The 99,149-nt window shown below is 42.5% G+C and carries 87 protein-coding genes, 5 pseudogenes, 1 CRISPR repeat array and 1 riboswitch; of the genes and pseudogenes, 48 read left to right on the top strand and 44 right to left on the bottom strand.

Annotated elements, in window-relative coordinates:
* Positions 1–37 precede the first annotated feature (37 nt).
* Entirely contained in the window at positions 38–250 is a 213-nt protein-coding gene (locus V7K32_RS16190) for a hypothetical protein (RefSeq protein WP_442938753.1), read from the top strand.
* Positions 251–518: 268 nt separating this feature from the next.
* A CRISPR array of direct repeats spans positions 519–1,054; the repeat unit is 36 nt; unit sequence TTGCAATTCATCAAAATCCCTATTAGGGATTGAAAC.
* A gap of 67 nt (positions 1,055–1,121) precedes the next feature.
* On the opposite strand, the gene xth is transcribed toward V7K32_RS16190, so the two are convergent.
* The gene (gene xth / locus V7K32_RS16185; RefSeq protein WP_334994848.1) at positions 1,122–1,904 is read right to left on the bottom strand and encodes an exodeoxyribonuclease III; all 783 of its coding nucleotides are present in this window, start codon (positions 1,902–1,904) and stop codon (positions 1,122–1,124) included.
* A gap of 455 nt (positions 1,905–2,359) precedes the next feature.
* Between xth and V7K32_RS16180 the strand changes: the two genes are divergently transcribed.
* Together V7K32_RS16180 and V7K32_RS16175 are read left to right on the top strand one after the other, a co-directional pair.
* Entirely contained in the window at positions 2,360–3,430 is a 1,071-nt protein-coding gene (locus V7K32_RS16180; RefSeq protein ID WP_334994847.1) for a glycosyltransferase family 4 protein, read from the top strand.
* A gap of 54 nt (positions 3,431–3,484) precedes the next feature.
* The gene (locus tag V7K32_RS16175) at positions 3,485–3,670 is read left to right on the top strand and encodes a hypothetical protein (protein WP_334994846.1); all 186 of its coding nucleotides are present in this window, start codon (positions 3,485–3,487) and stop codon (positions 3,668–3,670) included.
* A gap of 55 nt (positions 3,671–3,725) precedes the next feature.
* Here the strand turns inward: V7K32_RS16175 and V7K32_RS16170 are convergent.
* A pseudogene (locus tag V7K32_RS16170) lies at positions 3,726–4,229 on the bottom strand (IS200/IS605 family accessory protein TnpB-related protein); the annotation flags it as partial.
* A gap of 2 nt (positions 4,230–4,231) precedes the next feature.
* Here V7K32_RS16170 and V7K32_RS16165 point away from each other — a divergent pair.
* Positions 4,232–4,372: pseudogene (locus V7K32_RS16165) on the top strand (transposase); the annotation flags it as partial.
* Positions 4,373–4,706: 334 nt separating this feature from the next.
* A complete protein-coding gene (locus V7K32_RS16160; RefSeq protein ID WP_334994854.1) occupies positions 4,707–5,729 on the top strand; it encodes a zinc-dependent alcohol dehydrogenase in 1,023 nt (340 codons plus the stop codon).
* Between the two features lie 69 nt (positions 5,730–5,798).
* Here V7K32_RS16160 and V7K32_RS16155 read toward each other — a convergent pair whose 3' ends face one another.
* Positions 5,799–6,803: a hypothetical protein gene (locus V7K32_RS16155; protein WP_334994845.1), complete on the bottom strand. Its 1,005-nt coding sequence runs from the start codon at positions 6,801–6,803 to the stop codon at positions 5,799–5,801.
* 384 nt (positions 6,804–7,187) lie between these two features.
* Complete coding sequence (locus V7K32_RS16150) at positions 7,188–8,807, bottom strand: ArnT family glycosyltransferase (protein ID WP_334994844.1); 1,620 nt, start codon at positions 8,805–8,807, stop codon at positions 7,188–7,190.
* 825 nt (positions 8,808–9,632) lie between these two features.
* Here V7K32_RS16150 and V7K32_RS16145 point away from each other — a divergent pair.
* Complete coding sequence (locus V7K32_RS16145; RefSeq protein WP_334994843.1) at positions 9,633–10,814, top strand: hypothetical protein; 1,182 nt, start codon at positions 9,633–9,635, stop codon at positions 10,812–10,814.
* 8 nt (positions 10,815–10,822) lie between these two features.
* Here the strand turns inward: V7K32_RS16145 and V7K32_RS16140 are convergent, their stop codons facing one another.
* Positions 10,823–12,163 (bottom strand): recombinase family protein, encoded by a 1,341-nt coding sequence (locus V7K32_RS16140; RefSeq protein ID WP_334994842.1) that lies wholly within the window; start codon positions 12,161–12,163, stop codon positions 10,823–10,825.
* A 373-nt stretch (positions 12,164–12,536) separates the two neighbouring features.
* Positions 12,537–12,896 (bottom strand): VOC family protein, encoded by a 360-nt coding sequence (locus tag V7K32_RS16135; protein WP_334994841.1) that lies wholly within the window; start codon positions 12,894–12,896, stop codon positions 12,537–12,539.
* 638 nt (positions 12,897–13,534) lie between these two features.
* On the opposite strand from V7K32_RS16135, the gene V7K32_RS16130 reads away from it, so the two are divergent.
* Entirely contained in the window at positions 13,535–15,436 is a 1,902-nt protein-coding gene (locus V7K32_RS16130) for an adenylate/guanylate cyclase domain-containing protein (RefSeq protein WP_334994840.1), read from the top strand.
* A gap of 88 nt (positions 15,437–15,524) precedes the next feature.
* On the opposite strand, the gene V7K32_RS16125 is transcribed toward V7K32_RS16130, so the two are convergent.
* A complete protein-coding gene (locus tag V7K32_RS16125; RefSeq protein ID WP_334994839.1) occupies positions 15,525–16,700 on the bottom strand; it encodes a homospermidine biosynthesis protein in 1,176 nt (391 codons plus the stop codon).
* 261 nt (positions 16,701–16,961) lie between these two features.
* On the opposite strand from V7K32_RS16125, the gene V7K32_RS16120 reads away from it, so the two are divergent.
* Positions 16,962–17,846, top strand: a complete 885-nt coding sequence (locus V7K32_RS16120) for a ParA family protein (RefSeq protein ID WP_334994853.1) — start codon at positions 16,962–16,964, stop codon at positions 17,844–17,846.
* Positions 17,847–18,013: 167 nt separating this feature from the next.
* Here the strand turns inward: V7K32_RS16120 and V7K32_RS16115 are convergent, their stop codons facing one another.
* A complete protein-coding gene (locus tag V7K32_RS16115) occupies positions 18,014–18,178 on the bottom strand; it encodes a hypothetical protein (RefSeq protein ID WP_334994838.1) in 165 nt (54 codons plus the stop codon).
* Positions 18,179–18,329: 151 nt separating this feature from the next.
* Here V7K32_RS16115 and V7K32_RS16110 point away from each other — a divergent pair, with 151 nt between their 5' ends.
* Positions 18,330–18,725 carry a hypothetical protein gene (locus V7K32_RS16110; RefSeq protein WP_334994837.1) on the top strand — a complete coding sequence of 132 codons (396 nt, stop codon included), beginning with the start codon at positions 18,330–18,332 and terminating at the stop codon, positions 18,723–18,725.
* Positions 18,726–18,893: 168 nt separating this feature from the next.
* Here V7K32_RS16110 and ileS read toward each other — a convergent pair whose 3' ends face one another.
* A complete protein-coding gene (gene ileS, locus V7K32_RS16105; RefSeq protein WP_334994836.1) occupies positions 18,894–21,869 on the bottom strand; it encodes an isoleucine--tRNA ligase in 2,976 nt (991 codons plus the stop codon).
* 359 nt (positions 21,870–22,228) lie between these two features.
* Here ileS and V7K32_RS16100 point away from each other — a divergent pair, with 359 nt between their 5' ends.
* The 7 genes from V7K32_RS16100 (at position 22,229) to V7K32_RS16070 (ending at position 28,273) form a co-directional block, all read left to right on the top strand.
* Positions 22,229–22,597, top strand: a complete 369-nt coding sequence (locus V7K32_RS16100) for a Crp/Fnr family transcriptional regulator (protein ID WP_334994835.1) — start codon at positions 22,229–22,231, stop codon at positions 22,595–22,597.
* Positions 22,598–22,713: 116 nt separating this feature from the next.
* Positions 22,714–23,079: a Lin0512 family protein gene (locus tag V7K32_RS16095; protein WP_334994852.1), complete on the top strand. Its 366-nt coding sequence runs from the start codon at positions 22,714–22,716 to the stop codon at positions 23,077–23,079.
* A 428-nt stretch (positions 23,080–23,507) separates the two neighbouring features.
* The gene (locus tag V7K32_RS16090; protein ID WP_334994834.1) at positions 23,508–24,866 is read left to right on the top strand and encodes an aromatic ring-hydroxylating dioxygenase subunit alpha; all 1,359 of its coding nucleotides are present in this window, start codon (positions 23,508–23,510) and stop codon (positions 24,864–24,866) included.
* A gap of 346 nt (positions 24,867–25,212) precedes the next feature.
* The gene (locus tag V7K32_RS16085; RefSeq protein ID WP_334994833.1) at positions 25,213–25,551 is read left to right on the top strand and encodes a hypothetical protein; all 339 of its coding nucleotides are present in this window, start codon (positions 25,213–25,215) and stop codon (positions 25,549–25,551) included.
* Positions 25,552–26,238: 687 nt separating this feature from the next.
* Complete coding sequence (locus tag V7K32_RS16080; RefSeq protein WP_334994832.1) at positions 26,239–27,423, top strand: AbrB family transcriptional regulator; 1,185 nt, start codon at positions 26,239–26,241, stop codon at positions 27,421–27,423.
* A gap of 143 nt (positions 27,424–27,566) precedes the next feature.
* Positions 27,567–27,884: a hypothetical protein gene (locus tag V7K32_RS16075; protein WP_334994831.1), complete on the top strand. Its 318-nt coding sequence runs from the start codon at positions 27,567–27,569 to the stop codon at positions 27,882–27,884.
* Positions 27,881–28,273 (top strand): AAA domain-containing protein, encoded by a 393-nt coding sequence (locus tag V7K32_RS16070; RefSeq protein WP_334994830.1) that lies wholly within the window; start codon positions 27,881–27,883, stop codon positions 28,271–28,273. Before V7K32_RS16075 ends, V7K32_RS16070 begins: the two co-directional genes overlap by 4 nt.
* Here the strand turns inward: V7K32_RS16070 and V7K32_RS16065 are convergent.
* A complete protein-coding gene (locus V7K32_RS16065; RefSeq protein ID WP_334994829.1) occupies positions 28,231–28,605 on the bottom strand; it encodes a thiol-disulfide oxidoreductase DCC family protein in 375 nt (124 codons plus the stop codon). The genes V7K32_RS16070 and V7K32_RS16065 overlap by 43 nt on opposite strands.
* A gap of 364 nt (positions 28,606–28,969) precedes the next feature.
* Positions 28,970–29,575 carry a Uma2 family endonuclease gene (locus tag V7K32_RS16060; protein ID WP_334994828.1) on the bottom strand — a complete coding sequence of 202 codons (606 nt, stop codon included), beginning with the start codon at positions 29,573–29,575 and terminating at the stop codon, positions 28,970–28,972.
* A 136-nt stretch (positions 29,576–29,711) separates the two neighbouring features.
* On the opposite strand from V7K32_RS16060, the gene V7K32_RS16055 reads away from it, so the two are divergent.
* The 4 genes from V7K32_RS16055 (at position 29,712) to V7K32_RS16040 (ending at position 33,026) form a co-directional block, all read left to right on the top strand.
* Complete coding sequence (locus V7K32_RS16055; RefSeq protein ID WP_334994827.1) at positions 29,712–29,855, top strand: hypothetical protein; 144 nt, start codon at positions 29,712–29,714, stop codon at positions 29,853–29,855.
* A 116-nt stretch (positions 29,856–29,971) separates the two neighbouring features.
* Positions 29,972–31,027 (top strand): aldo/keto reductase, encoded by a 1,056-nt coding sequence (locus V7K32_RS16050; protein WP_334994826.1) that lies wholly within the window; start codon positions 29,972–29,974, stop codon positions 31,025–31,027.
* A 112-nt stretch (positions 31,028–31,139) separates the two neighbouring features.
* Complete coding sequence (gene dps, locus V7K32_RS16045; protein ID WP_334994825.1) at positions 31,140–31,721, top strand: DNA starvation/stationary phase protection protein Dps; 582 nt, start codon at positions 31,140–31,142, stop codon at positions 31,719–31,721.
* A 588-nt stretch (positions 31,722–32,309) separates the two neighbouring features.
* Positions 32,310–33,026, top strand: coding sequence for a pirin family protein (locus V7K32_RS16040; RefSeq protein WP_334994824.1), 717 nt, complete (start codon positions 32,310–32,312; stop codon positions 33,024–33,026).
* 132 nt (positions 33,027–33,158) lie between these two features.
* Here V7K32_RS16040 and V7K32_RS16035 read toward each other — a convergent pair whose 3' ends face one another.
* Both V7K32_RS16035 and V7K32_RS16030 read right to left on the bottom strand, forming a co-directional pair.
* Positions 33,159–34,175, bottom strand: a complete 1,017-nt coding sequence (locus tag V7K32_RS16035) for a FecCD family ABC transporter permease (RefSeq protein ID WP_334994823.1) — start codon at positions 34,173–34,175, stop codon at positions 33,159–33,161.
* 460 nt (positions 34,176–34,635) lie between these two features.
* Entirely contained in the window at positions 34,636–35,259 is a 624-nt protein-coding gene (locus V7K32_RS16030; RefSeq protein WP_334994822.1) for a 4Fe-4S single cluster domain-containing protein, read from the bottom strand.
* 182 nt (positions 35,260–35,441) lie between these two features.
* Here V7K32_RS16030 and V7K32_RS16025 point away from each other — a divergent pair, with 182 nt between their 5' ends.
* Positions 35,442–36,635 (top strand): NAD(P)/FAD-dependent oxidoreductase, encoded by a 1,194-nt coding sequence (locus tag V7K32_RS16025; protein ID WP_334994821.1) that lies wholly within the window; start codon positions 35,442–35,444, stop codon positions 36,633–36,635.
* Positions 36,636–36,758: 123 nt separating this feature from the next.
* The gene (locus V7K32_RS16020; RefSeq protein ID WP_334994820.1) at positions 36,759–37,406 is read left to right on the top strand and encodes an HAD-IA family hydrolase; all 648 of its coding nucleotides are present in this window, start codon (positions 36,759–36,761) and stop codon (positions 37,404–37,406) included.
* A 140-nt stretch (positions 37,407–37,546) separates the two neighbouring features.
* Here the strand turns inward: V7K32_RS16020 and V7K32_RS16015 are convergent, their stop codons facing one another.
* Both V7K32_RS16015 and V7K32_RS16010 read right to left on the bottom strand, forming a co-directional pair.
* Entirely contained in the window at positions 37,547–37,906 is a 360-nt protein-coding gene (locus tag V7K32_RS16015; RefSeq protein ID WP_334994851.1) for a DUF5615 family PIN-like protein, read from the bottom strand.
* Complete coding sequence (locus tag V7K32_RS16010) at positions 37,903–38,235, bottom strand: DUF433 domain-containing protein (RefSeq protein ID WP_334994819.1); 333 nt, start codon at positions 38,233–38,235, stop codon at positions 37,903–37,905. Before V7K32_RS16010 ends, V7K32_RS16015 begins: the two co-directional genes overlap by 4 nt.
* Positions 38,236–38,662: 427 nt before the next feature.
* Here V7K32_RS16010 and V7K32_RS16005 point away from each other — a divergent pair, with 427 nt between their 5' ends.
* Positions 38,663–39,523 (top strand): Tab2/Atab2 family RNA-binding protein, encoded by an 861-nt coding sequence (locus V7K32_RS16005; RefSeq protein ID WP_334994818.1) that lies wholly within the window; start codon positions 38,663–38,665, stop codon positions 39,521–39,523.
* A 2-nt stretch (positions 39,524–39,525) separates the two neighbouring features.
* Positions 39,526–39,786, top strand: coding sequence for a hypothetical protein (locus V7K32_RS16000; protein ID WP_334994817.1), 261 nt, complete (start codon positions 39,526–39,528; stop codon positions 39,784–39,786).
* Positions 39,787–39,946: 160 nt separating this feature from the next.
* Here V7K32_RS16000 and V7K32_RS15995 read toward each other — a convergent pair whose 3' ends face one another.
* Complete coding sequence (locus tag V7K32_RS15995) at positions 39,947–40,117, bottom strand: hypothetical protein (RefSeq protein WP_334994816.1); 171 nt, start codon at positions 40,115–40,117, stop codon at positions 39,947–39,949.
* Here V7K32_RS15995 and V7K32_RS15990 point away from each other — a divergent pair.
* Positions 40,116–41,429, top strand: coding sequence for a TldD/PmbA family protein (locus V7K32_RS15990; RefSeq protein WP_334994815.1), 1,314 nt, complete (start codon positions 40,116–40,118; stop codon positions 41,427–41,429). The two genes, V7K32_RS15995 and V7K32_RS15990, sit on opposite strands and share 2 nt — an antisense overlap.
* Positions 41,430–41,654: 225 nt before the next feature.
* Entirely contained in the window at positions 41,655–44,240 is a 2,586-nt protein-coding gene (locus V7K32_RS15985; protein ID WP_334994814.1) for a chloride channel protein, read from the top strand.
* A gap of 160 nt (positions 44,241–44,400) precedes the next feature.
* Here V7K32_RS15985 and V7K32_RS15980 read toward each other — a convergent pair whose 3' ends face one another.
* Both V7K32_RS15980 and V7K32_RS15975 read right to left on the bottom strand, forming a co-directional pair.
* The gene (locus V7K32_RS15980) at positions 44,401–44,589 is read right to left on the bottom strand and encodes a hypothetical protein (protein WP_334994813.1); all 189 of its coding nucleotides are present in this window, start codon (positions 44,587–44,589) and stop codon (positions 44,401–44,403) included.
* A gap of 590 nt (positions 44,590–45,179) precedes the next feature.
* Positions 45,180–45,479 (bottom strand): WGxxGxxG family protein, encoded by a 300-nt coding sequence (locus V7K32_RS15975; protein ID WP_334994812.1) that lies wholly within the window; start codon positions 45,477–45,479, stop codon positions 45,180–45,182.
* A 161-nt stretch (positions 45,480–45,640) separates the two neighbouring features.
* Here V7K32_RS15975 and V7K32_RS15970 point away from each other — a divergent pair, with 161 nt between their 5' ends.
* Entirely contained in the window at positions 45,641–45,763 is a 123-nt protein-coding gene (locus V7K32_RS15970; protein ID WP_334994811.1) for a hypothetical protein, read from the top strand.
* A gap of 154 nt (positions 45,764–45,917) precedes the next feature.
* Here V7K32_RS15970 and V7K32_RS15965 read toward each other — a convergent pair whose 3' ends face one another.
* From V7K32_RS15965 to V7K32_RS15950, 4 genes are all read right to left on the bottom strand, one after another.
* On the bottom strand, positions 45,918–47,972 hold the full coding sequence (locus V7K32_RS15965) for a serine/threonine-protein kinase (protein WP_334994810.1): 2,055 nt from the start codon (positions 47,970–47,972) through the stop codon (positions 45,918–45,920).
* A gap of 425 nt (positions 47,973–48,397) precedes the next feature.
* On the bottom strand, positions 48,398–49,450 hold the full coding sequence (locus V7K32_RS15960; protein WP_334994850.1) for a serine/threonine-protein kinase: 1,053 nt from the start codon (positions 49,448–49,450) through the stop codon (positions 48,398–48,400).
* Between the two features lie 442 nt (positions 49,451–49,892).
* Positions 49,893–52,127: a glycoside hydrolase gene (locus V7K32_RS15955; RefSeq protein WP_334994809.1), complete on the bottom strand. Its 2,235-nt coding sequence runs from the start codon at positions 52,125–52,127 to the stop codon at positions 49,893–49,895.
* Positions 52,128–52,205: 78 nt separating this feature from the next.
* Positions 52,206–52,436 (bottom strand): NifU family protein, encoded by a 231-nt coding sequence (locus tag V7K32_RS15950; protein ID WP_012408256.1) that lies wholly within the window; start codon positions 52,434–52,436, stop codon positions 52,206–52,208.
* A gap of 515 nt (positions 52,437–52,951) precedes the next feature.
* Here V7K32_RS15950 and V7K32_RS15945 point away from each other — a divergent pair.
* Positions 52,952–53,089 (top strand): annotated as a pseudogene (locus tag V7K32_RS15945) (DUF2887 domain-containing protein); the annotation flags it as partial.
* Positions 53,090–53,225: 136 nt separating this feature from the next.
* Here the strand turns inward: V7K32_RS15945 and V7K32_RS15940 are convergent.
* Positions 53,226–54,983: a sensor histidine kinase gene (locus tag V7K32_RS15940; RefSeq protein ID WP_334994808.1), complete on the bottom strand. Its 1,758-nt coding sequence runs from the start codon at positions 54,981–54,983 to the stop codon at positions 53,226–53,228.
* A gap of 171 nt (positions 54,984–55,154) precedes the next feature.
* Positions 55,155–55,391, bottom strand: a complete 237-nt coding sequence (locus V7K32_RS15935) for a hypothetical protein (RefSeq protein WP_334994807.1) — start codon at positions 55,389–55,391, stop codon at positions 55,155–55,157.
* A 565-nt stretch (positions 55,392–55,956) separates the two neighbouring features.
* Here V7K32_RS15935 and lepA point away from each other — a divergent pair.
* From lepA to V7K32_RS15920, 4 genes and pseudogenes are all read left to right on the top strand, one after another.
* The gene (gene lepA / locus V7K32_RS15930; RefSeq protein ID WP_334994806.1) at positions 55,957–57,768 is read left to right on the top strand and encodes a translation elongation factor 4; all 1,812 of its coding nucleotides are present in this window, start codon (positions 55,957–55,959) and stop codon (positions 57,766–57,768) included.
* A gap of 861 nt (positions 57,769–58,629) precedes the next feature.
* Positions 58,630–59,817, top strand: a complete 1,188-nt coding sequence (locus V7K32_RS15925; protein ID WP_334994805.1) for a glycosyltransferase family 4 protein — start codon at positions 58,630–58,632, stop codon at positions 59,815–59,817.
* Positions 59,818–60,283: 466 nt separating this feature from the next.
* A pseudogene (locus tag V7K32_RS28800) lies at positions 60,284–60,661 on the top strand (ISH3 family transposase); the annotation flags it as partial.
* A 343-nt stretch (positions 60,662–61,004) separates the two neighbouring features.
* Entirely contained in the window at positions 61,005–63,518 is a 2,514-nt protein-coding gene (locus V7K32_RS15920; RefSeq protein WP_334994804.1) for a hypothetical protein, read from the top strand.
* Between the two features lie 152 nt (positions 63,519–63,670).
* Here the strand turns inward: V7K32_RS15920 and V7K32_RS15915 are convergent, their stop codons facing one another.
* Positions 63,671–63,895: a hypothetical protein gene (locus V7K32_RS15915; protein WP_334994803.1), complete on the bottom strand. Its 225-nt coding sequence runs from the start codon at positions 63,893–63,895 to the stop codon at positions 63,671–63,673.
* Positions 63,896–64,202: 307 nt separating this feature from the next.
* Here V7K32_RS15915 and V7K32_RS15910 point away from each other — a divergent pair, with 307 nt between their 5' ends.
* The 3 genes from V7K32_RS15910 to V7K32_RS15900 all read left to right on the top strand — a co-directional run bounded on the left by V7K32_RS15910 (position 64,203) and on the right by V7K32_RS15900 (position 68,271).
* Positions 64,203–65,255, top strand: coding sequence for a cyanophycinase (locus V7K32_RS15910; RefSeq protein WP_334994802.1), 1,053 nt, complete (start codon positions 64,203–64,205; stop codon positions 65,253–65,255).
* Positions 65,256–66,607: 1,352 nt separating this feature from the next.
* A complete protein-coding gene (locus tag V7K32_RS15905; RefSeq protein ID WP_334994801.1) occupies positions 66,608–67,144 on the top strand; it encodes a hypothetical protein in 537 nt (178 codons plus the stop codon).
* A gap of 170 nt (positions 67,145–67,314) precedes the next feature.
* The gene (locus V7K32_RS15900) at positions 67,315–68,271 is read left to right on the top strand and encodes an aldo/keto reductase (protein WP_334994800.1); all 957 of its coding nucleotides are present in this window, start codon (positions 67,315–67,317) and stop codon (positions 68,269–68,271) included.
* Here the strand turns inward: V7K32_RS15900 and V7K32_RS15895 are convergent.
* The 6 genes from V7K32_RS15895 to bcp form a co-directional block, all read right to left on the bottom strand.
* A complete protein-coding gene (locus V7K32_RS15895) occupies positions 68,195–69,427 on the bottom strand; it encodes a cysteine desulfurase family protein (protein ID WP_334994799.1) in 1,233 nt (410 codons plus the stop codon). The two genes, V7K32_RS15900 and V7K32_RS15895, sit on opposite strands and share 77 nt — an antisense overlap.
* Before the next feature lie 5 nt (positions 69,428–69,432).
* Complete coding sequence (locus tag V7K32_RS15890; RefSeq protein ID WP_334994798.1) at positions 69,433–70,059, bottom strand: restriction endonuclease subunit R; 627 nt, start codon at positions 70,057–70,059, stop codon at positions 69,433–69,435.
* A 75-nt stretch (positions 70,060–70,134) separates the two neighbouring features.
* Positions 70,135–70,791, bottom strand: coding sequence for a type I restriction endonuclease (locus V7K32_RS15885; protein WP_334994797.1), 657 nt, complete (start codon positions 70,789–70,791; stop codon positions 70,135–70,137).
* A gap of 225 nt (positions 70,792–71,016) precedes the next feature.
* Positions 71,017–71,442 (bottom strand): hypothetical protein, encoded by a 426-nt coding sequence (locus V7K32_RS15880; protein ID WP_334994795.1) that lies wholly within the window; start codon positions 71,440–71,442, stop codon positions 71,017–71,019.
* Positions 71,443–71,478: 36 nt separating this feature from the next.
* The gene (locus tag V7K32_RS15875) at positions 71,479–71,862 is read right to left on the bottom strand and encodes a hypothetical protein (RefSeq protein WP_334994793.1); all 384 of its coding nucleotides are present in this window, start codon (positions 71,860–71,862) and stop codon (positions 71,479–71,481) included.
* 36 nt (positions 71,863–71,898) lie between these two features.
* Entirely contained in the window at positions 71,899–72,378 is a 480-nt protein-coding gene (gene bcp / locus V7K32_RS15870) for a thioredoxin-dependent thiol peroxidase (protein WP_334994849.1), read from the bottom strand.
* A gap of 100 nt (positions 72,379–72,478) precedes the next feature.
* Here bcp and V7K32_RS15865 point away from each other — a divergent pair, with 100 nt between their 5' ends.
* From V7K32_RS15865 to V7K32_RS15835, 7 genes are all read left to right on the top strand, one after another.
* Positions 72,479–73,333 carry an FAD-binding domain-containing protein gene (locus V7K32_RS15865; RefSeq protein WP_334994791.1) on the top strand — a complete coding sequence of 285 codons (855 nt, stop codon included), beginning with the start codon at positions 72,479–72,481 and terminating at the stop codon, positions 73,331–73,333.
* Positions 73,330–73,746, top strand: coding sequence for a hypothetical protein (locus V7K32_RS15860; protein ID WP_334994789.1), 417 nt, complete (start codon positions 73,330–73,332; stop codon positions 73,744–73,746). Before V7K32_RS15865 ends, V7K32_RS15860 begins: the two co-directional genes overlap by 4 nt.
* A gap of 134 nt (positions 73,747–73,880) precedes the next feature.
* Positions 73,881–74,153: a CopG family ribbon-helix-helix protein gene (locus V7K32_RS15855; protein WP_334994787.1), complete on the top strand. Its 273-nt coding sequence runs from the start codon at positions 73,881–73,883 to the stop codon at positions 74,151–74,153.
* Complete coding sequence (locus V7K32_RS15850) at positions 74,144–74,461, top strand: type II toxin-antitoxin system RelE/ParE family toxin (protein ID WP_334994785.1); 318 nt, start codon at positions 74,144–74,146, stop codon at positions 74,459–74,461. The genes V7K32_RS15855 and V7K32_RS15850 overlap by 10 nt, the downstream gene beginning before the upstream one ends.
* Before the next feature lie 185 nt (positions 74,462–74,646).
* A riboswitch (adenosylcobalamin-variant (AdoCbl-variant) riboswitch) is annotated at positions 74,647–74,739 on the top strand.
* Positions 74,740–74,801: 62 nt separating this feature from the next.
* A complete protein-coding gene (gene cobG, locus V7K32_RS15845; RefSeq protein ID WP_334994783.1) occupies positions 74,802–76,358 on the top strand; it encodes a precorrin-3B synthase in 1,557 nt (518 codons plus the stop codon).
* Positions 76,359–76,399: 41 nt separating this feature from the next.
* Complete coding sequence (locus tag V7K32_RS15840; protein ID WP_334994781.1) at positions 76,400–77,026, top strand: precorrin-8X methylmutase; 627 nt, start codon at positions 76,400–76,402, stop codon at positions 77,024–77,026.
* A 2-nt stretch (positions 77,027–77,028) separates the two neighbouring features.
* A complete protein-coding gene (locus V7K32_RS15835; protein ID WP_229487052.1) occupies positions 77,029–77,733 on the top strand; it encodes a precorrin-2 C(20)-methyltransferase in 705 nt (234 codons plus the stop codon).
* 222 nt (positions 77,734–77,955) lie between these two features.
* Here the strand turns inward: V7K32_RS15835 and V7K32_RS15830 are convergent, their stop codons facing one another.
* The 4 genes from V7K32_RS15830 to V7K32_RS15815 all read right to left on the bottom strand — a co-directional run bounded on the left by V7K32_RS15830 (position 77,956) and on the right by V7K32_RS15815 (position 80,238).
* On the bottom strand, positions 77,956–78,963 hold the full coding sequence (locus V7K32_RS15830; protein ID WP_334994779.1) for an aldo/keto reductase: 1,008 nt from the start codon (positions 78,961–78,963) through the stop codon (positions 77,956–77,958).
* A gap of 70 nt (positions 78,964–79,033) precedes the next feature.
* Positions 79,034–79,297 (bottom strand): TMEM175 family protein, encoded by a 264-nt coding sequence (locus V7K32_RS15825; protein ID WP_334994777.1) that lies wholly within the window; start codon positions 79,295–79,297, stop codon positions 79,034–79,036.
* A 71-nt stretch (positions 79,298–79,368) separates the two neighbouring features.
* Positions 79,369–79,791 carry a zinc-binding dehydrogenase gene (locus tag V7K32_RS15820; protein WP_442938752.1) on the bottom strand — a complete coding sequence of 141 codons (423 nt, stop codon included), beginning with the start codon at positions 79,789–79,791 and terminating at the stop codon, positions 79,369–79,371.
* Positions 79,792–79,800: 9 nt separating this feature from the next.
* Entirely contained in the window at positions 79,801–80,238 is a 438-nt protein-coding gene (locus V7K32_RS15815; RefSeq protein ID WP_334994773.1) for a (R)-mandelonitrile lyase, read from the bottom strand.
* 182 nt (positions 80,239–80,420) lie between these two features.
* On the opposite strand from V7K32_RS15815, the gene V7K32_RS15810 reads away from it, so the two are divergent.
* The 6 genes from V7K32_RS15810 to V7K32_RS15785 all read left to right on the top strand — a co-directional run bounded on the left by V7K32_RS15810 (position 80,421) and on the right by V7K32_RS15785 (position 86,984).
* Complete coding sequence (locus V7K32_RS15810) at positions 80,421–81,404, top strand: AraC family transcriptional regulator (protein ID WP_334994771.1); 984 nt, start codon at positions 80,421–80,423, stop codon at positions 81,402–81,404.
* 169 nt (positions 81,405–81,573) lie between these two features.
* Positions 81,574–81,900: an ArsR/SmtB family transcription factor gene (locus V7K32_RS15805; RefSeq protein ID WP_334994769.1), complete on the top strand. Its 327-nt coding sequence runs from the start codon at positions 81,574–81,576 to the stop codon at positions 81,898–81,900.
* Positions 81,901–82,205: 305 nt separating this feature from the next.
* On the top strand, positions 82,206–83,267 hold the full coding sequence (gene arsB, locus V7K32_RS15800) for an ACR3 family arsenite efflux transporter (protein ID WP_334994767.1): 1,062 nt from the start codon (positions 82,206–82,208) through the stop codon (positions 83,265–83,267).
* A gap of 38 nt (positions 83,268–83,305) precedes the next feature.
* Positions 83,306–83,701 (top strand): arsenate reductase, glutathione/glutaredoxin type, encoded by a 396-nt coding sequence (arsC, locus tag V7K32_RS15795; protein WP_334994765.1) that lies wholly within the window; start codon positions 83,306–83,308, stop codon positions 83,699–83,701.
* A 212-nt stretch (positions 83,702–83,913) separates the two neighbouring features.
* Positions 83,914–84,564, top strand: a complete 651-nt coding sequence (gene arsH, locus V7K32_RS15790) for an arsenical resistance protein ArsH (RefSeq protein ID WP_334994763.1) — start codon at positions 83,914–83,916, stop codon at positions 84,562–84,564.
* A 968-nt stretch (positions 84,565–85,532) separates the two neighbouring features.
* Positions 85,533–86,984, top strand: a complete 1,452-nt coding sequence (locus V7K32_RS15785; protein ID WP_334994761.1) for a calcium-binding protein — start codon at positions 85,533–85,535, stop codon at positions 86,982–86,984.
* A gap of 127 nt (positions 86,985–87,111) precedes the next feature.
* Here V7K32_RS15785 and V7K32_RS15780 read toward each other — a convergent pair whose 3' ends face one another.
* The 9 genes and pseudogenes from V7K32_RS15780 to V7K32_RS15740 all read right to left on the bottom strand — a co-directional run bounded on the left by V7K32_RS15780 (position 87,112) and on the right by V7K32_RS15740 (position 98,196).
* Entirely contained in the window at positions 87,112–87,798 is a 687-nt protein-coding gene (locus V7K32_RS15780) for a PHP domain-containing protein (protein ID WP_334994759.1), read from the bottom strand.
* A 418-nt stretch (positions 87,799–88,216) separates the two neighbouring features.
* Positions 88,217–89,353 carry an AIR synthase related protein gene (locus V7K32_RS15775; RefSeq protein ID WP_334994757.1) on the bottom strand — a complete coding sequence of 379 codons (1,137 nt, stop codon included), beginning with the start codon at positions 89,351–89,353 and terminating at the stop codon, positions 88,217–88,219.
* A gap of 206 nt (positions 89,354–89,559) precedes the next feature.
* A complete protein-coding gene (locus tag V7K32_RS15770; protein ID WP_334994755.1) occupies positions 89,560–89,766 on the bottom strand; it encodes a hypothetical protein in 207 nt (68 codons plus the stop codon).
* 524 nt (positions 89,767–90,290) lie between these two features.
* On the bottom strand, positions 90,291–91,856 hold the full coding sequence (locus V7K32_RS15765; protein WP_334994753.1) for a cytochrome-c peroxidase: 1,566 nt from the start codon (positions 91,854–91,856) through the stop codon (positions 90,291–90,293).
* Between the two features lie 284 nt (positions 91,857–92,140).
* Entirely contained in the window at positions 92,141–92,599 is a 459-nt protein-coding gene (locus V7K32_RS15760) for a cytochrome c peroxidase (RefSeq protein ID WP_334994751.1), read from the bottom strand.
* A gap of 515 nt (positions 92,600–93,114) precedes the next feature.
* Positions 93,115–93,201 (bottom strand): annotated as a pseudogene (locus tag V7K32_RS15755) (superoxide dismutase [Fe]); the annotation flags it as partial.
* A gap of 174 nt (positions 93,202–93,375) precedes the next feature.
* Positions 93,376–93,981, bottom strand: coding sequence for a superoxide dismutase (locus V7K32_RS15750; protein WP_334994749.1), 606 nt, complete (start codon positions 93,979–93,981; stop codon positions 93,376–93,378).
* Positions 93,982–95,308: 1,327 nt separating this feature from the next.
* A complete protein-coding gene (locus V7K32_RS15745) occupies positions 95,309–96,916 on the bottom strand; it encodes a bifunctional pantoate--beta-alanine ligase/(d)CMP kinase (RefSeq protein ID WP_334994747.1) in 1,608 nt (535 codons plus the stop codon).
* A 149-nt stretch (positions 96,917–97,065) separates the two neighbouring features.
* Positions 97,066–98,196 carry a septal ring lytic transglycosylase RlpA family protein gene (locus V7K32_RS15740; protein WP_334994745.1) on the bottom strand — a complete coding sequence of 377 codons (1,131 nt, stop codon included), beginning with the start codon at positions 98,194–98,196 and terminating at the stop codon, positions 97,066–97,068.
* Positions 98,197–99,149 lie beyond the last annotated feature (953 nt).

Genomic DNA, 99,149 nt, shown 5'->3' with positions numbered 1-99,149 from the left:
CCACGCTCTAAAGATATTTTGATGATGTATTAATTAAATCATCTTAAATCTGACTAATCCAAGTGTTTTTTTCTTAGTTGTGAGAAATCCGGGTAAACTGCGATCGCGTTTAGCTAAATTGATTAAACCCGATACCGATAGCGTGCGCTTTTATTTTCTCTGTGGCTGTTGTCAGCGAAAAGTCGAACGTATTGGCGGAGAACAACCACGAGATGAAACAATTTTCTTTGCTGAGTCCCCTTCTAGCTAGGTTCCTCCATCTAAAATGCGCGGAGGGGTAGGTGTACAAATTTCACAGCCCCAAAAAAATGCTTCTATCCCAACTCCAGCAAGGCTTTTAACCCATTACTCGCCTAATCCTCATCCGCGCAATCTCTGAAATGCTTACCAAAATTCAATTTCAGCCTTTAAATTTTCCTGGCGCTCTTCCCAAACAAATTCTCTAATGCTATGATTGCCTTTGAATCGCGCAACCGCACCTTGAAAACTAAATATAGCTTGGGTTTCAGGCTCCCGCCTTGCAATTCATCAAAATCCCTATTAGGGATTGAAACCTAGTTATGAAAAATCCATAATGAATCAAATGTATAATTTGCAATTCATCAAAATCCCTATTAGGGATTGAAACCAGCCATTACTTTAGCTTTAACTATGCCCATTAGATTGCAATTCATCAAAATCCCTATTAGGGATTGAAACGGGAATGTGTATTTACTAATGAATGAAATATCGCTTGCAATTCATCAAAATCCCTATTAGGGATTGAAACCTTAAGCAACGGAGTACTTAGGAGACAGCCAAGGGCTTGCAATTCATCAAAATCCCTATTAGGGATTGAAACCCACTTTTACTTCACAGCGACCGCAGCCGGGGAAATTGCAATTCATCAAAATCCCTATTAGGGATTGAAACGTCAAAAACTGCTATCACTTCCGTGTAAATGGTCATTGCAATTCATCAAAATCCCTATTAGGGATTGAAACATACCTACAACAACTCAACAATTTACTATTACTAATTGCAATTCATCAAAATCCCTATTAGGGATTGAAACCCAATCAAAGTAAACCCACCCGCTAAAAATCCCAGGATTGCCCAATACCCAATACCCAATACCCGATTCAAAATTCTACAATTACCGGCGTATGGTCGCTGGGTTGGGTTAATTTTCTGGGCGCGACATCAATGATGCAACTTGTAGCACGCTCATATAGGATAGGTGTGAGATAGTGATGGTCAATCCGCCAACCTAAGTTGCGACGGAAGGCGGCGGCGCGATAATCCCACCAGCTATAATTTCCGCCTTCTGTGATGAACTTGCGAAAAGCGTCAGCAAATCCCAATTTCAGAATATCCCTTAAGGCTTGGCGCTCTGTTTCTGTTGCCATTATGTGATTTTCTGTACTCACTTGCTCGTGAATATCCTTATCTTCTAGGGCAATATTGAAGTCACCGCACACACAAATTGCAGGTTCTGACAGCACCAACAATCGTAAATACTCGTGTAGCGCTGTCAACCAGCGCATTTTGTATTCATATTTCTCAGTTCCTACTGCTGCACCATTAGGAACATATAAGTTAACAATCCGAACACCATCAATTACACCTGTAATCACCCGCTTTTGCTCATCCCATTCGTGGTGTAAATCTGGCAAAATCGCCCTAAACCCGCTACTTACGTCTTTGAGTGGCTGGCGGCTAATTATGGCTACGCCGTTATAAGATTTTTGTCCTGATACATAAAGCTTATAGCCTAACTGCTCAAAAGGCGATCGCGGAAACTCGGCATCCACAACTTTGGTTTCTTGCAAGCAGAGAACATCAACTGGATTGGCAGTTAACCAATCGTTAACCTGTTCTAGACGAGTGCGAATTGAGTTGACATTCCAAGTAGCTATTTTCATTACTTATCAGGATTTTTTGTAAATTAATAATTACAAATTATGTAATTATTGTACAGTTACTTAATATTTATAATTTCTGTTCCATTTCCCAATTACATTTAAACCAAGCTTTAATGGCTTGATCCCATGAGATATTTTAGTAGTTATAGCTACAAAATATTCCTTTTTGTAAGTTAGGCTACAAAATATTCTACCTCTTTGTGATCCCCAAGGCAGATGCAACAAGTAATTGATTTACCTTAAGTTAGAAAGATAGCTCAGGGTTGAGTTTTACCGATAGTCCATGAGATTTGTCGGTAAAAAATTTACAGCAACGTTAACCATTATTGCGCTTTTCGTAGCCTGTTAGGTTAATTTAAATGTCAAAAGAGTAAGTACAAATGCTCTTTCCTCATAAAATAATCATGCAACTCATTATATTGAGGACAATTTCATAGACTGAACCAAAAAAACTTATGAAAATCGCTCAAGTTGCCCCCTTATGGGAAAGGGTTCCACCTCCTAATTATGGAGGAATAGAACTGGTAGTAAGTCGCTTGACTGATGAACTTGTTCGTCGCGGTCATGAGGTAACCTTATTTGCCTCTGGCGATTCTCAAACTTTGGCTAATTTAGAAGCAGTTTATCCACGGGCATTGCGCTTAGATCCAAATGTCAAAGAGTATGCAGTGTACGAAATGCTAGAACTAAGCCAAGTTTACCAGACTGCTGCCCAATTTGATATTATCCATTCTCATGTAGGGATTTCGGCATTACCTTTAGCGAGTTTGATAACAGCAACTTCTACAGTGCATACCCTGCACAATAATTTTACAACGGATAACCGTCACGCATTTAGCTACCACAAAAAGCAACCTTATGTCAGCATTAGTAACTCGCAGCGTCAAATGGATCTCAATTATATTGACACGGTTTATAACGGAATCGAGCTAGCAGATTATCCATTCGTAGCCCAACCGTCAGAATCTCCGTATTTGGCATTTTTAGGTCGTTTTTCGCCAGAGAAAGGGCCCCAACATGCGATCGCTATTGCTAAACAGAGTGGTTGGCGCTTAAAGATGGCAGGAAAGGTTGATGTCCAAGACTCTAAGTTTTTTGAACAAGAGATTACCCCCCTCATAGATGGTCATAAAATTGAATATCTAGGCGAAATCAACCACGCCCAAAAAACTGAACTTCTGGGCAATGCTGCCATAACTCTTTTCCCGATTAGCTGGCAAGAACCTTTTGGGTTAGTAATGACTGAATCAATGGCAACTGGTACACCAGTCATTGCCATGAATTTCGGCTCCGTACCTGAAGTGATTGCCCACGGTAAAACAGGTTTTATCTGCAATAGCTATGCAGAAATGGCGGCAATGATTCCACTAGCTTTGGAACTCAATCGTCAAACCTGTCGAAAACATGTAGAAAACAACTTTAGTGTTAGCCAAATGGTTAACGGATATGAAGGTGTTTACAGACAAATTATTAAAGAGCGCATAGAATCGAATGGTCGGATTTATGCAGCTAAGATCCACTTTTAATCAACTGCTTTTTTATCCAACTTAAACAATAATTTTTTTTAGGAGGACATTGGTATGAGTACGAGAGCCAACACCTGCCCATGCTGCGGTGGTTCCCTCCTGCGCCATGCCCGACATGGTGAACTATATTGGTTTTGCGTGTCGTGCCGACAAGAAGTACCGCTATTAACTGCTACTCGCTTGCCTAATGTGGAAACCCGGAACACCGGAGTAGTTCCTCAGCCAGTAGTGAATTCCTAGTTTGACGGCATTTTAGATTATTGATACTCCCCACCGCATAGGCGGATGGGGATTCTTAAGCAATCCAAAAACGGATTCTCAAAGGCGCTATCAACGCACCCCTACTGACTCCACTTAGGTCTAGCCCAAGCTTCACCGCTACTTTTCTTAGAATGTTCGCCGCACCATTAGCATCAGCATTTATTTTTATGCCGTTTGCACAAGCATACAGACCACGATTAACTCTTTTTCCAGATGGTTGCCACCCTTCAGGTTTCGCGCCGAATGTAGGCAGCAAATCATCTTCTAAAAAACTCGCTTTACTCGTGTAACTTTCTTCCGTTTCTTCAAACCTTAGTCCGTACTGTTGACACAGTTGAGATATCCTATCTTTCAATCTAGCAGTAGGAATCTGCACAAATTTTTGATTAGTCTTGCTACCAAGATTAATGTTTTGGCGTTGACCATCATTCCAACCAAAAACGATTGTCCCTATTTTATTTTCAAGGCAGTGATTTAAAATCAATCTAGCTGCTTTATTAACAGCATCCCTAACTTGTCTATTCCGCTTCTCGGTAATAATACAAGTCGGAGATAGGTAAGTTTTACTGGGGTGAGAAAGTTAAACTATGGCACGATTCTAAATGTGTGGTTTCATGTGGTGGAGCGCCATTGGAAATAGTTAAGGCTTATATTAAAGGACAGTCAGGCGGCAAAGAATGATTGTCTACTCCGCTCCGCTCCGCATTAGCTTATCCATCCCCACCGTACAGACGGATGGGGAATTCCTTTGAATCCTGATAAAAACGTACAGAGCAAGTAAATTTATTTATGGAAAATAAAAAATATGTATGTAGTGACACGACATGCTGTGAAATACTACCTCAATTGACTCAGAGCAACTAAATTTATTTATGGGCTTGGTAAATTTTTGAATGCGTGAATGCGTGACTTCCCCGAACGCGAGTGCGTCCCCAAGGGTTGGGGCTGACCTTTGCCTTGCGGTACTAGCTTCAGCTGATAAAATCGGATGGAGCTAATTAATAGGTTAAAAGCTTTGTTAGCAGCGTTACTTTATGGGCAAGAAAATTTAAGTTTAGAGCAAGTTCCTGACCCCACTCCGGCGGCTGGCGAAGTTGTGATCCAAGTGGGGGCGGCAACAACTTGTGGTACAGATTTGAAAGTCTGGCGGCGTGGTGGTCATGCCAAAATGTTGATACCACCAACGCTGTTTGGTCACGAAGGGGCTGGGCGAATTGTTGCCTTGGGTGCAGGGGTTACAAATTGGCAAATAGGCGATCGCATTGTCGCTAATAATTCCGCCCCATGCACAAAATGCTTTTTTTGTCAACGTCAAGAATATTCATTATGTCCGAACCTGACCTGGAATAATGGTACCTTTGCGGAATACTTGAAAATTCCTGCACCGATAGTAGAGCATAATTTATTACAGATTCCCGATGAGTTGCCGTGGGAATTGGCAGCGATGACGGAACCCTTAGCTTGTGTGTTGCATGGTGTAGCCCGTTCTAACGTCAAAGCCAAAGATCGAGTAGTCGTCTTAGGAGATGGGGCGATCGGGTTGATGTTTGTGGCGGCGTTGAGTGAGAAAGCTGAGGTGTTGCTGTGGGGAGGTAATAACCACAGGCTAGAAATTGGTCAAAAATTGGGTGCAACCCAGACCTTTAATTATCATCAAATCGCAGATATTCCCGGCGTAGTGAAAGAACTTACCCAAGGATGGGGCGCAGATGTAGTGATTGAAGCAACTGGTGTACCAAGTGTTTGGGAAAGTGCGATCGCTTGCGCCCGTCCTGGTGCAACAGTCAACTTATTCGGTGGATGTCCACGGGATACCAGCATTACTGTCAACACAGAACAGCTACACTACAGCGAACTGACCATCAAAGGCGTGTTTCATAATACACCAAAGTATGTGCAGGAGGCGCTGGCACTGATCGCTAGTCGCAAAATTCCCTTTGAGTTACTTATTAGTGAACAGCGGCCATTAAAAGATTTAGAACAGGTGTTTTATGAGATGAAAGCGCGTCAGGTAATTAAGGTAGCGATGATTCCTTAGTTTTTTGCAGAATACAGCAGATGTTTTGAGTTTAGCCAAACAATGGAGAAAATCTGGACACCAGAGGAGCTACAATTTACCATCCGGCAATACTTCGGGTGAAAACATTGCCCACAACGAGTCATAGTAGGGGAGAAAATAAGCAGCCTGTTGGGGTTCCAGACGAGAGCGGATCTCAGTGCCGAGCAAGTGAATCAATTGCCGCACCAATTCCCAGCGTACCTTTAATCGGGGATACAACATGACACACAATGGAAATAGCTCTTGTTGTATGGCGCTAATGTTGTTTTCCAAAATACAGACCCACAGATACACCTGGAACATCTCTATATCACGGACACTCGAAATCTGAACGCTAGTGTCACTTAAACGACCTGTATGGCATTGATAGTTGGGATACATCTGCATCACCCGTTCCGCAATCTTGGTTGCAATCTCGCTAGACAATGGCAAAAGTTTTTGGACAGCTTGTAATTGTGGTGCATCGTAAGCATATTCTGCTGCTGCCTGGTAAGCACGCTGGAGCGGCATATAGAGATGGTCATCAATCACCTTAAAGTAAGCTCTCAGCGATGCTTGCTGCGCTGGCGGTGTCAAGTTGAGTAGTATTTGTCCGCCGTAGTGAAACTGCATACTAATGAAGCCGATTACTCTAGGATCATTTGCTGTGTACTTCTGCCGAATTTTTCCCAAATCCCTGGCAACCTTAGTAGAAAACTTCGCTGGGGGAATCTGTTGGGCATAGGCTGAGAGGGCAGTTTGATAAATATTGTGGGTATCCTTTGCGACTTCCCACGGATCAATTAATTCAGGGTCAATTTGATGCCGAATCATCTCTTGAGACAAAAGCGCTTCTGTTCTTCCCCACGCTTGCAGACTCGTGGTTCGGAGTGCTTGCTTTAACGTTGTTGCAACCTCACTTGCGATTTCACTGCACTTGAGAACTTCGATGCGATCGTCCTGTTCAGCTAGATTTCGCAAATACTTCTTCGCCCACGCTTCTGAAAATGGTTGATTTGCTACTGTCTCAAACCTTCTTACTGGTTCTGTTAACAATGAAAGATTGTGTGGCATTATAAGCACCTAATTACTAAATTTAATAAATGAAATATTTCGTAAGATTCTTATTGTAAGTAAATAATAGCACTATGCAGACCGTAATAATACTTAGATTGTCATTTATTATTCAAACTAAATCCCAGGTTTTTTAGACTTTTTGGAAAAAGGCGATCGCTAGATGATATCAGGTTCACATAATTAGTTATGATTTCCACAGTGATTGCACCCCACCCCGCCAAAGCTACGCTTCGTCTCCCCTCCCGAAAAGCGGGGAGGGGATTAAGGGGTGGGGAACTCCTGGTTTAATAAGTAATCAAGCGAACATGATATGAGGGAGCAGTGGAGGCAGGGGAGAAGAATTTTCCCCTCTGCCTCTTCCCCATTGCCAATGCCCTAAACTTAAAGACGATTAGTATCTTTTGTAACTAACTTCCAGCCTTCAGCTTCGTCAACTAGCTTCATTGACTCTAATTCGAGATTGTTGAAAGCAGATGCATGAAGCAGAAAGTAGGGTTGCCCGTTGTAGTGCCAATAATATTCGAGTTCGCCAACAGAAGCGGGTATGATGGTGCGATCGCTATAAAAATCCAACGAGGGACGATGATAGGGAAAAGATGTGTAAATCTTCCTCGTAGCTGGATTTGCCCGCACGATCATCGCGGCGACTGGTTTAACTGGATAAGCTTCAGATAATTCCCAAACCCAGTAGTTAGATTTCATTAACAGTAGCAGCGAAATATAACTTCCCCAAAACAAAATCTTCAGAAATTGCCCATCACCTCGTTCTGCCAAAATAGCTGCTAAGGTCATAGTTAAAGCTACTGCTGCAAAAATCAGTTGTAAGTCTGTTTTTGGTGTTGTACCCCAACTGAAATAAATACTACCAGCAGAAGCGGCTACAGCAAGTATCGCTAAACCAGCAACCCAAGCACGGGGATAAGATGAGAGTAAAGGCGAATTTTCTGTATCTGATAATTGGATACCAAAAGCTAAAGCTAAACTAGGGTAAATCGGGAATAAATACCAGGGAACTTTGGTAATCATGAAAGAAATTACCAGCAGATAAACACCACTCCACGCCATTACTAATTTTGCCCAACTAAGATTGCGATTTTCCCAGGTTAAGCGGATAGTTTGCGGTAAAAATAATAGCCACGGCCATGTGTATTTGAAAAGTTCAATAACATAGTACCAAGGTGGTTCAGGATTTCCCTCTACAAATGAGCCAATTCGGACTAGTGATGGGTTTGCAAGCCCAATTTGGGCGAAAATGTAACCATAGTGAATTAGTTGGGCAGCATACCAAGTAGCGACAGGCAAAATGCCAATTAAAATTGCTATCCACAGATAGTAACAGGTGAGCAGTCGTGGCGTATCCCAAAACAGAAATACGATGGCGATCGCACCTAGTAATACACCTAATAATCCTTGAGTCAGGCAAATCAGCCCAAAACTAATCCCAACACCAAGGCAATAGCGTAAATCTCGGCGCGATCGCAACACGCACAACATCATCACCATCAAAAAACTTACCATCGCCCCATCCAACATTGCCAACCGCCCATGACGCACCACAGGTAGCATTGTTAAATAAATCAAGGCGCTATAAATAGCCGCCCATCGTTGGCGAAATATCTCTCTAGCAATGCAATACAGTAAAGGTACAGATGTCGCTGTTAAAATTGCTCCAGGCAGGCGCGTTGTCAACTCATTTTCGCCTCCTAAAGAATAAGCCCAAGCAATTAGCAAATGCATCAAAGGCGGCTTGTTATGATATGGTTCACCTCCTAACGTTGGGTAAAGCCAACGCATTGAACCTGCTGGAGCGTGCCAAATTTCCCGAGCAACCTGTGCCACAGTCCCTTCATCCCAATCTCGCAACGGCAATCCTCCCAGATTGATGCTAAAGAGTAACACTGCTGCCAATAGCAATATTATTAGCCATACCCAATCAATCCATTTGCCAACCGGGCGATGCTGTTTTTCTAGATGACTCCAGATAAAGCTTCCTTCTTGCATATTCTATGTTAATCATTTTACTTTCTGGTTTGATTACATAGAGACATCTAGCGAATCTCCAATGTTGTCACCCAGTAACAACGTATGTTATTAACAATTGCTAGTTTCCAAGATTAACTCAACTTTATCTAATTAGCCCTATTTTTTGAAAAATTTATATTGGTTATTTAAATAACATTTTTGCCTACAAATGATAAAAAGAATACATTCCATAAATTATTTATTACCTGTTGGATAGTCCGTAAATGAACTTGTCTTTTTTTTAATGTGACGCTTAGTTTAAATTTTACATACTTAGTTTTTATCTAATTAAATTCCAATCGTGTTAAGTTAGGGACTGACAAGAAATAAATTATCCAAATAAACGAACCTTATTAGACACAGAGAACATAGAGGAATAAGGAGGAGAGAGTTTTTTCGCCAGTTTTTTGAGTATTTTTTTATTTGGAAGTCCTTTATTGTCAAAAGGGAGCATCCCAAATGTGCAAAAACCTTATTTTTTTGATTAGTAATTTTAAAAATAAAAGTTCATTTTTTATTACCTAAAAAATCGATTTAATGTTAAAGAATTATTTTTAATTATTGAAAAAAGCGATTTAATAAACTAAGCTTTATCACTTTAATTTTGATTAAGTAATTATTTAATTGGAACATCTATACTATAAAATTCTGTAAAAGCATTTTTTTAGAAGAATAGGACTTACGCATCAAGTACGAAATGTAGGGGCAATTCATGAATTGCCCCTACGATAAATCAAGGTTTTCAGTGCCTTTTTACGTAAATCCTAAAGAATAAACAGCTAGAAAATTAGGGGAGCATTGTCAATGAGTTTACCTGTGATTGTGGATATTACTATTGGTTTAGTTGTTATTTACTTCATTTTGAGCTTGATAGCTTCTGAAATTCAAGAGTTGATTTCTACATCTTTACAATGGAGAGCTAAACATTTAAAAAACTCAATTGAATTACTTTTAGCAGGTGGTAGCGAAACCGAAGAATCAGAAATTACTAAAGCAGAAAAATTGGTAAATAAACTTTATACTGATCCTTTGATTAATACCTTGAATCAACAAGCCAAGGGGAAAATAGAAAAGCAGTTTCGGGGAATTAGTAAAAATATTGATACAAAAGGACTAGGAGAAAAACAAAGCGGACCTTCCTATCTTCCTTCTGAAACCTTTGCAATTACTTTATTAGATACCTTAAAAATTCCCCAGCTAATTAATTATGTTAAAAATTCTAGTGAAAATGCTGAAACTAATTTACATATAATATTAGCATTTTACAAAGAACTTAAAATAGGTGTTAATAATCAAGATAGTGAAGAATACAAAAAAATCAAAGCGATTTATGGAGATATTGACCAAAAATTTAGAGATTTTGTTAATAAAGATTTGCCGGATGATATACCTGATAATTTAATTAAGAGTCTTGGGGTGATTGCTCAACGGAGTAGGATCAAGATTGGCAACCTCACTGAAGGAATGAATCAGTTTCAAAATGAAGTCGAAACATGGTTTGATCGCTCTATGGATCGAACCAGTGGCGTTTATAAGCGCAATGCAAAAGGAGTTGCAATTTTAATTGGGATATCAGTTGCTATATTCACTAATACTGATACATTTCACCTAGTTAGTAGATTGTCGCAGGATTCGGCTATCCGCTCTGCTATTACTCAAAGTGCAAGTCAACGAGCCGATTTTATCAATGATCCACAAGCCAGAAGGCAAATTGAGAAACTTTTAGGAGATGCTTCTGTTCCCATTGGATGGCAAAATATCAATCAGCAGTTTGAGTTATTAGATGCTAAAGACTCGAATAGGGAAAATGTTGTATTAATCAGAACTTGGCAGGGTTTTAAATTAATTTGCGGTTGGATTGTAAGTGGTTTGGCTATTTCGATGGGTGCGCCTTTTTGGTTTGATATCCTAAATAAACTAGTGAATGTGCGAAATGCAGGGCCAAAACCTGTTGCGTATACTAAGGATCAACCAACTCAGAAATAGCGTTTCAACTAAAAAATAAAAATAACTTGGAGTTTTAATTCTTTATTCTCAAAAGTAATGTCAATTTGCCTGATAAATTCTCGAAAGTAAAATCGTCGCTCTGTTTCTGATAAATCTAACCAAAATTGTGGTATAGAAACAGCTTGAGCAACAGAACGCAAGTTAACTGGGGGAAGAGTGGCCAACTTTGCTTCGAGTGCAGAAATTTCTGTGCGGAGTTTGTAAGCCCTTAACTTTGCTGTTTCAACATCTAAAATTCCAGTTTCAATTAAAGCGGGTAACTGAGCAAGGATTTCTTGCTGACGAGCGATCGCTTGCCCTAAACTATTCTTGACTGCATCCAACTGGGGAAAATTCATCCCCGCTACAGCTAAGGGTAAATCACGGCAAACGGTTTCAATTGTATGTTCTAAAACCTCTTGGTAGGGAATAGCCTGACACTTGGGGCGTTGAGGACAGCTAGTAGAACGTAAATAAAGATACTCCTTATCTTGGTTGCGTTGAGTGACACGAGTAACTGTTAGATGTGACTGACACTCAGCACAAACAACTAACCCAGCTAAAGAACGGGGTGCACTAGCAGTTCGGGATGGGAAACGGCTGTTACGCCGTAAAAGTCGGTCAACTTGGGCCGCTTCTTCTTTAGAAATTATCGGAATATGGGTATTAGAGATAATTTCACCATTTTGGTAAGCTGTATTGCCGCGATAAACTGGATTAGTTAGCCAGCGTCTTCCTGTGGTGACAGAGATTTTTTTGCCGTATTTTTTCGCCAAGTAACGAACCGAACCCCGTAAGGAACCATAGAGTAAAAAGTGTTCAAAAAAATCTTTGACTACTGGTGAAGTACTGCGATCAATGGTATATTTTCCCTTACCTCTGCGATACCCGTAGGGAACTTTGCCGGGTGGCGGTGCAACCTCAAGACGATTACGGGCGTGTCCTTGACGGATGCGACGGCTCCGTTGCTGACGTTGGATTGCGTGTAACGAATTCAGCAAGTCAGCGCCTTGAGGGTAACTTTCGGAAGTGTAGGGTTGTTCTGTGGCAATTATCGCTACTCCCATTACTTCGAGTTGATGTAAGCGATCGCTAATTTCCTCTACAGTATCCCCTAATTCTTCCAACCGACGAATTAAAAGATAATCTGCTGGTTCAGTTTCGCAATCGGTAAATAATTGTTGTAATTGCGATCGCATAGCGTGTCCGTAGGACTCTCGCATAGCCTGTGCAGAAGACTCTGGCTTACCCAAATCTTCATAAACCCGATCCACCTCCCATCCCCAATCAGCTTGATCGGGAGAAGATTCTAATAGCGGATTGGTGTAAGAATAGGCAATTATTTTCATTGTAATTGGGCATTGGGGATTGGGCATGGAGCATTGAGGATGAGTCTTTGATACTCGTGAATAGACATGTCCAGAAATTAAATATGCGTAACCTGAAACCCTTGTAGAGACGCGAAATTGCCCTTCTCTACGAGACGCTCCGCGAACGTGCCGCTACGAAGAAAGCGTCTCTACATTCATTGTCACTAGATGTCTAATGAGTCTTTAATACTCGCTGATGAGTCTTTGAACTTTGCCCCTCTGCTCCCCTACCTCCCCACTCCCCCTCATACCATTTCACTTTAATAATGATACAAATACGCTGCTGTTTGGGCATGGCATTGCCATACCCCTACGAGAAATCTATATGTATCAGGATTTTCGTGAATTGGTATCATTGCTGACTTAGCTCGACAATATTTCCATCAGGATCTTGAATGAATAAAGCAGGGCGACCAGAAGCGCTGGGTTGAATGGGATAATTATGATTGAGCAAGTCTTGTTTGGCAGTGTCTAAGTTAGCGACTGAGAAAGCGACGTGGGGGTTGCGTCCCCATTTTTCGTTTGAGTTTTCGGTGGGGACAGTAGGTGCAACTATCAGGTGAATTTGATAGTTGCCGACTTGATACCATGCACCAGCATATTTTAGGGAACGATCTATTTTGGATAATCCTAATATTTTGCCATAAAAGTGTTCAGAGCGTTCTAAGTCAGTGACGAGAATTGCTGTATGGAGACTTTGGGTAATCTGCATTGTCGGTAAGTGCGATCGCGTTTATCTAAATTTTGACGTAGTTTGGGACTTGTAGGGAGTAGGGAGGATGAGGGAGAATAAGTAATGACTAATATCATGTCCGCTTGATTGCTTATTAAACCATCAGTTCCCCAAAGAGCCAAGTGAATTAGGCTATGAATTTGGACGATGGACAACAGCAAGATTAGCTACATACTTACAAGAAAGAACTTCCAAAACTGAAGTGTTAAACAGCATTAACTGACCAATATCATCTTTGCTGACATTTATGAAAAGGATTTGCCCTCATCCCCCAACCCCGAATCCCAGATTTGGGATTCGGGGAGCCAAAATTTCAAACTCCCTCTCCCAGATTTGGGAGAGGAATTTAGGGAGAGGGTGAAAACGACAGTTCTCAACTAAGATTTGGTTTAATATTAAAACTCAGTGTGATGATTGCGTCATCTGGCAAAAAATTTAACTTTTCTATAGCAGTCCTAAATCATTTGTAATTATATATCTCTTTCTTCTTTCTTCCCTTTGCGCCCTTTGCGGTTCGTTTGCTTCGTTTTCTTATTTATATTTTTCCCGAATCAAATAGGAATGCTATATTACTATACCTTTAAATTTACTGTTCTTGAATTTAATATAAAAATTATATGGATCAAGTGATTACTGCAATAGCAGATGCTTTGTTTATAACCAATAATTTAGGAAAAATAAAAAAAGTAAATCGTGCTGCTCAAAAATTATTTGGTTTTAGTGAAAAAGAATTAATTAATCAACCAATATCATTGATAATTGATGATGAACAAGTCTTAATACCAGCCATTCACCAGCATTGTTTTTTTCATAAAAATCTTGAGAATTTAGAGGTAGCTTGCCGAACCAAGACTAGAGAAAAGCGGTTGATTGCTTTTTCTTGTTCAGTAATTCCGAAAAAAATAAAAGGATTAGAAGATATTCTCTACATTGGTCGGGATATTACTGCTCGGCAGCACCGAGAACAGCGTACAAGTACCCAGTATGCTATCACTCGTATATTGTCAGAATCCCAAACTGTAAAACAGGTAATTCCGCAAATTTTGCAGTCGATTTGTCAAAATTTGGGATGGGATTTAGGCGAACTTTGGACACCAAGTCAATATATTGGCACTTCGGTACAAGGACATAGCCTCAATGCAGTACTAAGGTGTGTGGAAATTTGGTCAAGTAGAGTAATTTCTGCACGAGAGTTTAAAGCAATCACCTGGCAAACTACATATACACCCGGTATTGGCCTACCTGGTCGAATTTGGATTAGACGTTTGCCCCTGTGGATTCAAGATATCACAGAAAATGGAGACAATCGGCGATCGCAACCTGCTGGTGAGGCTGGATTGCACACAGCTTTTGGCTTCCCCATCTTAGACGATAGTGAAATCTTAGGAGTGATGGTTTTCTTTAGCCGGGATCTACAACCAAAAGATAAAGACTTATTGCAAATGGTGGGTTCTATTGGTAGTCAAATCGCCCAATTTATCAAACGCAAACAAGCAGAAGATGCACTTGTAGAAAGTGAAGAAAGATATCGAGATTTATTTGAAAATGCTAATGATTTGATTCAATGCGTCAATGGATCTGGTCATTTTTTGTATGTCAATCGTGCATGGCGAGAAGCTTTGGGATATAGCGAAGCTGAAATTATGAATATGAATGTTTTCGATATAATACATCCAGAATTTAAACAAGACTGTTTGCAAAGATTTTATCGGGTGCTGTCAGGAGAAAAGATCGGGCAAGTAAAAGCCGCATTCGTGACTAAAGACGGTCAGACAATCTTTCTAGAAGGTAATATTAACTGTAAATTTGTCGAAGGTCATCCAGTTGCAACTCGCGGCATTTTTCGCAATATCACCCAGCGACTAGCAACAGAAGAAGCGGTGCGCCATCGGCAGGAAGAAACCGAACATTTATTGCTGAATATTTTGCCAGCAGCAATCTCCAAACCCTTGAAAGAAGCAGCTAACATTGTCGAAGACGTTGCTGATGTCACAATTCTATTTGCAGATATTATCGGCTTTAGCGAAAATGCTGCTTCTATGAGTGCAATTCAACTGGTAAACTTACTCAACTCGATTTTCTCAACTTTCGATCGCCTCACCGAACAAAATAGTTTACAGAGAATCAAAAATATTGGCGATGCTTATATGGTAGTTGGTGGTTTGCCCCCACGCCGCCGGGATCATGCTCAAGCGATCGCTCAAATGGCACTCCAGATGCAAACTGCGATCGCTCTATTTAATACTCAGAATAACCAAAACTTCAGCATCCGTATTGGCATCCATACTGATACCGTAATTGCGGCAGTAATTGACTTCAAAAAACTTACGTATAATCTCTGGGGAGACACAGTAAACATCGCTAACTGCATGGAATTGCAAGGTATTGTTGGTAAAATCCAAGTTACAGAAAATACTTATAAATCTTTGTGTAATGAATTTTTATTTGAAAAGCGGGGCGAAATCGAAGTTCAAGGCAAAGGGAAAATCACCACTTATTTGTTGATTGGGCAAATTTGAATCTTACTCCCCTTCCCTTATAGGGAAGGGGTTGGGGGTTAGGTCTTTATTGGACTCAACAGAAGCACTATATTAAAATTCCTACTCCCTAATTAGCATTCGGAATCAACCGCCCACAAGGATAAGTCGCTGTTTGCTTTTGGGCACTTTCAGCCACCGCTGCTGGAATTTGATCCGATGATTGGCTTTTGGCTGCTAGATAGTCTTTTTGCAGTTTATCCAAAATAGCTTCTCGCCTGTCGTACACACGCTTCAGGGGACGAGGCTGGCATTTGTTTAAGACGTATGCTGTCACCAATGGTAAAGCGATCGTGCTATCGGTATAACAAACAATAGTATTAGGTAACTCTTCCGGGTCAATCTTACCCCAACTGACAGCTTCCGATGGGGTTGCTCCAGACAAACCGCCTGTATCTGGACGCGCATCGGTAAATTGTACAAAGTAATCGTGTCCTCGTTCTTCTAGCCCCAATACTTCGTGAAGTTGCGGTTGCGTTTGTAGCAAAAAGTTTTTGGGACTACCGCCACCAAGAATTACAGCCGCACTTTTACCTCCAGATTCACGGGCATTATATGCGATCGCAGCCGTCTCATTTACGTCAATTGATGGATCTAACACCAACTGCGAACCTTCCAAAGCCAAAGCTGCCACGTTCATCCCAATTGAACTATCTCCTGGAGAAGACGTATATATAGGCACGCCATACTCGTAAGCTGTGGCCAGCAAACAGGAATGCTGTAAACCCAACTGCTTTTCTACTTCTCGAACATACTTACCCAGTAAATGGTGAAACTCAGCAGTTCCCATCCGTTTCTGAAACGCTTCCCCTTGCAGAATCTTGCGGATGAATGCATCAGTTTCTAGCAGTACATCGTAACCAAAGATAATGTCATAAATGCGAATAGTGCCTTCCTGGCGCAGTTTCACATCATCCAAAAACGGATTACCAGCAAAAAGTTCAAAACCCAAACCGTAGTGCATATCGTGGTAAAGATTTGCACCAGTGCTAATCATCCAGTCAATAAAGCCGTTGCGAATTAAGGGTGCAAGCGCTGAAACCCCAAATCCTGCTGGCGTCATTGCACCGGAAAGGCTAACTCCCACCGTCACACCTTCGGTTAGCACATCACGACTCAGTAGTTGGCAGATTTCCCGCAACCGTGCTGAGTTGTAAGCGGTAAAGTATTGATCGATCAAATCCACCACATTGATATCATTTGATATAGGTGTAGGTGCGATTTTTTGACCCAGCTGCTTAGACATTTTGGCACTCCCGAACAGTAAACACGCCGAATCTAATGTTATCTAGCTTTCAACCAAAGTGATAGCGGTTTAACTAGCTCATTTCATCAAAAAACATTACCACGCCTGAGATTAGAGACTTCCAGTAAAAAAAATATCCCATCGTCGGGGGCAATCTCACTGAAATGAGTTTGCCAAAATATTAAATTTAATGAAATATTTAATGGATCGAGACAGGTGTACGCTATCTACATGGAAATGCGTCAACAGAGGACTCAACCAATGGGATATGTAATTGCTACTGCAAATATGAAAGGTGGCGTTGGTAAAACCACCCTCACTGTCAACTTAGCTACCTGTTTAGCTAAAAATCATGGTAAACGGGTGCTTGTCCTTGATTTAGACAGCCAAATCAGCGCCACACTCAGTTTGATGTCGCCTTTAGATTTTGCCAAGCGTCGTAAACAAAGTAAGACATTTAGGTATCTGATAGACCAAGTTATCAATCCTGAACCAGAAGCAAAATTGACAATTAAAGATATCATTCAATCCCAGGTTTGTAATCTTCCCGGTCTGGATTTATTACCAGGAGATATCGACTTATATGATGAATTTGTTGTATCAGAAATGCTGCATCAGCAAGCAACTGCTTTGGGTGAACAGGACTTTGAAACAATTTGGAATCGCTTTGAAAGAGTCTTGATTAATAATATTTTAAAACCTGTACGTCAAGAATATGATTTTATTCTCTTGGATTGTGCACCTGGATATAATTTATTGACTCGTAGCGCTTTAGCTGCTAGTGATTTTTACATACTTCCTGCTAAACCAGAACCCTTATCTGTAGTGGGTATTCAACTGCTAGAAAGACGCATTGCCCAATTAAAAGACAGTCACGGACATGAAACCAAAATAGATATAAAAATGCTGGGAATTGTATTTAGCATGTCCAGCGCTAACCTTCTCACTGGCAGATACTATAAACAAGTGATGCACCGCGTTGTTGAAGATTTCGGTGTAGAAAAAATTTGTAAGGTACAAATACCAGTTGATGTCAATGTTGCTAAGGCTGTCGATAGTTTTATGCCAGCTGTTTTAATCGCTCCCCAATCAGCTGGTTCAAAAGCGTTCTTTCAGTTAACTCAGGAGTTATTGCAAAAGCTATAGCTCTAGAACTGCTGAGTTCAACGAAGAGGCAGAGGAATGGGCAAAGTGGTTTTTTCTAAGGCTTTGGTGGCTATTACAGAACCAATTGCGATCGCCGCAGTCTCAAGTATCATATCCTGCCTTGGCTATGTGTGTGCTATCTAACTTATTAATACACCGCCTTTGTTCTAAATTCCAAAGACGGCGATAAATCGCGTCTGGTGCTTTATCATCGCTGTTTCATCAACAAAAGCGACTGTTTCATCAACAAAAGCAACTGTTTCATTAACAAAAGCGACTGTTTCATTAACAAAAGCGACTGTTTCATTAACAAAAGCGACTGTTTTATTCACAAAAGCGACTATTTCATCAACAAAAGCATAATTTTTGTGATAAATACTGATATTTACGTCATTCTGTATACTATTAAATGAGGATTTTACTGAACTGCGATCCGGCTTTAGTAAGGCAAACTAGCTCTAAGGCAATAAAAAGGATACATTTATGACTGCTCAAAAACGTACATATCGCGTTTTAGAAAAAGCTGAATTAAGACTGACGGGATTTAAAGCGATTGATCCGAGTATGGATTTTGGGGATATTCGCAACTTGCAAAACGTGACACAACTAATTGAGCAGTACCGTAGCAAGATAGATGCTTATAATACTGCTCTAGCCGTGATTAACTCTTCTAGAACTGAAATGGATGAATTAGACAAAAACTTAAATGACTTGGTTGAGAAAATGCTGATTGGAGTTGCTTTCAAATACGGTAAAGACAGCCGTGAATATGAAATGGCGGGTGCTGTTCGCAAAAGCGATCGCATCCGCAAAAGTCAGGCGACACGTTTGAAGAATTCAGAGCAAAAATCTAGTCAATACGCAAAAACCACTGAGTAATTTTGAATTTTATACCAATTTGAAAAAAAGATATCTCCGACAATGAATGTAGAGACCCGAAATTTCGCGTCTCTACAAGGGTTCTAGATAACGCATATTTAATTTCTGGAGATGTCTAATTTGGGCGGACAAGATGCCCACCCCACAAGAGTTATGAGTTTTATTCTGTTAAAACTCTCCGGCTAAGGCTGCAACGCATCGTTCGCAAATTAAGGGATGTTCTGCTGATTCTCCCATGTAAGTAGAGTAATTCCAACAGCGAATACACTTCGTGTAGGCTTTGCCAACGCATTTTTGCCCATCTGCTTTCACTACCGCAATTCCCCAATCTTCCGTCTGCGCTGTGTATTCTAATCCTTGCAATCCCTCAGCCGAATCTAACAATTCCACCTGGGAAGTCAGCAGTAAGTACCGCAGTTCGTCAACCCCGTTACCCTTAAGGGGGTTAAAGGCTTTGATAGCATCGCCTAACTGTTTATGAGGTATATAAATCAAAGCTTTGGCTTCCAGGGAAGAACCAATTAGTTTTTCTATCCTGGCTTGTTCTAACACCTTGTTAACATCAGTGCGGAGTTGTCGCAGCGCTGACCAAAATTCGGCTAATTCTGGATTACGCCATTTTTCCTCTACTTGCACCCAACCGGCTTCAAACACTGATTTATATGGTGTTTTGTAGGGGAGATATTGCCAAATATCTTCGGCGGTGTGGCATAATACTGGTGCGATCGCTCGTGCTAAATTATCTATTGCTATCTTCAGCACCGTTTGACAACTGCGACGGCGAAAAGCATCCTTTGCACTGATGTACAGCCTATCTTTGGCGACATCTAAATAAAAGTTAGATAAATCCACCACGCAAAAATTCTGCACTGTTTGGAAGAAGCGGAAGAATTGGAAACTCTCAAAGGCAACGGTTACTTCCTCAAACACCTCACTGATGCGGTGCAGCATATAACGGTCAAGTTCTGGTAATTCCTCAAAAGGGACTGTATCTTTTTCTGGGTCAAAATCATCCAAGCTACCCAGCAAAAACCGCGCTGTATTGCGAATCTTCCCTCTAACATCATTCATCTGCTTGATGATGTTTTTCCCAATGCGGACATCCCCAGAGTAGTCTACCGATGATACCCACAATCTCAATACGTCTGCACCATAAGCCGGTTCTACTTTTTGATTTTTCCCACCTTCAATAATTGTATTGGGGTCAACGACATTCCCTTCTGACTTACTCATCTTTCGCCCTTGTTCATCCAAAGCGAAGCCGTGAGTTAACACAGTTTTGTAAGGTGCAATGTCATTTACTGCTACACTGGTAAGCAAACTTGATTGGAACCAACCGCGATGTTGGTCGGAACCTTCCAAATATATATCAGCAGGGTAGCGTAACTCTGGACGCTGCTGGAGAACAGATGCCCAAGATGAGCCAGAGTCAAACCATACATCCATTGTGTCTGTACCTCTGCGGTAAGACTTCCCATTTTGGCGATAGGATTCGGGTAATAACTCTGCAACGGATAATTCCCACCAAGCATCAGAACCTTTTTCAGCGATAATTGCTTGGGCGTGGTTGATAGTTTCTTCATTTAGCAGTACTTCCCCAGTGGCTTCATCGTAGAAGACGGGAATCGGTACACCCCAACTGCGCTGACGAGAAATACACCAATCGGAACGTTCCGCCACCATTGGCGTGATGCGATTTTCACCTTGGGCTGGAATCCATTTTACCGTGGCGATCGCCTTTAATGCTTCTTCTCTAAATCCTTCCACGGAAGCGAACCATTGTTCAGTAGCGCGGAAAATCGTTGGTTTTTTCGTCCGCCAATCATAAGGATATTTGTGGGGGTATGCTTCTTCTTTCAACAAAGAACCAGTCGCACTTAAAGCATCAATCACCGCTTGATTCCCATCACCCAGCACATTCAACCCCGCAAATTGTCCCGCTTCTTCGGTAAAATTGCCATTGTCATCTACTGGTGCAAGGATGGGTAACCCGTAGCGCTGACCAACGATGTAATCTTCTTGACCGTGACCGGGGGCTGTATGTACCAACCCAGTACCCGACTCAGTAGTGATATAATCACCGCCGACAACAATCGGGCTTTCCCGGTCAAATAAAGGATGACGGTAAGTAGTATGTTCTAAATCATTCCCCTTGAAGGTGGTATGAAGAGTTAACTTAACTCCCAAGGTTGAAGATAAACGTTCTATTAAATCAGCAGCAACGATGAGATAGCGGAACCTCACCCCCTCAGTCCCCCTCTCTGTTAACGGAGAGGGGGAAGCTACTTCTTCACTCCCCCTCCCTGCTTGCGGGGAGGGGGTTGGGGGGTGGGGTTCTACTTCCACCACTGCATAATTCAAATCTGCATTCACCGCTACAGCCAAATTTGCCGGAATTGTCCAAGGTGTAGTTGTCCAGATAGCCACACCCAAATCTGACAGATATTGGGCTAACAGTGGTTTTACAGCTTGGGCTAAACTTGTAACTGGAAAAGCTGCATAGATACTGCGGGAAACGTGACCTTCTGGATATTCCAACTCAGCTTCAGCTAAAGCAGTTTTAGAACTAGGACTCCAGTGAACCGGCTTCAAACCGCGATAGATGTAGCCTTTTAAGAACATCTGACCAAACACACCAATTTGAGCCGCTTCATATTCCGGCTTCAGAGTTAGATAAGGGTTTTCCCAATCACCCCAAATACCATAGCGTTGAAAATTTTGACGCTGGTCGTTTATCGTAACTAGGGCAAATTCTTTTGCTTTTTGTCGCAGTTGTAAAGGCGTTAAATTTTGTCGTTCTGCTGACTTCATGTTCTGCAAAACTTTTAACTCAATTGGTAACCCGTGACAATCCCAACCAGGGACGTAGCGAACTTTACGACCTTGTAGCATTTGGTAGCGGTTAATAATATCTTTGAGAATTTTATTTAAGGCATGACCAATATGGAGTGAGCCATTAGCGTAGGGAGGCCCATCGTGCAGTATAAATAATTCGCCGGGGTTATTTTCAAAGAGGCGATCGTAAATTTTATTTTCTTCCCAAAATTTTTGGAGTTCCGGCTCGCGCTTGATGGCGTTTGCCCGCATATCAAAATTAGTCTTGGGTAGGTTTACAGTATCTTTGTAACTTCCTGATTCGGTCACAGTCTCATGCCTAGAATTAGGTGTGCAGGTTTTATTAATTATAGAAGATGACAGGAAAACCAAAATTTGCTATTTTAACCTGAGTTTGATAACTATTATTTGACCTCTCCCCTAGCCCCTCTCCGAAACGGAGAGGGGAGCAAAAAGCTGAATTTTCACTCAAGTCTCTCCCTTTCCGACTCGGACAGGGACGGTTTTACCTAGTAAAACCTTCTTAGAGGTTTCTAGGCAACCAGGAGACTAATCAGGAATTTTGCGGAGATTGAGAGTTAATCAACAGAAAGTAGTATACTTTTTTGGGTTCGCCTAAAGCTATCTAAAAGTTTCGTCTAAAAACCAATAATTGTGGGGTTGCTCTAATGCTAAGTCCTGTGGTAACAGTCAGTATCTTTCAAAAACAACCCGACCCTCAAGTATTTTCAGCAGGTCAAGTCATCTTTGAAGAAGGACAGCCTGGTGATAATATGTACGGCATTATGGAAGGACAGATAGATATATTAGTCAATGGCAAGGTTGTAGAAACTATTGACACGGGCGAAGTTTTTGGTGTTGGGGTACTTGTAGGAGTAAAAAATAGAACTTACACAGCTATTGCCAAGGTGGACAGCAAACTGGGTTTCCTTGATGAACAAAAATTTCTCTTTGCTGTTCAGGAAACCCCTATGTTTGCCCTACAGGTGATGAGAAGTTACTCAGAGCGGCTGAGTCGCTTGCAGCATATCGTCTAAAGTACCTCAGAAGACAAAAGGGCTAAGGGTACAATGACCTGTGTGGCACTAAAAGTGGAGTCATGTTTGGCTTCTGCCTTTTTTGGTAAAACATGAAAGATTTAATGGAAGTAGCAATGGCGCATAAACGATTGATTATTGAGATGGGGATGGGAATAGATCAGCATGGACAAGAACCGACAGTAGCAGCATCTAGGGCAGTACGAAATGCGATCGCTCACAATGCTTTACCTGGTGTTTGGGAAGTTGCCCTTTTGAGTCACCCCAATGAAATGATTATAGAGGTTCAGGTAGCAGTTCCATACCCCGAACAAGTTAGAGAAGAAGAGGTACTCGCTGTACTACCATTTGGTCGGAAAAGCCTTACCGTACAAACTGGGGGGATGATAGTTCAAGGGCGGGCGATTCCTGAACTCAATGATAAAAATGATGAAATGTTGATTGCGATCGCATCTGTTACAGTTTTAATCGAAGATAAGTAGGCAGGGCTATTTCATTCTATTTTTACGGCAGTTTTTACGAATCTTTTTCAGAAAAATAAGAATTTAAACCGGAGCTAAGTTGAGAACCGTAGTTTTTGCCCTCACCCTAAATCCCTCTCCCATATATGGGAGAGGGACTTTTAAATTAATAACGAACCTTATTAGGCGCAGAGGACACGGAGAAATAAGAGTTGGAGAGATATTTTGCGTAAGTCCTAGCTTTATCAAAATGGCATTTGACTTACTCAAAATGCCTTATGACTTATTCTTTTTGGTATTTTCCGCAAGCAAAATGACGTTTGACTTACTCATTTTGATATTTTCTGCAAGCAAACGTTAATTTTTGAATTACTCTAGAAATGTTCTATCTCTAGGACTAAATATTTGCTAATACAAAGGTATAAAATCATAGAAACCTGGAGAAAACTATGTCATTAGAAACAGAGACACTACAGGCAACACCACCAAGTTCTACCTTTGAGACGCTTGAGGAGAAGCAAGACTTTAACTGGAGGCAATGCTGGTATCCCGTCACCTTTGTGCAAGACTTACCTACCGACCGCCCTCATAGCTTTTCGTTGTACGATGAACCTTTGGTTTTGTTCAAAAGCAAAGATGGAGAGTTTATTTGTTTAACAGATCGTTGTCCTCACCGTACAGCCAAACTTTCTGAAGGACAAATTATTGACGGCAAAATTGAGTGTTTATATCACGGTTGGCAGTTTGGTAGTCATGGTCAATGTCTGCATATTCCCCAATTACCAGCAGATGCAAAAATTCCAGTCAATGCTTGCGTACCATCTTTTAAGGTTGTGGAACGTCAAGGCATGATTTGGGTGTGGGCTGGTGAAAAAGAAACTGCTGTTGATGAAAATATCCCAATTTTGCCAGATTTAGATAAGCCGGGATTTGTTTGTGCAGACTTTATATTGGATCTGCCTTATGACCAAACATATCTAATAGAGAACGTCACCGATCCGGCTCATGTTGCTATTAGCCATCATGGCACTAGAGGGGGTAGTAATCGTAAAAATGCCCAACCGCTAGAAATGGAAGTCTTAGAGAGTTCGGCTGAGGGAATTCGAGCTAAGTGGCGGGGAATTAATAAATCAAATGAACCTTGGAAGTATATTAATTTTGTTGCCCCAACTCTTGTTTTGAACAATGCTTATATTGAAGAACGAGGTTGGACATTTGGATTAGCTTTATATGCGATTCCTTTAGGTAAAGGGCGATGCCGTCTTTTAGCTAGAGGTTATCGTAATTTCATGACTTGGGGAGTCAAGCTAAGACCACGCTGGCTAGATCACTTAAATACCAACAAAATATTAGAGCAGGATTTACCTCTCATTGCGGGACAACAGTCAGAAATTGAGCGCTTAAAAACAAGTCTAAAAGAACTATATTTGCCTCTGAAAACATCTGACACATTAGTAGTTGAGTACCGCAAGTGGCTAGATAAATTTGGGTCATCTTTGCCTTTCTATCAAGGCTATTCCACATGGAAAAATGTTGAGAATAGTGAGTTGAATCCCAAGCCGATTTTGTTAGATAGATTCTCGCGGCACACACTTATTTGTAGTTCTTGCAATCGAGCTTATCAAGTTACAAATAGGGTTAAGCAAAGTTGTATAGGGGTAGCGATCGCTCTAGCTGCTGTAGCAATACTTACAGATGATTCTAGAATTAAAATTGCAGCAATATCGCTTTCTATAACAGCAGTTGTAATGTCCGCGATCGCTCAAACACTCAAAACTCACTTTGAGCGTTCCTACACTCGTCACTAAAATAAAGACTAAGCACAGTTTGTAATCAGGACTTTAGGGACTGACAAATAAAAAAATGTTCCAAAACTGACGCAAAAACTCTCTCTATTTCTTCTCTCTGCGTTCTCTGTGGCTTTGTGGCTCGTTTATTGGAATAATTTATTTCTTGTCAGTCCCTTAGTCCTTATTCTCTAAGCACGCTTTATGCTTACTACAAACCCTCTTTCCCCCTGCCCCCTTGTAGTCTTAATGATAAGTCTTTAAGCAGACACGATATTAGTGGCTCTGCGCTAAACTAAAAAATATTGGGATCAAAATCTCTGGCAGTAAGTTCAATACACCCCTAATCTTTACCACTGCGGCGATAATGTCTCAAGACCATAACGAATCACTCCAAATTCAGGAGATCACCAAACTCAAACCGAAACACTTTGCTGATTTAGTCAGATCGGCACAATTGGTTTTTGACCCCACAGCAGGAGTTTCGGGGAGAAATATCACAGTTGACTGGGAGCAATTCGGAATTCCCCATCATGTGGCAGACAATCTCAAATCACTCGGTCAGCAGTACCAATATGCATCTCCTCACATCCCTGTTGAAGACATTTGGAGTAAATTAACTCCAGAAACTCGTATTTGGTTCGTTGAAAATAAAGATAGGTTGTGGCAGCTTGAAGAAGCTTTCCCGGCCCTTGACGAAGATTAAACGGCTGAACCACGATTGAAAGGAATATAAATTATTTGTAGGGACGCAATAATCTTTGTGTCCCTATCCTCTCTCTACAGGCATTTTTGTTTGAATACAATACGCGGTAAATTTACATTTAGTGGTCTGTCTGATTAAGTTTGTAGTAAGCATAAAGCGTGCTTACTACGAACTAAGCAAATTGAGAGCATCCCGTCAGGTGCAAAAACCTTGATAGCCCTCATCCCCTAACCCCGAATCCCAAAAATGGGATTCGGGGAACTAGAATTATGTCTCCCCTCTCCCATTTTTGGGAGAGGGGCTGGGGGTGAGGGAAAAGATTTAAGCCAAAATTGGGATGTTCGCAGCAAACTTGACTTGATAGACTCTAGTAGTCTGTCCCAAAAGTTTTCAGAGGTTCGTGGTGTTCACATCCCCGACAACTTCTGCGAAGTCGGGGATCTCGCAGCCCCGCAAAACTAATGACACCAGACTACTAGTAGTCCACCAGACCAACTTTGATGGATGAATAAGTTCGTAGTGAGTTAGTCGCTCAGAGGGGGAAACCCCAGGAGCGACTAACGAACCCGTTGGGTAAGGACTAAAGTCCTAGATTTGAGCGCTAAAACGCTCACTACGAACTAAGCAAACTTGACTATCGCCCTAGCTTAAGCACATAAGTTAAATTAATAAAAAAGCCTATTATAGATGAATCAAAGCCTAAGTGTTGCTCCTAACCTACAAGAACACACTCATGAAAATCCCGTTATTAGCAAACAACAGCTATTTACAAAGCAATTAATTGTCCTTGTCTTGGAAATGCTTCTAGCATTACCTTTGGGTTTACTCTTGGCAAAGTTCCAAATTGGTAGGATTGCCTGGATATTTGGCGGGATTGCTGCTGGTACAGTGGTTCTTCAAGGATGTCGAATTTTTTATGAATATTCCCCCCAACCTAACCGCACTGCTAGAAAAGTGGGAATGGCACTTGTAGGCTTAACTGTCGGCGCTTCTAATGCCCACGGTAATCTAGCTAGTGTTGCTTCTAATATTCCCATATTTATTTTTCTTACCTTGTTTTTGCTACTGAGTGGAAGCTGTATTGGTTATATTTACTCGCGCCTTAGCAAAACCAACCTGTTAACAGCAATGCTGGCTACAGTTCCTGGTGGTGTGGGAATTATGGCAGCGATCGCTGCCGATTACAATAAAAATGTTAGTTTGGTTGCCTTAGTTCAGGCGATTCGTGTCACCTCAGTAGTTATTCTAATTCCCTTCATCGCTAAGACATCAACTGGTAATTACTATCCACAAACACTCCCAATCAACGCTGCTTGGCTCAATTTCGATCTATCTCAAATAGAATTACTTTTGTTAGTATTAGTAATTACTGGATTAGTAGTTTATCCAGCTATATTATTTAAAATTCCGGCTGGCGATTTCTTTGGTGCATTGTTGATTGGTATCGGATTTAATCCTTTGCTACATTGGCTACCTTTTGGAGGTGATATTAGCTTTAGTCCACCGCCAATAATAAACTTATTGGGTCAAATGCTCCTGGGAATTACTATTGGTGAGTATTGGGGAGACAAACCCAACTTTAGAAAGCGGACTGTCGGCTATGCCTTGATGTCTGTGGGGATGACCCTAATAGCGGGAGCGATCGCTGCTATAATGGCGATGCAATTAACCTCTTGGGACTGGTTAACCTGTCTTTTAGTCACAGCACCAGGAGGATCGGCAGAAATGATTTTAGTTTCCCTGACATTGAATCATAATGTTGAAATTGTCACAACTGGTCATTTAGTGCGACTAATTGCGATTAATAGTTCCCTGCCTCTTTGGGTATTTTTGTTTCGCCGTCTGGATGAGCAAGTTTCAAAGCCAGTTTAATTGATCAAGGCATTGGGTAATCATTAATGTATCATCAACTAAACCATTAATGATATTGAAGGTGCGGCAAAGCCGCACCCAGACCGATTGTGCCAGTTGCGTAAGTCTTGTAGATGATAACGTGTCAAATAAAGAGTTATATTATGGATGACTTAGCTTTACTCAGCTTAAGAGATTCTACTTCTTTGATTACAAACGTACAATTCGTTTTGCGGAGTAAGGAAGTGTTGATTGATTGTGTATATGATCCTGATGATCGCTTGCCTTATCGTTTTGTTTTTTACGATTGTCAAGAAATTAAATGGAATTTACTCTTCCCCGACGATACTTGTGACACAGATGCAGATATATTTGATTTTTTATTAGGTAAGGAAAATCACTCTCAACCTGCTCTATTTCATACAGATATTTTTGACATTACTATTTTGTATGGAAGCTTTAAGCTAGAAAAAAATTGGTGAAGCTATTATTTATAAATCACGCGATCGCTACTACCCTGCCAGGACATCCTATTTCAGTAGTACAATATCATTACCGTTGCGTTCCGGTGATTGCTAATTTGTGCGATCGCTTGTGCAATTACGGTATGGTCATCAAAACTGAACCGAAAGCCTCTCGGTTAGGTACTAACCTGATTGCTTACAATGTGGAAGGGAAACTTGAGAATAACGTTAATTGGACAGAAGTTGATGCAATAGAAGCATTAGTTGAGGAGTTGTTAGAGGTAGATTATTGCTTAAGTTCTCCTGACTCTGACAACACAATTGGCGTGATTTCACCTTACCGCCGTCAGGTAAATTCGCTGAATCAAAATTTAAATGTATTAGAACGCTTACCAAAAATTGCATAGCGATTATCGCGGATTTGTTCGTAAAAGCGATCGCCTGCCCATTTCATCCCCGGTAAGGCTCGATAAGCGTCTACAAATATACTTCCTAGTGGCAGTAAGCGCCCAATTTCTTCTGCGGCGTTACTACCTTGCCAACGTCTCTGAGGTTCATTACCATCAATTAAAATCATCCCTTGTTCACAGTTTTGGGCTGTAATTCCCCACTGTAAAAGTGCTTGCTCATCTTGCATAGGAGTGTAGCGAAACAGCTTTCCTTGGTCTAAGGTTTCTAGCAATTGCACTAAAGTAACGCAGAGATTACAATTTCCATCGTAGATTACGTAGTAATTCATAAAAATAATTGACTTGTCAGTTGTGTTTAAATGCAACTTTAGTATTTTAGCTTAGAAAACCGTGGCGATCGCTCTTACCTCAGTAAAGCAGTCCTAAATAATGCGCTTCACTTTAGAGGTTGAATGAACAAGTCTAATTTAATATCATTCGTGGCGATTAGAAATCGCGGCTACAGAGGCAAAACCCACCTCTGTGGCTTGAAGACCTTGATTTTATGTTAGTTTGCGGAGGCGGACTTTGCTTTGTGTAGTAGCGTAAAGCCTTCGGCATAGCTTCGTTTAGCGCGTCAGCGTGCCGGAGGCTCTATTATATTCGCCCAAAACTTGTTCATTCATCCTCTTAGCCAAAACAAAATTTTATTTGTCAAATTTGCATAATGTCATCTAGCTTAAGTTTTAAATTTACTAATATATCAGATGAAATAGTATCTCCTAAGCGATATTGTTGTTGTTCGTACACACCGTTAACTAACTGACAAACAGTGAAAGTGGGTTGTTTAGGATTGCCGATAAATTGCAAACCACCCAAGCCGCGAAAGTCCACAATCCAATATTCTGGGATGTTCAGAAAAGCATATTCTTCCACTTTCCTGGCATAATCATCTTGCCAATTTGTACTCACAACCTCAGCAACAAGCTTAATAGTACTGCCGTTACAAATAATAGGTTCTTTTTGCCAAAGCGGTTCTTTACTAAGTTCTGCTTTATCTAAAACAATTACATCAGGACGTAGTGCTGTGGCTTCAGAAGCAGGTGGTTTAATCAGACAAGTTTTTGGAACTAACCAGTTTAAATTAGAATTAAAAATTTCGACATAGATTCTACCAGCAATACTACCTGCAACAGCTTCGTGTGGACCTGTAGGTTCCATGTCTCTTAGTTGTCCGTCGATTAGTTCGTAGCGTGTATTATCACCATATTGGGCTATAAATTCCTCGAAGGTAAGTAGTTTGGGCGAGGTGTAGATCATTATGCCTTGTTTTAACTTAACGTAGGCTTATTGTAGCGACTGCCATTGCCAAGTACAAAAAAGGTGGGTTAAAACAATTCGCAATTCGCACTCAAGCTCCGGTACGCTCCGCGAACGCAATTCACAATTACGTTTTGTGACGAAGAGTGCTGTTGTGGGGACGGAAACCGTCCCCAAAACTTTGGGGGATTTAGATTTAGGCATCAAAATGCGCTGCTTAATAGAAGCTCTTTACTTAAACCCCCACCACTTGTTAATTTTTGGAAGCGATCGCATTTAGATAATACGATAATACAAATACTAAAAAGCTTGTCATCAAACATTACCTCCGGTTTCGAGTTATCATCCTTTTGGAATGGTAAACGCTATAGTTTTTTCATTAGTGAGAAAATATTCATGAGATACAAACTCTTGGGCAAAAGCGGGTTAAGAGTCTCTGAACTCTCCTTAGGAACCATGACTTTTGGTGAAGATTGGGGTTGGGGTGCATCTGTTGACGAAAGTCGTAAAATCTTTGATAGCTATGTAGAAGCCGGGGGAAATTTCATTGACACCGCCAACGGTTATACCGATGGTAGCAGTGAAAAAATTGTTGGTGAGTTGATTGCTAAAGAGCGGGAACGCTTTGTAGTTGCGACAAAATATTCTTTTCCTTTGCAGATGAATAATAAAAAGGGCGATCCTAACGCCAGTGGAAACCATCGCAAGAATTTAATTCAGTCTTTAGAAGGTAGCCTGAAACGACTTAATACTGATTACATTGATTTATTCTGGTTACACGCTTGGGATTTCACAACACCTATTGAAGAAGTCTTGCGATCGCTTGATGATGTAGTCCGTCAAGGTAAAGTACTTTACATCGGTATTTCTGACACACCCGCTTGGATCGTTTCCCAAGCAAATACCATCGCCCAATATCAAGGATGGACGCAGTTTGTCGCCCTGCAAATTGAGTATAGTTTAATTCAACGAACACCAGAACGTGATTTGCTACCGATGGCCAAAGCCTTGGATTTAGCAGTAACACCGTGGTCGCCCTTGGGTGGTGGTGTGCTGACAGGTAAGTATAATCAGCCTCCTCAAGAGAGTAGCGAACAAGGAAGATTAGTAAATCCCATGTTTGGAACTATTTCAGAACGGAATTTAGCGATCGCTCAAGTTGTCAGTAAAGTTGCAACCCAAATTGGACACACACCTTCACAAGTAGCATTAGCTTGGTTACACACTCAAAATGGTGTGATTATTCCGATAATTGGGGCGCGTAAATTAACGCAGTTTCAAGATAACTTAGCTTCTTTAGATATCACCCTTTCGCCAGAACATTTGCAACGTTTAAATGAAGTAAGTCAAATTGAACTGGGTTTTCCCCATGACTTTTTGCACAATGATGTTATTCGCGATCGCCTTTTCGGTGGTACATTTAATACCATAGAAAACCATCGGATTAACTAATAGTAATAAACCTTAACATATTCAAGCGTTAAATCAATCCATCGTCAGAGAGTTTTGCCAAGCCAATCAATTCTGTAGAGTTAGATATAAAAGGCATTAACAACGTAGAATCATGAGCGACAACAGCATTACATCACGTTTGTTTCCTACTCGCATTGACATTCCCGCCGAAGCGCGAGTACAAATCGTAGTAATTCTCAACCAAACTTTGGCAGCTACTTCTGATTTGAAAACCCAAGCGAAGCAAGCGCACTGGAATGTTAAAGGTACTGACTTTTACCAGTTGCACTTATTATTTGATGAACTTGCAGGGGAATTGGAAGAGTACATTGATATGGTAGCTGAACGCGTCACAGCTTTGGGCGGATACGCTTTTGGAACAGCTCGCGCCGCAGCTAGTAATTCAATTTTGCCAGAATATCCCTTAGATATTTTGGATGGCAAAGATCACGTAACAGCTCTGTCAGATCGTTATGCACTTTATGCTAAACATCTCCGGGAAGCGATCGATAAAACAGATGACTTAGGCGACCTCGATACTGCTGACCTTTACACCGAAATTTCCCGCACCATTGACAAACGACTCTGGTTCTTAGAAGCTCATCTGCAAGTAGCAGAAATTAAGGGAGAGAATGGCAAAGCGGCTACTACTGCTACTACTAAAACTCAAAAGATCCCTGCTGGTGTAAAATAAGCACTTCTGATAAAAGTAGTCTTTCGTAAATCTAATAGTATCTTTTTAGTAAGTACGTCACTTTTAAGTGCGTACTTTTCATTTATATGTATATACTTTATTATTTAAATAGTTAAAAACTAGGTCAAAAAATCAAAAAATATTTTCGACAAGTGATATCTCAAGATTAATACTTCAACTTCAATAAGCTAAGTATAAGATAAAACCTCACCCTCAATCCCTCTCCTTAATAAGGAGAGGGAAGCCGGATTGGGGGTGAGGTTTTATATTTAATTGGACCTAAACCGCGTCTATCTTGAAACCTGTAGTTCTTCAGTGATGAAAAGGATTTGCCCTCATCCCCCAACCCCGAATCCCAAAATTGGGATTCGGGGAGCCAGAATTTCAAAGTCCCTCTCCCATATCTGGGAGAGGGATTTAGGGTGAGGGCAAAAACTACGGTTCTCAACTTAGATGAGGTTTACTTACTTAGTAGGTTAGTGAAAAAGTATGCTAATCCCATTCTGTTTCCAAACTCCAAACTCCAAAATCTAAAATCCAAAATTGCGTGGCTCTTAACTAAATACTCATTAACAAAGAGGTAAATATATGTCTCAAAATACAATTAGCCATCTAATTCATGATAGAAACGCCCGTGGTCACGCTAAAATGGGCTGGCTCGATAGTTATCACACATTTTCCTTCGGTAGTTTTTACGATCCCAACCGCATGGGATTTCGTTCTCTGCGAGTGATTAACGACGATCGCATCGCCCCTGGTGCTGGATTCCCTACCCACAGCCATCGTGACATGGAAATCCTCACTTATGTCTTAGAAGGTGCTGTTGAGCATAAAGACAGCTTGGGTACTGGATCGGTGATTCGTCCCGGTGATGCCCAGATTATGAGTGCTGGTACTGGAATTAGCCACAGTGAATTTAATCCTTCACCAACTGAACCACTACACTTGCTTCAAATCTGGATTTTGCCCGATCAAGAAGGATTGACACCAAGATATGAACAAAAAGCTTTTCCTCTGGAAGAAAAGCGCGGTAAACTCCGCTTAATTGCTGCTAAAGATGGGCGTAATGGTGCTGTAACAATTCACCAAGATGTTGATTTATACACATCTGTTTTAGAGTCAGGTGATGTTGTTAATTATCAAGTCAAACCTCATCGCTATGCCTGGTTACAAATAGCGCAAGGCATAGTCAACTTAAATGGTGAAGAACTCAGAGCCGGCGATGGAGTGCAAATCAACGGCGAAGAACAGCTAGAAATTAGCACCAACATCGGCAGCGAAATCTTGCTTTTTGATTTAGCGTAATATAGCCAGGACTTACGCTTTCAAGGCAGTGAAAGCCCTGATTTACCGTAGGGGCAATTCATGAATTTCCCCTACATTTCGTACCTGATGCGTAAGTCCTATTATATTTGTTGGAAGTCTCCTAGGATCAGCTCAAAATTTATTAAACCCAGCAGAACGACGGTAAAGTAACCAGATAAATAGCGGTGAACCCAGCAACGCAGTGACCGAACCTACTGGTAGTTCTACTGCTCCTAGTCTAGAGAGTAAATCTGCAAAAGTAAGTAACCATGCACCTGCAAGGGCGGAAAGTGGCAAAACAAAGCGATGATCTGTGCCAACGATGAGGCGGACACCGTGAGGGACAACAAGACCAACAAATCCAATTAAGCCACTGATGCTGACTGCACCTGCGGCTAATAGAGTGGCGACACCACCAATTAACAGGCGCGATCGCGTCAACGAAACGCCCAAACCCACAGCTAAATCATCCCCTAAAGCCAGTACATTTACCGATCGCGCCAGCAAGCATCCCCCAAACAATGCAACGATGATGTAAGGGCCAGCTGTCGCAATTTCTTGCCAACCCCGTCCGTTAAGGCTACCAACCAGCCAACTGAGCGCAATTTGAATTTGACCATCTTCAGCTAAAAGCAGCAATGTACTTTGTACAGCACCTAATAAAGAACTTACCGCCACTCCGCCTAAAATCAACCGCTCAACTGAAATTCCCGACCCCGCACGACCGAGCAAAATAACGATCGCAGAAGTTAAAATAGCTCCTATCCACGCAGCTAAAGGAATTGCGATCGGGAATATTTGCCACACAATCATCAGAATCACAATTAATCCTGCACCTGCTGAAATGCCCAAAATAAATGGATCAGCAAGACTATTGCGTAACATTCCTTGTAGTAATGCTCCTGACATTCCTAAAGCTGCGCCGACAATCAGAGCAGCTGTAATGCGTGGGAGACGCAAATCCCAGAGAATTGTCTGTTTAACCGGATCGCCTTCGCGGAGTAGGGCTTGCCAAAATTCCGACATACTTAAAGGTACTGCTCCTTGAGAAAGCGACAGCACTAACGTTACCACCAGTGCTGCACTCAGGAGTAAAACAGCCCAAAGTACCCGGTGTTCAGTAAAAATTGTCTGAAATGGTTTAGTCAAATTTTAGATATGTATTTTTTTAAATATAATCCGTCTCAAATACAGATGCATTGCAATACTGCGTAGGTTTGGCCTAAAAAATAACTCCAAGGAATAAGAATTAAATAACATACAATTTATATCCCTGGCTTACCTCACCCTCAATCCCTCTCCGATATATTGGAGAGGGATTGAGATAATTAGACATCTCCGACAATGAATGTATAGACGCGTTAGCGAAGCGGGACGAAGTCCCGCTTCGCCTTTTTACAAGGGTTTCAGGTTACGCATATTGAATTTCTGGAGATGTCTATTGATGAAGTTTTGCATTTTATTTAATGCACTTTCCTAACCAAACTGTATTAGGAGAAAGGGAAAGTTAAAACTTGGAAGTTGAATTGAGCCTCAGAAGGTGAACGTTGAGCCTCAGAAGCTCAATTTTCAAGTTTTAACTCCCTCCTCTGGCTCTGCGCCTGCGCCCCTACGTCAATTCCAACCCACCTTGGTAGCCAGTAACAATGCGTCCACCATCCTTGAGGATGTGGATTTCTATCTGGTCGCTAGCCCAAGTAATCTGGTCTTGGAAAGCCGGGTTTAACACCCGAACTCGTTGATTACTAGAAGAAACTGGAGAGTTGGGAGAATTAATTGCCAGAGATTGGACAAAAGGCCCGTCAATCAGGATATCAAGTTGTTCTAACAAAGCTTGGGAACCTGGCGGTGCGGATTGAGACTGTAGTTGCTTGAGAGTGAACCCAGTAAAAGACATTACATTTAATCCAGCAGCTTTTACCTTCCGAGCTAAAGACGCTAGTGCAGTTGCTTGCCAAAAGGGTTCTCCACCAGAGAAGGTTACACCCGTGTTGTGGGAATTACTGAGAATATTATCGGCAAGGGTATCAACAGCAATCAATTGGTTAGCCTGAAAAGACCAAGAGTTAGTATTAAAGCAGCCAGGACACTCACGAAGACAACCTTGTACCCAGATGACTGCACGACAACCAGGGCCATTAACTTCTGACTGATCAACGTAACCCATAATGTTGAGATAGCCAGGGGGAATTTCTATGAGTGCTAGCGATGGGTCAGTTGGCTTAATTTCCATCTCTTTAACTCCTTTTAGCCGTTGCCTGTTAAGCGTTAACTATAGCGAATCTCCAGTTATATAACTGTAACTAATGACAAATGACTAATGACAAACTTTATGGAATTTTGAAAAGTCCGCTTTAACTTACTAGACTGAAGTAAGTTGCCCAGCTAGCATTAACCGTCTCATAGATAGAATCGATGACTCAACAAACTTCTAGAATTTGTATCCTTGGCGGAGGCTTTGGTGGTCTTTACACAGCCTTACGCTTAAGCCAGTTACCTTGGGAATCTCCGCAAAAACCCGAAATTGTTTTGGTAGATCAAAGCGATCGCTTCCTATTCTCTCCTTTACTTTACGAATTACTCACTGGCGAACTGCAAACCTGGGAAATTGCCCCACCCTTTGAAGAACTTTTACAAGGCACAGGGGTACGTTTTTATCAAGGGGTTGTGTCTGGAATTGACATCGACCAAAAACTGGTAAATATACATGAAGGCCCAGAAATCCCTTACGATCGCTTAGTGTTGGCGCTAGGAGGTGAGACACCGCTAGATTTAGTACCTGGTGCAACATCCTACGCCTATCCATTCCGCACAATCTCTGATGTTTATCGTTTGGAAGAACGTCTGCGATTTTTAGAAGAATCGGATGCTGATAAAATTCGGGTGGCGATTATTGGGGCTGGCTACAGTGGTGTAGAGTTAGCCTGTAAGTTAGCCGACAGACTAGGCCAAAGAGGACGCTTTCGGATCGTTGAAATTGCTGATCAAATTTTGCGAACTTCCCCAGAGTTTAACCGGGAAGCAGCAAAGAAAGCAATAGAAGCCCGTGGCGTGTTTATTGATTTGGAAACCAAAGTAGAATCAATAGAGCAAAATTCCATCTCCTTAGAGTACAAAAACCAGTTAGACACGATTCCCGTGGATTTAGTAATTTGGACTGTGGGAACCAGGGTTGCGCCCGTAGTGAAATCTCTTTCTCTCAAGCAAAACCAGCGTGGTCAAATCAGTACTACATCCAATCTGCAAGTCCTCGATCATCCAGAAATCTTTGCCTTGGGAGATTTAGCAGACTGTCATGATATTGAAGGACAGCAAGTCCCCGCCACCGCACAAGCGGCTTTTCAACAAGCTGATTATACTGCTTGGAATATTTGGGCAAGTCTGACTAATCGCCCCCTTCTTCCCTTCCGCTACCAACAGTTAGGAGAAATGATGGCATTAGGCATAGACAACGCCACTCTTACGGGTTTGGGAATTAAACTAGATGGGTCTTTGGCATCCGTCGCCCGTCGGATTGCCTATTTATATAGATTGCCAACTTTAGACCATCAACTCAAAGTTGGTTTTAATTGGCTAGTGCGTCCAATCATAGAAACACTTTCTCGTTAACTTAAGGTTTGTCATTAGTCATTAGTCATTGGTCATTGCTCATTGGTCATTAGTGACTCTTCCCAGTCCCCAGTCCCCAATCTCCAATCTCCACTCCCGACTCCCCAATTCAATCAAACTTTGATGGAACAACCGAAAGTTATTTTTTTAGATGCTGTGGGTACACTCTTCGATGTCAAAGGTAGTGTGGGCGAAGTTTATAGTCAGATAGCCCAAGAATTTGGCGTTACAGTTTCAGCCGAAACATTGAATACAGCTTTCATCAAAAGTTTTAAAGCAGCGCCGCCACCGATATTTCCAGATGCAGAACTGCAAGATATTCCCCAGCGCGAGTTTGATTGGTGGCGGATAATTGCTCTAAACACTTTTGAAACCGCAGGTGTTCTCAAGGAATTTTCTGACTTTTCGGCTTTTTTTAGCGAACTTTATATCCACTTTGGCACCGGCGAACCTTGGTTTGTCTATCCCGATGTTTTACCAGCTTTAATCAACTGGCGGCGGTTGGGAGTTACTTTGGGGGTGTTGTCGAATTTTGATTCTCGGATTTACTCAGTATTGCAAAGTTTGGGATTGAGAGAGTTTTTTACCTCCGTTACCATTTCTACCCAGGTACGTGCAGCTAAACCCGATCCTCAAATTTTTGCCATTGCCTTAGATAAACATAAATGTTCCGCAGAGGCAGCATGGCATATTGGCGATAGCATTGTAGAAGACTATCACGGAGCTAAAGCAGCTGGACTCAGAGGCGTTTGGATTAATCGGGGGAATTGAGGGGATACTTTGACGCTCCCACGGCTATGAAAACATTCTCTAACACTAGTTTTCATGTATAGTCGTGGAATTGGCTCAAGGAGTCCACTTAGCAAAAGTTGATTTCTAAATTCATACTTCAATTCAGCAACGCCAAATTTTTAAAGTGGAATCCAATCCAATTTATCAATCCACTCTTCTGCCTCAGTCGCTTCCCAAATCAAATAAATTGTTTCTGCCCAAATACCGAGGTTCCCACTGGAACGTAACCAAACTAGTCCCCAAATATGTCCTCCATCTCTCCAGTGTTCTTCTAAATGTTCGGGCATACTTTTGCGGTTGTCTGTAACCAATATTCGTTGGGATAATTCCAGGTAGCGCAGGATATCTGGGTCAAGCGTACCTAATGGCGGTGCTTCGGCATCGCCTACACGCAGAATATCTATAGCTGGATTGAAGCGCAAAACAGCTGTTTTCAACTTGGGTGACAAATTTTCATCCAGGAGAAAACGTACCTTCACCAATGGTTTAGCAACTCCTGCTCACGTTGGGCCTTTAAGGCTCTTAAACGTTGCATCAAAGGTGAAGGATTAGCTGATGATTCTTGATAGCGCTGTTCTCGCCACTTTGCTAGCCGCAACATAGAAGCATCTACTTCAACACGATTATGCAGGTAGTAGGCAAGCGTTGCGTAAATTTTCTCCAAATCCAGGGAAGGTAATTCCTCTAAAATTTGCTCTGGGGAATATCCTTGTAAGTAATATTGAATCACATTATCAATACCAATGCGATGCCCTTTGATCCGGATGTCATCTTGGTCTAAAAAGTCAAAATAATCTTCTAATTGCATTCATCTACCTCTCCAGGGTCTTTTAGTATTAATTCGTAATTCGTAATTGAATTCTATAACTACGAATTACTTTAGCGATTTCGTGTACCCCTACTCTTAAGCAAGCTGCAAGAGCATCTCGTAGAGAGCTTCATTATCAATTACGAATTATTTTGACATACTTTGTATTTATATTATGGAGGCCATAAACCACTCCAAGAGCGATCGCCTGATAAAAAATAAGATCGATGGATGGTGAAGAGTTAAAATTTCAAACATCCATCTCAGAACTCCCTTCATCCACCTCAAAGACTCATTTATCTCAATTCCCAATGCCCCATGCCCCATGCCCAATGCCCCATGCCCAATGCCCAATTTCCAATGCGCCCCAACACTCGTATGATCAACATATCAAGAAAACATAACAGCCAGATTTTTACCGCAAAACATGGGCAGTATTTGGGAAATCGATTTTTACTCCCGTCCGATTTTGGACGATAATCAGAAAAAAATTTGGGAAGTCTTAGTCTGCGAAAGCCCCTTGGATATCGGTACAAAAGTAGATTCTTTGTTTCGCTATGCTCAATATTGTCCCAGTACCCAGGTAAATTCGGGCTGGTTGCGGACAGCATTGCAGGAAGCTATTAACCAAGCTGGAAAAGCACCAATTAAAATCCGCTTTTTCCGCCGCCAAATGAACAATATGATTACTAAAGCCTGCCAAGACTTGGGCGTTCCCGCCCAGCCTAGCCGCCGTACTTTGGTTCTCAACCATTGGTTAGAACAACGCATGGAAGAAGTGTATCCTCAAGAGGCAGGGTATCAAGGGGGGGCTAATCCCTCAGTCCGCTTGGAGAAACCTTTGCCGCAACGTTTACCAGATGCTTTGGAAGGACAGCAGTGGGTATTTGTTACCTTAGATGCTGCGGATTTAACAGAAATGCCAGAATGGGAAATTGGTTTTGGTGAAGCTTTCCCCCTAGAGTTGGCAAAAGTCTCACCCGAAACCCGTATTCCTGGGATTTTAATTTTCTCACCAAGAGCGTTGCCCTTGGCAGGCTGGATGTCTGGTTTGGATTTGGCTTTCTTAAGATTTGATACCAGCGAAGATGCGAGATTACTTTTAGAAACTGGTGTAACCGAAAGCTGGATTGTAGCAAATATCAAAAAACCTCAACTTTTAGCAGAAGCCAAAGCTTTTGAAGAAGCCAAGCAAAAAGCTAACGGAGTGCATTTTATCGGTGTACAGTCTGATCCCAAAGCAGAATCTTTTGCAGGTTTTTGGCTGTTGCAAGAGGTTAATCTTTGAAAATGAAGAGTGGGGAGTGGGGAGTGGGGGGGGCAGGGGAGGCAGGGGAGGCAGGGGAGGCAGGGGAGGCAGGGGGGGCAGGGGGAGCAGGGGAGGCAGGGGAAGAAGAACTATTTAGGGACTTCCAAATAAAAAAATGTTCCAAAACTGACGCAAAAACTCTCTCTATTTCTTCTCTCTGCGTTCTCTGTGCGGCAGTCGCTCATGGGGGAAACCCCCAAGACCGCGCTGCCTTGTCTGGAGTGGTTCGTTTATTGGAATAATTTATTTCTTGTGAGTCCCTTATTGACAAATGACTAATACTTCGGCTTACCTCGGCAACGCTTGGCACAAGTCGCTCAGTACAAATGACAAATGACAGATGGCAAATGACAAATGACTAGTTGAGACATGGCAATGATTTGGGATAATTAACTGCGTCCATCAGTGTTGGTCTGTGGTTCCAAATCGTAACTGTAAGGAAACGCTGATGATTTTTGGATGGTTATCTGCCTTCATCACGTAGAAAGTTTGATCGTCGGTTTTTGACGATCGCACTTTTCTTGAGACAGCGTTGATATGCGGTTCAAAATCCACAATTGCACTAAGGGTCATGGATTCTGAAAATTTGTCACAAGATACACTAGCAGAACAGCTGCTGGAACTAGCTATAAAATCTGGAGCAGAAGCTGCTGAGGTGTATCAGTCGCGATCGCTTTCTCGTCCAGTGTTTTTTGAGGCAAACCGACTCAAACAGCTAGAAACCAACCAATCTGAAGGCACAGCATTACGGCTTTGGCGAAACGGTCGTCCGGGACTGACGGTGGCTTACGGTTCTGTCCTAGCCGAAGTAATGGTGGAAAAAGCTCTGGCACTAAGTCAACTCAATCTACCAGAAACAGTAGAATTAGGCTCTAACTCTCAGCCCTCTTACCCAGATTTAGGGGAAAGTGTACCGATAGAGGTTTTGGTAGACTGGGGCAAAGAAGCGATCGCACTCATCCGCGATGCCTATCCCGAAGTTGTTTGCAATGGTGACTGGGAATGTGATATTGAAACTACCAGAATAGTCAACACTAAAGGTTTAGATTGTTACTACACTGATACTACCCTCAACTGCTATATATCAGCAGAATGGGTACGCGGTGATGATTTTTTAAGTGTTGCCGATGGCCAAACTAAGCGGGGCGAACTCCACCCGGAAATATTAGCTAACCAAATTTTACAACGGTTAATTTGGGCTAGAGAAAATGTCTCATCTCCTAATGGTCGCGTGCCGATTTTGTTCACTTCTAAAGCTGCTGATATGCTTTGGGGTACTGTGCAAGAAGCTTTGAATGGCAAGCGAGTTTTAGAAGCAGCTTCCCCTTGGGGGGAACGTTTGGGTAAAGCAGTAGTTGCACCCAGTCTCACCCTCTACCAAGATCCAGAAGCAGGCCCTTATAGTTGCCCTTTTGATGATGAAGGCACTCCTACTCAATTTTTAGTATTTATCCAAAACGGAATTTTACAGCATTTTTATGGCGATCGCACCACCGGACGCCAACTGGGTACTGACACAACTGCAAATGGTTTTCGCCCTGGTTTAGGTAGCTATCCCACCCCTGGTTTATTTAATTTTCTGATCCAGCCAGGTTCAGCATCACTACCAGATTTAATTCAAGAACTGGATAATGGCATAATTGTGGATCAAATGCTAGGCGATGGCGGCAGTATTTCTGGAGATTTTTCAATTAACGTTGATTTAGGCTACCGCGTCCAAAATGGTCAGGTAATTGGGCGCGTTAAGGATACGATGGTTGCAGGTAATGTCTACACTGCTCTTAAGCAGTTGGTTAAACTAGGTAATGATGCTGACTGGAATGGTTCTTGTTATACTCCATCTCTAATAATAGAAGGACTATCCACGACGGGGAGAAGCAATTAAATAATTCGTAATTCGTAATTCGTAATTCGTAATAGAGTCTCCGGCACGCTTTGCGTTAAGCCAAGCGTTGCCGCAGGCTTTACGTAATTCGGAATTTAGGACTGTGATTGTCTAGTAGCTAATGATACTTGGCAACAAATTTTAAAACATCCTCTGAGATTCCGGTGGCAGCTTTTTACTAGAGAGTTGTAATCCAAAATCCAAAATTTAAAATCCAAAATTGGTATGAATCAGCGCTTTCGCACCTGGTGGCAGCCTAGAAGAGGTTTAGCGATCGCCGAAGCTTGTGTTATCGGTCTGGTTGCTGCTTTATCTGCGGTGTTTCTGAAAGTAGGATCGGGATGGCTGGGGACATGGCGAGTCCATAGTACCCACCTTTTACCGGCATGGCTGGCACTACCAGCAATTGGTCTTGTGCTGGGGTTTGTGGCTGGATGGTTGGTGGATAGATTGGCACCAGAGGCTTATGGTAGCGGTATTCCGCAAGTAAAAGCCAGTCTTGCCAATGTACCTATAACATTATCTTGGCGCGTGGCAGGTATAAAATTACTCAGTGCCATCATCACCATCGGTTCGGGTATGACTCTGGGACGACAAGGCCCCACGGTTCATGTAGGGGCAGGTTTGGCAGCAGGGATGAGTCGCTGGGTTCCTACTTCTCCAGATCATCGACGGCAAATGATTGCAGCAGGTGCGGGTGCGGGTTTAGCAGCTGCTTTTAATGCCCCGATCGCAGGTGTATTATTTATCGTTGAAGAGTTACTCCAGGATTTATCAGGGCTGACTCTGGGCACTGCAATTATCGCCTCCTTTATTGGTGGGGTAATATCCCGACTTTTAGGTGGTGGCTCTCTTGCACTTAATCTGCAATTGACGCCATCTTCGAGCCAATTCTCTATCCCAGAAATTCCCTTTTTCTTGCTATTGGGTATTTTGGCAGGATTGTTGGGTGCATTGTTTGATCGCGGCTTAATATTTAGTATTAAATTTTATAGAAAATTACATATCAGCTTACCATTGCGGGTAGCTTTGGCTGGATTTATCTCCGGTGTTGTTGTGTCCATGCTCCCCGCATCCTTTCGTAATAATACGGCTTTACGGGAGTCTTTAATTACTGGAGGTTCTCATCCTACCGTAGCAGCGATCGCCTTTGCGGCCCAGTTCATTCTCACACTCATCGCATTTGGTTCAGGAGCGCCGGGGGGATTATTCGCTCCTAGTCTAATTTTAGGTTCTTGTTTAGGACACATTATCGGTGTATTTGAGTTATACATCACCGGAGTTGGTTCTCCTGCTACTTACGCGCTAGCAGGTATGGGTGGATTTTTTAGCGCCGTTTCTAAAGTGCCAATCACAGCAATTGTGATTGTATTTGAGATGACTACAGATTTCAATCTGGTGCTACCTTTGATGATTGTTTCTGTAGCAGCTTACTTAGTTGCAGATAAAGTAGTGCCTGGTTCGCTTTATGAGAAACTTTTGGAATTAAAAGGCATTACTCTCACCAAAGAAGCTCCTATGGAAGGAGCATTAACCAAGTTAACTGCAAAAGATGTGATGCAAGAACGGGTAGAAACTCTAGATGCACAGATGAGCTTGGAAGAAGCAATGCAGTCCTTTGCTCGTTCTCATCATCGCGGTTTCCCTGTGGTAGAAGATAGCAAGTTAGTAGGGATTGTGACGCAATCAGATTTGCTAAAAATACGCGTTCGCAATTTAGCCAATGATATTTTCTTAAAAGAAATTATGACGCCTGTCCCGATGACAGTAACACCAATTCACACTTTAAGCAATGTGCTGTATTTACTCGATCGCTATCAAATCAGTCGCTTACCTGTGGTGGATGGACGAAAACTGATCGGAATTATTACTCGTGCAGATATTATTCGGGCGGAAGCAGATCATCTCAATTGTGATAACCGGACTCTTAAACTGCGACCAGAACCTTCATACATAGTTTACCAAACGCGATCGCCCAGCACTGGCAGTGGTAGATTATTAGTGCCAGTAGCTAATCCCGAAACAGCAGGTATTTTATTACAAATGGCAGCAGCTATTGCCCGCGATCGCCATTATGAAATAGATTGTGTGCAAATAATGCTCATACCCCGCCACAGTTCCCCATCAGAAACACAGGTAAGGACGGCAAAAAGTCGCCGCTTGCTACGACAGGCGGAAGTCTTAGCTAAAAAGTGGAAAATTCCCTTACACACGCAAATCCGAGTTACCCACGATGTAGCGCAGGCAATTTTAGAGACAATCAACGAACAACATATCGACCTCATTTTAATGGGATGGAAAGGTAGCACATCTACCCCTGGTCGGATTTTTGGCAACGTTGTAGATACGGTAATTCGCCAAGCCAGCTGCGAAGTAGTCTTAGTAAAATTAGGCACTACTCAGAACTCCTTCAACCGATGGCTAGTCCCGATGGCTGGCGGCCCCAATTCCCCACTGGCGATTAAATTGCTACCAGCTTTAATTACATTAGGAAATAATCCGCAAATTCATCTGACACAGGTGTTTAAGCCATCTGAACTCAAGCCAGATATGTCAGTTTCAGAACAAGCCATCCGTCATTTAATGCGGCGGCGAAAGTTGTCCAGTAGTGTAGTTGCTCTCCCAGTGCAAGCTAATTCAGTCGCAGAAGGTGTGATTAACCTAGTGCAAACCGAAGGTTACGATGTTGTAGTTTTGGGAGCATCGCAAGAGGGATTGTTGCAGCAGGCGATTCAAGGTAATATTCCAGAAGCGATCGCCTCTGGTGTAGAAAGTACAGTGATTTTGGTTAGGGGTGCAATTAATAAGTAATATTCAGAGATTACAAATAATTATTCATTTTATTGCTTATAAAGTAAGTGGGCGCAAATAATTGATCACTGGCTCGTAGTTGCGCTGTCTTCGCTAAAGGGCAACTACGAGCCAAATACAGAGATTTTACTTTTCGTTACATAGTTTGGTTTTATCTTGCCTACCTACTTGTACCAATAATAAGAGAAACAATTATTGGTATTAAAATTGGAATACCAACTATAAGTCCCCACTTACCAAACTTAATCTCCTCACCCTCAGATTTTAAAAACGCAATCCAACCTATAACTCCCATCAAAATCCAAATACACCCAAATCCAAGGAATATAATAAATACTGAATCTTCCATTTTTATCAATTAAATATATACAAAAAAGCTAATAAATGAATTGTAATTCATTTATTTTTTGACTAAATAGCTGAGATATTATAGCGTTTCCTAACCAGATGAGGTACATCATAGCCCCCTCATCGCTTGCGATGAGGGGGTTGGGGGTGGGGTTCTTGTACCTCACCCAAGCGAGAACCGCTATAGCTGTGAACTCATAGCCCGCCTCAGAATGAATTCTGAGTCTAATAGCACTCATTCGTCTAAAGACGACTGAGAAAAAGTTGTAGTCCATTTTAATGGACATAAGAGAGGAATTTTATGGGCGGTTTATGTCTAGAACAAAATAGCCCTAAAAAAATATTAATGATTAACAATTTCAGGAATTACGCTTTCAAGGCAGTGAAAGCTCTGATTTCCCGTAGGGGCAATTCATGAATTGCCCCTACATTTCGTACTAATGCGTAAGTCCTAAATTTAACTGGGCAAATTTGGCACGCCCTGACTTTGCAATATTTGACTTCATGTATACGCATGAACAAAGCCTGCCGATGCAGGCTTTACCCATAATTATTTTTAGAATTTACGTAAAATTAGAACGTAACTCATTATTAATAGTTAGAACGGGAGCCAGAGGAGCCTACTGCATTAGGATCGCTATAAGCTACATTATCATCGGCTTTGCGGCTCTTACGACCAAATAAACCAAATAAACCGAGCAAGCCCAGCAAACCCCAATCGCCATCCCGATAATTTCCATCGGTAGCAGAGCGATTCGTAGTAATATTTGTAACAGTTCCATCAGTAGTGCTTGATGTCTGAGCAGAAGCAGGTAGAACTGTAGGCAAGGTAGCCAAACTTACAGCTAAAGCAGTAGTTCCAATAATTTGGGAGACATTAAAGCGTTTCACGATCACATTCCTCAATTGAATTGTTGCAAGTAATTACTTAAATTATATTAAGTTATGACACCGCCAGCATCAATCTTTAGCTGCAAATATAAATCTGCTTAAAGGTGCATTTGCGATCGAGTAAATAAGCATTTTGGTATAGATTATGTATATTACTGCGTATGGCAAATTATGCAATGGTGAAGTCAGCGATCGCATTAAAACAAGCTCGATTCCACAAGGTAGAATTTTTATTCCAAAAATCGAAAATTACGTCTTCAGGTATAATCGATGCCGATAATTGAACCTGTATTTTTCTGCTCCAAACTATCGCTAACGGTATCAAACCCTAATTGTTAAGTACCCCTACACCCCGCAATATAGGACTCCTATTTGATTGCGTGAAAAAACTCGGTACAACTTGAAAAGGCTGATTTCCTACTTTTTACTCCCTACTCTTCACTGAGACAATTGCCAAATCTTAATAGTATTATCTTCACTACCACTGACAAGAGTCTTGCCATCAGGACTGAAGGTTACGGATGTGACAGTGTTGGTATGCCCCGTCAATGTTAAAATTTCTTCTCCTGTGGCTGAATTCCACAGTTTGATGGTGCGATCGCGGCTACCACTAGCAACAATTTTACCATCGGCGCTAAAGGCTACGGATGTCACAGTGTTGTCATGTCCCGCTAGTGTGCGAATTTCTTTTCCTGTAGTTAGATTCCAAAGTTTGATGGTGCGTAGGCGTAGCCCGTCGTAGACATCGCGGCTAGCACTGGCTAAAGTTTTACCATCTGGGCTGATAGCCACGGCTGTTACTGTTTGATAATTTCCCTCCAGTGTGCGGATTGAATACCCTTTTGTTAAATTCCAGATTTTGATAGTCTTGTCAAAACTGCCACTGGCAAGAATCACACTATTAGGACTAATAGCTAGCGATCGCACCCAGAATGTATGCCCTGTGAGTGTCCGAATTTGCTCTCCTGTTGCTAAATCCCAAATTTTGATGGTGTTGTCGTCACTACCACTAACCAGAGTCTCGCTATCAGCACTGATGGCTAAAGCATGAACAGAATCAGAATGCCCTCTAAGAGTGCGAATTTGCTTTCGCGTTGCCAGATTCCAGACTTTGATGGTGTTGTCATCACTACCACTAACCAGAGTTTTGCCATCTGGACTGATCGCTACCACATTCACCTGCTGAGAATGCCCGTCGAGTGAAGAGATTTGTTTACCGGTTGCAAAATTCCAAAGTTTGATTGTGCGATCGCCGCCACTGCTGACAATGGTTTTGCCATCGGGGCTGATAGCAACAGACAAAACTGAGTTTCCATGCCCTTGCAGGGTATTAGCTAAGGAAACCTTACCCAAAGTAATCTTTTGTGGTTGACCTAAAAACGCTTCATCTTTGCCAGAATTATTGTGCTGAGTCAACCGAGAAACTAAACTAGTCTGAATCCGGCGAAAATGTTTATACCAAGATTCTTGGAATCCAAACAACAGAATCAAAGCACTTACCAAGATTAAAATTCTCACTAAGGGATAACTTTTTGGTAAATCTGGTGCTTTCGTTGGTGGTATTTTCCCAGAAGATTTCCCGGCTGGTGGTAGCGCCAAGAGTTGTTTTGGACTCAAATCTCTAAGAACTTCATCGGCTGACTGGTAACGTTCATGGATATCTTTTTTCAAAAGCTTGTCAATGACAAAATCCAACTCAGGATTTAACGGACTCCGCAAATATTCCCGCCAATTACTCACCCAGGCGTACCCAGATTCCATCCACAACTCAAAGGGAGAATTTCCTGTTAGCAGATGAAAGCAGGTAGCCCCTAAACCAAACAAGTCACTGGCGGGGAAAGCTTTACCATCTCTAATCTGTTCCAGGGGTGAATAACCATGTGAACCAATGGATGTGCCAGATTTCTGCTGAATGGCTGTAAATTGCTTTGAGGAACCAAAATCAATCAGACTTAATCGCCCATCACTTTTATTGCGGATAATATTTTCTGGCTTGATATCTCGATGAATGACTTTGCGATCGTGGATAAATTTGAGAATGGGCAGTAAATCTAACAAAATAGATTGAATTTCCTTAGCCTTATAAGCCTTGCGCTGTTGCAACTCCTTTAATAAATTCTCTCCATTGATAAACTGCTGCACTAAATATAGACAGCCGTCTTGCTCAAAATAAGCTAGCAAAGTCGGAATTTGGGGATGTTCCCCAAGGTCTTGTAGTCGCTGCGCTTCTTCAGCAAACAACTCCATCGCCTTTTTTTGCGACCAAGTTCCTTGAAATTTTGGAGCTAATTGCTTGATAACACAACGTTCATTTAGTTTATCGACATCTTCTGATAGATAGGTTCTGCCAAATCCCCCCTCATCTGAAAGGACTCGGATGACCCGAAAGCGATTTCTTAAAAGTGACACCAATGGGGTGCTACAACTTTGGCAAAACTTCTTTCCATTGGGATTCAGGGGATTTGAGCAATCGGGATTTAGGCAGCAGATCATGATCTGACAGGCGCGACTGCATGACAACTTAGGCTAAGTTTGCCCCGAACTTTCCCTTAAGAAAATTGACTCTCGCTTACTCGTGGTAGAAAACCCTGTTCTGGGGATTGGGGAATTACTTAATATAGTTAGCGTTTGTAAATAGTAGTCAGTCTTCCTCATCTGTGGAAAACTACGAGAGCCATAAGATTAATTATTCTCTCGATTATATAATAATTTGAATAAAAATTTTTTCTGAACTTTTAAACCTAGTAAATTTGCTTGTATATTGGCAAGCGATAACTTCCTAAGTATTAAAGACAAACCCTGATTAATTAACCATCATGACTATTAAATGTAGTTAAAATGCTTACAAAATTTGCTTTTGATATTTTAAATCATCATGATTAATTGTTAATTTGATACTTTAGGCTGTGCAACCTTGTTTACTTTAGCCTTGCTCTCCATTTCCGAATAGTATTAGCAGTTCTAGCCACAGGTGGTATATATACATCAGGAGTTTCGTCAGAATTTCCGTATTGTGCAATACTTTTATTATTTAATTTTTGGGTAGTTAGACAGTCAGCCAAAGTAGGCAAATAGCTTCCATTACTTAAAGCTTTCATTACTTCATCGGCAGTCTTAAACCGTTCGTTTAACGAAATTTTTACCATTTTCCCTAAAATCTGGGCGAAACTGTTGCTAATATTTACTTCTTTTTGCCAGCATATTTCACCAGTATTTGCGTCGTAGTCAAATTCTAAAGGACTTTTAGCAGTCAACATAAAAATACAAGTTATACCTAGTGCATAAATATCACTGGCATAAACTGGACGTAGAGAAAACTGTTCTGGTGGTGCAAATCCCCTAGTTCCGATAAAGTTGGTGTTTGCAACTTGATTGGGAGAGTTTTCACAAGCATCAGCTAATTGCTCTTTCACCGCCCCAAAATCAATCAGCACTACTCGCCCGTCATACTCACACCGCAATAAATTTTGGGGCTTAATATCCCGATGAATCACACGATGTTTATGAAGATACTGTAATACAGGTAATAATTCTTGCAAAAACTGTTTAACTGAGGCTTCACTTTTAGCCCCAGTTTGCCGCACTTCTCGTGCCAAAGTCAAACCCGGTACGTATTCTTGAATTAAAAAAAACTCTCCATTCGCCTGAAAGTAGTCTAATAGCATGGGAATTTGCGAATGATTACCGAGTTGGCCTAAAGTTCTTGCTTCTTTTTCAAAGCGCGTACATGCCCTTTCCCAACTTTGAGGATTAGTCACTTTCGGACAAAGCTGTTTAATAACACACAAAGGATTCCCAGGTAATAGAGCATTTTTGGCTAAAAACGTGATCCCAAATCCACCTCTACCTAAAATTTGCAATATTTGATAGCGATCGCCAAATAGCTGCTTGGAACCACACATCTGAGCAAGTTGAGTTTGCGGTGAAATGCTCTGTTGAGAATTCGTTATTTTCTGAGAAAAGCGATCCATTAGCATAGAATATCTGTTCTGAAATGTCTCTAATCTTACGACAAATATTCCTTACTTACAGTAAAATTACTGCAACTTTGCCAAATCATCAAAGTTTTTCAAAAAATAAAAAGAAATTTTTGTAGAAATTACAGATTGACAAATAATATTAAATATGTATCAAAATTCTTTGCCACACATGAATCGGCTGTAGGGCGTACATTTGCCATTTATGTAAACTTAACGTAAAAGCCAGTCCATAACAAGCTTTTAGGATTGTCTCTTTCTCTCTGTGTTCTCTGTGCCTCTGTGGTTAAATAAAAGATTTTTTAACCGCCCAGACGCAAAGGAGGACACTTGCGTGGGCGGGTTTCCCGACTTGAGCAAAGTGTCCGTGGCGCAGAGAGAAAAGAGAGATTTTACAACTCACCTTGAAAGGGCTAAACACCAAACCTATTGAGTTCTAAGGCACTTCAATGGGAATCAAAGCATTTTCTGGTAAATAGTTGCAAAAACGCCCTTCATCTGCAAGCACCAAAATCAGGCGCAAAGGATAATCTGGCGGAACTTGCAAATCTGCCCACGGTACTGCCAACTCTAAACAACTATTTATTGCTACTTGAGCGCGACTGAAACGGGGATGCCATTGATAATTATCTCCAGCTTCCCGAAACTGAATCGATTGCGTCAGCAAGTTAATTTCTAAAAGATGGTGGAAAAGGTAATTAAGTGGGGCTGCATCTGGTAAATCTACCAAGGGAACTGGGCTGTTAACCATTGTTTTTTCTGGATAGAACCACAGCAAATTCAACTCTGCTGGCAAATCTTGCCCTGGTGCAGCACCACTTATAAAGTCCAGCCGCAAATAGAAATTCAGGTGATCCACCCCATACCAAAGTCGCTGGATGACACTGCTATTGTGCATCGTCCCCCGCGCCCCGCCGATTTCTATGCGTCCAGCTTTATTCCAATCTTGTTCATCACCCTTACCATCGATGACGGGATGAATAAACCCTTGTGGAGTGTGGTTTGTCTGTGCTTCGTGGATTTCGACTGGTTGCTTGAGATAGGGCGGTACAGGTTCATTTAATGCCTTGTAAATGCCAAACAAGTGTTCTCGAAATAACCCGTCAAAAATGGCATCTTGATTTGAGGAGTGTCCTGCACCAAACCACCAAAACCAGTCTGAACCTTCTGCGGCATACAAGGCTTCCCATGCTTCCGGGTTGTTTTCTTCCGTCGCTTCAGGATGACTTGCCAGCATTTCCCTTGCTTCTGTCAAGTAATCCCAAGCCCGATTTTTGGCAGGATCGCCAATCCAAGTGGTGAAACTGCCATCAACCCAAGAACCACTATGTAGTTGTCCTCCGGGAATGGTGGCTGTGGCTGGAAATTCTTCCAAAAATTCGGAAACGGTGACGAGTTTGAGGTGGGGTTCATCGCTCAAACTTTGATATAAAGCTTCTAAGAAAGGCTTGCCATCTTCGGGATAAAATTCCCAGCAATTCTCCCCGTCTAAAGCGATGGTAACTAGCCAAGGTTGTTCACTTTGACTATCTCTTTGCATTTTAGCGATCGCTTGTAAATGTCCCACTAAATCTGCTGCTGCCTGTTTTGCTGGCATCGCGCTATAAGTAAAGCCAATCAAATCTGATAATCTGTGGTCACGAAACACAATTGACAAGTCACCCTCGGCGGTTTGTAGGCGATAGGGTTGATACAACAATTCTGGTTGCTCTACATTCCCCGCCCCATCCCGATGAAAAACGTGTTTCAGCGTCCATCCCAAGACGGCTTCATCTGAGCATATCCACTTAAATCCTTGGTTAATAATATCTGGAAGTATTGCCGGACTTACTGATTGTTCCGAAGGCCATAAACCACGAGGTATCTGTCCAAAGCGTTCTTGATAAAAGTTCCAAGCTTTCCGCAAGTGGCGGGGAATATCTTCTGACCACTGAAAACGCTGCTTAGGTAGTGTCATATTAGGCACAGCTACCCGACCAGAGTTAGTATCAGCTAGCAAGGGTAAAATCGGGTGAGTGTAAGGCGTGGTGGTAACTTCTAGCTGTCCCGCCTCCTGCATTTTGCGATGTTGGGGGATAATGCGGCCCAGAATTTCTCGTTGTTTGGAATAAATGCGCTGGCGATCGCTTAAAGTAAAATTTCGACCCTGTTTTAACCAAGTAGCAATTTCCGGGTCATCCCAAAACAGCGGATCGATCCAAGCCAAATTGTGCCAAGCTAGCAAATCGCCATAATCAGGCAATTCCCAATTTGCTAAACACCAAGCTTGCCCCTTATCCTGCCTTTGCTGGTACAACTCGGCATAACGGGGATGAGGGTCTATCAGAGTATGGTGATTGGCATCGAAAAAGTGTTGGATAATAAATTCACGCTGTTGCTGCGTGAGTTGTTCATCCGGTGTCAAGCTGGCTGTGAGGTAAGGGTCAAAAGCAGTGCCAGCAATATAATCTTCGAGTTGCAATATCAGCGATGGAACTAAATTCACCGTTTGGTGTAACTTAGGATACCGCTCTAAGAGCAATACCAAATCCAAATAATCTTTAGTCCCATGCAAACGTACCCAAGGAAGCCGGTACTGCTGACTAGAAGATAGCGAAACGCCACTGCCAGGAGATTTGTATAGAGGCTGATGTTGATGCCAGATAAAAGCGATGTAGAGAGGATGGGACATAGGAATAGTTAGGAGTTAAGAATAAGGAGTTAGGAGTTGATTCAAAACTCATAACTCCTAACTCCTAACTCCTAACTTTTACACCACTTGCTCAATTTCTGCAATTTCGGGAATCATTTCCTTTAAGCGGCGTTCAATACCCATTCTCAGAGTCATTGCAGAACTGGGACAAGAACCACAAGCACCCTGCAACCGCAGTTTGACAACAGGGCCATCGAGTTCTACGAGTTCCACATTGCCGCCATCAGACATCAGATAAGGGCGCATTTCATCTAAGACTGTTTCAACGTTGTCAATTGTGAGTTCCATAGTTTAGACCTGCTAAGTTAATGATGGGGATTGGGAATGGGGCATGGGGTTTGGGGCATGGGGCTTGGGGCATTGAATAATAATGATCCGCCAAATGCGCCGTTACTCATTAACCATTATCCAAAATTTTATTTTCTAGCTTTGTTAAAACGATCCTAGACCCAATTGCAGCTAGTTTGTCAGTTGCTTAGTTGACATTTGCCATTTGTTTTCAGACGCGCAGCGCTTTTAATACACACTTCTCTACAAGCTTGATATGAGAGTAGCTGAACTCAGTAGTGCTGCGATCGCCATCTTGATCCTCATCTAAGGCTTGTTATTGTTTGATCTGCGATCGTAATCACTTTGACTTCACTATTATTCAGTTTAGTCCAATTTTCCTCAAGGGTAGACCTGACAGCTTGGTTCGAGCAAGAACCAGCTATGTTTTAGGTTTTACTGGTTTATTGGCGATCGCTAGAACCTAAAATAAAACGTATCGCAGATTTAAAAATTTAAGTTAAATAGAATACTTCATGCGGCGAGACACAATTTTTTACAAACTTTTCCAACAATCCCCCACTTTGCTATTTCAATTATTGACAAATACTCCAATCAATGCTCAAGGTTATCGATTTGATTCGGTAGCTGTTAAAGAACCGAAATTTGAAATAGCTGATTTACAGGCTTGGTTAAATAATTAGTAATTCGTAATTCGTAATTTCCATCACGGGACTTCTAGTCGTGTGAGGTTCAATATCTGTAAAAGGATTCACAAAACGTATTTATCAAAGAGCCAGTCTTAAGGCTCTAACCGATATAATCTGAGTCGCTATCATTAGATGAAACCATGACGGGTTGTTGATATAGCGGTACGGTGAATGTGACTGTTGAGCCAAGTCCTTCGCCCAGACTATAAAAATGTACCTCACCGCCCATTGCCTCTACTAGCTTTTGGGATATTGCCAATCCTAAACCTGTACCGCCGTAGTGGCGAGTGCGGGAACCATCCACCTGAGAGAATAATTGAAACAGTTTATCTTGTTTATCTAAAGAAACACCAATACCAGTGTCTGCTACACGGACTTTGACCATGCCAGGAAACTGCTGATCTTGAAAGTTCGCCTTTTTGAGTACTAAATCGGCGCTGACGGTGATGCCGCCCTCATGGGTAAATTTGATGGCATTACCTACTAAATTGATCATCACTTGTAGCAACCGTTGGTAGTTGCTTTGGACAATGATTTCATCGGAGGTAGGAGGCATTTGCATCTGGAAGCTGAGATTTCTCATTTCTGCTTGGGGACGCATGAAACCTTCTACATGACTGAATAGCTCATCTAGCTTGACTGGAGCGTAAGTTAGCTCCATTTTGCCAGCTTCGATTTTAGCGATGTCCAAAATGTCGTTGATAATATTCAGCAGATGTATTGATAAGTTATGAGCTTCTGACAAAAACTGGTTTTGTTCTTCTGGATCATCTGCCATCCCTTCCAAAATCAGCTTCAAGAAGCCAATCATACCGTTGAGGGGGGTGCGAATTTCATGGGATACATTAGCCAGAAACTCGCTTTTGAGGCGGGAAGCTTCTTCGGCTTTTTGACGTGCTACTTCTAATTCTTCATATAAAGTAGCATGAGCGATCGCAGTTCCCAATTGATCTGCTGCTTCTTTTGCCAATTCTAATTCTGATTCTGTTAATGTGTAGCATTCATCTTGCCAACTCAAGGCAACCAATCCATTGGCCTGATCTTGATAGCAAGTTGCAATCACCAAAGTTTTCTGCCGCCCAGACCCTGCGTATCCAGGCACTTCCATTACAACCGGTTCTAGGTTTGCCAAAGCTTGAGCAAAGGCAGGCTCTGAAGCTATATCTATTTCTAAGCCAAGCATTGATTTGAGTTCTGCCTGGTGATACTCAGCCTTCACCTGCACTTTTGAGCTATAGGGCTGATAAGGACAAATAATACAGCGCTCTAGCCGCAGTGCTTTCCCCAAACTATCAACTGTTTGCTGCCAAATAATATCTAAATCTAATGTCCGGCGGATATTTTTGGTAATGCGATTTACCACTTTTTGGTGTTGCTGCGATCTTATTGCCACCTCGATTTGTCTAGGCGTTTTTGATGCCACAGGCACTTGTTTTTTGTTGAGTGTCGCTTGCACTAAGCGTCCCATCACTAAAACTGTAGTGGCAGTAGTTCCTAAACTCGGCATAATTGGACTAATCACCAAGTCAAACTCAAATAATTCCTGGTGGTAGCTAAACCAACACTGAAACCTTTCTGGCACCAAACTTGTCAAAATTCGGTGCAATCGTTCCAAATAAGTAACCTTATCCACAGGGGCAAAGGTTTGGGTCTGGTTCAGCTCGTCAACTATTTTTTCGGCATTTAACGCCAAGAGTTCGCTGTGCTGCCAACAAAAGGTCAGATAGCGCCCTGCCCCATCTTGCGTATACACCAACTCGGCTCCTAGAGTTGCTAAGGAGCCATCAGTCTTACTGGTAACAGATTCCAGATTTTGGGAAAATACATTTGACAATTGGGAATTGGCAGTAATAGTCATTAATTGAGTTGGATAGACAAAGGGTATCCGACCGTAATTTTACTAAAGCTGCTCAAATTTTTGCATAAATTCTTACAGCTTTTTCGTTTTTTATTGAGTATTTCTTGGTGATCTGAAATCCAAATTGGCAAATTTCACTTTTTAACTTGCATTGACACCTGATTAATAGCGTCAATCATTCCATTCACCCCGAGGAGGAACGGGTTTACGCACAGGGGTACGCGTCAGTTCGTCATCTCTAAGGATTTCACCCCGCAACCACTGGCGAATCGCCACCTCAATCACTTTACTTGGGTCATTGGTGAGATGCTGAATTTGCTCTAGTAGTTCGGAGTCCAGGCGGACAGCAATTTCTACCTTATCGGTTCGTGTGTTTTCCGCTTCGGTAGTTCTCTCTTGCATATTCATAGGTTTGATATACTCTGAAGTGGTTTTGTCTAAAGCTTTGTAAAGTAGTTATATTCATCATTTGGGCTAATTCACTGAAAATCTTCAATGGGACATTTACATAGTTCCCTGAAATAGCACCAAAGTAACAGCTTTAAGTTTTAAATCGCATTTTTCATATAACTGACTAGACAATGGCTTTAGAAGTTTTGCCGAGAAATCAGTGATTATGGGTAATTACGGGTGGTAATTCTCCACGATCAATACATGATCCCTACATGTACTTATTTACATTTATTGTACGCTCCTAGCTGTTGAATACTAGCAGCGACAAATAGACTTTCATAATATTCTTAAAAGTCCACCTATTTAGATCGAAAGTTAAAGATGCCGTGAAGAGGGGGCAGGGGGCAGGCAGAATAATAACTCCTAACTCCTAACTCCTAACTCCTAACTCCTAACTCCTAACTCCTAACTCCTAACTCCTAACTCCCCATTAAAAGCAGCGTCTTGGCTAAGAAAGCATTAAAATACATTAAGTAAATTGCTCTTTTAACTTTGGTTGCTGCTAAGGCAAAGATAGTATATGACTGACGTTCCCGCAGTTCGCATTCGCAATTTTTGTATTATTGCTCACATCGACCACGGGAAATCAACCCTCGCCGATCGCTTGTTGCAAGCCACTGGCACTGTTGAAGACCGACAGATGAAGGAACAGTTTCTTGACAATATGGATTTGGAACGGGAGCGCGGCATTACAATTAAGCTGCAAGCTGCCCGGATGAACTACACAGCTAAGGATGGTCAGCAATATGTGCTGAACCTAATTGATACTCCTGGGCATGTGGATTTTTCTTATGAAGTCTCTCGCTCTCTTGTTGCTTGTGAAGGAGCGCTATTGGTAGTAGATGCGTCCCAAGGTGTGGAGGCGCAAACTTTGGCAAATGTATATTTAGCGTTAGAGAGTAATCTGGAAATTATCCCGGTTTTGAATAAAATCGATTTGCCTGGGGCTGAACCAGAACGAGTAATTGGCGAAATTGAAGAAATTATCGGTCTAGATTGCAGTGGTGCGATTCTTGCCTCTGCTAAAGAAGGAATTGGTATTGATGAGATTTTAGAAGCAGTTGTGGAGCGGATACCACCACCGCCGAATACGATAAATGAACGCTTACGGGCGTTAATATTTGATAGCTATTACGATAGTTACCGGGGAGTAATTGTGTATTTCCGGGTGATGGATGGCACAGTTAAAAAAGGCGATCGCATCCATTTAATGGCATCCGGTAAAGAATTTGAAATTGATGAGTTAGGCGTTCTTTCTCCGACTCAAAAGCAAGTTGATGAACTCCACGCTGGGGAAGTAGGGTATTTGGGAGCGGCAATTAGAGCTGTAGCTGATGCACGGGTAGGAGACACAATTACCCTCAGTAAGGCAAAAGCAGAGTCACCCTTACCAGGTTACGCAGAAGCGAACCCAATGGTTTTTTGCGGGATGTTCCCCATTGATGCTGACCAATTTGAAGATTTGCGGGAAGCTTTAGAAAAGCTCGAACTCAACGACGCAGCGCTGCATTATGAACCAGAAACTTCGAGCGCGATGGGGTTTGGCTTCCGTTGCGGGTTCTTGGGTTTGCTGCACATGGAAATTGTTCAGGAACGTCTAGAGCGAGAGTATAACTTAGATTTAATCATTACAGCCCCCTCGGTGGTTTATAAGGTGATTACCCTCAAAGGTGAGGAACTGTACATTGATAATCCTAGCCGCTTACCTTCTCCCAACGATCGCGAAAGAATTGAAGAACCCTACGTCAAAGTAGAGATGATTACCCCGGAAACTTATGTCGGCAGCTTGATGGAGTTGTCACAAAATCGCCGTGGCATCTTCAAAGATATGAAATATCTTACCCAAGGACGAACCACACTTACTTATGAGCTACCGTTGGCGGAAGTTGTGACTGACTTTTTTGATCAAATGAAGTCGCGATCGCGCGGTTACGCAAGTATGGAATATCACATCATTGGCTACCGTGAAAATCCTCTGGTGAAGCTGGATATCATGATTAACGGCGATCCTGTGGATTCCTTGGCGATGATTGTCCACCGCGATAAAGCTTACAACGTTGGGCGGGCAATGGCAGAAAAACTCAAGGAACTAATTCCCCGCCATCAATTTAAAGTGCCAATTCAGGCATCTATTGGCAGTAAAGTTATCGCCAGCGAACACATCCCCGCTTTGCGGAAAGATGTACTAGCTAAGTGCTACGGTGGTGACATCAGCCGGAAGAAGAAACTTTTACAGAAGCAAGCAAAAGGTAAAAAGCGGATGAAATCTGTGGGTACTGTGGATGTACCGCAGGAAGCCTTTATGGCAGTATTGCGCTTGGATCAAAGCTAATAGAATTCAGGAGTCAGAATTTAGAATGAATTGGAGTACAAGTGGCAGATAGCGCAACGGTAGCAAGTCCGCGAGCATTTGAATGTGAGCTTTTTAGTCCCCCAGCACATTTTTCTTCTTCTGACTTCTGAATTCTTCTTCAATAGACCTCTTGCATAAATCAAAAATAAAGAACCTCACCCCGCATTTGAGTAAACTTACGCTCCCCTCCCCTTACCAACTACGGTGTACACACAAGTATTGTCCACATACGTTTCAACTCTTTTACCCACATTTTTGTCAGGGTTAAACTGTCACACTTACCGACATCCCGCCCAGAACTAAAGTTCTTCAGCTATGAGACTCGGAATAAATTCCGAGGCGGGATAGAAACGCAGTGCGAGATTTACAACGAATAGCCCGTCTTTAAAGACGGGGTTTATCCCAATACTGCTCGGTTTTTGGATTTTTCGATAGTGTTTTAGACCTGTAGAGACGGTAAATTTCGCGTCTCTACACAAGGTTTTTAGTCTTATCCGAGCAGTATTGGGGTTTATCCCTATAAAGATATGGCTGCGACAAGACTTGTGTATACACTGTAGCCCCAACCCCTCCCCGATGCTTTGGGGCTACAGTGTTAGGGACTTTTGCAAGAGGTCTAATATCCGTTAATTTTAATTACAGTAGAACAAATTCTGGGCGTTGTTTATACCTTGTTTCTTATTACTAGCCTACAGTTGATAACCTTTGATAAGCTTTTACAAAATAACTGTTAAAAAATCTCAAAATTTTAGTAAACATACTCACTGCATTTGCCACCCTTGTATTTTTAGGTAAATGTAATTTTTTGGATATTTGTAAAGTTGTCGGGGAATCTAGCAGATGAAGATACTGGTACTGAGTTGGGAGTTTCCACCAAGGATTGTTGGGGGAATTGCGCGGCATGTAGCGGAGTTGTACCCGGAACTGGTAAAGCTAGGGCATGAAGTCCACCTAATTACAGCAGAGTTTGGTCAGGCGTCGCTGTATGAGGTGGTTGAGGGAGTAAAGGTGCATCGAGTCCCAGTGGCACATAGTAACGACTTTTTCCACTGGGTAGTCAATCTCAACCTGAGTATGGGAGATCACGGTGGTAAGTTGATTTTAGAGGAAGGGCCTTTTGATTTAATTCATGCCCATGATTGGTTGGTAGGAGATGCGGCGATCGCTCTCAAGCATAATTTTAAAATACCACTAATTGCTACAGTTCACGCTACGGAATACGGACGCTGTAACGGTATTCACACTGCTATTCAAGGTTATATAAATAGCAAAGAAACCTTGCTGGCTTACAACGCTTGGCGGATTATTGTTTGTAGCGACTATATGCGCCAAGAAGTAGAACGAGCCCTATACAGTCCTTGGGACAAAATCGATGTCATTTATAACGGTATCCGAGCCGAAAAGAAACAGCATCACGTAGATTTTCATGCTGTAAATTTTCGCCGCCAATTCGCCACAGACGATGAGAAAATCGTTTATTACCTTGGTCGCATGACCTACGAAAAGGGTGTACCTGTATTGCTTAATGCCGCACCTAAGATCCTTTCGCAAATGGGAGGTAACGTTAAATTTATAATTGTTGGTGGCGGCAATACTGACCATCTCAAGCGCCAAGCCTGGGATTTGGGAATTTGGCATCATTGCTATTTTACAGGTTTTCTCTCTGATAGATACTTAGATAGATTCCAAACTGTCGCAGACTGTGCAGTATTTCCTAGTCTTTACGAACCTTTTGGGATTGTGGCTTTAGAAAGCTTTGCTTCTCGTGTTCCTGTAGTAGTTTCTGATACTGGTGGTTTTCCAGAAGTAGTGCAACATTCCAAAACAGGTATTGTGACTTGGGTGAACAATCCCGATTCATTAGCTTGGGGAATTTTAGAGGTTTTGAAAAATCCAGGATATCGGCAATGGCTGGTGGATAACGCTTATGAGGATTTAAAGCGACGCTTCAGCTGGCCGAAATTAGCCAAGCAAACTGAAAAAGTATATCACCGAGTTGTACAAGAGCGATCGCAAATTGCCTGGTAAGCATAGATTCCCGATTTCTTCAATTGCGGCTCTGGCGCAAGTCTTGAGGCGGAGCCTCTTAGTAGCCATTCCCAGCCAGAGGCTGGGAACGAGGCAATAGTTTTTTCTAGACACCAATGAGCATTGCTGTGCGCCTACCGTGTATCGTGGTGTATTGCATCTATTGCAGAAGCACTATAAAGAACAGAAGCAATACTGCGTAGGTTTTGCCGAAAAATAAAAATATGTAGGTTGGGTTGAGGAACGAAACCCAACATTTTGCGGGATTTGTTGGGTAACGCATTGCCTCAACCCAACCTACAAATACTATTGCAGAAGCACTATAAACAGTAAACCAAAAAGTTTTTCCCCAAAGAGCGATCGCTAATCAAGCTTACGTACTTTAAAGTACTATATACTACTAAATATATAATTAATGCTTATGCTGCTGTGAAAGGATTCAAAAAATGAAATGATGAGAGTGGTGTATAGAAAGGGTAAACGTAATCGGCATGGAGTTAAATACTTTGTTTATGTTGCTCACAATATCAGAACAAATTTAGATTACATCTATCAAGATTATCGAAAAAGATTTGGGATTGAAACTAGTTATCGACTGAAAAATATTTGTCGAATTAAAAATAATAATAAAAATCCAACTTTGAGATTACTATTCGTAGGTATATCTTTTCTTTTAGTTAATATTTGGGTAAATCTACTTTGGCTCAGAATCAGTCATAAAAGGAAAGGTAGTCGATTAATTTATCGCACACTTTTTGCGCTCAAACAGATGTTAGCCTTTTTATCTCAAGCCCTACAGCGTAAATATAAAGTAGTTGAAAGCATTTATATTCCATCCGGTTAGCATTTATTTTCTTAGCAATCAACTAATTATAAGTTATCATTATCTATACTCTATCTGCTGCTTAGAGGATTCAGTATTTACTAGTATTATAAATTACCAACGTTTTAGCGATCGCTCTTTGGGGAAAAACTTTTTGGTTTACTGAGTATTGGTATTGGGTTGTTAATCGAGTTCTTCACTAGGGATGGATAAGATCAGGAGAGAGGTTTAAGACGTACCTAGTTTGGAATACTTTGTAAAAAGTGGTATGTTTTGTATAAAATCTTGATTTATCTTTTTGCGAGTTAATATATTAACTACGCAGTCAATAATTATTTAATAACTACATGTGAGAGAGGTGATTATGGCTAATTTGTTATTCAATTTTCTTAACCTCTCTGATTTGAATGGCACTAATGGCTTTATCATTAACGCCATTTCACAAAATGATCGAGGCATCTCAGTCAGCAATGGGGGGGACATAAACGGTGATGGCATTGACGACCTGATTATTGGGGCACGTGGTGCCTCCCCCAACGGCAAATATCTTGTTGGGCAAACCTATGTAGTGTTTGGGGTGAAGAATCTGGGCAGTGGCGGCACCCTCAACCCCTCTGATTTGAATGGCACTAATGGCTTTATCATTAACGGCATTGCAGCAGGTGACGAATCAGGCCGCTCAGTTAGCAATGGGGGGGACATCAACGGTGATGGCATTGACGACCTGATTATTGGGGCACCTGGTGCCTACGGCAAAGGCAAATATCTTGCTGGGCAAAGCTATGTAGTGTTTGGGGGGAGGAATCTGGGCAGTAGCGGCACCCTCAACCTCTCTGACTTGAATGGCACTAATGGCTTTATAATTGGTGACTCTTCAGGCAACTCAGTCAGCAATGGGGGGGACATCAACGGTGATGGCATTGACGACGTGATTATTGCGGCACCAAATGCCTACGGCAACGGCAAAGCTCTTGCTGGGCAAAGCTATGTAGTGTTTGGAGGGAGGAATCTGGGCAGTGGGGGCACCCTCAACCCCTCTGATTTGAATGGCACTAATGGCTTTATCATTAACGGCATTGCAGCAGGTGACAGCTTAGGTTTCTCAATTAGCAATGGGGGGGACATCAACGGTGATGGCATTGACGACCTGATTATTGGGGCAGCAAATGCCTCCCCCAACCACAAAACTTTTGTTGGGCAAAGCTATGTAGTGTTTGGGGGGAGGAATCTGGGCAGTGGCGGCACCCTCAACCCCTCTGATTTGAATGGCACTAATGGCTTTATCATTAACGGCATTACAGAACGTAACTACTCAGGTAACTCAGTCAGCAATGCGGGGGACATCAACGGTGATGGCATTGACGACCTGATTATTGGGGCATCTGGTGGCAACCCCAACACTAGGGCTGGGCAAAGCTATGTAGTGTTTGGGGGGAGGAATCTGGGCAGTGGCGGCACCCTCAACCCCTCTGATTTGAATGGCACTAATGGCTTTATCATTAACGGCATTGCAGCAGGTGAATATTCAGGCGCCTCAGTCAGCAATGCGGGGGACATCAACGGTGATGGCATTGACGACCTGATTATTGGGGCACCTGGTATCGGTAGAGGGGCATATTTGATTGGGCGAAGCTATGTAGTGTTTGGGGGGAGGAATCTGGGCAGTGGCGGCACTCTCAACCTCTCTGATTTGAATGGCACTAATGGCTTTATAATTAAGGGCATTGCAGTAAATGACTCTTCAGGTATCTCAGTTAGCAATGGGGGAGACATCAACGGTGATGGCATTGATGACCTGATTATTGGGGCATATAGTGGGCAAAGCTATGTAGTATTTGGGGGGAGAAATCTGGGCAGTGGCGACACCCCTGGTAAGCTAACTGGAACTCCTGGTGCAGATACCTTCTTTGGCACACCTAGCAACAAAATTGATGGGTTAAATGCTAACGATACCCTAACAGGCAACGGTGGTCACGATAAGTTTGTCTTTCACTCTAACGATCGCAATGACATTATCACCGATTTTGGTGGCGTTGGTAAAGGCTCAAACCCATCATCGGCTGTGATTGCCAATGTTGACACACTACAATTTACAGGTAACGGCTTAACTGCCCGAAATCTGCAACTAACTCAAAAAGGCAACAACTTAGAAGTCACCTTTGAAAATGTGGCATCCACCAAAGTCACTCTGCAAAACTTTAAATTAGAAAATCTGGATAACCTGCCAGCAATTTCTTCAAGACCTGCACTCGGTAATATTTTGTTTGATGGACAAACTAGCATTACTGATAGCTTTGATGTGATTGATGGCAACTCCACTCAAACCAGCATTTTCAACAAAAACACTGTCACCTTTTTGAATGACTTAAACAATAATATCGCGGGTTTTGACAACTCCAATGATGTGATTAATGGTCAAGGGGGTAACGACACCATTAATGGCTTGAGTGGCAATGACTTGCTACGAGGTGACGCTGGCAATGATATTCTCATCGGTGGTGCTGGTAATGATACTCTTGTCGGTGGTGCTGGTGCTGACAAGTTCCTTTACAATACCAATGCTGCCTTTGTCTCTTCTGCTGTTGGTGTAGATACCATTAGCGACTTTAACCACTCCCAAGGTGACAAGATTATTTTAGATAAGACTACCTTTAATGCAATTACTTCTGTTGCAGGAACAGGTTTTAGTAACGCCAGCGATTTTAAAATCACAACTTCCGCCGCCACTAGCACGGCGAAAATTGTCTACGATTCTGTGAGTGGACAGTTGTTCTACAATCAAAATGGCAGCGCGGCGGGTTTTGGCTGTGGTGGTTTATTTGCAACTCTAACTGGTGCGCCAACTGTTACAGCATCAGATTTTATCTTGCAAGCCTAACCTAGAGAAATAATGGCAGATTCAACTTTTAACCTCTTGGATCTCAACGGCACTAATGCAGAGCTATTTAATTCCATTCCCAGACCTGGGAATTAATTATTTTCAAAACATAAATATCTGCGCCAGTTAGTGGTGCGAAAATCTCTTATGAATTATTCCCAGTACTGGGAACAGTTGTAGTGAGAAAATTTAATTAAAATTCTCACTACAACTGCGGTAAGATTTTTCCCAGTACTGGGAATGAAGGAAATTTTACCCAATGCGATCGCATTCCTCAAACCCATGACCAAGTTCATCCTTGATGTCTGTATGGCGTTGTTCTTTTGAACGAGTACTGCAATACACCAGTACTTGAGGCGTAAACGTTCAACAGCCATAAAGAACAGAAGGAATGTAGGGATTTTCGCAGAGTTGGACAGAGAATAAATGATTACTCCGAGTTATTTTGAGTTAACAAACAGTACAAACCCTGTACGCTGGAAATTTTACCCTATCTAGTGCCAGAGTTAAGCTAGTACGCATCTAAGTTGCAGATTTTTTCGTTAAAACTGTCATTTGTCATTGGTTATTCACAAAAGGCAACTGATAAATGTCTAATGAAAAAAGACGAATTTACCGGGAAAATAAGCAATTAAAGTGCGTAACAGCCTAGCATATAATTGCAGTTTGCTCTAGAAGCTTAGTATGACAAAGGCATTCCCAAGCATAGCAAGGCGCTTGAAAAGTACAGGAATCAAGTTGTTGAAGATGGGAACCTTCCTAATAAACCGTTTTATCGAAAGCTGGAAACGCTACTTCCTGGGTGACACTGTTGATGATGTCCGCCCTTCCCCCTCTCCCTCCTTCGATGTCCGTCCCGCCTTAGCAGGCCCAGTCCTCAGCTTAGGTGGGGGTGGACCCGATGTCGATGATGCAATCCAGTGGATGATTAATCAAGTTCGGGGAGGTAGTAATTCCGGCACTAAAGTTAATGTTGTAGTTCTCCGCACCAATGGTAATCACGATTACAATCGGCTAATTTATGCCATGAAGGGCGTAAACTTTGTGGAAACTCTTCTGATTCGCAATAGAGAAGAAGCAAACAAAGCTGAGATTTATGAAAAAATCAGAAATGCTGATGTAATTTTCTTTGCTGGCGGCGACCAATGTCAATACATCCGCAACTGGAAAGATACCAAGGTTGAGGCTGCTGTTAAGTCAGTTTACCTTAAGGGAGGTGGTATTGGTGGCACTAGTGCGGGTGCGATGATCCAAAGTGATTGTGTCTATGATGCTTGCGCTTCTTCTGAAAAAGGCATTGAAACTAGGGATGCACTGGATGATCCCTATCGGGACATTACTTTTACTTACAACTTTTTCAATTGGAGTAATTTAAAGGGAACCATCGTAGATACGCACTTCGACAGACGGCAAAGAATGGGTCGAATTATGGCTTTCATTGCTCGTCAAATTAAGGACGGTGTATGTAGCAGTGTTTTAGGGATAGCGGTTAGTGAAAGTACATCGGTTCTTGTAGATAAAAACGGTTTGGTGAAAGTTATGGGTAGGGGTGATGCGTACTTTGTACTTGGCAATCATATACCGGAAGTATGCGAACCGCGATCGCCTTTGACTTTTTCCAATTACAAAATTTGGAAAGTTCGCAGTGGCGATACCTTTAACTTGAGAAACAGACCAACTTCTGGGTACTATCTCAGGAGTGTAAAAAAGGGACGGATTGATTCAAATCCATATTAATTGGGGAGTGGGGAGTGGGGAGTGGGGACAAGAGGACAAGGAGACAAGCTGGATGAACGGAGATAAAAGGTGGATTCATCCAGTTCAAAGACTCGTTAACGGAGATAAAAGGTGGATTCATCCAGTTCAAAGACTCGTTAACGGAGATAAAAGGTGGATGAACCGAGTTTTCTAACTCCTGCCCAATGTCCAATTCCCCCCTACTTTCTACCACGGAACCACGCCATCCTGATCAAAAAAGCCTCCGATAGAACCATCATCACGTAGAGTGGCAAGTCTCACTGCTGTCTTTGATGAGTTACAGCGTTTTGCAATTACATGAGGTACACCCCTCCCCTTTCAAAGGGGAGGGTGCGCGATAGCGTGGGTGGGGTATTGTTGTACCTCACTAAGTTGAAATTTGCTGTATATGCAAGAAGCTTAAAATCAGCGAACTCATAATTTGGGTCAGAGTTTAGAGTTAGAGAATCTCAAATAGAAGTTTAAATGGTGCTTATGAATTACAAGGAGGCGGGTATTTAAATGGGAAAATTATGTTTTAAATGCTTTAGACACCTTTGATGGAAGCGGAAAGATCATGGGTACTGTTCTAGTTAAACCTCATCTAAGTTGAGAACCGTAGTTTTTGCCCTCACCCTAAATCCCTCTCCCAGATATGGGAGAGGGACTTTGAAATTCTGGCTCCCCGAATCCCAAAATTGGGATTCGGGGTTGGGGGATGAGGGCAAATCCTTTTCATCACTGAAGAACTACAGGTTTCAAGATAGACGCGGTTTAGAAGTGTTGGTGGAAATATAACTATTAATCTCCCTAACCGAGGGACATACAAAATAAAAAGTGATTGTAGTATAACTGCAACTTTTACCAGAAGCGATGGCACAACTGCTAATTATAGCGGTGTACTCTACGATGATGGTAAAAAACTTGATTTGACTGAAACCGACATTAATACTATTGTCAATCTCAAAGGTGAAAGGATTAGAAATGACGTAGCTAGTTAGAGATTCTGCCCTAATACTAGTGTATGGTCTATTTGGATGTCGGGAAATGGATTATCCCGACATCACACCAAAAACCGCTAACACAAAACATCCTGCCCGATAGTCCGAACCCACTTATAGATATGAACTGAATTATCTGTCTTTCAAGTCCCCTGCGGACTAGCGTAGGCATCGCGTGTTTTTTCTTATTTTTATACTCCATTTATTGTCTCATTTGTCAATGGGTAAGTTCTGAGAGTGTTGGGAAGTAGTTACGTCTCTTTTAATCAAAAATTAACCAAAATTTATCAAGATTATTTTTTGTTTAATGTATATGTTTATAAGTAGCGTTTAATAAATTCTTTGTTTATCATGAAAATTCGTAAAACTTTGATTGGATTGACAATTGGTGTACTTTCCACAGTGAGCATTTTGGATATCTGCAACATTCACAAAGCAAAGGCTGAATCTTTAATTGATACTAATTCTAAACAGGCTGTTTGCAGAAATTTTGTCGCTGGTACATACCTCACAACAATTAAAGATACTAATGGAAAGTTTGCTTCACGCGCGCTGATCACTCTTACTGAAGAAGGCAACTTTATTAGTAGTGACTCAAACCAAGGTGGTGTTTCAGGTCAGTTTGATCCTTTTACCACTTCTCAAGGTACTTGGGTGTGTAATGGAAATAGGGCGATTACAGGTAGGGCGCTCAACTTTAATCTCTCAAACAAGGGCGGTAGTGGTATTGCAAGAAATGATTTTAAAGCTAGTTTTAATCCGATAACTCAAACGGTGCAAGGGACAATTGAGCTTCGTCTGTTTGATCTAAAAAGTAATCCACTACAGGGTAATGGACAAAATGGAGGGTCATTCTTCTTTACAGGTGAGCTTGTCACCGCTAAATAGTCCGATTTCATTAATCCAATAAGAATAAGGGCGGCAGTGTTGTTGATGCTGTCGCCTGTTAGGGGAGATGTCAGAAAAGATGAGTAGTCATTCACACCTCAGATAGCGGTTGAGACAATATTTGCAGCCTAAACTAGCAATTGACTCAAAAATTCTTGGAGAAAATAGATATGCAAACCAAACAGCTCGGGAATTCGGAGCTTCACATTACCCCAATTGGCTTTGGAGCCTGGGCGATCGGTGGAGGTGGATGGGCTTTTGGTTGGGGAGCGCAGGATGATCAGGAATCGATTGAAGCGATCGCTCGCGCTCTCGATCTAGGCGTTAATTGGATTGACACCGCAGCTATCTATGGTCTGGGGCATTCGGAGGAAGTTGTTGCAAAGGCGCTCAAGGGCCGATCTAGTCGCCCTTACATTTTCACTAAATGTTCAATGATTTGGGATGAAAAGGGCGAAATTGGTCGCAGTCTGAAGGCGGATTCAGTGCGGCGAGAAGTTGAAGCTAGTTTACGCCGACTTGACATTGAAACCATTGATCTCTACCAAATCCACTGGCCTAACCCAGAATCAGAAATTGAAGAAGGCTGGACGACTCTCGCCAAGCTCAAGGATGAGGGTAAGGTTCGCTATATCGGGGTTTCAAACTTTAATGTAGAACAGTTGAAACGTATCCAGGAAATTGCCCCAGTTACCTCATTGCAACCGCCTTATTCACTGGTTAAGCCTGATGTAGAAAAGGAGATTCTGCCTTTTTGTCAAGAAAAGAACATCGGTGTGATTGTTTATTCACCTATGCAATCTGGCCTGCTTACAGGAAAGATGACACCTGAGCGGGTTGCCAATTTACCCGATAATGATTGGCGCAGGAATAGTGGTGAATTTCAGGAGCCACGTTTATCTCGTAACCTGAAGCTGGTGGAGGTGTTGCAACATATTGGTAAGCAATACGATCGCTCCCCAGGGGAAATGGCGATCGCTTGGACTTTAAACAATCCGGCGGTGACAGCTGCGATCGTTGGCGCACGCAATCCCAAGCAGGTGGAAGGAATCATCGCTGCTGGAGAATTTCGCCTGAATCAGCAGGAGCTAGATCAGATTGGTACTTTCTTGCGCGAGAATCCATAAAGGAGGTCTTACGTAAGCTTTGAATGGTGGCGATCGCATGTTTCGCCACAATATCAATTTCCTCTTGGGTATTAAACCGTCCAATCCCAAACCGCACTGATGCATAAGCTAGCTGTTGGGAGTGTCCCAGTGCTGTCAGAACATGGGAGGGGGCTGTACTTGCCGATGAGCAAGCAGAACCAGAAGAAATCGCCATTACTGGTTGCAATCCTAGCAAAAGAGCGGCTCCATCCACCCCCTCAACGCTTATATTCAAGTTTCCCGCTAATCGGTGTTGAGGGTGTCCGTTGAGATGAATTCTTTCAAGTTCAGAAAGCTGTGACCACAAGCTTTGCCTTAACAGGGTGAGACGTTGGGTTTCTGTTGCTTGTTCTATCAAAGCGATTTCTACAGCTTTCCCAAAGCCGACTATTTGCGGTGTATACAATGTCCCAGAACGCATCCCTCGTTCATGTCCGCCGCCGTGCTGCTGGGGAGCTAGTTGTACTCTGCGATCGCGCCTGCGGACGTACAGCGCCCCAATACCCTTTGGGCCATATACTTTGTGTGCGGTTAGCGACATCAAATCAATTTTCATCACTTGCACATCTAGGGGAATTTTACCAATAGCTTGGGCTGCATCGGTGTGAAAAATGATATTTTGTTCATGGCATAGTTCCCCAATTTCTGCCAAAGGCTGCAACACACCAATTTCATTATTTGCAGCCATCACCGATACCAAAATCGTCTCAGGACGGAAAGCTTTTTTTAACTCAGTTAAATCAATCAGTCCATCTTTTTTAACTGGGAGAATAGTAATTTCAAAACCGAGAGTTTTTAAATAATTATAAGGGTCAATAACTGCACTATGTTCAGTGACAACAGTAATAATATGCTGACCTTTTTTAAAATAAGCTTCAGCAACACCTTTAATAGCTAAATTATTCGCTTCTGTTGCACCACTGGTAAAAACAATTTCTTCAGGAGTGGCGTTAATTGCTGCTGCTAAAATCTCTCGCGTTTGCTTAACAGCAGCTTCACCTTCCCAACCATAAACATGACCGATACTAGATGGGTTGCCAAATTTTTCTGTGAAGTAGGGGATCATTGCTGCTAATACCCGTTCATCTACGGCTGTAGTAGCGTGGCAATCAAGGTATATAGGACGAATAGACATAATTATTAACTCAAACTTTGACTTAAGTTTTTTAATACGCTTAGAACTTGATACAATTCATTTTTTCTCCTCAACAGCGTAAATTCATCAGATAATGCATACTTTGGTATATTTTGTTTAGTCAATTTTACAAAAATGAAATGACTACCATTTGTTACTAATCCAAAAGTAGGTTTGTCTTCACTAGGATTAGCCGGCATATAAACAAGTGCTTGAGGTATGGCTTCTAAAAGAGAAAAACTAGACCTTTTAGATTCAATTACTAACAACCAGAATTTTTCTTGAATAACTAAAACATCAATTCTACCTCTAATAATTTCTCCTTCATCTTCTGCCGAAATTTCTATTGATTGTTCGCCTCTCATATAAAAAGGCTCATCATAAAATCCAGCTAAATTGAGTAAAGGAGATAAAACTACTAATTTCACCGTTTCTTCTGACAAAGGAGGACGCTTGACTAAACGGAGAAAATGAAGTTTTATTCTGTCTAAATCTTGCTTTTCTAAATCTGTAATTTCCGGTAAATTTTCAAACCATTCTGTGAAGAATGCCTCATCTTCGGCTAGCTGTAGGCTAAATCTTTCTTCCAAGTAGGCAAGCCCGACATTTTGTGCTTGGATAAATTGAACCATAATTCATTTAAAAGATGCAATATAACTATTATGACACTGTTCCAGTATTAATCGAGATAGGAATAGCAAAAATGATTAATTTACAATTTTACTTATTGTTTTTAATATATTCAAAACTTTATATAATTCATGTTGGTGTCTATATAAAGTGAATCTATCAGACAAAGCATATATTGGTTTATCATGTTTTATGAGTTTAATAAATTGGAAATCTTCTCCATTCATTACTAAAGAATATGCAGGATTTTCAGGGTGAGGATTTGCCAACATATAAGTCAGTGCTTGAGGAATCGCCTTTGCCAAGGAAAAACTAGACATTTTAGATTCAATTATTAGTAACCATAGCTGATTTTGAAGAACTAAGACATCAATTTTGCCTTTGATAATTTCTTTAATCTCTTCTGTGCTGACTTCATTATCAATGATAACTTCTTCTCTAATTTCTACACTCTCTTCTGTAGTGATGTAAAAAGGATGACGATAAAAACCAGCTAAATCTAGCAACGGAGATAATACTACCAATTTTACTGCTTCTTCTAAAAGAGGAGCATTTTCCAGCACATTGAGATAATTATTTTTAACTCTGTCTAAGGATTGGTTTTCTAATTCGGAAATGTTAGGTATGTAGTCAAACCACTCTGTAAAAAATTGCTCATCTTCAGATTTATATAGAGCAAATCTTTCCTTTAAGTAGGCAAGAGTGACATTTTGGGCTTGGATGACTTGAATCATGTTTAGGGAACTCTAAGAAATAAATTATCCAATATTGTGGGGTGGGCATCTTGCCCGCCCAGTCCATAGGGCGGGCAAGATGCCCACCCCACAGGAGTTAATTGGATATTTTTTTATTTGGAAGTCCCTTATTTCAAATTCCGAAAAGTCTAATTTCTTGCTTAAATCATCACGCTGGCACTTTTTAGAGTAATTTCACCAGACTTTAAGATATCCTAATAGAGTCTATATGGGATTAACTTTTGAATCTACTCCCCAAAGAAAGCCTGTTTCTGCTGGGTATAACTCCAATAATTCTTGTGGTGAGTAGATTTGATAATTTGAGTTGTAAACAATACAAGACCATTTTTTGGCAAACTGACACGCAAACTCTAGCGCTAGTTGCTCACTTCCTGAAGTTTTGCTGACATCAAGTAGAATGTGAGTCTGAGGTTTTGCTGTAAGCTTCTGAGTTATGAGTTCAATTTCATCAGGATTAAAATTTTTTAATTCAGTGTTATCTAAAACAATCCAAACATGAGTATTGTTTCTAGAAATACGCCCATCATATATATTATCTGGATGTACTAATACTCCAGAATATTGCAGAAAACTCAAAAATTCTCCCGGTTTAATCTCAGCATTAGAAATTAGGGAAATGGGTTCTGGCATCACTTATGCTCCTAATATGGATAATAATTCTAATAATTAATCTTGGCTGTAAACTATATAACTGCCTGTAGCGATAATATCTTGAGACGGAGTAAATTTATAATTAGGTGCATAGAGAATAACAGGCTTGTTGAAGGGATTCAAATCAGAGTTTGATATTAACTTTTGAACTGGCTTCAACTTTCGAGCAGTTTGGGTTGTTACTTCGATGATAGCGTTACTGGTTTCCACATCGATTTTACCGACTTCGCCATTTAGACCTACTGTTTTATTAAAACTAACTAAATCAAACCTTGCCTGGATGATAGCATTAGCGACTTTGCCTTCCAGAACTTTTTGAGGATTGACTGAGTTCAGTGCATTGGCGATCGCTTGCTCAAATAAGCTGCTCACATCCTGCTTTATTACTATATGATTCACGTAGGATTGCTGTAACTCTACCTGCATTCAGCCGCGTTATGTGGCTGCTAATTCCCGTAATTTAGTTAAAACTGCCTGAGCATGACCTTTGGTTTTCACATTTGGCCAAGTATAGGCAATAATTTTATCAGGTGAAATGATAAAAGTTGAGCGAGCAACACCCATATATTCTTTGCCCATAAACTTTTTTAAGCGCCAAGCATCGTAGGCTTCTGTCAAAATATGTTCTGGGTCACTCAAGAGGGTGATTGACAAGTTATGTTTACTGATAAATTTACAATGGGACTTACCCAAATCGGGACTCACGCCTAAGATTTTCGCTCCTAGTGCGCTGAAGTCTTGATACAACTCGGTGAAATCTGTCGCTTCGGTAGTACAGCCGGGGGTATCATCTTTGGGGTAGAAGTAGAGGACAACCCACTGACTGCTAAGGTCATTGAGAGTGACTAAATTACCATTTTGGTCAGGAGTCGAGAAATCTGGCGCTGGTTGTCCGACTTGGGGAATGTTACTCATGATGGGGGTGTAAGAGATTGGAATCGCTTTAGAATTGTACATATATTGAGCGATGCCTGCGGCGGGCTATGCCTACCCACCTATTTATAATTTGCTTACAATGTCTAAAGATATGCAACGCGAATTTACCAACCGCGATGAGTTGGTAGCCTACCTCCGCGAACAATTCCCAAGTGTAGCAGAACGCGATCGCTACATTAGCCAAACTCTGGGGGGACGCAAAGCTGCACAAGAAGCGCTGCAAAAAATCGATGCAGTAAGCTACGCCCAAACACGTAATTTTTTCACAGGTGCGGTGACACGACTTTCGCCTTATATTCGTTATGGCGTTTTGAGTTTGCGAGAAATTCGAGATTATGTCCTTGAACGGGTACAGCAGCAAAACGATGCTACGAAATTAATTAACGAGTTAGGTTGGCGCGACTACTGGCAACGGTTGTATATCAAATTAGGAGATGAAATCTGGAAAGACCAGGAAGACTACAAAACTGGTTACACTGTGGCTGAATATGCACCCGAATTGCCGCAAGATATCAGACAAGGAACCACAGGTAGGGTTTGCATCGACAGTTTTAGCCGTGACTTGAAAGAAACTGGTTATCTACATAACCACGCCCGAATGTGGCTAGCGGCTTACATTGTCCATTGGCGGCGTAGTCGTTGGCAAGCAGGAGCCAAGTGGTTTCTCGAACACCTTTTAGATGGAGATCCTGCTAGTAATAATATGTCATGGCAATGGGTTGCCAGCACCTTTAGTCAGAAACCGTATTTTTTCAACCGTGAGAACTTAGAACGCTACACCAAAGGCATTTATTGCCAGAAATGTCCCCTTTACGGTCATTGTGATTTTGAAGGCAGTTATGAAGAATTAGAACAGCGACTTTTTCCTAAAGGGGAATTTAGCAAACAAGCCAATAGCCAAAGTTGGCAGCGTGGAAAGAAAGGTAAAAGATGAATAAACCAATTGTTTGGGTACATGGAGATTGCCTTAGTCCATACAACCCCGGATTGCAAAAATACCCCGATGCGCCAGCTATCTGGGTTTGGGACGAGGCTTTGATAGAGGAATGGCAACTGAGTCTCAAACGCATCGCTTTTATTTACGAATGTTTGCTAGAGTTACCCGTTGTTATCCGTCGTGGCAATGTGGGACAAGAAATTTTAGCTTTTGCTCAAGAACATGATGCGAATTTAATCGTCACAGCTAACAGTCCCAGTCCCCGATTTAATGATATCTGCAATCAGATGGAGGGTTCTATAGCAGTAGAAGTGCTAGAGGTGGAACCATTTTTTGATTATGATGGCCATATTGACCTGAAGCGGTTTTCGCGCTATTGGAAAGTTGCTCAAAATTATGTTTTTGAGTAGCCCAATTTTGACACACTCCCCAGCAGTCAACGGCGTGGGGCTTTAAACCCAAATTTCTGGTAAATCAAACGTATGATTCGCTTGTATACATCGTATACATCAAGCTAGAATGACTGATAAAAGGAGAGTTTTTGATGTCTCAAAGTGAAGTTGTCACCGTTAGATTAACACCAGAGATTAAGGCAAAACTGGATGCCCTTGCTATAAGTACACGGCGTAGTAAGTCTTGGTTGGCGGCAGAGGCGATCGCCTTGTACGTGGAACAGTCAAGCTGGCAAATCCAGATGATTGAAGAGGCGGTGAAAATTGCTGATAGCCCACAAGCTCAATGGATTGAAGGCCCGGACGTGTCAGCTTGGCTCGACACTTGGGGAATGGAGAATGAATTGCCATCTCCATGCGTTTAGTTTTTCTTGAGCTTGCTGTTTCTGACCTAGCAAGTATCCGTGACTACATTGGTAATGCTAACCCGTCAGCTGCTCGTGAGGTGGCCACACGTCTACAGCAAATTATCAAAAAATTGCTGGTAATGCCGAACATTGGTAAACCAGGACGGGTGTTTGGTACTAGGGAATTAGTGACACCGCCAATTGGTAAGACTGTCTATGTGGTGGTGTATGGAGTTCAGGACACGCACCTGGAAATTCTGCGGATTTTGCCTGGAATGCGGGACATTGATCGTATTCTTGACGAAGCGGACATAGACCAGGAGTGATACCATTTCACTTTAATAATGATACAAATACGCCAGTAGGGCTTGTCTTTGCCATGCCCCTACGATAAATCTATATGTATCAGGATTTTCGTGAATTGGTATGAACTGTGGCGAACTCTGTCAGCGTGGATAAGTTGATTGAAAATATGAAGCATTAAATTTTCTGATAGCGTTCTCGTGCTAAATTACTAAAGCTTGGTGTTGGGAAACTCCGGTGAAATTCCGGGACTGTGCCGCAGCTGTGATGGGATCACCCAAGTCAGAATGCCAACTCTCAAGATATCAGATAAGACACATTCACCGTCTACTCCCTGCGTTGCACGGGGAAGGAGTTACAAGTTTGCTTTCTGGATTTGCCACTTGTCCTGGCTTGTTTTATGCTACACCCGCCGCCGATGGTATATTATCTAGAATTAGAATACCAGGTGGAATTATTAGTAGTCAGCAGTGCCGTGCGATCGCAGATATAGCAGAACAGCACGGTGGCGGTTATGTAGATGTGACTAATCGAGCTAATCTACAAGTCCGTGAAATCCGCACGGGGATTAATGCTGAGGTTCTGAAACACCTACAGGATATGAGACTAGGTTCTCGTAATCCTGTTGTAGACCACATCCGTAATATTATGACCAGCCCGACTGCTGGTATCGACCCACAGGAATTAATCGATACTCGCCCTTTTGTCCAAAGTTGGGATGATTATATTGCTAGACATGCAACGCTTTCGGGACTGTCAGCAAAATTTAGCGTTTGCTTTGATGGTGGTGGGATAATTCGGGTGTGCGATCGCTTGAATGATATCCTATTTGCTGCTGTCTTAGTTGACGGTAATGTTTATTTTCGCCTCTATCTCAGTGTCGGCGGAAAGGGTCAACCGCCCAGCGATATGGGAATTTTGTTACCACCAGAAAAATGTTTGCCCGTCTTGGTAGCTTTGGCGGATGTCTATCTAGCTCATAGTAATACTACAAGTAAGCGTCGGCTGCGTCTCTTAGAGTTATTAAATACTTTGGGTTGTGAAAATTATCTCCAGGAAGTTGAACAGCGCCTACCTTTTTCTTTTTTGTGCAGTGACCTAACCCCCCAAACCCCTTCCCTAATAGGGAAGGGGGAGGAATTCTCCCCTCTCCTTGCAGGAGAGGGGTTGGGGGAGAGGTCAAATGCTAAGTATCAGCATATTGGCATCCATCCCCAACGTCAGAAAGGCTTATTTTACATTGGTGTCGTCTTACCCTTTGGGCGATTGGAGAGTAGCCAGATGCGGGGTTTAGCAGATTTAGCAACAAAATACGGTAGCGCAATCAGGCTAACTCCTTGGCAAAATCTGCTATTAACAGATATTCCTCAGCAATGGGTTGCTGATGTCCTGCGAGAAATTGCTTTCTTAGGATTAGATTCCTCAGTAACCAACATCAAGAGTGCATTAGTTGCTTGTTCTGGAAAAAAGGGTTGCGCCTCTTCTGCCACGGACACCAAAAGTCATGCATTAGCATTAGCAAAGTATCTTGAAACTCATCTCACTCTGGATTGTCCAGTTAATATCCACTTTAGCGGCTGCGAAAAATCTTGCGCCCAGCATAGCAATAGTGATATTACTCTGCTTGGTGTCAGCATTGGGGATGAAAACGGAACTGTCGAGGGCTATCACGTTTATGTTGGTGACAGCAAGCACAAATTCGGACGTGAACTATATCAAAATGTAACTTTTGCCGAACTATCGACATTAATAGAGCGGATGCTATATGTATATAAAATTCAACGCCTAAATTCTGAAGAGTCTTTTGGGAAATTTGCTAATCGATATGCGATCGCCCAATTACAGCAATTATTTAATATTATTCCTAAATCATTCGTGAACAACAAGATTCCCAACTTTTTAGAGAAGTCGGCAATCTGAACCTTTCGATTTTCATTCCAAAATCTAAAATCCCAAATCGAATGCCCGATTACATCCGAGATGCCAACGAAATTTACCGCAATTCTTTTGCAATCATCCGGTCAGAAGCCAACCTAGATGTGCTACCGCCAGATGTAGCAAAAGTTGCTGTACGTCTCATTCATGCCTGTGGAATGACGGATATTGTGACTGACTTGGGATATTCACCAACAGCAGTGCAATCCGCAAGGGCAGCACTAGCAGATGGAGCGCCGATTCTGTGCGATTGCCGGATGGTTGCCGATGGCGTTACCAGGCGACGGTTGTCTGCAAATAATCAAGTTATTTGTACCCTCAATGAGCCGGAAGTGCCAGAAATTGCCCAGCATCTAAATACTACAAGGTCGGCGGCAGCTTTAGAATTATGGCGATCGCACCTGGAAGGATCGGTGATCGCAATTGGCAATGCGCCCACAGCACTGTTTAGGCTATTAGAAATGCTCGACGAAGGAGTGCCGAAACCTGCTATTATATTAGGCTTTCCAGTGGGGTTTGTCGGTGCAGCCGAATCGAAAGCCGCATTGGCAACAGACAGCAGGAATGTGCCATTTTTAACCTTACATGGTCGGCGCGGTGGAAGTGCGATCGCAGCCGCAGCAGTTAACGCCCTGGCAACGGAGGAAGAATAATGATAAAAAACAAAGGTCGTCTTTATGGAATTGGTGTCGGACCTGGCGATCCCGAACTATTGACTTTAAAAGCACTGCGGTTATTACGTGCGGCTCCTGTGGTAGCCTATCAATCAGCCACAGATAAAGAAAGTATCGCTAGAGCGATCGTAGCCCAGTATCTACCTGGCAATCAAATCGAGGTGTTATTTCACCTCCCCCGCGCTTTGGAACCAGAAAAGGCAAAGTCTATTTATGATAAAGAAATTGAACCAATCGCCGACCATTTAGCAGCCGGTCGAGATGTCGTAGTCTTATGCGAGGGCGATCCATTTTTCTATGGTTCATTCATGTACCTGTTCACACGGTTATGTGACCAATACGAAACAGAAGTTGTCCCTGGAGTTTCCTCGCTGATGGCTTGTCCGGTAGCCTTGGGTGTACCTTTCACCTACTACACCGATATCCTCACAGTCTTACCCGCGCCATTACCAGCAGAAGAACTGACTACACATCTGCTGATGACCGACGCCGCCGCAATTATGAAGCTAGGTCGTCACTTTACCAAAGTACGAGATATTCTGCATAAATTAGGGCTAGCATCACGAGCAAGATATATTGAGCGGGCATCAACATCACAGCAACGCATCATACCCCTGGATGAAGTTGATCCAGCCGAAGTACCCTATTTCTCGATGATTGTGATTCCAACTAAAAATCGACTATAAGGGACTGACAAGAAATAAATTATTCCAATAAACGAACCACAGAGACAAGGCAGCGCGGTCTTGGGGGTTTCCCCCATGAGCGACTGCCGCACAGAGAACGCAGAGAGAAGAAATAGAGAGAGTTTTTGCGTCAGTTTTGGAACATTTTTTTATTTGTCAGTCCCTAAACCTGTGACATCCTCAAGCCACAAAATAATCAGTGTAATGACATTTTTTGTCCGCTCAACGACCGGTCATTTGCTCCAGCTTTTCGGGATAGCGATCCCCTTGCACCGTGATCTTGGAGGCGGCGTCATCGATGTCACGCAGATCGGCGGGCGTGAGATCAACTGAGACTGCCCCGATGTTTTCGTCCAAGCGATGCAGCTTCGTGGTCCCCGGAATCGGAACAATCCACGGCTTCTGAGCCAGCAGCCAGGCGATCGCAATCTGAGCAGGTGTCGCTTGCTTCTGTTCTGCGATGCTACCGAGCAGATTAATCAGGGCTTGATTCGCCTTGAGAGCCTCCGGGGTGAAGCGAGGCAGGGTGCTACGGAAATCGGAGCTATCGAAGGTCGCGTTTTCGTCGATCTTGCCAGTGAGAAAGCCCTTGCCCAGCGGGCTGTACGGGACAAAGCCGATTCCTAGTTCCGATAACGTCGGTATCACTTCCTTTTCAGGAGTCCTCGTCCACAGCGAGTATTCGCTCTGGAGAGCAGTGACCGGCTGAACCGCGTGGGCGCGACGGATCGTTTGCACTCCTGCTTCAGAGAGTCCAAAGTGCTTAACCTTACCTGACTCAATCAGTTCCTTCACCGCTCCTGCCACGTCTTCGATCGGCACGTTCGGGTCAACCCGGTGCTGATAGAGCAGGTCGATTGTCTCGACCTTGAGCCGCTTGAGCGAACCCTCGACGACCTGCTTGATATGCTCCGGTCGGCTGTTCAGTCCCGGTGAACCCTTCATCCCACGGGGATCGGAATTAGGACTCAGGTCGAACCCGAATTTGGTGGCGATCGCCACTTGTCCCCGGAAGGGAGCGAGGGCTTCGCCCACAAGCTCTTCGTTCAAGAACGGGCCATAGACCTCGGCGGTGTCAAAGAATGTAACGCCGCGTTCGACGGCAGCCCGAAGAAGAGCGGTCATCTCTTGCGTGTCTTTGGGCGGGCCATAAGAAAAGCTCATTCCCATGCAGCCCAGCCCGATCGCCGAGACTTCTAAGTTGCTGTTGCCAAGTTTGCGTTTTTCCATTGTTTTTTGCTTTAATGTGGAACTGATATTGTTCGCTGTCGATCGATCCCGTCTTTGTCAGTCGTCTTCGCTACGATCGCGGCTTCCAGTGGGTTCGCCCATGCGGGACGGGGCGCTCTCGTGACCCCGGCGAGTGGAACATGGCATGGTGGTTGATCCAGATCGCGCCGATCACCAAGAAGCTCACCACGTAAGCGAGGTAGGACGGCCAGAGCTGAAGCAGCTTTGCTCCGAGTGCCGTGTCGGGGGGCGGCACTTTGATTTCGAGTACTAGCAAGGCGATCGCGATCGCGAAGACACCATCGCTGAATGCCTTCAAGCGGGTAGTATCCACACTCACCTCCTCTGCAAGTATTTTCCAAGTTTGCGCTTTTGCATTGTTACTCCTTCGAGGTTCCACCTCGGTTATGCAGATTTAAGGGATGCCATATCGATACAGAAGCGGTATTTCACATCAGACTTGAGTAGTCGCTCGTAGGCTTCGTTGACCTTCTGGGTAGGGATGACTTCAACATCCGCGGTGATGTTGTGCTTACCGCAAAAGTCGAGCATCTCTTGGGTTTCAGCGATGCCGCCGATCATAGAGCCGGAAAGACTGCGGCGGGCCATGATCAGGCTGAATGCCGAGATGTCCAAGGGCTTTGCGGGTGCGCCAACAAGGGTGATGTTGCCGTCGCGGGTGAGCAGGTTGAGATAGGCATTGATTTCGTGGTCGGCGGAAATGGTGTCGAAGATGAAGTCGAAGCTGCCTATGTGCTTCTGCATCTCGTCGGCGTTGCGGGAAACGACGACTTCATCGGCACCGAGGCGGAGCGCGTCTTCCTTAATTAGATCCTCCTATTTGTCTACTTTTGGTGGCTGGTATTGTTCGTCGCTGACCTTTTCCATCCAGTCCACGGGCTTGCCGTCGAGCCATTCCTGAATGGCAATGTGCGTCATGGATGTGGTTGCTGTCGCACCGTGCCAATGCTTCTCACCAGGCGAGATCCAGATCGCGTCGCCTGGTCGAATTTGCTCGATCGAGCCGCCCCAGCGTTGTACAATGCCACAGCCAGCCGTCACGATCAGGGTTTGTCCCAACGGGTGAGTATGCCATGCTGTCCGAGCGCCAGGCTCGAAGGTGACACTGGCACCAGACGTGCGTGCTGGATCGTGTGCCTCGAACAGGGGGTCAATGCGGACAGTGCCGGTAAAATACTCAGCCGGTCCTTTGGCGGAAGGCTGTGAGCCACTTCTTTTGATATCCATTTTCTTAATTCCTTCACTTGATACCATTTTGGGTGCTAGCAAGCAAGTCTCTTGCCCAATCAAAACTGAGTTTTCTCTTGAATAAAAATTTAGAATGCTTATAAGAAGCCAAAATCATTTTTCATTGCTTTAGCTTCATTCTAAGAATCCTCAAGGGCAAGCAATAAAACGATCGTCTAAGATTGTTGTACAATCCTGCAAACTTAGAAATGAACGCTGTCAAAACCAGTGAAAAGTCCGATATCGATTTAATGAACGGCCCACAACCAAAGCGCGAGGCAGACAGAGCGCAGGCCAATAGAGACGAACTCAAAGAGCGTATTGCACAGGCTCTTTGTCATGATGGGACGATTGAGCCACACAAAGGATTGCACTTCAACCGCTCCTCCTCGCCTTCGGAATGTATTCATAGTGTCTCTATCCCTGCCTTTTGTGCGATCGCTCAAGGCAGCAAAGAAGTTTTTCTGGGTAGCGATCGCTATCAGTACGACCCTATGCATTATCTGCTTGCTACGGTTGAACTGCCGATTGTCAGCCAAATTCTGGAAGCGTCTAAGGAGCAACCTTACCTTAGCCTTCGCCTCAATCTCGACCCCACCCTCGTTGGCTCAGTCATGGTCGAGGCAGGGCATCCCTCATCGCCCAGCCATGCTAACGTGAAAGCGATTGACGTAAGTCTGTTGGATGCAAATCTGTTGGACGCCGTGGTGCGGCTCGTCAGACTTCTAGATTCCCCGGCTGAAGCTCATGTTCTCGCACCACTGATTAAGCGGGAAATCATTTACCGACTCCTGAGGGGAGAGCAAGGTAATCGCCTCCGTCAGATTGCAGTTCTGGGTGGCTACACCTACCACATCGCCAGAGCCGTCGAGCGACTTCGTAAAGACTTTAAGGAGCCGATCAAGATTGAAAACATCGCCCGAGAGATGGGAATGAGTGTCTCCGGCTTTCACCATCACTTCAAGTCTGTCACTGCAATGAGTCCCTTGCAGTTCCAGAAGCAACTGCGGCTCCAGGAAGCTCGCCGTCTGATGCTGGGGGAAAAGCTTGATGCTACCAGTGCTGCCTATCGAGTGGGGTACGAGGATGCCTCGCACTTCAACCGGGAGTACAAGCGGCTCTTTGGTGCCCCACCAATGCGCGATGTGGAGCGGCTGCGAGAAGCTGCTAGGGAGACTGCTAGTTCAATATGATCTCCTCAACAATACATTAGCCAAAACAAGAGGTTGAAGAGAGAGGGGGCTCTGTAGTAGAGTTATTGTCTCTCACAACGACAACTCAAACCATGCCTCGTAAATTGGCAGAGGTATTGTTAACCCATCATTTAGACTTTACCATAAAGGAATACTTCAAAAAAAGTTGATGGTTTCTAATAGCACCTTCACTCCCGATCCGATCGCTGCTGGCTTTCATGCCCTGTCTGACCCTCTACGGATTAAGGTATTAGAACTGCTGCGCTCTCAAGAACTATGCGTCTGTGACCTGTGCGACCATCTGGGAACCACTCAGTCTAAACTGTCTTTTCACCTCAAAACCCTCAAAGAAGCGGGTTTAGTTCGCGCTCGTCAAGAAGGGCGCTGGATTTACTACAGCCTCAATCTGCCCCAGTTTGTTGCCCTAGAACAGTATCTAGCAGAATTCCGCCGCTTTAGCCCAATATTGCCTATTCGTCTCCCCTGCGAAACTTAAAGAATTCATCAACTTTTTTTGTAATGTTTTGTTTACTTATAGTTATCTACGGATTGACAAATCAATTTTTTTTGAAATGATAGAGATATACTCTTGATATAACTCACAGGGGTGGGGTCAATGAACACAGCACCAAAGGAATTAGCTGTTGCACAGGCGCAGTGGGAACAGTATTTGGAGGAAAAACTTTGAATAATTAGGACTTAGGCAAAATATCTCTCCAACTCTGATATCTCTGTGCCTCTGCGGTTCGTTATTCCGACTCGTGCGTAAGTCCTAATAATGTAAGCTGTATGGACTGTGTAATGAACAAAAAGACTTCAAAACGCCTCTCCTTTATTGACCGCTTCCTAACCTTGTGGATTTTTTTAGCAATGGCGATTGGTGTAGGTCTAGGCTATTTTTTTCCGGGAGTAGAAGCCTTTATCAACCAGTTCCAAGTAGGAACAACCAATATACCGATCGCCATTGGGTTAATTCTGATGATGTACCCGCCCTTAGCCAAGGTGCGGTATGAAGAATTAGGGGATGTATTTCGCAACGGAAAAATTCTCGGTATATCGCTACTTCAGAATTGGATAATTGGGCCAATTTTGATGTTTGCTCTGGCGGCTATCTTCTTACATGATTATCCAGAATACATGACGGGATTGATTCTGATTGGATTAGCTCGGTGTATTGCAATGGTAGTTGTGTGGAGTGACTTAGCACGAGGCAATACAGAATATACGGCTGGATTGGTTGCCTTCAATAGTATCTTTCAAGTTATTTTTTATAGTCCTTATGCATGGTTCTTCATTACTGTACTGCCGCCACTGTTTGGGTTACAAGGCAGTATTGTTAATGTCAGCATTGCCGAGATTGCCAAAAGTGTGTTTATTTATCTTGGTATTCCCTTTTTAGCTGGATTTTTCACTCGTTTCTTCTTAGTAAAGGTGAAAAGCAAGCAGTGGTATCACGAAGAATTTGTGCCTAAAATCAGCCCGATTACGTTGATTGCCCTGTTATTTACAATCGTGGTTATGTTCAGCTTGAAAGGGAATTTGATTGTTCAGATACCCTTAGATGTGGTGAAGATTGCAATTCCCATGATCGTCTACTTCGTCATCATGTTTCTGGTTAGCTTTTACATGGCTTGGCGGATTAAAACAGACTATTCTAGAGCCGCAAGTGTAGCGTTTACAGCCGCCGGAAATAATTTTGAACTTGCGATCGCAGTGGCAATTGCAGTATTTGGCATTAATTCGGGTGTTGCTTTTGCTGCCGTCGTCGGGCCTCTGGTGGAAGTGCCTGTATTGATTGGTCTTGTGAATGTTGCTTTTTGGTTTGAAAAACGTTATTTTTCGCCATCTGAATCGAGAACCTGATAAATAAATTTAGTCAAATTATTTCGAGGAGTTGAACGATGAAACGTGTGATGTTTGTTTGCAAAAAGAATTCTGCCCGTTCTCAAATGGCGGAAGGCTTTGCTAAAACCCTTGGTAAAGGAAAAATTGAAGTAATTAGCTCAGGTTTAGAAGCAAGTCAGGTTAGACCAGAAGCCATCGCAACCATGAAAGAAATTGGTATCGATATTACCGATCAACACTCCAAACCCCTGAGTGACTTCAAAGCCGAAGATTTTGATGTAGTAATTTCTCTGTGTGGTTGTGGCGTGAATTTGCCGCCAGAGTGGGTTGTGCGTGAAGTATTTGAAGACTGGCAATTAGATGATCCAGCAGAACAACCAGAAATTTTTCCTAGAGTCCGTGATGAGATTAAACAACGGGTGACTCAATTAATTGAGTCTGTGAATAAATAATTTACACCTGCTCGATAAAGATTGCAACTTTAAATCAAAAGACATAGGAGTGAAAAATAATGTAGAGACGTAGCACTGCTACGTCTCTACAAGGATTCTGGGTAACGCATATTTAATTTCTGGAGATGTCTATTCATCTCTCCGTGTCCTCTGCGCCTCTGTGGTTCGTTTTATTGGATACTTTATTTATTGGAAATCCCTAAGCAATTACCATGACGACATTTGACCATCCCCCGATAATTTTGTTTTTGTATGGTTCCCTGCGTGAGCGTTCCTATAGCCGCCTCTTGGCAGAAGAAGCAGCACGCATCATTGAAGAATTTGGGGCAGAGGTAAAGTTTTTCGACCCACGCGAACTGCCGATTTACGGCAGCGTACCTGACACTCACCCAAAGGTGCAGGAGTTGCGCCAATTAAGCTTGTGGTCAGAAGGGCAAGTATGGTCTAGCCCAGAACTGCACGGTCAGATTTCTGGCATTATGAAAAACCAGATCGATTGGATTCCCCTCACTATCGGAGCCGTTCGCCCGACTCAAGGGAGAACTTTAGCTGTCATGCAAGTAAGCGGCGGTTCTCAGTCTTTTAACGCCGTCAACACATTAAGACTTCTTGGGCGCTGGATGCGGATGTTCACTATCCCGAATCAATCTTCAGTGGCTAAAGCATACGAGGAGTTTAACGAAGACAGCACTATGAAGGATTCACCCTACCGCGATCGCATTGTCGATGTCATGGAAGAACTTTACAAATTTACCTTACTATTGCGTGACAAAGTTGATTATCTCACAGACCGCTACAGTGAACGTAAAGAAAAAGCTGCTAAAGAGACAATCATCATATCTCAAGTTCTTGAAGTTAAATAGGACTTACGCAAGAGTTACGGATTAACAATTCAAAATTCACGCATTCAAAATTCAAACATTTTATACAATTTCATATGGTGATTGAAACTCTCGTTAGAGAATATAGCGGTTCTCGTTTACGTGAGGTACACCCGTCTGACAATTCAGGTTATGTGGAAAAGTCCACCAAAAACCTAACCCCCTTCCCGACACTCTAAGTGGGAAAATTCAAAGTCTCTCTCCTTTTAGGAGAGAGATTTAGAGAGAGGTTTTCTACATAACCTGAATTGTCAGACACCCTACACCTCGTGATGTAATGTTGTACCCCATCTCAATGGGAACCGCTTATATTTACAACTATTTTCAGCTAAATAGACCACGCGGTAGGGGTAAAGCACATTGCTCATAGGTGTCAAATTAAGCTCAAATGCTTATTCCACATACCTTTTACCCCACCCTAACCCTCCCCTTATAAAGGGGAGGGAACCGGATTTCCTGTTTCCCCCCAATACATCGGGGGGATTAAGCTGTTCTGCATTTAATTTGTATAATTAGGGCGCTCATGTTGCCCACCCCACAAGAGTTTTATTTTATTATTCAATTTAGATGATTTTCAGCTTAAGGGGGGTAATTCAACTTGTGTGTAGACCGACCGGGCTTTCACCTTAAGTTGACACCTATGAGCAATGTGCTTTACCCCTACGACAGATGTGGATGTGGTTCAAATATTATGAAATCGTGAGAATTTTGTAGAAAACAATGGTACTATCTGCCATAGCGTACCACTACGCTAAAGGACTTCCAAATAAAAAAATACTCAACTACTTATTGTGGGGTGGGCGTCTCGCCCGCCCACCTTTCACTGCGGGTAAAATGCCCACCCCATAAGATTAGATAATTTATTTTTTGGAAATCCTTAATCACATCTTAACTCAAGATAAATTCACACCAAACGTTTAATCAGGAGAGAAAGTTTCATTGCTAATACCGTGCTATTTCAAGTTAACAGGTACATTGGGGATACTACTTTTGTTGTCCAATCTTATGGAGCGCAAACTGCCACCAATTTTGAACTGCTCAATAGCAATGGCGTTTTGGTCGAAAGTAACATAGGTGTAAATTTCACCTATGGTTCAAACGGATTCTTTAATTCTGGAACCATCACTTCGTTTTTTGAGTTTGCAACTAACGGTCAACTCATAGACCAGCAGACAAATCTGAATGTTGACGTTGCAACAAGACGGAGCCTTTTAACTGCCGGCACATCAGGATACGACTATAATCAATATGTTTATCGAGGTAATGACAGTTTCCTCGGATCTGCGGGCGATGATAGCTTTGACGGCTCCAAAGGTAACGACACTTTCAATGGTGGAGCGGGTATTGATGTCTTAAGCTTCCAAAAATTTAGTGAGGGAGTAATTGTTAATCTCTCAACAGGGCAGGCAATTACTTCTTTTGGCACATCGGTTATTTCCAACGTTGAAGATATCGAGGGGTCAGCATTCGGCGATATACTGACTGGGAACTCTGGAAATAACCAGATCCAGGGGTTTGGCGGCGCTGATAGAATTGATGGCGGTGAAGGATTTGATACTGCTGTCTATTTAGACGCTACCTCACCAGTCAATGTTAATTTGTCCACCGGAGTTGTTACTGGTGGTAGCGGTGGTGATACCTTAGTTTCCATTGAGCGGGTGTTGGGATCTCGTTTTAATGACGTGCTGACTGGTTCTAATGCCAATGAATCTTTCTTAGGGGGATTTGGTGACGATATTATCGATGGTGGAGGTGGTATTGATACTGTTGAGTACGGTTTTGTCGGTTCCAGGGTTGTGGTAGACCTTGCTAGTGGATTCGCTACTGGTGGTGCAGGAACCGATTTTATTTTGAACGTTGAAAACGTAAAAGGCTCGATTTTCGATGACATCCTCACCGGTAGCTCTGGAGCCAATGTTCTTAATGGCGACAATGGAAATGATGCTTTGAATGGTGGTGCTGGTGCTGATAATCTAACTGGCGGCGGCGGCAGAGATACATTTATCTTCCAGTTTGGACAATCATTAGTATCAGCAAGCGATCGCATTACTGATTTCACCATTGGCACTGATAAAATTGATTTACTGACTCAAGGCGGACTAGCCGCGAATGCACCTAGCAGTTTTACCCGTGCTGCCGATAGCACTGCCACCACCTTACTAAATTTAGCCAATCAGGTATTTACAGACGCGAATGGAGCCTCAGCCGGAAATCAAGCTTTAGGGGTGAATGGTGCAGCCTTAGTCAAACTAACAAGTGGAGCGATCGCTGGAACTTACCTAGCGATTAATAATAGCACTGCTGGTTTTCAGGCCAATAGTGATTTGTTAATCAATTTAACAGGATTAACGGGTACTTTACCGGCATTAGGAAATATTGCAGTGAGCGGTTTCTTTGCTTAGTTAGCATTATGATTTTCAAACTAACCTGCCGAATGTAGGTTAATATCAGGCTTGATTAGGGAAAATCCCAAATAGAATAACCTCCTGGCAGATTGAACCAGGAGAGTTCAAAAAAATTGATTCATCTTTACAAACGTTGTAGCAGGCTTAAACCGTGGGTATCAGTACCACAGGTATTGAAAAGAAAATATTCATCAGCCAACTTTTGTACTTGTTCTGATTCCAATACGCTGGGTTTCCACGGGTTAGGGTTATTGTAGGCGTAGAAAGTTTCCACGCCATCAATGCCCTTTTTGGACGCAGCCGGAATTAAGTCAAAATGCGATCGCTTGTAACGAGCCGGATGTGCCAGAACTGCCAATCCCCCAGCTTCATGAATAGCAGCAATCACGTTACTTGCTTGATATTCTTGCCCTGTAGTCGGCCTTCTTTGGAGATAAGGCTTCATACTAGGGTGTTCTGGTGTAAAAGCGTAAGCCAAAATGTGAACTTCTATATCCAAAAGATTGGCATTAATTTCTACACCACTCCACAGGTAAGGAGTGCTTGCACCAGGATTATTCCACTTCCAATCTTCTAACCAAGCAACTGATGCTTGATAGCCGATAATACCATGATGATCGGTGATGGCTAACCCCTTTAGTCCAATAGCGATCGCCTGCTCCATCAATACACTAGGCTGCAACCTACCATCCGAGTAGACAGTGTGCATGTGAAAGTTGAATAGCCTTGGACAACTTTGTGCATCAATATTTTGGAATACTTGCTTCAAAAGTTCTGTGGAAGCAGTAGTTCGGGCCCAATTTACAACCATAACCCCCTCTGAACAAAAATATATCTTTTTAACACACTAAAACGGCACATCTAGAGATGAGAAAGACTCAGGACTAAATAATTAGTGTTGGCTGCTACTTTCTCAGCTTTCTCAGCAAATTTTTCAATATGTTAAGACTACGTTAGCAAATCTTAACCTCAGTAGTCATGGGTAATTTGGACTACTTTGAAAATAAGTAGTTAAAAATATTGCATATAACTTTACATAAATACGCCTATAGTATTTGTGCTAAATGACTTCCCTTTAAAGACTTAAGAGGTAATTTTCTTTGATCAGCCTGCGATTTAACTATATCTTTCGTGTAACAAAATATAATTATTATCAGTAATTACACTATTGTAGATAACTAGTAATGACTTGAGCACAATAGATTCAAGAAAACTAGCGATCGCTCCCACTATACCCCTCGCGCAATCCCAAAAGAATCTCCCTTCAAGGCGACACCAAGCGGTTCTACCACTACCTCGCGGGTAAGAGACGCTTCAACCCTTCCGGCAATCACGGCTGTAAGCTTATGTTCTCTTGCGAGGACGACGATCCTCTCTGCATCCTCCTCCGACTCAGTATAGAATGCAAATCCTGCACCGTAATTGAACACAGAAAGCATCGTCGCTGCCCCGCCTTCAAGATGACCTTCGACAAACGTAAATATCTCCGGCACTGGGAGCATCGTTTCGATGATATATCGCAGCGGCTTCACCGACCGCATCAGCTTTTGCCATCCATGTCCAGTGATATTCTCCATCGCGGTGGGACGAATTCCCTCACCAAGCACCGCCTGCACAAGCGGCGTGTAAAGATACGAAGCAGCATTCATCGCTTCCCAGAACTCCTGCCCACTTAGGAGTTTTGTTCTGTAGCCATCAGGGAGCGACTCGGCAAGCTTTCGCAGTGGGGTAAAGCCGTTCTCATGGGGACCCGAACTTTCGACCAGAACAATGGTATTTCCGGCATCCAGACGCGAGCTATCAATAGGAGCGACACCAGGCGGCATAACCCCAAAAACCGAGCCTGCGATGTCGAGCCGACCTGGAATCATCTTAGTTTTTAGTTGAGGAGTTTCTCCTGAGAGGTACACACACCCCACTCGTTTGCACCCCTCAACGACTCCATCCAGAAACCCATCAAGGAAAGCCGGGGTAAAGATCGTTTCAGGAGTACTCGACGGCAGATATAAACCGAGAAGTATAGTCTGCATACCTGATGTCGCGGCATCGTTCGTCAGACACGAGATGATCTTGATACCAATATTCCACCAAAATCGTCGAAGTTCTTCTTCGGAAAGGTCGTCAGGTCGAGTATCGTCTGCTGTGCCGAGTCCTTCCGGGACAAGTGTCATCGAAAGTTCTCTAGCCCCCGCCTCTAGAAACGGAGCAAGATTGAAGCTGAAAGCGTTAGCACTTGCTCCCAGACCGGATGCGGGTACGATGCCATAGGCGCTTGCAAAGCCAAGCGTGCGTTTTGCGGCATCGATAAAGCGTCGTTTTGCGGCATCGAGAGTATCGTAATCGACTTGATCGAGAGCTTGAGGCATCAGGTTGCGTTAAAAGTTAAGAGTTAAAAGTTAGGAGTTAAAAGTTAGGAAAACTCATATAGCAGTTCTCGTTTGCATCAAGTACATTTTTCAACCTCACCCCCAACCCCTCTCCAAAGCATCGGAGAGGGGAGTATTTGCTGGCGCAAATACGGGGTGAGGTTCTGTATTGAATTGAGAACCGCCATAACTCCTAACTCCTAACTTTAAAATACCTCATCTTCAATACCGCGCCACCATTCCCCCAAATTCATCATATCTTGGTAAATATCTTTTAATTCTTTGTTGTAGGTATCGTCTGTCAGCGTCGCTCGACGCTCTTGCAGTTTCTTGAGACGCAATTGTACCAATAGCCAAGGTTTAGTGATGCTATCAGTTGCTTCGATATATTGCGCTAGTTCTTTGCTATCCATATATTTTAATTTTAATCTTACTACTTTTAAGATACAGGAGGCAGGAGAAATACTGTCCTCAGCAAGAACTACTGCGACTCAAACAAACAAGAGTATAAATCTCAGATTTGCTAGTAGTCTATCCCATTAATTTTGCGGGGCTGCTAGATCCCCGACTTCGCAGAAGTTGTCGGGGATCTGAACACCACGAACCTCTGAAAACTTTTGGGACAGAGTACTAGTAGTCTGGCAAGCCAACAATGCTAGGTTTGTAGTGAGCGCTAAAGCGCTCAAATCAAGGACTAAAGTTAAAGTCCTTACTCGTTAGTCGCTCATGGGGGAAACCCCTCTGAGCGACTAACTCACTACGAACCTATTCATCCATCAGCTCTGGTGGACTACTAGCTTGCAATTTATGAGGGTTGAAGCCTCTATCAGAATGGCGTCCTTCTCCTTCCAATAAAAACTGCCTCCTGTATCGTAAAGGAGGCAGTTTAAAGAAACCAAAGGGAATCAAGAAGAGTAATTGTCAACTAAGAGGCTGTTTACGGAGTCGCAAGGAAGTTGGAAGGCGGAGTGCTGCGACCATTACGACCAACAGATGGGATCTCAAGAAGGTCATCTGTAGCTTTTCCGGTGCCATCGTTGGTAACGGAGGTTTCGTTTCCTGGATGTCCATTATGGACGAACAACTGGGGATGGTCGAAGGGCGCTTTCTCATAACGAACTCGCTCGTCAGTTAGGGCTTTCAGAAAAGCTACCAGGTCATCTTTATCCTGATCGCTCAGGTTAAGGTTCTGGATATCTGCATCCAGATTGGCAATGTTCTCCTCGTGAAAGTCACCACCCCGATTGTAAAACTCAACCACTTCCTTGAGAGTTAACTTCCCTCCATTGTGGAAGTACGGTGCGGTTAGTTCGACATTGCGAAGTGTGGGTACCTTGAAGGCTCCGTCTGCGGCTATTCTCTGGTTGGGGCTGACTGTGATATTGGGTGTTGCGCCGAGAAGCTGCTGGAATTTCCCTAGTTGAGCTACTCGTGACTCCGAAAGCGGATTACCAAAGGGGTCTTTACCACCCACGCCTAAGTCGTCTGTAGTGGGTCTGACACCTATGTTGTAAAAGCCGTTGTCATAGACGGCTTGTTGTCCATCCCCCATTGTCATGGGTTCAAGTCGTTGATCCTGCACGTTTTTTACCGAAGCATTGGTAAATTCTGCCCCACCGTGACAGTTGATGCATTTGGCAGCTCCCTCAAAAAGCTGTTTACCCCTGACTTGCTGAGGAGTTAAGGCGTTTTGGTTACCATCAAAGTATTGATCGATAGGCGCATTGTCAGATATGAGTGTGGACTCGTACAGTTGAACCGCTAGCCCGAAGAAAAGCGAAAAGTTGTACTCCATCAAGGCGTATGTCTTCTTATTTGGATCGATAATACTTCCCAAACCCAAGAGGACAGCTTGCCGACTACCGTCATTTTTATCAACCTGAATTGACCATGGGGAATTCCACCACTCTGGCTGGAAGGCAGCCTGAATCAGCTGCTTGTAGTTCTGATTCAGACCTTTTCCATCAGACGCTCTATAAATACCCAAAACACTGTCGTCAACAGCCACGTTCTGTTGTCCGAGTGCTTTCAAATTCGCGGAAAGTAATTTTTGACCAAGGTCTCTCGGTAGCTTTAAGCCTGTGGGAAGGCTTTTGAAGATATCTATGATCCCACCGAGTAGGCTTGTTGTCCCAACCGTTTTGTTACTGATATCCTCAAACGTGCGTCCGTCAGCAGACATTTCAAATGAGCTAAGTGGCGGTCCGACTGCTTGGGAAGCTAGAGATGAATTCTTGAGCTGAACGCTGACTTGTTGTGGTGGAAATAGAGAAATTCCTGCTTTGTAAAGTTTAGCGTTGGGATCTCTTTTCCCAAACGGATTAACCCCATTGAAGTAGTTCTGAGCTCGTCCATCCCAGAAGTTGCGGAAATTGTACACCGCATTGACCGTGGTCGGTGTGTTGCGCGGCTCTACCCGACGGGTTTTGATGCCTCCCACGTTGAAGATTGGATCGTTGAGTTGAGTCACATTGTCTTGAGGATTACCAGAAGTGGTACTCAAGAACTTGGTATTGAAGACTCCTTCGGAGGAGGCGACATCGTTAATGTCAGAAATAACAGTAGAGTCACGGTTGTTTACATCTGCCAGTTTGTGGAATGGAAAATCTGTGGGCTTGAGCGTGTAGTTTGGCCCTCCGAGACTGAAAGTATTATCCGACTTTCCGCACTTCATCGTGTAATATGCGTAGATTTCCCATAGGTGGAAAAAAATGGTTAAATCAACAACATAAATCGCCAATGGTATTCAATATTAATACTTAATAATTTGAACATTATTAGGAATTTTTATTGAAAAGATAGATAATACATTTTGAAGTGCGGAATGTGGGTATTATCAGGATTAGCATTACCACTTGCATCCACACGCAAAATCCCTGGATTGAGCTGGTTTTTAATTCTGCTGTCTACTCCGGCTTTAAAGTGACAAGTAGCACACGATGTTTTACCATCGCTGCCAATCTGCATATCCCAGAAAAAAGCCTTTCCTAGAGCGATCGCTTTGCTCTTATCTTTGACATAGCCTGTATAGTCTGGCCCTGGAATCGCTACGCTTTTTAGCGAACCTAGTGGCTGAGAGAGCGGCCTTATCTGTGCCGATACACTGTGTCCTGCTAGCACTGCGATCGCAACTAGTGCTGCGATCGTCACACTGCTTTTCATTTTCCTTGACAACTTTGATGCCAGATCAGTAAGTCTGGCTAATACAGCAACGACAAAGGTGATGCCAATTTGCATTTTTCTCATGTATTTATATCAACATTGTTATTCTTTGTCAATGGTTAAACCATTACTGCTCTACCGACTACTCAGAATTTTTTTGTATTTCATAACAGATTTTAATTATCAAGTTTTTATGTTGAAATAAGTTCTCTTTTACCAACTCTTTATTAAGTAGCTCACTATAACTTTAATATTCTGTCCATAAAGCCTCTACTCTATATGCCTAGCCCATAAAAAACAGCCATGATTAGCATCGGGGGTGCTGATAATATTTCCTATTAACTAATTATTTTTAAGTAGGTAGACGTAATTAAAGATAAGAAAAAACCTTACCCTCAATCCCTCTCCGTGAGTTCGGAGAGGGAAGCCGGAGGTAAGGTTTTATATTTAATTTGACCCACTTACTTAATTTATATATTTAGATTTAGTAAAAACTATTGTCATAACCAGTTTTAATAAACAGTTTTTTAGTTAGGAATAAAAAAAATAATTATCAGTTATTACTAATAACTGATAATTATTTTAAAACTCTTAATTGATTAAGCTTGAGCCAAGTTTTGAGCAGCAAAGTTGCAGTTTACCAAGTTGTCTAGGAAATTCTTGATGAACACTGGACGAGCGTTTCTATGGGACTGACAAGAAATAAATTACTCAAATAAACGAACCACTCCAGACACAGAGAGAAGTTGCGTGCGCGGGTTAAGAGCGTTGACCAAACTTCGGGAGAACACAGAGGAATAAAGAGGAGAAAGTTTTTTCGCCAGTTTTTTGGGTATTTTTTTATTTGTCAGTCCCTATAGTCAATAAGCTTGAGCTAAGTTTTGAGCAGCAAAGTCCCAGTTCACCAAGTTGTCTAGGAAATTCTTGATGAACGCTGGACGGGCGTTTTTGTAGTCAATGTAGTAGGCGTGTTCCCAAACATCTAAGGTTAAGAGTGCCTTCTGACCATGAGCTAGAGGGTTTTCTGCATTTGGTGTCTTAATCACCTTTAGCGTACCACCATCATTAACCAGCCAAGACCATCCGCTACCAAACTGAGTTGCGGCGGCATTCGAGAATTCTTCCTTAAATTTGTCGAAGCTACCAAAATCTTTATCGATTTTGGCTGCGAGATCACCGGTGGGTGTACCGCCACCTGCTGGTTTCAAGGAATTCCAAAAGAAGGTATGGTTCCAAACTTGGGCAGCGTTGTTGAAGATTCCCGCTTTAGAGGAGTCTTTGAAGGAAGTTTTGATCACCTCTTCTAGAGACTTATCAGCAAGTTCTGTACCTTCGGTGAGCTTGTTGAGGTTGTCTACATAAGCTTTGTGATGTTTGCCATAGTGATACTCAAAAGTTTCAGCTTTCATGCCATAAGGCTCTAAAGCATTAATATCGAAAGGTAGTGGGTCTTGTACAAATGCCATTGTGTCAAATCCTCTCTTTAGCGGTTTCCAGTTTTAAGCTATTGCAGAAGCTTAGGAAATTAACAACTTTTATTTTTGGCAGTTTTATGTCTTTAATGATCAAACATAAAACTTAACATCGTCATTTTACTACCAAAGTGAAGATAAAAACAAAGTACTCCTATAATCAGTAAAATAAGTCAAATCACTAAGAAATAATAACTATAAATAAAAATGGTTAATATTTTTAACTAAAAACCAATAAGTAATTAAGTAGGTAGGCGTAATTAAATATTAAATCCGGGTAATGGATTGGATGCTTTGGAGAGGGGTAAAATGCTTGTGGGATAAGCGTTTTAACTTAAGTTGACACCAATGGCTTTCTAGCCCACCCCACAAGATTGGATAATTTATTTCTTGAGTTCCCTTACTGAGCAGTTTTTACCTTCTGGAGGCGATGCGGTCTTCTGTACGAGGCCCTACGCGTTGGCCAAGTCTGTCGCAGAGAAAGGGTTTTCCCCTGGAACAACTGCCGTGCTTCTGCCTCCAGCAAAAACTGCTTTTTCCTTAGCATTTAATTAGGACTTACGCATCAAGTACGAAATGTAGGGGCAATTGATGAATTGCCCCTACGCGAAATCAAGGCTTTCACTGCTTTTTGCGTAAGTCCTATTAATTATTAAAGGTTTGCGGCTTCTACCTGTAGCAGGATTAATTGTGATGTGAGGAATCAGCCGAAAGCGTGATGATTTAGTAATTTAAATAATCTAGGATTTAAAAGAGGCGAGAAAATATTAAATAAATATAGCCAATAGGAAAAATTTTTAATATTTTGGTTGTGGGTGCAGTCTTAAAGATGGTAAGTGAATCATGACTCATTTACTACCCATTTGAAGTAAAAAACTAACAGTAAATAGTGGTATGGCGGTTATGAGTTGAGTAGGTACTGAACCCTCTCCCCAGAAGCAAGAAGTGGGCTATGATGTATCTCATTTGATTAGGAAAAGCTAGAAGGGTGCATCCCAGTTTTTATTTTATAACGAGAAAATAATTGTCATTGCGTAAAGCCTTCTGTTCATCCCAAGGGGAGACGCTAACGCGAACGGGAGGCAATGCCTTCGGCATAGATTCCCTTAACGCGTAGCATCTCGTAGAGAGGAGGAACGACGGTCGCAAAGGGTGTCGCAGACAAGTAATCGGATGGACTCGCTCTTAGTTGAAGATTTTGCGATTGCAACTCTAAGAAGACACTTTGCGTTAAGCGAAGCTATGCCGAAGCCTTTACGCTTAACTTCGTTTCGCTGGCAGGCAATGACATGCAAAAAAGTGGGATGTTGCCAAGCTACAATCACCACTGAGATAAACGCTGTTGGTAGTAATTGACAATTTGTGCTGTGACCTCAGAAATATTCAGACCATCGGTTTGAACTTCGATCGCATCGGCTGCTTTTTGCAAAGGGGAAACTTTGCGTGTACTATCTTTCCAATCGCGTTCGGCAATATCTCGTTCCAGCTGCTCTAAACTGACTTCGGGTTGACCTTGTTTGTTAAAGTCTTCCTGGCGGCGACGGGCGCGTTCACTTACAGAAGCGGTTAAGAAGATTTTCACTTCGGCATCGGGGAATACATGAGTACCGATGTCTCGACCTTCAGCTACTAAACCGCCTTTCTTTCCCCAGTTTTGCTGTTGTTTAACCAGTGCTTGACGGACAGCACTTTGTGCAGCGATCGCAGATACAATAGAAGTTACCTCAATTGTGCGAATTGCCTGGGTAACATCAGTACCGTCAATCAAAACCCGCACGGATGATTGTAAATCTTGGTTAGGAGTAAGTTCAATTTTAGACTGGTTAGTTAATTCGGCGATCGCACACTCATCATCAATGGCAATCCCCTTTTGCAGCACTAACCAAGTCACAGCTCGGTACATTGCTCCTGTATCTAAATAGACTAAATTCAGATTTGCTGCTACTTGACGCGCCACTGTAGATTTTCCAGCCCCAGCTGGCCCATCAATGGCGATGATAGGTTGACGATCGCGCAATATAATATTGTCAATCAAACGTGTAGACCCAAGACGAGCTGCGATCGCCAACATTCCTTCCTCCTCAACTTTTTCTAAAGACATTAACGTAGTCGGTTCAACCAATTCAATATATTCCACTAAAATCGTATTGACTATTACAACTTCTTGCTGTACTAGTGCTATCAACCTGTTACTATTGCGATCGCCTGCATGGAATCCAGCTTCAGCTCGTCGCAAGCCGCGATATAATGCCGCTGCTTGCTCTTTTGCCGTTGGAGTCAAATATTGATTACGAGAACTCAAAGCAAGACCCGAAGCTTCCCGCACTATTGGACAACCAACAATTTCTACTGGCAAATTTAAGTCACCTACTAAGCGTTTAATAATTGCCAGTTGCTGACCATCCTTTTGACCAAAGTAGGCACGGTCAGGCTGTACCAAATTGAAAAGTTTGGTCACAATCGTAGCGACACCTTGAAAGTGACCTTGCCGAGAACGACCACACAAGCCTGTTATCATAGCAGATGGGGGGATAACTTGTGTAACCTTTGATTCTTGTATACTCTTCTGAGGAACTGCCATTTCTTCCGGAGTCGGCGCAAAAATTGCATCTACCCCAGCTTGAGAGCAAAATTGTTGGTCTTGCTCTAAAGTGCGAGGGTAGCGTTGATAATCCTCATTGGGAGCAAATTGCAGGGGATTGACGAAAATACTTACAATCACCGTAGAATTTTCTTGCCGCGCCCGTTGAATTAAGCTTAAATGACCTTGATGCAAATTTCCCATCGTTGGCACCAGACCGACTGCCGTTTGATACCAGCTAGTCATCTCATCTAGTTTTAGATCCTCAGTAACCGCAATTAGCTTGTTTTCTGAGCAGCGTTTAGTTAAATAGCAGCGTAAAGCTGCGACTGTTGTCAGCAGGCGCACAAAAATACCCCTAGTTCTTATCGATCCCTCCCCCGTTAGTTTATATCTGAAAGACAGGAAAGAGATGATTGAGCTAGGGGATATTCTTATGGGCATTGGGAATAGGGCATTGGGCATTGGGAAAAAGCTGGTCTTCTACTCCCTACTCCCTACTCCCTACTCCCCAAGACTTCAATATGCACTGGTGCCACGCCACTGCCCATCATTCCCAAAACCCTAGCTGCACCAGCAGACAGGTCTATGACTCGACCGCGAACGAATGGGCCTCGGTCATTAATCCGCACCACTACAGAACGACCGTTGCGGGTGTTGGTTACCCGGACTTGTGTACCAAAGGGTAAGCTGCGATGAGCGGCAGTCATTCCTTCTGGGTTGAATCTCTGTCCGCTAGCAGTACGATTACCAGAACCGTCATAGCCGTAATAAGAAGCAATACCTTTCAAGGTGGCTCGCACTATTCCAACAGCCTCTTGAGGCAGCTTTTGTATTGATACTGGCAGACGCACTACTGGTAAATTAGCAATTTCTTTTAAGGGAGATGCATTGCCTAGAAGTCTTCGCAGGCGATTGGTTGCAAGCAATGCATCTTGCGCTAGATTATTGGTGGTATCTGCTAGTCGCGTACCTTGGTTGATTTCGACCAATTCTTCGTCATTAACTTTGATTACATAGCGATCGCCATTTGGTTGCAAGGGGGCGCTTTTATTTTGCGCTTGATTCTCAGCCGATTTTTCCTCTGCTTTCCAACTTACGGTAATCTTACTAGCGTCCACATTTTCCCGATTCAACTGGTTGATCTTAGCTGCTATTACACCAGCTATCTGAACCGGGTCATTGTCACCGTAGCTCATCTGGTTACTCGCATCTGTTACGTTGCCAGTATTCAGTGCATTTGATGAATTGCTAGCAATAAGGGCGTACCCTTGTACGCCCCTAGTATTTCCAATTGCACCAACTTTTTTAGTTTCAAGATTCGTATTTGATACAGAACTCAAAAAGGTGAGAACAGGTATATTTCGGATAAAAAGGGTTGCCGCCTTACGTCCTCTAATGTTGTGAGGATGAATTTCTGTAATCACAGCATCCAAGGTTTGTTTCCCTGCTCTGGATTGGTACTCTCCCACCTTCACCACATCTCCCACCTTCACCACATCAGGGGCGGTTGATTTCTGGGAAGCTAGCGCATTTCCCTTGTTGGTGGTTTGAGTGCAACCAACTGAGGGTATGCCCAAAGCAGCCATAGACAGGGCAACAATAATCCACAAATGTCTTTGATTCATGCGTCCGTTTTTTAAAGCGACTGTAGAATTTAAGTTTTATAATTCGCGGGATTTTTCACTTTGTGAAAGTGATTTCCCTTCTGAAAAACTCGAATTCGTTCCGTTTCCACTTTGTTGTTTATAACTGCAACAGACTAGCACGAACCTTTTGGCTTGGGGATCAGGGTTTTAGCGTAATTCTTGGCAGCTTTCTCAATTTAAATTCCAATTTTCAGGGCGAAACCTGTCTCAATAGAGGACTTTGGCTATGTAACGCTTTTTTTGGCAAGTCCAAAATTTCTTAAAAAAACTTTACGTTTATTGCACGCTAAAGCGACGACACCATATTCACATCGGTTCTAAAGGCTCGTCGCTACTTGTGTATTTTATATTACATGCTATTTTGGCTATTTCCAATTAGAAGATAATACAACTTTAATTGAATCGCATCGGCATAAATACTTAAAAGAATCTATTTCATGAAATCTTTAGATTTATCTACGAATAAGTCGTGATATGAATTACATCTTAAATAATTATGTAAATTAATTTGGGTTTAATATCTTTTTTCAAAGTTTTTTCCACTTAGATTAATCATGACTTTTATTTTCCATGAGTAGGCTGAAAATAGTGATATATATAACTTACTATCTAAGTATTGGTGAGTATAAAAAAAAGGGATATACTCAACCTAATATTTTTCAGGATGAATGATAAAAAAATTAATAAATCTTTGCGATCGCTTGTAGGTAAAATCATTTAAGTATCATATAGCACAATAGTATTATTTTGACCTAAGTACTTGCTCAAATATGATTTTTTTGAGCAAGGTATCTGTTTAAATCTTTGCGGCTGTAGAGATGTACAGCTGTTACCCCTACTATAGAACCCATTTGACATCTTTTACTGTGTTGAAGTAAAGTGAGCGCAAAAGTTGTATAAAGTAGTAATGCCATACTCTAGCAGCCTCACAG

The organism is Nostoc sp. (assembly GCF_036917635.1).
Taxonomy (GTDB): Bacteria; Cyanobacteriota; Cyanobacteriia; order Cyanobacteriales; family Nostocaceae; genus Nostoc.
This window is presented reverse-complemented; position numbering and strand designations above follow the sequence as displayed.

Excerpts from the sequence above, each read along its gene's own strand:
- xth (WP_334994848.1), bottom strand. The coding sequence starts at position 1,904 with ATGAAAATAGCTACTTGGAATGTCAACTCAATTCGCACTCGTCTAGAA.
- V7K32_RS16180 (WP_334994847.1), top strand. The coding sequence starts at position 2,360 with ATGAAAATCGCTCAAGTTGCCCCCTTATGGGAAAGGGTTCCACCTCCT.
- V7K32_RS16175 (WP_334994846.1), top strand. The coding sequence starts at position 3,485 with ATGAGTACGAGAGCCAACACCTGCCCATGCTGCGGTGGTTCCCTCCTG.
- V7K32_RS16155 (WP_334994845.1), bottom strand. The coding sequence starts at position 6,803 with ATGCCACACAATCTTTCATTGTTAACAGAACCAGTAAGAAGGTTTGAG.
- V7K32_RS16150 (WP_334994844.1), bottom strand. The coding sequence starts at position 8,807 with ATGCAAGAAGGAAGCTTTATCTGGAGTCATCTAGAAAAACAGCATCGC.
- V7K32_RS16145 (WP_334994843.1), top strand. The coding sequence starts at position 9,633 with ATGAGTTTACCTGTGATTGTGGATATTACTATTGGTTTAGTTGTTATT.
- V7K32_RS16140 (WP_334994842.1), bottom strand. The coding sequence starts at position 12,163 with ATGAAAATAATTGCCTATTCTTACACCAATCCGCTATTAGAATCTTCT.
- V7K32_RS16135 (WP_334994841.1), bottom strand. The coding sequence starts at position 12,896 with ATGCAGATTACCCAAAGTCTCCATACAGCAATTCTCGTCACTGACTTA.
- V7K32_RS16130 (WP_334994840.1), top strand. The coding sequence starts at position 13,535 with ATGGATCAAGTGATTACTGCAATAGCAGATGCTTTGTTTATAACCAAT.
- V7K32_RS16125 (WP_334994839.1), bottom strand. The coding sequence starts at position 16,700 with ATGTCTAAGCAGCTGGGTCAAAAAATCGCACCTACACCTATATCAAAT.
- V7K32_RS16120 (WP_334994853.1), top strand. The coding sequence starts at position 16,962 with ATGGGATATGTAATTGCTACTGCAAATATGAAAGGTGGCGTTGGTAAA.
- V7K32_RS16110 (WP_334994837.1), top strand. The coding sequence starts at position 18,330 with ATGACTGCTCAAAAACGTACATATCGCGTTTTAGAAAAAGCTGAATTA.
- V7K32_RS16100 (WP_334994835.1), top strand. The coding sequence starts at position 22,229 with ATGCTAAGTCCTGTGGTAACAGTCAGTATCTTTCAAAAACAACCCGAC.
- V7K32_RS16095 (WP_334994852.1), top strand. The coding sequence starts at position 22,714 with ATGGCGCATAAACGATTGATTATTGAGATGGGGATGGGAATAGATCAG.
- V7K32_RS16090 (WP_334994834.1), top strand. The coding sequence starts at position 23,508 with ATGTCATTAGAAACAGAGACACTACAGGCAACACCACCAAGTTCTACC.
- V7K32_RS16085 (WP_334994833.1), top strand. The coding sequence starts at position 25,213 with ATGTCTCAAGACCATAACGAATCACTCCAAATTCAGGAGATCACCAAA.
- V7K32_RS16080 (WP_334994832.1), top strand. The coding sequence starts at position 26,239 with ATGAATCAAAGCCTAAGTGTTGCTCCTAACCTACAAGAACACACTCAT.
- V7K32_RS16075 (WP_334994831.1), top strand. The coding sequence starts at position 27,567 with ATGGATGACTTAGCTTTACTCAGCTTAAGAGATTCTACTTCTTTGATT.
- V7K32_RS16065 (WP_334994829.1), bottom strand. The coding sequence starts at position 28,605 with ATGAATTACTACGTAATCTACGATGGAAATTGTAATCTCTGCGTTACT.
- V7K32_RS16060 (WP_334994828.1), bottom strand. The coding sequence starts at position 29,575 with ATGATCTACACCTCGCCCAAACTACTTACCTTCGAGGAATTTATAGCC.
- V7K32_RS16050 (WP_334994826.1), top strand. The coding sequence starts at position 29,972 with ATGAGATACAAACTCTTGGGCAAAAGCGGGTTAAGAGTCTCTGAACTC.
- dps (WP_334994825.1), top strand. The coding sequence starts at position 31,140 with ATGAGCGACAACAGCATTACATCACGTTTGTTTCCTACTCGCATTGAC.
- V7K32_RS16040 (WP_334994824.1), top strand. The coding sequence starts at position 32,310 with ATGTCTCAAAATACAATTAGCCATCTAATTCATGATAGAAACGCCCGT.
- V7K32_RS16030 (WP_334994822.1), bottom strand. The coding sequence starts at position 35,259 with ATGGAAATTAAGCCAACTGACCCATCGCTAGCACTCATAGAAATTCCC.
- V7K32_RS16025 (WP_334994821.1), top strand. The coding sequence starts at position 35,442 with ATGACTCAACAAACTTCTAGAATTTGTATCCTTGGCGGAGGCTTTGGT.
- V7K32_RS16020 (WP_334994820.1), top strand. The coding sequence starts at position 36,759 with ATGGAACAACCGAAAGTTATTTTTTTAGATGCTGTGGGTACACTCTTC.
- V7K32_RS16010 (WP_334994819.1), bottom strand. The coding sequence starts at position 38,235 with ATGCAATTAGAAGATTATTTTGACTTTTTAGACCAAGATGACATCCGG.
- V7K32_RS16005 (WP_334994818.1), top strand. The coding sequence starts at position 38,663 with ATGGGCAGTATTTGGGAAATCGATTTTTACTCCCGTCCGATTTTGGAC.
- V7K32_RS16000 (WP_334994817.1), top strand. The coding sequence starts at position 39,526 with ATGAAGAGTGGGGAGTGGGGAGTGGGGGGGGCAGGGGAGGCAGGGGAG.
- V7K32_RS15990 (WP_334994815.1), top strand. The coding sequence starts at position 40,116 with ATGGATTCTGAAAATTTGTCACAAGATACACTAGCAGAACAGCTGCTG.
- V7K32_RS15995 (WP_334994816.1), bottom strand. The coding sequence starts at position 40,117 with ATGACCCTTAGTGCAATTGTGGATTTTGAACCGCATATCAACGCTGTC.
- V7K32_RS15985 (WP_334994814.1), top strand. The coding sequence starts at position 41,655 with ATGAATCAGCGCTTTCGCACCTGGTGGCAGCCTAGAAGAGGTTTAGCG.
- V7K32_RS15980 (WP_334994813.1), bottom strand. The coding sequence starts at position 44,589 with ATGGAAGATTCAGTATTTATTATATTCCTTGGATTTGGGTGTATTTGG.
- V7K32_RS15970 (WP_334994811.1), top strand. The coding sequence starts at position 45,641 with ATGGCAAATTATGCAATGGTGAAGTCAGCGATCGCATTAAAACAAGCT.
- V7K32_RS15965 (WP_334994810.1), bottom strand. The coding sequence starts at position 47,972 with ATGATCTGCTGCCTAAATCCCGATTGCTCAAATCCCCTGAATCCCAAT.
- V7K32_RS15960 (WP_334994850.1), bottom strand. The coding sequence starts at position 49,450 with ATGGATCGCTTTTCTCAGAAAATAACGAATTCTCAACAGAGCATTTCA.
- V7K32_RS15955 (WP_334994809.1), bottom strand. The coding sequence starts at position 52,127 with ATGTCCCATCCTCTCTACATCGCTTTTATCTGGCATCAACATCAGCCT.
- V7K32_RS15950 (WP_012408256.1), bottom strand. The coding sequence starts at position 52,436 with ATGGAACTCACAATTGACAACGTTGAAACAGTCTTAGATGAAATGCGC.
- V7K32_RS15940 (WP_334994808.1), bottom strand. The coding sequence starts at position 54,983 with ATGACTATTACTGCCAATTCCCAATTGTCAAATGTATTTTCCCAAAAT.
- V7K32_RS15935 (WP_334994807.1), bottom strand. The coding sequence starts at position 55,391 with ATGAATATGCAAGAGAGAACTACCGAAGCGGAAAACACACGAACCGAT.
- lepA (WP_334994806.1), top strand. The coding sequence starts at position 55,957 with ATGACTGACGTTCCCGCAGTTCGCATTCGCAATTTTTGTATTATTGCT.
- V7K32_RS15925 (WP_334994805.1), top strand. The coding sequence starts at position 58,630 with ATGAAGATACTGGTACTGAGTTGGGAGTTTCCACCAAGGATTGTTGGG.
- V7K32_RS15920 (WP_334994804.1), top strand. The coding sequence starts at position 61,005 with ATGGCTAATTTGTTATTCAATTTTCTTAACCTCTCTGATTTGAATGGC.
- V7K32_RS15915 (WP_334994803.1), bottom strand. The coding sequence starts at position 63,895 with ATGGCTGTTGAACGTTTACGCCTCAAGTACTGGTGTATTGCAGTACTC.
- V7K32_RS15910 (WP_334994802.1), top strand. The coding sequence starts at position 64,203 with ATGACAAAGGCATTCCCAAGCATAGCAAGGCGCTTGAAAAGTACAGGA.
- V7K32_RS15905 (WP_334994801.1), top strand. The coding sequence starts at position 66,608 with ATGAAAATTCGTAAAACTTTGATTGGATTGACAATTGGTGTACTTTCC.
- V7K32_RS15900 (WP_334994800.1), top strand. The coding sequence starts at position 67,315 with ATGCAAACCAAACAGCTCGGGAATTCGGAGCTTCACATTACCCCAATT.
- V7K32_RS15895 (WP_334994799.1), bottom strand. The coding sequence starts at position 69,427 with ATGTCTATTCGTCCTATATACCTTGATTGCCACGCTACTACAGCCGTA.
- V7K32_RS15890 (WP_334994798.1), bottom strand. The coding sequence starts at position 70,059 with ATGGTTCAATTTATCCAAGCACAAAATGTCGGGCTTGCCTACTTGGAA.
- V7K32_RS15885 (WP_334994797.1), bottom strand. The coding sequence starts at position 70,791 with ATGATTCAAGTCATCCAAGCCCAAAATGTCACTCTTGCCTACTTAAAG.
- V7K32_RS15880 (WP_334994795.1), bottom strand. The coding sequence starts at position 71,442 with ATGCCAGAACCCATTTCCCTAATTTCTAATGCTGAGATTAAACCGGGA.
- bcp (WP_334994849.1), bottom strand. The coding sequence starts at position 72,378 with ATGAGTAACATTCCCCAAGTCGGACAACCAGCGCCAGATTTCTCGACT.
- V7K32_RS15865 (WP_334994791.1), top strand. The coding sequence starts at position 72,479 with ATGTCTAAAGATATGCAACGCGAATTTACCAACCGCGATGAGTTGGTA.
- V7K32_RS15860 (WP_334994789.1), top strand. The coding sequence starts at position 73,330 with ATGAATAAACCAATTGTTTGGGTACATGGAGATTGCCTTAGTCCATAC.
- V7K32_RS15855 (WP_334994787.1), top strand. The coding sequence starts at position 73,881 with ATGTCTCAAAGTGAAGTTGTCACCGTTAGATTAACACCAGAGATTAAG.
- V7K32_RS15850 (WP_334994785.1), top strand. The coding sequence starts at position 74,144 with ATGCGTTTAGTTTTTCTTGAGCTTGCTGTTTCTGACCTAGCAAGTATC.
- V7K32_RS15840 (WP_334994781.1), top strand. The coding sequence starts at position 76,400 with ATGCCCGATTACATCCGAGATGCCAACGAAATTTACCGCAATTCTTTT.
- V7K32_RS15830 (WP_334994779.1), bottom strand. The coding sequence starts at position 78,963 with ATGGAAAAACGCAAACTTGGCAACAGCAACTTAGAAGTCTCGGCGATC.
- V7K32_RS15815 (WP_334994773.1), bottom strand. The coding sequence starts at position 80,238 with ATGGTATCAAGTGAAGGAATTAAGAAAATGGATATCAAAAGAAGTGGC.
- V7K32_RS15810 (WP_334994771.1), top strand. The coding sequence starts at position 80,421 with ATGAACGCTGTCAAAACCAGTGAAAAGTCCGATATCGATTTAATGAAC.
- V7K32_RS15805 (WP_334994769.1), top strand. The coding sequence starts at position 81,574 with ATGGTTTCTAATAGCACCTTCACTCCCGATCCGATCGCTGCTGGCTTT.
- arsB (WP_334994767.1), top strand. The coding sequence starts at position 82,206 with ATGAACAAAAAGACTTCAAAACGCCTCTCCTTTATTGACCGCTTCCTA.
- arsC (WP_334994765.1), top strand. The coding sequence starts at position 83,306 with ATGAAACGTGTGATGTTTGTTTGCAAAAAGAATTCTGCCCGTTCTCAA.
- arsH (WP_334994763.1), top strand. The coding sequence starts at position 83,914 with ATGACGACATTTGACCATCCCCCGATAATTTTGTTTTTGTATGGTTCC.
- V7K32_RS15780 (WP_334994759.1), bottom strand. The coding sequence starts at position 87,798 with ATGGTTGTAAATTGGGCCCGAACTACTGCTTCCACAGAACTTTTGAAG.
- V7K32_RS15775 (WP_334994757.1), bottom strand. The coding sequence starts at position 89,353 with ATGCCTCAAGCTCTCGATCAAGTCGATTACGATACTCTCGATGCCGCA.
- V7K32_RS15770 (WP_334994755.1), bottom strand. The coding sequence starts at position 89,766 with ATGGATAGCAAAGAACTAGCGCAATATATCGAAGCAACTGATAGCATC.
- V7K32_RS15760 (WP_334994751.1), bottom strand. The coding sequence starts at position 92,599 with ATGAGAAAAATGCAAATTGGCATCACCTTTGTCGTTGCTGTATTAGCC.
- V7K32_RS15750 (WP_334994749.1), bottom strand. The coding sequence starts at position 93,981 with ATGGCATTTGTACAAGACCCACTACCTTTCGATATTAATGCTTTAGAG.
- V7K32_RS15740 (WP_334994745.1), bottom strand. The coding sequence starts at position 98,196 with ATGAATCAAAGACATTTGTGGATTATTGTTGCCCTGTCTATGGCTGCT.